The organism is Paraburkholderia caffeinilytica, from assembly GCF_003368325.1.
Taxonomy (GTDB): Bacteria; Pseudomonadota; Gammaproteobacteria; order Burkholderiales; family Burkholderiaceae; genus Paraburkholderia; species Paraburkholderia caffeinilytica.
In genome coordinates this window covers 457810-573152 of record NZ_CP031466.1, presented here as the reverse complement: position 1 = coordinate 573152, position 115343 = coordinate 457810, and the positions used below count along the sequence as shown (strand labels likewise).

Genomic DNA, 115343 nt, shown 5'->3' with positions numbered 1-115343 from the left:
GCCACATGCCGTCGACGGTGCCCGGTACACCCACTGCGCGATAACCGGACAGGCTCATGCCCTTGATGACTTCACCCTTGTCGTCGAGGTACATGCTCTTCGTCGCGGCCAGCGGGGCACGCTCGCGATAGTCGAGGAAGTACGGCTTGCCGTCGACATACAGCGTCATGAACCCGCCGCCGCCGATATTGCCCGCTTCCGGATACGTCACGGCAAGCGTGAAGGCAATCGCGACTGCCGCGTCGACCGCATTACCGCCTTCCTTGAAAATCTGTTCTGCGGCGTCGGCGCTGTACTTGTCGGCGACCGCAATGGCGGACGCCGTGAGAATCGCCGGCTGCGCTTTCGCGGGTGCTTTGGCAAAGGCCGGCGTGACTTCGAGAAAACCGCTTGAAACAGAGATGAGTGCGACCAGCGCAAGTCCGCTAACGGACGGCTTGGCGTTGTGAAACAACTTCATTGGATATCCCCCAAGACGACTTTTTCATCTGACGATAACGAAAGCTGCCTTCGGCTTATAACATGCCGTTCCAGCGATTGCGAAGCTTTTGCACGCATTTGGTGCATGCTGCGGCACACAAAAATTGCCCAGTTTAATAACGCTAATTGTCGCGAGTAGCGTTATTCGAAGCGGCATTGCGCGCGGTTAATGCACCGCGTCACAAGACGTCGCGCGGCGCGCATTGAACACTCAGGCGCTCCCGCGGCTGCCGCGTGCGATTTCATCGCCGGCACCATGCGGCAGGCGCGCGGTCACCGGAATCGACAGGAACGAAAACAGGCCGACCACGAGGAACGCCGGCCAGAAGTCGGAGAACACGATAGCGGAATGACCCTGCGCGTTATGCGAGATTTGCAGCACGATGCCGGCAATCGTCACGCCGAGTCCCAACGAAATCTGCTGGATCACGCTCGCCACGCTCGTCGCGCGGCCGACGTCGCGGCTCGGAATATCCGCATAGGCCAAGGTATTCAACGAAGTGAATTGCAACGATGGGAAGAAGCCGCCGAACAGCACCACACACCAGATCAGCCAATGCGGCGTGCCGGGAAAGAACAAGCCGTAGATCGCAATCGCCAGACCCGCGCAACCGGCATTGAACATCAGCACCGTGCGAAAACCGAACCGGCCGAGAATGCGCGACGCGGCCGCCTTCATGAAGATCGAGCCGAACGCGGACGCGCAGGTGATCGATCCCGACTTGAACGCCGTCATGCCCAAACCTTCCTGCAACGCAAGCGGCAATAGAAACGGCACCGCGCCGAGGCCAATGCGGAACAGCGAGCCGCCCACCACGCTCGCGTGAAAACTCGGAATGCGCAACAGCCGCAGATCGAGCACCGGCAATTCGACGCGGTTCGCGTACAGCACGTACGCCGCCAGCAGCAGCACGCCGATCACGCACATGCCGACCGACACCGTGTTCGACACCAGTTCGCCCCCCACCAGCGAGAGTCCCAGCATGAACAGCGACGCCCCGCTCGCCGACAACACGAAGCCGGTCCAGTCGAGCCGGCCGGGATGCGCTTCACGCACGTTGGCGATGTGCTTGTTCGCGAGCCAGATGCCCAGCAGGCCGATTGGAATGTTGACGAAGAAAATCAGACGCCAATGCAGGTACGTCGTGATGAAGCCGCCCAGCGGCGGCCCGACTACCGGCCCGAGCAGCGCGGGCACCGTCAGATAGTTGACCGCGCGAATGAAGTCCGACTTGGGCACCGAGCGAAAGATGATGATGCGTCCCACCGGCACCATCATCGCGCCGCCGATGCCTTGCACGAAGCGCGCGACCACGAAGGTGCCGAGCGACGTGGACGCCGCGCACATCAGCGAGCCGGCCATGAAGATGCCGATCGCGGTGCGAAAGACGGTGCGAGACCCAAAGCGGTCGGCGACCCAGCCGCAAATCGGAATGAAGACGCCGAGGCCGATGACGTAAGCCGTCACGGCAAGCTTGAGGGTGATGGGATCCTGGCCGAGATCGCGCGCCAGAACGGGCAGCGACGTCACGATGACCGTGCCGTCCACGTTTTCCATGAACATCGCACACGCGACGATCAGTGGAACGATAAAAGCGCCTAAAGCAAGAGGCATTGGCATGACGACGGGTTGCAAAGCCGTCGGTGTAAAGCTGCGATTATGGCATCGCATCGACAACAGATGTTGTTAGCCGAAGCCTTTTCGTACTCGCGATAACGGCGCGCCACTCCGCGGCGGCTAATCGTTGCACGCGCAACGAGGCAGCACGGGCCACGCAAACCAGGAGTAAAAGAACGGAGAGGAAGCGACGCGATAGAGAGCCGGCATGCAGCCGGCTCACCATGCAATACAGCGGCGATTCAGGAGCAGGACTTAACGCGACGCACTGACCAGCGGTTGCAGTTGCGGCAGAATCTCGGTGCTTGCGCGAGCAACGTCGTTCGGGAAGTCGATCTCGATCCACGGCGCGCCGGTCACGTCGGCCGTGTCGAACACCTGGCTGCGCTCGAGCAGCAGGTCGCGCACCGCTTCTTCGTGCGGCATGTTGGCCCGGCCGCTATCCACATAGCCCGCGACGATCTGCGTGAAACGTTGCGCGGTTTCCTGGCGGAAGCGGAAGAAGCCCACCGATTCGCCGATGGTGTCGTACTCGAGATTGACGGCGAGCTGCTTGCGCAATTCGACCGGCACGCCGTCTTGCAGGCACAGCTTGACGGGTTCGTCGCCGGCTTCGAAATCGCGGTCGATCAACAGGCGGTTGACCGATTCGCCTTTCACCAGCGCGCTCAGAATGCGCTCGTCGTAGAGCACATCGGCGTCCATCAGCAGCACGTCGCCGCCGCGCGTCAGCGCCTCGGCCACCGTATGCACCGTCAGCACGCTGCCCAGGTCGTAACGCGGGTTCAGCACGGTTTCCACCTTATGCGGCCAGTTGATCCGCGCCAGTTCCGCCTGCACCGATTCCGGCTGAAAACCGAGTGCCAGCACGACGTCGGTCACGCCGGCGGTTTCCAGCATTTGCAGATGCCGTTCGAGCAGGCTCATGCCGTCGAACTGCAACAGGCACTTCGGGAACTGTGCCTGCGGCGGTTGCTGAAGACGCAGGCCGAGGCCCGCTGCGAGGATGATGGCGCGCATGCGCAGTCCTTTAAAAAATTCGGAGATTAATCGACAACCGGCACGCGCGCGGTGGCGCGCCGCCGTTGCCAGCTTCGTTCGCTGAAGTGCAAAACCAGCAGGCCGGGCAAACCGAGCAGGATTTCACGCGCGCGCTTGGCGAGCGACAACGCCAGCGCTGCGTCCGGCGGCAAACCCACGAGCGGGGCGAGCAGCAGATAACCGCCTTCCTGCACGCCGAGCGAGCCCGGGATCATGAACGCCGCGCCGCGAATCGCCTGGCCGAGACTTTCGAGCAGGAGCGCGTCGACCCAGTCGACCGGATGGCCGAGCAAGCGCAGCGCGAGCCACACCTCGACCGTGCCGACGATCCAGCCCACCAGGCTCAACGCGAAGCTTGCCGCGACGCGGCCGCGCTCGCGGTAGATCGCCTGCACGGCGGCGTCGACGGCTTCGGCGCGCGTCATCAGCGACGACCAGTCACGCTTGCCGAACACCTTGGAAACCACGCCCAGCAAACGGCCGAACAGGCCGCGCCGCTGCGCGTAATAGAAGCCCGCGATCATCGCGCCCAGCACGCCGGTGGCAATGAGTGTGGCGGTTCGCAGATCGTGAAGCGCGCCGTGCGCGGCGTACGCGCCAAACAGCAGCAGCCCGAGCAACGCGAAGACGATTTGCGCGAGCGCCTGAGCCGTGGTGCTGACCGTAATCGCGGCGGCCGCGTCACGCATGCGCATGCCGCGCTGGGACAATTGCCGCACCATCACCACCGGGCCGCCGATCTGGCCGGCCGGTAACAGGCTATTCACCGATTCGCCGATCCAGCGTGCGAACAAGGCGTCGCGCACCGTCGCTTCCTGATGCACACCGTCGCGCTGACGCTGGAACAGCACCGAGATCGCGCCGGCGTCGAGCACCAGCGGCACGAGGTGAAACGCCGCGACCAGCACGAGGCCCCAGCCTGCCGCGGTCAGTGCCGAGGCCACGGAGCCGAAGCCCTGCCACGCGAGCAGGCCGACAAAGAGCGCCGTCCCGATCGACAGCAGAATCAGGGCCGCGCGTGTCATGCGCGGTCCTTGCCGCGTTTTGCCATCTGACGGAAAACCTGGCGGAAGCCGAAGTACGCGATCGCGTCCTTCATGTTCGAAATGAAACGGCGCCACGGCCGCATGTTCGGATCGGTGACGTATTCGAAGGTCAGCGACACGCGCATTTCGTTTGCGCCGGCCGGCGTGATGCGATGACGCAGCGTGTCGCCGTCAAAAAATACGAGGCCGCCCGGCGGAATCTGCACCGAGCCGGGTTGATCCGGCACGTCCGGATTACGCGTATGCAATTCGTAATCGAGCCGGCATGACGATTCGTCGATCACGCCGAGCAGCAGCGTATAGCGGCGGCCGTCATAGTACGAAGTATCGTAGTGCCAGCCAATGTGGTCGCCGGCCCGCGTGTAGTAGTACAGCGCATAGGCATGCGGATCGTCCGCGGGCGACACCTGCAGCTTGTCGCCGCTCAGTTGCTCGAGCCAGCCGATCAGTTCCTTCGAGCGATACAGTTCGGCGATGAACGGCGCAAGACGGTCGATCGTATGACGGCTGACGCTGCCGCCCTGCTTGTGGCCCGGCAGATAGTTGCGGTTCACTTCGTCGAGGAGGCCGCGCGCGCTCTGCACGAGTTGGGCGGTCACGTCGGGCGCGAGGAAATCGTCCAGATACAGGAACGCGCCCTGATCGACGAAGTCTTTTGAGAGACGGCGGGTGTCGAGCGCGCGCGTGCGGCTCGCCACGGCGCGGTCGGCATTCGGCGCAGGCGCGGCCGGCGTGGTCGACAAGGAGGCCGGCGAACGTTCAACGGAAGTCGGAGCGATCACGTCGTTTTCGGCGTGCATACTCATTCACTGGCCCACACTTGACTGGTTTCAGACGCCTTGACGGGGGCGGCCGCCGGGCGTGCGGCGCGGCGCGTGACGCGCCAGTAATCGATCACCACCCAGACGGCAAAGAGCGGTGCGCCGATCGACGCGACCACCACGAACGGCATGACGACGCTTGTCAGCGTGACGATGGGCAGCAGGTACAGCACGTCTTCAGTTTCGAAACCGCCCACCGACGCCTGCTTCGTGCCTGCCTTGCCCGCCATCTCCTCGATACGCATGCGCAGGAAGAAGATCAGCGCGACCGCAACACCCGCCATGGCACCGAGCCAGCCGGGTGAAACTTTCAATGAGCCGACATGCGTCGTGCCGACACCCATGCCGACGAACAACATGACGGTCACAAGCGCATCGCAAGCCAGATCGTAAAAATGACCGATCCGGCTCGACTTTCCGCCGATGCGCGCAAGTTCACCATCTGTATGGTCGACAAAGTTCGACAGCACGATCAGGAAGGCGCCCGCGTTGATCCAGGCGAATCCGCCATGGGCGAGACACAGCGCGCCGGCGAGCCCGATCAGCAGGCGCAGCGTGGTCAGATGATTCGGCGTGACCCAGGTGTTGACGAGCGGCGTGACTAGTCGGCGGGCGAGCCTCGCATCCCATGTTCTGGGGGCCGGAACGTTAATTGGAATTGTTGGTCGCGAATTCATAACCCGGAAATATATACGGGATCGCGAAAGCTTGCTTCGTTCCTTAACGTTTTCTTAAGGACACATTGTTGCCGGTGCGTGTCAGCCACTGCGCAAGATGTGCCGAATCGCGTTAAAGTGCGAATCCAGTTGCGCCTGTCACGCCGAACCACTTCGATGCGCAATGCCTTTCCGGCGCGCGGCACAGCGCCGCCGCCCGTTGCGAACTCACTACATCGAACGCGGGTCGACTTTCACGTATATGAAACACTTCTTTTCGTCTGTACTCCTTGCGCTGACCGCTGCCGTGCTGCCGCTCGGCAGTCATGCTGCCGCCCTCGACGCACCGCTCATCTGCAATGAGAGCGGCCATCAGTTCATTGCCGATCTTGCCCAGCAGCAGATGATCGATCCGAAGCCCATGCGGGTCGAAAGCAATTCCATCAATGCGTTTTCGCCGGCGCAGGGCGCCGACCTGACCGCATTTGGCTTTCACGTTTTCGCGGTGGTCGGCTACGAAAAAGACGATCCAATGTTCCGCGTCGGCGACGGTGAACCCGTGGCCCGCTCCGCGTATGGCGTCGTGGTATTCGGCGGCGAATCCAAGGTCCAGAACGCGCTCGCCGAGGCTGGCAGCACGGCGATCGTGCACCGGGTTGCGCCGCTTGTGACGGCGATTTTCTGCAAGCGGAGTTGAGGCAGCGGGTCGCGCTACCCCTTTCGTCCCCTACAGCCTGATCCCCGCCGGGTCGGCCGTGAGATATCCCACCGTCGCGCCGAAGCGGTCCTTATAGTTCGCCCGCACGAGCGGATCAAGGGTCGATTGGACCTTGTCGTGCAACGGACTTTCCCAATCGCCGACATGCTGGAAGTTGCTCATCACATACGTCCAGCCGTTGATTTCGTCGACTGCATGCAGGCCGGTCGACTCCGCGCCCGCGGGACAGGACAACACACGTGCCAGCGTCTTCGTGTCGACGTTGTAAGCCCACAGAAAATTGTTGACGTGCATGCCGCTGTCTTCACCGATAAAGAGCGTGCGCAATTTCTCCGAGAACTTGAGGTTGTCCGGATTCGCGATGCGCTCCGGGTTCGCCGTGTTGCCGAGGGCGTCGGCGGACGATAGATCCTCGCCGACCAGCGCCGCGGGCGCGGCCATGTCCACCGGCACCCAGTCGCTGTTGATCGCGCCGCCGCTGCGGTCGCGCTGGCCGCCCTTCATGTTCAGCGCGTAAACCGCGCCGGCGTTGATCGCCTTGTCGACGGCGACCTCGGTCGATGCGGCATGGCCGCGCACCATCGATTTCTCGATGCGCGACATCGCCGAATACAGCACCTTGTCCTTGATATTGACCGTCGTGCCTTCGAGCTTCGTGAACCCCATGCTGCCGCCCGCCAACGCCGCATAGCGATGCGTTTCGAGGAAGGTCGCCGCCTTGGTCATGCCCGATTTGACGCGCACCCAGTTGAAAGTGCCGTTGTAGTTGATCTTCGTGTAGGTCGAATCGGCCGGGTCCCTAGTCGCGACGTCCATGATGTTGCTCGCGCTCAGCTGGTTGGCGAGCGCCTCGATTTCGTCGCTGGTCGCGTGGCCCAGATTGATCCAGGAAAGCGTTGCCGCGCCCGCGCCGCTCGACGACACCTGCGTCCATTTCGCGACGTATAGCGTGCCCGCCGACAGATCGGCCACACGATCGGCGATGAACATGAAGAGGCCGCCGTTGGTCGCGTCGTCGCCCATCAGTACGGTGCGCTTGTCCGGCATCACCTGAATCAGTTCGTGCGAGATGCGGCCGAGGCAGTAGTGTTTCCTGATCGTGCCGGTGCCATCGGGATTGACGGTGACTTCCGGCAGATGGCCATAGTGATAGGGATTGGCGGTGGTTTCGTCGCCGTAAAGGCTGCGGCTGAAGCCCTTGAACTGACTGTTGGTTGCGATCGTCGTGGCGTCCGGCTCGTACTCTTCACTCGACAGATGCGTGTTCCACGGCGACAGGCTCGCGCCGCAGGTGATCCACAAGCCATGCGCCTTCGACGTATCGACGTTGTGGTAGCCCACCAGTGCCAGCTTGCCGGTGGCCGGGTCCTGATCGAGTGTGAGCACGGCGATCGGCGACGGCAACTGGCCGTACATCGACTTCAGACTCTGATCGCGGGTCGTGTATTCGAACTGCACGACCGCGAATACCGCATTGCCCTTGAGGCCCTTCACCGTGGGTTTGTCGAGGCGGATTAGCGAACTGCCGTCCGGGCAGTCCGAATAGAACTGGCGTTCTTTACCCGCTACCGATTTATCGAAGACCGGCTGATTGTTGATGTCGAAATAGCCGCCGGCCAGGATCGTACCGCCCTTGATGCTCGGCACCATGTCGCCGGTGACGAAGAACGGCTGGTAAGCGAGCCTGAAGGTACGGCTGCTGCCGTCGCTCAGTTGCACGGAGAGCATCGAGCCGACCGTGGTTTTCGCCATCGCGGCGGGGTCCGCCAGCGTCGGCGCGGCCATGCCGCTGAACGCCGCCGAGACAAAGTTGGCCACGGGCTTGACCGGCGTCGCGAGTTCCTCGCCTCCGCCGCACGCGGTCAGCATCGACGCCGTTGCGAGGCCGCCTAACGGCAGCATCGGCGCACCGGCGAGTAGTTTCAGGGCCTTGCGGCGGGAAGGGTCGAACGGCTCTGCCATGTTGTCGTGATCCAGGGTTTGGGTAGCGTGGGTGAAGGCACAGCCGGCACGCACTCAGACCCGGAACCGCATGGCTCACGCTCGCGCCGCTATGACGCGAGGATTCTATGAAGTCAATATGAAAGTATATTGACAGGCTTTAGTAATATTTAATTCGGCTGTTCGTTAGCCGACCTCTGCCACAGCCGATCTAGCCCGGACGGCGGAATTCGTTTTCGACCCACGCAGCGGCGCTCGCCTTGCTGAGCTTGAAGTTCGGCGCGACCTGCACTTGCGCGATCTGTTCGCCGAATGTGTCGAGCGCGGTCAGCAGCGCGTACGGTTCGTCTTCATCGGGAACGATGTCGAGCGTGATGTCGAGTTCGCCGCTGCCGTCCGCGCTGGCTACGCGCACTTCCTTATGCAACTGGGCGCGCAGTTGCTGCTCATGGCGACGCAATACCTCGGACGCGGTTTTGACCAGCGTGTTGAACGCCGACGTGTCGAGCGGCTTCGGATCCTTCTTGTTGCGACCCATCGTCCACGGGCCGACGAGCGCCGGTTCCGCTTCGCCGTCCTTGATCATTGCGACGGCCCAGCCTTCATCGTCTTCGTTCTTGATGACGCGTGCGGTCCAGCCGTCGTCTCGCCACAGGCGGTCTTCGTGCTGGGTTTCGGGCAGCGCTTCTTCCAGATGCTCGAGCGGGGTTTCGTGCATGTCGGGCGCACCTTCCGTCGGGGAGTCAGCAGCGGTGTCGGACGATGGAAGGGAGGTATCGGTCATTACAGGTTTACTCACGTTCGCGGGGCGGAAACACATCTCAAGCCTGCGATTCTACCCGCCCCACCCCCGCCGAATGCGGCCCTCTGACGAACGGACAAGCCAGGGCACGCTCTTCGTCAATCGGCACAGTGCGTTTCGTCACTTGCGGGAACTTATAAATCGACCATAAATAATTCCAAAAAAACGCGGCCCGAAAGCCGCGTATAAAAAATGAAAAAAGCACCCTTGGTCAGAGGGTGAACCGAATTGTAGAACTGCAATTCGCCTGGATAGACCACGGGAATTGAAAGAGTGCATTGCAGAAATCGGAGTGAATCGAGGTCCGCGCAACGATCCGCTCAAATCCTTACTGAATATGACGCAGCGGGAACGTCGCGATGCGGCAACACTCACAATTTGACAAATAGTTACAGCGCCATCCCACATAAATATTTTTTCCTCTATTTATCCGCACTTACACAATTCCCTATTCTCCATTGCGAATTAGAAAATGCATTGTTGCGCCATACACGCTTAAAAATATAAATAGCAGGCATACACTTCGCAGCGGATCGTCAGGCAGCCGGCGGAATCGGCTGTCAGCACTGGAATGCGATTCTCTACGCACTGTCCCGGAGTTAGCCAGTATGACTCCGTCGTCGACTACCTGGCGCCGCTGTCCGAAGCGGGCGCGGGCTATGGCAATAATCTCGCCGCTCACCCGTTCGACAACGACAATCTGGACAACTCGTTCTCGATCAGGAATGCCGTGAAGTACACGAGCGCGAACTACGCCGGCCTGAAATTCGGCGGCCTGTACGGCTTCAGCAATTCGGCCGGCCAGTTCTCGAACAACCGCGCATGGAGCGTCGGCGCTTCGTACGACAACGGCCCTGAGCCTCGCCGCGTCGTACACGTTCACCGACGGCAAGATGTCCGGCTCGAACGGCTCGGGCGATCCAAAGTGGCACACGGTGTCGCTGCAAGGCGACTACTCGCTGAGCAAGCGCACCGATGTATACGTCGAAGGCGTGTACCAGCACGCATCGGGCGAACTCGGCAACTTCGGTGCGAACGTGGAGGCGATCAACACGCTGGCGCCGTCGTCGACCGGCAACCAGGTTGCCGCGGCCGTCGGCCTGCATCATCGCTTCTGAGTTTTTCTGGTGGCACATGCGGGGCGGCGTACCGGTCCGCTCTGCAGCTGAACCCGCGCGTGGCACGATCACGCGTGGTTTTTTCATGCGGCTTACGTCCTTACGTTTCGACGTAGCCGTGGTGACGGCTCAAGCGCGCGATGGGTATACTGGGACCCGTTGCCTTCCTTGCCGTAACGTCGTTGCGGTTGAACGGCGGCTTCGTCGCGAAGCATGACGTTGCGCTCAGTCGCGTCGCGCTTCGCCCGCGCCCCAAGTTCCCGTGCACGATCGGGGACGCCGACGATCAGACCATGAAAAGACTTCTCCTGCTTACCTCTGCTGCCGCCATCACCGCCTTTGTCGCTGCCTGCGGTTCCTCCAGCGGCCCCGCCCGCGATGCGTCCCAGCCGATGATGTACGTGTCTTCACAGCGCGCGCCTGCTTATATCGCCGATTGCCTCGAAAACAAGCTCTCACGCGTGCGGATGTCGCACGTAGGCAACGCGACCGAGATCGCTGTCGGCGCCGATTCGAACAACTCGTATTTCGTCACGCTGACGCCGTCAAACGCCGGCTCGGTCATCAAGGTGATGCATCCCGCGAATGCACCTGACGATCCGCCAGAATCGGAAATGCGCTTCGATATTGCGCGCTGTGCGACCTGAGTTTTCTGGTCACATCGCTACGTTGTCGAAAGCCACGCCGATGCGCGAATTTTTATCTCGTGTGTCGGCTATTTTTTTATCTGTTCATCTGCGAACATAGCCGCCCCTTGGCTTTTATCCGGCGCGCTGCGCCGTGAGGTTCGATGGCATCCAACAAAGCACATCACGCGACTGGGTTTGCGGCTGGCGTTATCGCCGCGGCGGTTGTCGCGCGCGTCAGCGGCGGTGGTTCGTTTCATATCGGCGTGTTGTTGAGTTTCATCGCCGGAGTGGCGGGGAGTACGGCGCCGGACTGGCTGGAGGTGGCGTGGTGGTCACGCGCGCGAAGGCTGTGGATCACGCATCGTACGTTGACGCATTGGGGTGTGGGGTGGGTCGCGTTGCTCGCGGGTTCTTATCATTGGCTTGGGCATTCTATCTATGCTGCGCCGGTGTTTGGGTTTGCTTGTGGTGGGTTGATGCATTTACTCGCCGATTGGCCTAATCCGCTTGGGGTGCCCTGGGTTGCTGGGCGGCATTCGTTGAATCTTTGGAATAGTGGGCACTGTGATTTGATTGTTGTCGCGGGTTCGTGGGTTGTGGCGTGGTTTGTTGGTGAGCATGTTTGGTTGCATGGTGTGCATGGGGTTTCGGTTTTGAGGTTTTTGAGGATGGGGTAGGGGTGCTTTGTGCCTGCGGCGCTTGTTGTCTGCTTGTTGTCTTTGTGCCTGCAGCGTTGGCTTTTTTTCTGTGTTGTTCGTGTGCGAGGTGGTTGTTGTCCGCTTGCTTGCGGTGGGGCCTTTTCTTGTCCCGTTCGTCTGTGAGGTGCTCGTTGTCCGCACGCTTGCGACAGTGCCTTTCCTTGATTTCTTCGTGGTCTATTAGCGTTTGCCCCTGTGCGGGGCAGGCACCTACTTTTCTTTGCCGGCTGCAAAGAAAAGTAGGCAAAAGAAAGCAGCTCAAACCGCTAATGCTAAGTGGGCACCGTAGCTCGCACACGGTAGTGGTGCATCTGGAATCTGTGTTCGTGCACCTGCATATGCTTGTGACAAGGGACTCATCAGCTCCCACTCCGCACTGCGTGCGTCGCGGACGGGTCTGCATGGGAAACCCTCGGCTTCGGTTCAGTGTGGTGGGGGCCGTCGGCTGTGCTCGTGCTCCTGCCCGCGCTTGTGACAAGGGTGTCATTCTTCCGGCGGCGCTGCGCGCGCCGATGAGTACTTCATCAAACCAGCGGCGGGTTTTTTGCCTAGCGTCGCTTCGCGGACGCGTAGTTGGCGGGCGTGATCCCCTGTAATCGCACGAACGCTCGGGTCATGTGGCTCTGGTCGGCGAACCCCGCCGCGGCAGCTGCATCCGCCAACGTCGCGCCACGTGCGATCAGTTGTCTCGCAAGCATCACCCGGCGCTGCATCCTGTATGCGTGCGGCGGTAAGCCGGTCTCGTGCGCGAAGGCTCGCAGCAGCTGGAAGCGGCTCACGCCGGCGTCGGCAGCAAGGTCGGTTAGCGTGAGCGGTGACGAAGGGTCATCGTCGATGCGTGCCCGCGCTCGGGCAATCGGGCCCAACGGCTGTGCCAATCGCGAGCGCGCATGCGTGGTCGCGTGAGTGCGAACCAGATACCCAAGCAACGCGAGCATCGCCTCCTCTCGCACCAGGTCGTCCGGCACGCATTGCGCTTCCACCGATACCGCGAACAGGCGCTCGAATAGCATCTTCAGCAACGGATCGTGGATCGCCGGTTGCGTCAGTTCGATCTCGCGTGTGGCCACGTCGCTCAACTCGATCGCGACATCGCTCAGCATCGACGGTTCGAAATACAACATGCGCCATGCACGTCCGCGCTCGTCGAGCGGGCTGCCGTCGTGCACCTCCCCCGGATTCACCATGATCGCGTCGCTCGCCCGCGCTTCAACCACGCCGCGCCCACTCGACGATCGATGCCCGCCGGCAACGATCACGCCCACGCCAAAGCGATCGTGCGAATGGCGCGGAAACGAATGCGCCGTTTCGGCCACCGTCGCTTCGACGCCGGCAATCGCGCAACGAGGCATATGAACGCGGCCGTATGACATGGATCGCCTCTCAGAAGTCAACAGGCGTTCCGCGCGGCACAACACGCGCGAACCTGCGCGGCGAGTTGCATGGCGGCATATCTGGCGAAGCGGAGGGCGAGGAGGCGCACGGTGAAACGCGCGACGAATGACGCGTCGAACCGCAGCGCGGCACGCGCGCCAAGCCCCACTGCTGGGCGCGAGGTGACACGTGAGCCGGCCCGCCCATCAACCGCCCGCCTCGTCCGTGCCCGTGCGCTCACTCTCGCGGATCTTGCCTTGCGACACACTGCTGCCCGGCGGCACGCTATGCGTAAGCCACACATTGCCGCCGATCACGGAGCCGCGCCCGATCGTCACGCGGCCGAGAATCGTCGCGCCGGCATAAATCACGACGTCGTCTTCAACGATCGGATGGCGCGCGTTGCCCTTGACCAGCGTGCCGTCGACATCCGCGGCGAAGCTCTTCGCGCCAAGCGTCACGGCCTGGTAGACGCGCACGCGCTCGCCGATGATCGCGGTCTCGCCGATCACGACGCCGGTGCCGTGGTCGATAAAGAAACTCGGGCCGATAGTCGCGCCCGGGTGAATGTCGATGCCGGTCGCCGAGTGCGCGATCTCGTTGATGAAACGCGCGAGCAAAGGCACACCGAGGCGATGCAGCGCGTGCGCAAGACGATGGTGCGTCATCGCCCATACGCCCGGATAACACAGCAGAATTTCGGTGATGTGCTGCGCGGCCGGGTCGCCGGTGAAAGCGGCCTGGATATCGCTGACCAGCAACGCGCGAATACCCGGCAGCTGCGTGCCGAACTCTCGCGCGACATTGAATGCGCGCTCCTTCAGATCCGCATCGGGCGTTTCGCCGAACTCGGGCAGAAAGCGCAAGGCGCGGCGAATCTGTTCGGCAAGCAATCGCAATGTGCTTTCGAGCGTGTGGCCGACGTAGTAGTCGACCGTTTCGTCGGTTAGATCGGGCGCGCCGTAGTGCGTGGGAAACAGCGCCGCGCGCAGGCCGGCGACAATGGCGATCACCGCGTCGCGCGACGGCAGTTCGCGAATGCCGAGCGGATGCCGCGTGCGGTGCAATTCTTCACGCGACGCACGCAAGTCCGCGACGATCTGTTCGAGACCCCAGTTGTGGGAAGGCACATTAGGCATAAAAGGACAGCGCCGCGCGACAAGCACGGTTCAGAGTGATTGTCCCAAGAGATTACCGCGTTTTGCCATGTCCCGCGCGGCGCCGTCAAGCCGGCCGGTAGCCCGTCCGCGCAGGGCGAATGCGCGTCAGATGGTCACGCTGCTCGCATCGATCCAGCGCACGGCCCAGTCGCGCGCGTGCGCGATAGCGGTGGCTTCGTCAGGAAAACGCAAGTCGGTGGGGAAAAAACGGTTGGCGACCAGTTCGCCGTCGCTCGAGCGGGAGATGACCACATAAGGTTGCCAAGTGCCATCGCCCGCGCGCGCCGGCGCGCAATTCAGCAAGTAGCCGCGATGTGTGAATGCAGCATCGAAATGCATGTGTCACCCGCCCTGACGGCCTCGTAAGATGTTTTGAGTAGCGCGCGTCTGTTCGTTGCCGGCCACGTGAAAACAGCCGGACGCATGCCTTCAATTTAACCGCGCTTCGCTCGTCGGAGTAAGATCATACTCTGTAGAAAATGGGCGTCCATTAAAAAAAACGAAAAGAATCGCGGACGCAATCGCCACGCGAAATGCCCGCATATGTCATTGCATATGTCACCGCACATAGTCACAGCACATAAACTGCGAGGCAACCGCGGCACACCTCACACGCACAAAGATGTTGTGCGAGGCGGAACGGGTTTTGCTGCACTTCAACCATGTCCTCTCAATGGAGAATGCATGATGAACAGCGATATCAACACGCCGGCAGACGCCGGCAAACAGCCACGCACCACCGGCCCGAGCACGACGGAACTGCACAACGACCGCACGCACGACAGCACGGTCGACACCGACGGCAAGAATCTCGAGGCCGCCCGCATCGCCGGCTACAGCCCGATCTCGCCGGACGAGATCACCACCTCCAACGCGACCCTCGTCAACAGCGTGCCGGAGGCGCAGGACGGCATGGCCGGCTTCGACAGCCGGGTTGGCGGCAATCATCCGCTGCTGGCGCTCGAACCCGGCTGCACGGTGATCGACAAAGGCATGGTCGATCCGCAGGGCGTCGATTCAGAAGACGATCCGTTCGACGAATCGCGCTCGATCCGCAGCCGTCGCGAACGTGGCCGCATTCATTACGCCGTCAATCACCTGCGACCCGCTCGCGTGATCGAATTACATCGGGCGAAATAAATATTCGCGCGCCGCGTATGCGTTTGAATTATGCCGCTCGCGCCGATTAATCAGTCCATTCCAAAGTGCGCACCGTTTGAATGACGGTGCGCATTCCGCGCATTGATTAGAAACTCAGGGTTGCAGGACCTGCAAGCCGAACAGGCTTTTTCCGTCCGTCGAACGCCGACACAATCGAGTGCACCTTCAATACCGAATGGAGCAGCAGATGAAGAAAATTGTCGTAATTGGCGCGACCGGCATGGTCGGCCAAGCGGTGAGCGCGGCATTGAAAGCGCGTCATGAAGTCATCGAAGTGGGGGCGACGCGCGGCCAGTATCGCGTGGACAGCACCGACCCGGCGAGCATCGAGCGGCTCTTTGGCGAGATCGGCAAGGTCGACGGCGTCGTCACCGCCACCGGCAAGCTGCATTTCGGCCCGCTGCCGGAGATGAGCGCCGAGCAATTCTGGATCGGTCTGCGCGACAAGCTGATGGGTCAGATCAACGTGGTGCTGGGCGCCCAGCGGTTCGTGAACGACGGCGGCTCGTTCACGCTGACAAGCGGCATTCTCGGCGACGAACCGATTCGCGAAGGCGCGAATGCAACCACCGTCAATCTGGCCCTGGAAGGCTTCGTGCGCGGCGCCGCGATCGAATTGCCGCGCGGCATCCGCATCAACGTGGTGAGCCCGACGGTACTGACTGAAGCGCTGGATGCTTATGCGCCCTACTTCCGCGGCTTCGAACCTGTCACCGCCGAACGTGCTGCGCAGGCTTACCTGCGCAGCGTGGAAGGCGCGCAAACGGGCCGAGTGTATCGCGTGGGGTATTGAGCCTTCAGAAAGCTCCGTGAATGTCCGGCTAGCCGGTTGCACCCGTCTGCGCGCCGCCGCGCTGCAGGAAATCGAAGTCGCAGCCTTTGTTCGCCTGCTGCACGTGCGCCTGGTGCAAGGCCCCGTAGCCGCGCGTAAACCGCGGCTCGGGCCTGACCCAGGCGGCCTTGCGGCGCGCCAGCTCTTCCGCCGGTACGAGCATGTTGAGGTTACGCCGCGGCACGTCCAGTTCGATCAGATCGCCGCTTTGCACCAGCGCAAGCGGACCGCCCACAAACGACTCCGGCGCAACGTGCAATACGCACGCGCCGTAGCTCGTCCCGCTCATCCGCGCGTCCGAGATGCGCGCCATATCGCGCACGCCCTTTTGCAGCAGCTTCCGCGGGATCGGTAGCTGGCCCCACTCGGGCATGCCTGGCGCACCCACCGGCCCCGCATGCTGCAGCACGATCACGCAGGTCTCGTCGACGTCGAGCGCTTCGTCGTCGATGCGCGCGGTCATGTCGTCGTAGTCCTTGAACACCACCGCGCGGCCGGTATGCACGAGCAACCGCGGCTCGGCGGCGCCGGGTTTGATCACGGCGCCGTCGGGCGCGAGATTGCCGCGCAGCACCGCGAGGCCGTTGTTGGGCAGAAGCGGCGCGCTGCGCCGGCGGATCACCTCGTCGTTGAAAATCGTCGCGCCTTCGAGGTTCTCGCCGAGCGTGCGGCCGTTCACGGTTTTCTGCGAGCGGTCGATCAGGTCGCCCAGTTCGGCGAGCATGGCCGGCAACCCGCCCGCGTAGAAAAAATCCTCCATCAGATACGCACCGGTCGGACGAACGTTCGCCAGCACCGGCGTGCGACGCGAAATTTCGTCATAGCGGTCGAGCGTCAATTCGACGCCCGCGCGGCGCGCGAGCGCAATCATGTGCACGATCGCATTGGTCGAACCAGAGAGCGCGAGGCAGGTGGTCACGGCGTTGTCGATCGAGCCGGCGGTGATCAGGTCGGATGGCTTCAGATCCTCCCACACCATCTCGACGATACGCATGCCGGTCTTCGCCGCCATCTGCGCGTGCCGCGAATCCACCGCGGGAATGGAGGCGAAACCTGGCAACGTAAAGCCGAGCGCTTCGGCCGCGCTCGTCATGGTCGACGCAGTGCCCATCGTCATGCAGTGTCCCGGCGAGCGCGCGATACCGCCCTCCACACCTTGCCAGTCTTCTTCCGTGATGGTCCCCGCTCGCAACTCGGCCCAGTACCTCCAGACGTCCGAACCGGAGCCGAGCGTGACGCCGTTCCAGTTGCCGCGCAGCATCGGCCCAGCGGGCAGAAAGATCGCCGGCAGATCCATCGAGATCGCGCCCATCAGCAAGGCGGGCGTGGTCTTGTCGCATCCGCCCATCAGCACGACGCCGTCGGCGGGATACGAGCGCAGCGTCTCCTCGGCCTCCATCGCGAGGAAGTTGCGATAGAGCATCGTAGTGGGCTTCTGGAACGGCTCGGAGAGCGTCTGCACGGGCAGTTCGACCGGAAAGCCGCCTGCCTGCCAGATGCCGCGCTTCACTTCCTCGACGCGTTGCTTGAAATGCGTGTGGCAAGCGTTGATCTCGCTCCATGTGTTGAGGATCGCGATCACCGGTTTGCCCGCGTATTCCTCGCGGCTATAGCCCATCTGCGCGGTACGCGAGCGATGGCCGAACGAACGCAGATCGTTCACGCCGTACCAGCGGTGGCTACGCAGTTCTTCAGGGTTCTTTCTCTTCGTCAACGTCTGCTCCACGATGTCTTGCGCCGTTCGCCACTCTCCTCACAGCAATGGGGATTTCCTGCGAGGCGGGGGCCGTCCTGCGCGGCGTGCTGCCGCGATCCAACGCCTCAGCGCTCCCGCTCCTTCACGCGCGAAACGATCTGCGTAGGGCTGACGAATTGCAGCGCGATCAGCACCCAGATCAACGTGATCGCCATATAAATCATCGCCATCGCGTCGATCGATTGCGGCGCGCGCACGCCGGTTGAAAATACAGCGTAGTACAAGGCGACCACGAGCGTTTGCGTCGCGGGACCCGCCGTGAAGAACGTCAGTTCGAACAGGCCGATGGTGCGCACCAGCACGAGCAGCCCGGCCGCCAGCATGCCGGGCACCAGCAAGGGCAGCAGCACGTAGCGGAAATATCGAAACGTGTTCGCGCCGAAAATACGCGCCGCCGCTTCGAGATTGGGATCGATCTGCTCGATGAACGGCGTCATCACGAGGATCACGAACGGCAACGCCGGCACGAGATTCGCAAGAATCACGCCGCCCAGCGTGCCGGCGAGGCCAATCTTGTACATCGCGGTCGCCATCGGAATGCCGTAAGTCACGGGCGGCACCATCAGGGGCAACAGGAAAATCAGCATCGCCGTGCGCTTGCCGCGGAACTGCACGCGGGCGAGCGCATAGGCCGCGGGCACGCCGAGCACAACCGACAACATCACCACGGCGCCGACCACTTCAACGGTGACCCACAACACGCTCGCCAACTGGAAATCGCTCCACGCCTGCCCGTACCAATGCAGCGTAAAGCCTTGCGGCAACAAGGTGCCGAACCAGCGCGTCGCCACCGAATTCACCGCGACGGTCGCAATCAGCAACGCCACGTTGGCGAGAAAGAACACCATCGCGCCCCGTACCAGCACGTGCCAGATGCGGCCGGACACGCTGGCGCGCTGTTTCACGCGCTTGCCGGGTTGCCCGGCGCCGTCGTTGTTTTCCTTTGACGCGGACACGGACGCGGACCACGATGGATGCGCGGCATGGCGATCGCTAGCCATCAGCCTTTGCCTCCCGTCGTCGGACCGCTGTAGAAGAAACGGCGCGCGCCCAGCATCGCGGCGACCACCAGCAGTTGCACGAAGCCCATCACCATCGCGATCGCCGAAGCCAGCGAATAGTCGTAGCTTTCGAACGCGGCCTCGGCTGCCGCAATCGACATCACGCGCGTCGGGCCCGCGGGCGCGCCGAGCAACACCGCCGATGGAAACACCGAGAACGCCTGCACGAACGATAAACAGGCGGCCATCGTCAAACCCGGCACCAGCAGCGGCAAATAGATGCGGCGGAATTGCTGCCATGGACTCGCGCCGAGCGTGGCGGCAGCGCTCGCGAGCGTCGGATCGATGCCGGTCACGTAGGACAGGGTCAGCAGAAACGCGAACGGAAAACCCGACACGATCAGCGAGATCAGCACGCCCCAGAAGTTATGCGTCAGACGCACTTCACGGGTGTAGAGATGCAATCCGTGCAACGCCTGCGGAAACCAGCCGTTCGGTCCGAAGTACGTGAGCATGCCGTCGGCGATCAGCACGGTGCCGAGCGTGACGGGAATCACCAGCAGCGTCGTGACGAGTTTCTGATAGGGCGAATGGCGGCGCAGCGCGAACGCCACCGGAACCGACACGCCCACATTGATCAGCGTCGCCGGCACGGCGAGCTTGAGCGTGACGAGAATGGTCGGCCACATCGACGTGTCGGTGAAGAACGTCAGATAGTTGGCCCACAGGCCGCCACCGTTCATCGGCCGGAACGACAGCACCAAACCATACGCAAACGGATAGATGAACAACGCGACGATGAAGATCAAGGCCGGCGCGACCAGCCACGCTTTGGCGTCGCGCGGTGCAAGGGGTGCGCGTGGCGGCGACAGCGTGGGCGTGTTCATGCAGCCTCTCCGTCGTACACGAGCGTGCTTGACGGCGGCACGCGCAGGCTGATGCGTTCGCCCTCTACGAATTCGCCCGCGATGCGCGCCCACAAGTCGCCGAACGCGGTCTTCACCCACAGTAGCGAATCGTGCCCGCCGTATTCCACGGTGGTCACCAACGCGTCGAAGGCGTTCTCCGCGCCAGGCGTTGCGCGCTCCATATCCTCGGGGCGCAACGCGACGCTCACGCGTTGGCTGTTGAAACCGGCCATCGGCGTGCCGCTCAGACGCACGCCGTTCGCGCTCACCGCGACCCGATCGCCTTGCGTGCCGTCGAGCGTGAATTCGGCTACGTTTCGATAACCCATGAAACGCGCGACATGCAAATTTTGTGGCCGCGTGTAGACCTCTTTCGGCGTGCCGACCTGCTGCACGACGCCCTCTTTCATCACGACGATGCGATCGGCCATGGACAGCGCTTCGTCCTGATCGTGCGTCACGTAGAGCGTCGCGCGTTCGAGCTGGCTATGGATGCGGCGAATCTCGGCACGCATTTCGATGCGCAGTTTCGTATCGAGATTGGACAGCGGTTCGTCCATCAGAATCAGTGGCGGCTCGATCACGATCGCCCGCGCAATCGCCACGCGCTGCTGCTGACCGCCCGACAGTTGTCCGGGCAGCTTGCGCTCGTGACCGACCAGTTGCACGAGCTGCAATGCTTCACGCGCACGGCGCACGGCCTCGCTCTTACCGACGCCACGCATCTTCAATCCGAAGCCGACGTTGTCGAGCACGCTCATATGCGGAAACAGCGCGTAGTTCTGGAACACCATGCCGAAGCCGCGCTTTTCCGGCGGCAGCACGTCGATGCGTTTATCGTCGAGCCAGATGCCGCCGCCGCTCAACGGTTGCAACCCGGCGATGCAATTGAGCGCCGTCGATTTGCCGCAACCCGAAGGTCCGAGCAGCGCAACAAACTCGCCGCGCTGGATATTCAGATCGAGCCCTTGCAATGCCGCGACCGCCTGGCCCTCCGCGTTCGTGAAACTGCGGCTGACCGAATCGAGCCGTAACTGCTCAAAGTGGTGCTTCATGGCGGTTTCCTGATACGCGTGGCACGCGTGACACGCGTATCGCGAAAGCTGAATCGAACAGACGCGCGTGACGCTTCATCGCGATTTCCTGCGTGCATGACACGCGAATGTCAGTGGACCGAACGAACGCGCGCTCGAATTCGTTCTGCGGCTATTTGGTCTTCTGCGCACCTACATCGCTGTCCCACTTCTTGAAGGCCGCAACCATCGCGGTCGCATTCAGCGGCAAGACATGCGGACGCTCGGTCAGCAGCTTCGCGTACTCCGGCCGGCCGTATTTCTTCAACACATCCTGGCTGTGCTCGGGCGCCTGCTCGACGCTTATGCCCTTGATCGCCGGCCCGGGATAGAAATAACCGTCGTCATAGGTCAATGCCTGCTGCGCCGGATCGAGCATGAAATTCATCAGCTTGTAGAGCACGTCGAGTTTTTCCTTAGGCACGCCCTTCGGAATCACCATGTAGTGCGCGTCGTTCACCCACGTCATGTTGTCGAATGCCTGCACGCGGAATTCCGCCGGCACGATGCCGAGCGCGCGTGGGTTGATGTCCCAGCCGGTCACCGTCACGGTCATGTCGCGTGTGCCCTCGCCGAGTTCCTTCATCACCGCCGAGGTGCCGCCGGGATAGTAAGGAATGCAATCGTTCAGCTGCTTGAGAAAGGCCCACGTCTTGTCCCAGCCGTGAATCGGGTCCTGCGGGTCCTTGTCACCGAGTATGTAAGGCAAACCCATCAGGAACGTGCGGCCCGGACCGGAGTTCGCCGGCCGCGCGTAGATCAGCTTGTCCGGATGCGCCTTGCACCATTGCAGGAGTTGCTCAGGCGTTTTGGGCGGATCGCTGACTTTCGCGGGGTTGTATTCGAGCAACGGCCCAGCCGGCATATACGCGACTTCGAGGCCGAAGCCTTGCGCGAGGTCCTGCATCTTGCGCGGACCGGGCGCGTATTTGTCGAGCACGCCGGGAAAAGCCGCCGCATTGTCCGGCAATAGCTTCATCCAGAGATTCTGCTCGATGCCGGCGGCCAGCGCGTCGGTGCCGGTCAGGACGAGATCGATATCGGAGCGGCCCGCGGCCTGCATCGCCTTGATCTTGCCGGGCAACTGCGGCGCGGGCGCATTGGTGAACGTGAGATTGGCGACGAGATTCGGATACTTCGCCTTGAAGGCCTCGAAACCCTTCTGCGTGAGTTGAAGATCGCCGGCCACGTCGACGATATTGAGGGTTACCGGATCGGCCGCATGCGCGGTGGATCCCCATGCGGCGCTTGCCACGAGACATACGGACACCAGCCTGAGCGCCAACCTGCCTGAAACAGTCATTGCGTCTCCTCGCTTCTTGGTATGGAAGTCCGCCGGCCAGATGCGCTGCTGGCGGTGTCTCTCTACCAATGGAACATAGCGAAGCGGAACTGCCGATGTCAAGCAAATGCTCGCTACGACGCTTTGCTCGAAAAATCGGCCATTCTGGCGGGGAATCCTTATAGTTCAACGGCTTGCACGTGTCATCCAAGGGCAAACCCGAAGTTGGCGCACAAGTGGAGCAGCAGGTTGTCAGGCAACCTGCGCTTGCAGTGCGAATTCAGGCTGCGCGCACGTCCCACGCACTCACCCGCCCTGAACGCCCTGCGTATTCACATACAGCGAATACAACCCGTGGCTTGCCGCCATGAACAAGCGGTTGCGATGCCGTCCGCCGAAGCACACGTTCGCGCAACGCTCAGGCAACGCGATATGGCCGATCGGCTCGCCTTGCGGCGTGAAGACGCGCACGCCGTCGAGTTCGTCGGTACCCATGCCCCAGCCGCACCAGAGATTGCCGTGCGTGTCGACGCGAAAGCCGTCCGGCGTGCCCGGGCCGGCGTCGATCAGCACGCGGTTGTTCGACAGCGCGGCGCGCTCGCCGCTGCCGTCGACATCGAACGCGCGAATCTTGCGCGGCTCGCCACGCGATTCGACGATGTACAGCACCGACTCGTCCGGCGAAAACGCGAGGCCGTTCGGGCCCAGCACGTCGTCGGCGACCATTGTCACCTCGCCGGATTGGCCGTCGATGCGGTACACGCACGCCGGCAATTCCGACTCCTGCCGCTCGCCCTCGTAAAAGCTGTCGATGCCGAAGGTCGGATCGCTGAACCAGATCGAGCCGTCCGACTTCACAACCACATCGTTCGGCGAATTGAAGCGCTTGCCGCGATAACGGTCGGCAAGCACGGTTGTCGAGCCGTCATACTCGGTTCGCGTGACGCGCCGAGTCAGGTGCTCGCAGGTGACGAGGCGGCCCTGGCGGTCACGCGTGTGGCCGTTCGCATTGTTCGACGACTGCCGAAACGTGCTCACCGCGCCGCTGGTTTCGTCCCAGCGCAGGATGCGGTCGTTGGGAATGTCGCTCCACAGCAGATAGCGGCCGTCGCCGAACCAGACTGGTCCCTCCGACCAGCGCGTGCCCTGATACAGACACTCGACTGAAGCGGAGGCCAGGATCAGCGACTTGAAGCGCGGATCGAGCACGCGAATGGAAGGATCGGGATAGCGTCGGCTGGTGTCGGTCATGCGTAGGTTCTGGACGATGAAAGTTGGGGGGAAAGCGAATCGAAGCGCGTTGTACCTTGCATGCCGGCGCGCGGCGCAGGCGCCCGCAATCGAAGCTAGGGCGACACAGACCCCTGCGCGAACTGACGCTCCAATGCGAGCAGGATCTGCGTCGCATGATCGATCTTCGCATGATGTTCGGGCGGCGTCGAACTGAGCAGCGGCAGGATCGGCCCCATGTCGGCAATCCAGGTTAGCATCGGGTTTACCATGTTGTCAAACAACTTGAGCATGAGCGACACCTGTCAACCTCGAACCGAAGCCGGGGGTGAAGCAGGTGAACTTCGCCAAGCCAGCGCATCGCTTTTATATGACAATAGCGCGGCGGGCCGGCGTGGTTGAATGGCGGTGGGTGAAACGGAAACGGCAGATCCGGAAATCGGTATCGTTTTTCCCGGAATTTCGCCTAAACGTCATTCGGACTGGTTTGACAATAATGCCGCCAATCAAAAGCATCCAAAGCGCGCCTACGAGAAAATTACCCACTTTAGCAACCCGTGAATGTTAATCAGGTTGAACAAATCCGATATAAGGAGTAATTGGTTCGTAGGGTTGCAGAACCAGCGCTGATGCCGTTTGTTTAGAAATCGCTCTCGGCTCGCTAAATAATTTTTAGTGATAGATTGCGAAGATAAAACAGCCGGGCGGATCGCCGTGCCGCAATTAACCGCAACGGGACGTTTGCGAGTCTGAGAGAACTAAATTGTCGCTACACTTTATCGAGGAAATGGCACCGCTACTGAACGCCGCAGATGAAGCGGAATGGTTCGGCGCGATCGCGGGCCTTGCCGAAACGTGGGGCTTCGACAGGCTTTTGATCGCCATGCTGCCGCGCCCGACGATTCGCCTTGAAGACGCTTATGTGCGGAGCACCTATGCGCCGGCGTGGCGGCGCACCTACGACGAGCAGGGGCTCGTCCATATCGATCCGACAGTCTCGCATTGCGCGACGCATGCCACGCCGCTGATCTGGTCGCCGGACATTTTTAAGACCGCGCAGCAGCAGTCGATGTACGAGGAAGCCCGCGCATACGGCCTGCGCTCCGGTGTGACGTTGCCGATTCACGGGCCGAACCAGGAAGCCGGCATGATGTGCTTCGTCAACGACAGCAATCCGAGCGACGCATTCTGGCGTCACGTCAACGTTGCGCTGCCGAATCTGGTGTTATTGCGCGATCTGGTGATCGATACCAGCCAGCGCCATTTGAATACGCATACCCAGACTTTATTGCCCAAGCTCACGCCGCGCGAACGCGAGTGTCTGAAATGGACCGCGCGCGGCAAATCCACCTGGGAAATCTCCCATATCCTGAACTGCTCGGAAGCCGTGGTGAACTTCCACATGAAGAACATCAGGACGAAATTCGGTATGAACTCGCGGCGCGCGGCGGCCGTGATCGCCGCGCAGTTGGGGCTTATTGACCCGGGTTGAGCAAGGCTGCGGCGTCGCGGCTGTACAGGACGCGCTCGGCACGGCCCAGGTCGGCGTCCGAAACGGTTTTGGTGAAGTAGAGGCCCAGCAGGATCGACACCGGTGCCGGAATTTCGGCGCCCGATTCGAACCGGCTGCCACGCGACTGCGTGACGCCGAAGCGCGCCCAGAAACGGCGCTGGCTTTCCTTCTTCTTCTTGCGGTAGGCAATGATCAGAACGCGATCCACCGCCGATGACGGCTCTGCCGCGCGGGTTTGGACCAAGGGTTGCGGTTGCCAGTGGTTCTCGATAAGTTCCATTTTTGTGTCCCGTCGGTTGAGGGCTGAGGCTTATCTCGAATTCTGCGTTATCCGATAAGCATGCACACCTATCCAGGTAGGTAGGTGGCAGAACGATTCAAAATGCATAAGTTTTCTTGCGTATTGGGTACCCCAACACGTTCAGGAGAACGTCATGCAAACAGCAATTCGGATTGGAATGCGGCAGGAATTTGACAACGCGGACATCAACGAGATGTACCGATTAAGGGCGCGGGTGTTTCACGGGCGGCTCGGATGGGACATCCCGACCATAGCAGGCATGGAGATCGACGGCTACGACGCCCTCGGGCCGCACTACATGCTGATCCAGGGCGACGATCGGCACGTGCGCGGCTGTTGGCGCCTGATGCCGACGGAGGGGCCGAACATGCTGAAGGACACCTTCCCGCAATTGCTGCATGGCGCGGATGCGCCGGTCGGGCGGCATATCTGGGAACTGAGCCGGTTTGCCATCGAAACCGGCGGTGAGGAGCAGTCCTTCGGCTTTGCCGACCTGACGATGCAGGCGATTCACGAGCTCGTGACGTTCGCCGACCGGATGGGCATCACGCGTTACGTCACGGTGACCACCACGCCGATCGAGCGGCTGCTGCGCAAGACCGGGATCGAGATCAGCCGGCTCGGGTCACCTCTGCAAATCGGCGTGGAACGCGCCGTGGCGCTGGATATCGCGGTCAGTCCGAAGACCCGCACCGCACTGTTCGGGCCGATAGCCGCCGCCGCCTGACACCCGGATACGGCTGGGGCCGCAGTTGCGGTGGACCGGCTGCAGTGGTCCGGTTGCAGTGTCAGGTCTAAGCGATCCAGTTGCGACGATCCGGTTGCGGACGATCCCGTCGCGACGGGCCAATTGCAGCCGTGCGATTGCGGCGGACCGGCAGCCCGGTTACCTGGTATTTGCGACCCGCGGGGGAGACACGCGGGAAATCAGGAACCGAACATCCGTTCGAGCGCGTTCTCGAGATGCACGCGCATCGCCTTCCCCGCTGCGGGGCCGTCCTTGCGGCGGATCGCGTCGAGCACGGCCCTATGTTCGGCCTGCACGAGCCGCTGCCGCTCCACTGTCTTCACGAGCGACAGATTGCGCGACAGATTCATGCTGAACAGAATCTGCTCCTCGATAAAAGACATGACCGTGATGAAAAACGGGTTTTTCGAGGCGCGCGCTACCGCCAGATGGAACAGGAAATCGTCCTGGGCGCCAATACCCCGGGTTTCGATGATGCGTTCCAGCTGGTCCCACGCATGCTGGATCGCGGCGATGTCGTCGGCGTCGGCCTTGAGCGCCGCCTGTTCGGCTGCGCCCGCTTCGGTCACGATGCGAAATTCATAACAGCGGCGGATGTCGGACAGCGTTTCGAGCGGCGCAAACCGGCGCACATCCGGGTCCGGCCGCCGTGCGACCGTCGTGCCCGAACCATGCCGCGTCATGATGATCCCGTCCGCCCGCAAGCGCGCCAGGGCTTCGCGCACGGTCGGCCGTGACGTCGCAAAGTGTTCGGCCAGCGCATGCTCGGTGGGCAGCCGCTCGCCTTCCTTGTACTCGCCGTCAAGAATGCGATTGAGGATGTCGCCGTAGATCTTGTCGGGCAAGCCCGTCGTTTTGCGCTCGTTCATCCGCGGGGCCGAAGCAGCTTGTCTGAGTAGGTCCCGATTGTAAGGCAAACCTGGCCCTATCTTGATTCGACGCCTGTCCTCCGGCTTAACAGGAATGCCGCAAACGCCTACTACACGGCGCTTGCCGAGCCGAGCGCCGCTATCACAAAATTTGACAAGTGTTTGATTTACATCCTGTCGGGACGCATCTTTTTCAGCGATCATTTACGCTTGCACTGGTCATCAATCGTCAACGTGCCCGGCCGGACACAACGGCTGCGGCATCCGAATCCTTCTGACGTGGAGTCGATATGTACACACGCATCCTTGTCGCGGTCGACGGCAGCCACACCTCGCGCCGTGCATTCGAAGCGGCGCTCGCGCTCGCGAAATCCAGCGGCGCTGTCATGCAACCGCTCTACGTCGTCGAAAACACGCCGATGTATTTCGAAGCGCCCGGTTACGACCCGTCCAATCTGCGCAACCGCCTGGTCGAAGAGGGCAAGGAACTCTGCGCGGAATTCGCCCAGGCCATGGCAACGCAAGGCGTCAAGGGCGAGTCCATCGTGGATGAGGCCTCCTCGAACGACGACGTTTCGGTGGTCGTTCTAAAAGCGGCCGCCGACTTCAACGCCGATCTGCTGGTGATGGGCACGCATGGCCGGCGTGGTTTTCAGCGCCTGATTCTCGGCAGCGTCGCAGAGCGATGCGTACGTCAGGCGACCTTGCCGGTGCTGCTGATCCCGTCCGCGGCGGGCAAGATCAGTGAAGGCGCCTGAGCGCAGGATGACGCACATTGCAACTGCGTGTGCTTGCCACGTCGGGCAGCACGCGCAGGGCTTCATATCCAAAAAAACAGAGCAGAGCATGCTCTTCAGAATGCATAGCAGTCCATAACCACAAGCAGCAACGCGAGTGTGACTTCGCTCAAGACGCCCAACTGCGCGAACGCGTCATTTTGTCGCTAAACGGGGGGCATGTGGGGTGGGACAATCAGTCGTTACCCTGACAAATGGCTGCAGAACATGCTTACTCCTACCGCTGTGACTCGCACCGCCGGCGCCGCCGATTCCACCATGACTTCGTCGCCGGCCCGTGGCAGCCGCCGGGCCGCACCGGCCAAGACACCCGCTCGCACCGCCGCTCGTTGTTCGAGCTGTTCGATGCGGGCGCTCTGCATGCCACAAGGTTTGTCGCCTATCGAACTGACGAAACTCGAAGCGCTCATTTGCAGCGCGCGCTCAGTGCAACGCGGCGAAGCGCTGTATCGCAGCGGCGACCGCTTCGACAATATTTACGCGGTGCGCTCCGGCTCCATGAAAACCGTCATGGCGCACCGTGACGGCCGCGAGCAGGTCACCGGCTTGCGCCTTGCCGGCGAAGCGCTCGGTCTCGACGGCATCGGCGAAGACGTGCATGCATGCAGCGCCGTTGCCCTTGAAGACAGCACCGTTTGCATCGTTCCCTACCCCGCCCTCAAATCCTTGTGCCGCGAAATCGGTTCGATGCAGGACCGCCTGCACAAACTGCTAGGCGAACAGATCGTCCGCGAAGCGGGGCAGATGATGGTGCTCGGCTCGCTTTCAGCGGACGAACGCGTCGCGGCATTTCTGCTCGACGTATCGGAGCGCAACGCGCGACGCGGCTATTCGTCGGCGGAATTCAATTTGCGCATGACGCGTGAGGACATGGGCAGCTACCTCGGCATGACGTTGGAAACGGTGAGCCGCACCCTGTCAAGATTTCAAAAGCGCGGCCTCGTCGACACACAAGGCAAACACATCCGGATCGTCGATCTGGAAGGCTTGCAGAAGGTGTAAGCCATACGCGCAGGACCTGGCCCGCCTCGCCACGTCCCCGCCTATCCGTCTTTTAGCGCGCATTCGTCTTGGCATGGCTCCTGCGAGCGGGTACAGTCTTTAGTCCGTCCCCCGCAAGGAGACCTGGCGAAATGAATCGCGACCCCGCCCCGCATCACCCGCTCGTCCAGCGTCTGATCGACGCGCGTCAGATTACCGACGCACTGTTTTCCATCGTCAAACCCGAATTTCTGTACGAACGGCCGATCCGTGAGCGCCACCGGATCGTGTTTTACGTCGGCCATCTGGAAGCTTTCGATCGTAATCTTTTCGATCAGCGCCTGTGCGATCTGCCGGCGTTCGACTCGCACCTCGATCAGCTGTTCGCCTTCGGTATCGATCCTGTCGACGGCGGCTTTCCGACCGATCAACCCGGTGACTGGCCCTCGCTCGAGGCTGTGCGCGCCTATGGGTTGCGCGCCCGCGAGCAGATCGACCGCGAACTCGATGCGCTCTCCGCACGCGTCGGCCGCAAGGGCGCCGACGCCGACGCGGCCGAGCAGTTGCTGAACGTCGCGATCGAGCATCGGCTGATGCATGCTGAAACGCTCGCGTACATGCTGCATCAGCTACCGCTTGCGCAGAAGGTCACCGGGTTGCGGCAGCCGGTGCTCACGCACCCTGAACCGCGCCAGGCGTTGTCGTCGATGGTCAGCGTGCCGGCCGGCGCAACGGTGCTCGGCATGTCGCGCGACAGCGGCCATTTCGGCTGGGACAACGAGTTCGGCGAAATGCACGTCGAGGTGCCGGCGTTCGAGATCGACCGCCATATGGTGACGAACGGCGCGTTTCGGGAGTTTATCGAGGCGGGCGGTTATCGCGAACCGGCGTGGTGGGCGGACAAGGATTGGGCCTGGAAGGAAGCCGAGCATATCGAGCACCCCGCCTGCTGGTCGCAGCAAACCGGAGGCGATCGAGGCAGCGCCTGGATGTTGCGCACGATGTTCGACGACGTGCCGCTGCCGCTCGACTGGCCGGCGTACGTGAGTCACGCCGAAGCCAGCGCGTACGCCCGCTGGGCCGGCAAGACGTTACCCAGCGAAGCGCAATGGCAGCGCGCGGCTCACGGCGCACCGCATGCCGCCTCGGGAAATTTCGATTTTCGCAACTGGGACCCGCAACCGGTGGACGCCTATCCGGACAACGTCAGCGCGTTCGGCGTGGAAGGTCAATTCGGCAACGGCTGGGAATGGACCTCCACCGTGTTCGACGCACTGCCGGGGTTTGAAGCGTTTCCGTTTTATCCGGGCTACTCCGCCAACTTTTTCGACGGGCAGCATTACGTGATCAAAGGCGGTTCGGCGCGCACCGCGAAATGCATGTTGCGGCCGGCTTTCCGGAACTGGTTTCAGCCGCATTACCAATACGTGTATGCGGGCTTTCGGTGCGTAAGCGTACCGAATAATCAGCCATAGCCTGACGGCCTGAAATGCGTCGAATATCGCCGTGCCGAAATCAGTGCGCGACGCCGAAAAATGCTTCCGCGCCTTCGGCCGGCGTGAGTCCCACTCTGAAGTAGCCCTCAAGGCGTTCAGCCGTCACGTCGTTCAGGATGAACGGCGGGCTGAGAAAACCGACCGAAACAGCATGGTCGTACCATGCCAGCATCCATGCACGCAGACCTGATTCGTCCTGCGGAAATCCGCTCGACAGGTTTTCAGCCATGCGCTGCCTCCTTCGCCATTGTCTCGCCGTTCTGCGGCAACACGGCGGCGCTCATCGAAGGACGAGCGTCTCCGGGCGGAAACACATGCCACATTCCATCGCTGTGGCGAAAGAAAAACAGGGCGAGTGAACCGGCCGGCCGTTGCACCTCGAGGCACACACGACGAGTCCGGCCGGATCGCGAACGATGTATCGACAGCACGCGGACCGACTGGCGGCATTCCGTGCCCAGCAGCTTTCCAACCAGCCCACGCAACGATTTTTCAGCCACGATGTCTGCACTCCATGATGCAAGTGAAGCCATCGTAAGGTGCCGGAAGCGGCGGTTCCGTCGGGAGCAACGGATTGTTCGCTAAGGAACAGCTGATTCGTATGTCAGGATTCCCCTAATCCGACCGCTACACTGATCAATACAGCGTCGGTTATTCGGCGGCAACACCCTATCTAAACGTATCGACACCCAGTTCAGACTGCCGTTGCGCCGAGTCAGCAGAGAAAACGCAGGCAGCGCATAAGGATTTCCTGACATCAAGTTCAGCATTGACCGGCCTCTCTTTCTTCATGTCCTGACAGCGCCGCGATAACTGTCCGCATAGGATGAAGATACATCAATCGTCCTGTTGCTGAGCGTGGTCATGGTTCCGTATTTGTCTGAGCGAGAAAACGAGGTTGAGCATATCAACGCGAAGTGCATGCAGCTATTCGATGTGTGGTGCGAAAGCAGAAGCGTCGTGCCGCTGACGTATTTGCTAAAAGGCTGGCCGCTGACGAACAGCGATCCGGAAGCCATCCGGCGCCTCGGCAATGCACTACGCGACCTCAGACGGCATCATCTGCTGGACGCCAACAGTGCGTCATTTCAGGAGCTCTGCGAGTTATCGGATTGCGTCGAAGATCTCCTTGTCCAGTCGTCCACGGCAACGCGGGCGATGAGCAACGGGTAGCGTGAACGGGGATATTGAACCCGCGTAACGCAACTGGTATGGGGGAAACAGCGTGCATTTCAACGAAATCAGTAACGAAGAGTGGCTTCTGCTGGCGCCCGTTCTGTCGGATGACGCCATCGTCCATGGGCAGCGCGGCCGGCCTCGCGCACAAGTTCGTCTCGTGGCGAATGCCGTGCTGTGGGTCCTGGTGACCGGCGAACCCTGGTCCAGGTTGCCCGCCATCTATCCCTCGGTGCCGACGTGCCGGTCGCGGTTCGAAAAGTGGCGTTCGACCGGCGCTCTTGCGGAAATGCACAGGCTTCTTTCGAACGGCGGCCGCACGTTCCGTTGCGGTCCGGATGGCCTGTTGAAACCGCAACATGCCCAACCGCGCTCCGTTGAGCGTCAATCCAAGGATGAAGGCCTTCGCAAGGTGTACTGGACAAGTCAGGCGTCCTGGCAAACACCGCATGCCACGCGCCAGCCGTCCCATACCGCGGATACGTTCACGCAAGTCGCACGGCAGCTCCAGGATTCTTCGCATGCTGTGCCCGATCGCCTCGAACCCCGCGCCCCGATGACACTCCCTCAATCCATCCATCGGCCTGCCTCGCCGTGGATGGGCCTCGCCTCGCAAGGCAAACGTGATTCCGACCCGCGTGGCTACGTCATGTACGTGGCCGCCGATCGGGTGGCGAACGCCCGGTTCCGTGGCTGGGCCGAGATCGTGCGGAACGCACAGCGAGTCGCCCGTTCCGGGTTAATCGGTCCGAGCTTCACGAGCTTCGAGGCCGCACAGCAGTACGCGCTCGAATGGGCCCGGCGGTGGATCGACGAGGAAAGCGGTGTCGATAAAGACGAGGGTAACGCCGCGAAGTGCGATCCGTGGCAACGGAAAGTCCGGTCCGGGTGAGCCATGCATCGGGCGTGTGCCCGTGAGGTTTGCGCGGGCACCGCGGGGCAACATCCAATGGATTGCTTACCTCAGCGACCCACGCCCGTCACCAGTTGCAGCGGCGTTTCAATGAACCGCGACAAGTCGCTCTGCTTTCTGCGTTCAGTGACGGCCTTCAACGCCACGTCGACGCCGAACACAGCTTGCCGATCGGCAAACTGATTCATCGTCGCGAGCACCCGGCCGTCGGCGAGCAAGGGCTTGATCGCGTCGCTGTCGTTATACCCGGTGACATAGACCCCGCCGGTTCTCCCCGCATCGCGAACGGCATCCACCGCCCCCATCGCCATATTGTCGTTACCGCACATCAACGCACGGATCTGCGGATAGTCTCCCAACATCTTCGACGCGGCATCCCGTCCTTTCCCGTAGTCCCAGTCGGCGGCCTGTACGGCGACGATCTTCATGCCGGCCGCGCTCATTGCGTCCTTGCTGCCGGCCGTGCGTTGCTGCGCATTGCGGTCGGCGGAAATGCCTTCGATGATTCCGACCTGATCGCCGGCCTTGAGGCGTCCGGCAAGATAGTCGCCCACCTGCTTCGCGCCGTTGCGATTGTTCGGCCCGACGAAGGGCACGGAGATATGGGCGGCATCCTGAGACGCGTCATCGAGCGGGTTATCGATGGTGACCATGATGATGCCGGCCTTGATCCCTCGCGCCACAATCGCTGTCAGCGCCTTCGAGTCCGTCGGCGCGATGACGATCGCGTTCATCCTCGCCTTGATCAACTCGTCCACCATTCGGATCTGCGCGGCAGTGTCGCTCTCCGTTGCCGTACCGCGAATGGTCAGCCCGAACTGCGACGCAAAGTGCTGCTGATAGTTTTGCGCAGCGTTGGTCATGGCTACCGTGAACGGATCGGTCATCGACTTCAACACAAGGGCGATCTTCCGCTTGCCGCCCTGCATGGCATCGACACGAGCCCCGCCTGTCAGGCCTGCCGCAGCAAGCGTGCCGGCAACCAGCACGCGGCGGCGCATTCTCTGCGTCATCGATTTTCTCTCCTTGAACCACACGGACGAATGCTTGCTTCGCGTACACGCAGACGACGGATCAAACCGCCGCCACCGCCGTTGCGTCCCGATCGCCGGCACTCGTTAGCCGCTGCAAAACAGAAGCGATTTCGTCGAACAGCGGCCGGCTGCCGATATCCTCGCTCAGGCAAGTCTCTTTCAACGCTACGAGCTGCGCCGCTACGTCTGCATCCCGCCAGACGCATCGGTCGATCAACTCCTCGAGCAGACAACCATATGCCCTGACTTCCAGCCGCTGCATCGCAGAGCGCAAGTCCGGATCATCAATCGCATAGAAAGACGCCGCGCCAAAATCTCCCAGCAACGCGCGGCCCTGCCCGCAATGCAGAATATTGTGCGCATACAGATCGCCATGCATCACGCCTTGCCCATGCAGATGACACGCCGCCGACGCCATGCCGTATGCCATGCGTAGCACCGAGGCCGACTCGAAGCGCGTATCGGCGCCGTAGATGTCACGCGTGCATGACTCGAGGCTCGGTGGTCCGGCAAGGTTCGTGAATTGCGGGTCGATCAGTTCCATCACCAGGCCATGTGCGCCCGTCGGATGGTCTTTCACCTTGCCCACCACCGGAATCAGATTCGGATGATCGCCGGCACGAATGCAGGCCGCCATCTCGCAGTCCGGCAACCCATCGCTCGTGACCGCGCCCTTGAACAACTTGACGGCCACCGGTCTCTTCGCATCGCCATGACGGGCAAGAAGCGCCGCACGATAAATGACACCGGACGCGCCCTCGCCTAACTGCTGTTCGAGTTTCAACTCGTCCCATCGAATATCGGCAATTGGCGTATCGGTCAGCGCCGCCGTCTCCGCCGCTTCGCTGAACGGATTGCCGGCGAAAGCCAGCCAGGACAGCCGCGGCAGGCGCAGCAGCCACGCAGGCAGTCCGCTGAGTTGATTCGCCGCGAGACGCAGCAGTTCGAGCCGCGAGCACGCGGCCAGTTCTTCGGGCAGTGTGCGCAACCGGTTACCCGCAAGCATCAGCTTCTGAAGTTCCGTACAGGCGCCGATTTCCGGCGGCAGTGCCGCGATCTCGTTGTCCGTGAGGATCAGCCAGCGCAGCAGCGGCGGCAGCGATCGACCCGACACCTTGCGAATGCGATTCGCCTTGAAGCCGACCATGCTCAGTTGCGAACACTGCCCGAGGACTTCCGGCAATTCAGTGAAGGGATTGTCAGAGGCAAAGAGAATGCGCAGCTTGCCGAGCCGCGGCAAATCGTCAGGCAGCGTTGAGAGCGCATTGCCCGATAGGTCGAGAATTTCCAGCGTGTCGGCCAGATCGAAAATCTCACGTGGAAATTCGCTCAGCCCGCACGCCAGTTTGAGCCGGCGCGTACCCGCCAGTTGTCCGGCCCGCAGTTGTTCGAGGGTGGCTGTCACAGTCGTGGAGAAGAGTTCAGTTGCCGGTAAGCGATGTGCCGAGGGTATCAATTCTACTGAGTCGCGGGCCGCACGCGGAATTGGATAGCAAGATCCGGCGTGACCTCAGCGAGGGCGAAGGTTAAGCTGTCAAATATCGGAGCCATTGCAGAGCGCGTTCTCAACCTCGCGCGAAGCCATCTCAGCCTCCAGCCAGCCGGGAAACCAGCAAAGTGACATACGCATACAGACTCATGAATTCGCCCGTCGGCGAGCTGAAGCTCGTTGCAAACGGTAACCGGCTCGCCGCCATTCTGTGGGAGAACGATAAGCCGAACCGGGTGCGCCTGCCCGAAATGGCCGAGGCCAACGACCGCCCGATCCTGATCGAAACCGAGCGGCAGTTGACCGAGTATTTCGCAGGAGCGAGAAACCGGTTCGACCTTGAACTCGACTTCCAGGGAACGGACTTCCAGAAGAAAGTTTGGGCGGCGCTTCTGACGATTCCGTTCGGCGAGACGCGCAGCTACGCGGACATCGCTACGCAAATCGGAAACATCAACGCGGTGCGGGCGGTGGGCGCCGCGAACGGCAGGAATCCGATCTCCATCGTGGCGCCGTGTCATCGCGTGATCGGCGCGTCCGGCGATCTCACCGGCTTTGCCGGCGGACTGGCGAACAAGATGTTTCTTCTGTCGCTCGAAGCCGGGCAGACTTCGCTGGAAGCGGCGGCGGATTCGAATGCCGCTGCGACCGCAACCACGACTGCAAGTGCAACTGCAACTGCGACTGCCACTGCGGCTTCAACCGCAACGCCGGAAACGGTGGTCCGGGAAACGCCTGTGAAGCCGGCACGCCCTGCGCCAGGCTGCGGGACGCAGACCTCGTTGTTCGGCAACTGAGCCGATGCAGGGTATGGGATTCTTTTTTCATGCCGAGGCGGGTCGCAGCACGACGGGCCGATGATCGCACGTGCAGTCCGACCGCGTTCGCGAACTGATCGAAGCCAACATCGACGCCTACACCTAAGCATAAAGCGCCTATCCTTAAGATGCCCTTTGGGCGTCAACCAGGAGGATGACATGCGCTTGCTTCTCAACGTACGTATACCGCACGAACCGTTCAACACGCTGGTGCGCGATGGCACTGCCGGCGAAGTGATAGGGAGAATACTTGAAGAAATAAAACCGGAAGCCGCCTACTTCACCGAGCAGAACGGAGCACGCGGCGCGGTACTCGTCGTGAACCTCGACGATCCATCGGGAATCCCCGCACTCGCGGAACCATTCTTTCTGAAGTTCAACGCGGACTGCGAATTCCGCGTCGTCATGTTGCCGGAGGACCTCATGAAAGCCGGACTGGATAAGCTCGGCTCAAAATGGAAGTAGCGCATACACTCGTATCAAACAATGTGCTTGCCGCCTGCGGTTCATGAGACGCACCGCGGACGGCAACGCACGCAAAGGCGCAGACCTCTGCTCCGATCACCCGAGTTCGAATGACGTCACGCCAAACACGCGTTCGATTCGAACAGCAGGCGGTTCCCGCGTGTACATCCGCGCGGTTTCAAAGACGCTCGTCATGCCATAACGCTCGGCCAACGCGACGGCGGCGGGATGGGTCTCCGGCGCATCGAGGACGATGACCTCGCCCGGCATGCGCGCCACCAACGCGTCGAACAGATCGCCCGCGATCTCGTCGTTGTCAGCGAAGAGCGGACCGATCTTGCCTCCCGCTCTGCAACGACGCAGGACACCGTAGCCCGCAACCTGACCGTCGCGCACCGCGGCCAGCGCAGTGGCGTCAGGTTGGCCGAGCCACGCGGCGAGAAAGCGCTCACGCGCGGCGGGAAAGCACTGGCGATCGTAGTCAAGCAACCGCTCGAACGGCAGCGCCGACGCATTCAAAATGGTCGAGCCCGACGCACCTTGGGCGAAGGCGTGAACGACACCCTGAAAGCGAATGTTGCGATACGCAAGCCGAAAACCGGACGTTCTGTAATTCGCCTGCTGGGCAACGACGCCGTCCAGTCCGACATTGCGGTTGCCCAGATACTCCATGCCATGCTGCCAGACGCGCATGCCAAAGCCTCTGCCGCGAAACCCCGGCTTTACGATATACAGACCGATAAAGCCGAAGTGCTCGCCGTAGGCAACCGCCGAAATGCAGGCAACCGGCTCGCCGCGCCACGCTCCGATAAAAAAGCCATCCGGGTCCCCGGCACGAAAGCATTCGGCATCGTGCAGGCCGGGGTTCCATCCTTCCGCGGCAGCCCATTCGATCGACAAGGCTACGTCGTCGGCCGACATGGTGCGCACGATAAAATCACGATGCTCGTCCGGGTTCATCGCGATCGCCCCGGCAAGCGTTCCAGCCGCGCGACGCCCGGCCCTCTGGCGCCAAAGCCCCGCAGCGGTTTGGGATTGGTCAGCAACCGGTCCGGATCGATCTTCGCCATGTTCTGATCTCCTTTCTCCTTTGATGCCCGCCTACGCCGTCGACATGTTCGCCGACATGCATCGACAGATTACACGGCCCGGCGCCGGATGATTCTGCCAATCGCTTCCGCCCGCACCTAAGCTTCTCCTAAGCCTTGTCCGCTAAGATCGAGGGTACGATTCATTACACGTTCCTCAAAAACCTCACTGCATGAATACACTCGAAGCGTTCAATCAGGCGCTCTTTCTGATGATCAACGCCACGCCATCTACACCCGTCTGGCAGATCGATATGGCGAGAATGATTGCCGACTACGTCATTTATCTTGTGCCGCTGTCGCTGATCGCGATATGGGTCTTCGGCGCCGAGCGTCAGCGCGAAGCCGCCGTGCGCGCGTTGTGCGTGACCCTGCTTGCCCTCGGGCTCAATCAGATTGTCGGCCTGGTCTGGCCGCATCCCCGGCCATTCGTGATCGGAATCGGCCATACGTTTCTGGAGCACGCGCCCGACTCGTCGTTCCCAAGCGACCATGGGACTATCTTCGCCAGCGTCGCGCTGACCTTGTTGCTGGGCGGCGTGAGGCGGTACGGCGTGGCGATCCTGCTGGCCGGGCTCGCGGTGGCGTGGGCGCGCGTGTTTGTCGGCGTCCACTTCCCGCTCGACATGGCCGGCGCCGTCGCCATGGCATGCGTGACGTTCCTGCTGATCGCGCCGCTGTGGCGGGTTGGCGGAGCCATGATGACACGCGGCCTTGTTACGGTGTACCGCAAGCTGCTGGCGTGGCCGATCGGGCGAGGCTGGCTGTCCTCGTAGCGCCTCGCGTAGCGGCAGACGGCAACGCTCAGAAATTCGTGAAGAAGGCCCGGGCCGCAACCATGCAGAAGGAAGCGACCAGTTCGCCGTGATACGCCTGAAGCACGGCCGAGGCGCCGCCGTCGGTCGCACCACCTGCTACGGCCTGATTCGCGAGCGTCGCCTTCGCGCTGGCGAAGCCCTGCTTGATGGGCGCGTACGGATCGCTAGGCCCGGAGATCGGAGAGTCCACGTCCAGCACGGACGTAAGCCCTGCCGGCACATTGGCGTTCTGCCAGTAGGCCTGCTCGATGCGTGCGTTGAAGAAAAATACGGTGGGATCCGAGCCGCCGCCGCACAGCAGAACCGGCGCACGCGGCAGCCAGTTGCGCAAGTCATTGCGCTTGAACGCCTGGCGCAGCGGGTGCATGGGATTCGCAGCCGGCGTCGAGGCCACCGTGGTGTTGGGAAACGCGCCGTCGGGATTGGCCGCGGCATCGTCCAGAAGGCTCAGGCGATAGGCGTTGCGCACGAGATTGGCGTTGCCGAACCCGGCAGCAAACAAAGATGTCAATGAGGGCGGCACGAGCGGTGGCGAAGTCGGCGGTGTCATCGAAGCATATTGCGGCGCGGGCGGAACGCTGCTGAAGAGTTGCGTCGAGGGCAGTTTCCCTTTCGAAAATAGCGTGTCGAGCGGCTGCAGGCTCGGCAGAAGATTCTCGATGCCCGGGGCATACGCCGCTTCATAGAAATCGCCGGGTTTTCGGTAGATGTTCTCGTAGGCATGCTGGTAGCCCGTCACGATCAACGTCGTGAACAGCGTCGACCCCAGGTTCACCTCGCCTTCGATGAGCGCGTCCGCGGTCGCGGCAAGCGCATACGGACCCGATCCCGGCGCGGACGCCGTGACCTTGACGCCGGCCGCCTGCAAGGCACGATGCGTCGCCAGCGCCACGAAGCCGCCTTGCGAATAGCCGGTGACGAAGAGCTTGCCGTTCTCGCGCGTCCGTCTTTCCGGCTTCACTTCGCTCAGCACAGCCCGCGCCGCCCGAAGCGAGTCGATCACGTCGGCGGATTGCTGATCGGCGTTCAGGTAAGGGTGATACGTGAGGTCGGAGCCGGCATAGCCCGCGTAGTTAGTCGCCACCACGATATAACCCTGGGCCGCGTACATGGCGGCAACGCTGATGCCCTCCCCCGCGCCGTCGCCATTGCCCGGATCGGTTTGCGTGATATCGGCGATGTTGTATTTGCGGTACGCGGTCGTGCCGTGCGCATAGAGCATCAGCGGACGTGGCCCGCCGCATGCCGCCGAGCGTCCGCTGGGAATCATCAGCGCGCCGCTGGCCGTGGTGGGCTCGCCCGCGCCGCCGACGGTGCGGTAGCGGAAAGTCACGATCTCCACACTGCAAGCGGGCGCGCCGGCGACCTGCGCGAGCTGCTGACCGGACGCGTTCGACGCAAGCAGTTTCGAAAACGCCCCAGCACTGAGCCGTAGCGTGACGCGGTGGTCGAGGAGCTGGCCGCGGGCGTTGCACCCCTCATCGCAACTGGAGCCCGCCTGGACATAAGCAGTGGCGCCCAACGTGAAACATGTCAGCAGCACGAGGGCCGCGTTTCGCATCGCTACAGGCATGTGAGGCTCCGTCTTGTTGGCGCCGGTTGGCGCTTGTTGGTATTACGGCGGTTGGGCGGCCTTACAGAGTGAGAGGAGTATAGGTAAACCTGGCCTGGCGGTGTGGGTTCGTGCGTGCCGGCTTACGTCCAGAGCGTGCGGCCAAAGAACGTCAGCGTGCGGTCCCAGGCCTGCTGCGACCAGACCGGATCGAACTGGGTCCTGGAGATTCGGCCCGGACCGACTGCCGTTTCGTTCGCGAACGCATGGTACGCAAGATAGCGATGAAACTCGACGTCGACGTGGGCCGCGCTGAGCTTGGTTTCCAATGCGTCGACGGTTTCAGCCGGGAAGAATTCGTCTTGCGTCGCCCAGTGACCGAGAACCGGAACCTTGATTTTCGAAGCGTCGATGTACTCCAGCGGCGGGAAGCCGTACCACACCACACCAGCCGATACTTCGGGGACGTTGCAGAGCGCGAGCAAGGTAAGCGCGCCGCCCATGCAATACCCGGTCACGCCGACCTTCGCCGAGTGCTGCTTCAGATACTGGACGGCGCCGCGCACGTCTTGCGTCGCGGCATCGCCGAAGTCGAGTCCGCTCAGCAAATGGTTCGCCTCCGCCTCTTCAACCGTCGACTTGCCGCGGAAGAGATCGGGCACCAGCACCAGATAGCCGGCCTGCGCGAGCCGGTCCGCCACGCCGCGAATCTGGTCGTTCAAACCCCACCATTCCTGAATCACGACGATGGCAGGCGCGCCCTCCAGTTTCCGCGGCCTGGCCAGATAACCCTGGACGTCTTTGCCGTCAGGGCGGTTAAACGTGATCATCGATCCTGTAGCCGGTTGCATCAGTTGCTCCTCGAAGTAGCCGAAGCCGCTAGCATAGGCCAGAGTGGCGGGTTTTGCAGAGCTCAAGCTTTGTTGCAATCCGGTCGATATCCTGTGTGCTGCCTTCACGAGCATGTATGTGCTCCTTTTCATTCGACCTGGATCATCTTTTCGACCATGCGCTTTCTGGATCGCCTATTCGTTCCGTCCCAATCGCGATACGCCGAATTGTTTGCCGCGCGCTTGCGCGCCTTGGGCGACACCCGTCAGTGGCAATACGACGCGCCGCAAAGCCGCCTGACGCTGCCGCCCGTTGACGGCAGAATTCCGTCCGACATCATTAATTTGCCCAATATGTACCGCGAGTACATATCGGCAAAGCGCGGCATGCGTGCGGACACCCTTCAGCACCAGGCAACAGGAATGATGCAGCACTACATCCCGGAGACGCTCGCTGAGGCTCGCTCGCATCTGAGGCCTGTGATTCGAAGTGCCACCGAGCGGGGGTATATGTACCTGTCGCTGGGAGAGACGGCGAAGCGTGACATCGTCTTTCGTCCACTCTGCGAGAACCTGGAGATCGGCATCGCCTATGACAGCGAATATACGATTGCCCGGCTGACGGGTTCCACACTCGCCAAATGGGGCGTTTCATTCGAAGAAGCTTACGAGATCGCCATTGACAATCTCCGCGCTGAGTCGACCCGATCGTTCACGCAATTGCAGAACGGCGTATTGATGTCCGCGTACGATGACCATTACGACGCGGGCCGCCTGCTGCTCACCGATCTGCTGCACCGTCAAGGCATTTCCGGTGCGCCGGTCGTGATGGCCCCCAACCGCAAAGTATTGCTACTCACCGGCGAGCACAATGATGCAGGGCTTGCCACCATGGTGTCGATCGCTGAATCAGCGCTCCAGGAGCCGCGCCCGCTGCCGCCCCTGATGCTCCGCTGGAACGGCGAACGCTGGGAAAAATTTGCGCCACAGGCGCTTGCCCAAAAGCTGGCGCTCATGCGGATCAAGGAAGTCGCCAGCGACTACGAAGCTCAGAAGACCCGCCTCGATCAACTCTTCCAGCAACGGAAAACCGATATATTCGTCGCAAAGTTCACAGCGCTTCAAGCTCCCGACGGTTCGGTCCATAGTCTCTGTGCATGGACCGAAGGCGTGCGTTCGCTATTGCCTGCCGCCGACAAGATTTTTCTCTTCCGCCCTTCCACCAATCAGCATGTGCAAATGCCATGGGAAGAAGTCGTCGCGGCCTGCGGTCACTTGTTGAAACCGACCGACCATTTACCGATACGTTACGAAGTCGATGCTTTCCCGGAGCAGGCAATCTTCGAAACATGGGTTGCAAAGGCGGAGCCACCGGTCGAAAAACCGGCGTAGCGAACCAACACCACTTGCCTCAAGAAAGGGAAGACGCCGCCGGGTCGATGAACCATGCTGCAATGATCGAAATTGCCCAACGTCGCCCCTCGAACTCATACTGCGGCTTACCCGTCGTTTCCGGTTCAGGCTATTCATGTTCGTCCTCGCTCACCTTGATAGAATCCGCTGCGTCGGATCCCGCGGCCGCCTGAAACTATCAGCGATGCTCTCCCTGATTACCGGCGCCCTGTTGAGCCCGATCTTCGGCAGCGTCGGCGCGCCCGGTCCGTCGACCGCCGCCCTCACCCACGTCCGAATTCTTCGCGTATCCGAAGACGTGGTGAGAAGGGCCGCTGGGCCTTTCTTATTGAAGAATCCCTTGCTCCCGGGATGGGTGCCATTGGATCGCAAAGAGCGCTGGCTCGATCCGCTCGACGCAAAGAAACGGAACTGATGCGCGGGACGATAGGCATTAAGGATTTCCTGACCGAAAAATCAGGAAACCAGCGGCCTATAGTCCGGACTACCTGACGGCGACACTCAAGCGCGGCGTTTAAAGTGGTTCATTACAACCCATCGCCGGATCACCGTCATGACCGACTACTTTTTGCCACCCGAGAAAACAGTCGAACGCATCGACGAGCTGTGCATACGTCTATTCGAGCTTTGGTGTGAAGAAAGAAAACTGGTGCCGCTCGCCTATCTTTTGCACTGCTGGCCATTGACCGGCCACGATGCCGTCGCGGTCAAGCGTCTGGCCGACGCCATGTCGGACCTGTGCCAGTTCCAGACGCCGAAACTCGGCACTCGTGAGTCGATGCTGGCCCGCGAAATAATCGGCTACGCCCGCGAAATCATTGGCGAGCCATTGCCGCGTGGCAACACCGCCGCGAACGGCGCCGGCATCATGTGGATGCGGACGCGGCTCGCGAACGCAGCGGGTCAAATGCCGGCGGTTACCGTAGCGGACCTCCTCGACGGCCCCTTATAGACCGCGATTCTGCTACGAGTGCAAAATACAGAAGCAAGAAACACAGCACTCGCGGGGAAATATGCTGGCGAATAGCGTTGGTTCACTCTTTGCCTCGCCCAGCCGATTCAGGCACAGCGTGGTTTTCCGGCTGCTCGCTACCGTGCTGCTGTTCAGTTGCGCCGTCACGTTATTGCTGAGCGCGCTGCAACTCTATCGCGACTATAGCCGCGGGGTCGAGCTGATCGAAACACGTCTGTCGGACATCGACAGAAGCAATCGCGACAGCCTTGGCGAGGGCCTGTGGCAGCTCAACCGCACGGAGCTTCAGCTTCAGCTGAACGGCATCCTGCGGCTCGCCGACATGTGCGCCGCCGAAGTGCGCGAAACCGGATCGAGCGCGACACCGCTGGTGGTGACGGCTGGCGAGCGCAGGACGGGTGCCGTGATATCCCGCGAATTTCCGATCTTTTATCGCATCCACGGTGCTCAGCAGAAGATCGGCACCCTCTATGTGCAAGCAACGCTTGCCAACCTCTATCAGGCGCTGGAGCAAACCGCGCTGGTCATTCTGATCGGTCAGGCGACCTATACGTTCATCGTTGCGCTGTTCACCATCTACATCTTTTCGCGCCTCGTGACGCGGCATCTCGCCACGATTGCCCGTCTGGTCGGCGAATACGACTTCCGTGCGGCGCCGAAGCCGTTCGTCCTGCCGCGCCGCAAGCCGCGCTGGCCAGACGAGCTCGATCGCGTGGTCGCCGCGTTCAACAGCATGGGCGCGCGGCTGCACGACGCCTATCTCGCCGAGCGCGACGCCACTGCACAGCGGCAAGCGCGGCACCTCGCCGAAGCCGCCAACCGGGCCAAGAGCGAGTTTCTCGCGAACATGAGCCACGAGCTGCGCACGCCGCTGAACGGCATCCTCGGCTATACGCAGATTTTGCTGCGCGATGGCAGCCAGAACGAGCGCCAACGCAACGCGGTCGAAGTGATCCATCGTAGCGGCGAGCATCTGCTGACGCTGATCGACGACACGCTCGATTTCGCGCGCATCGAAGCCGGCAAGCTGCGCATTGAAATGGCCGATGTGGCGCTGCCGGGCGTGCTCGATACGATCCGCGACATCATCGAAGTGAAGGCGGAGCAAAAACACCTGCGCTTCGTATGCGACCTGTCCCCCGACCTGGGCTGCGCGGTGCGGGCAGACGAGCGCCGCTTACGGCAGGTGCTGCTCAATTTGCTGGCGAATGCGGTCAAATTCACGGACACCGGCTGGGTCAGCCTGCAAGTCGCCCGTGCGCCTTCCGGCGCGGTGCGCTTCTGCGTGAGCGACTCGGGTATCGGCATCCCGGCCGACAAGCTCGGCGCGATTTTCGAGCCTTTCGAGCAGACCGGCGGCCCCGAACGACGCGCCGGTGGTGCCGGACTCGGTCTTGCGATCAGCCAGCAGTTCGTGCGCGCAATGGGTAGCGAAATCCACGCGGAGAGCGTGGTGGCGCATGGGAGCGTCTTCTGGTTCGATCTCGCGCCGGCCGGCACCGACGCGCCCACCGCCCGCCCCGCCCCGGCAACGCCGGCCGCGCGGCGCGCAACGGGTTATGCCGGGCCACGCCGTAAAGTGCTGGTGATCGACGACGAGCCCGTCAACCGGGCGGTCGTGGTCGAGTTTCTGGATCAACTGGGCTTCGACACCCTCGAGGCCACCAGCGGAGACGAGGGACTCGCCAAGACGCGCAGCGAGGCGCCGTCGCTCATCATGACCGACATCCTGATGCCGGAAATGGATGGCTTCGAAACCACGCGCCGATTGCGCCGATTGCCGGGGCTCGGCGATATTCCGATCATCGCCGTGTCGGCGAATCCTTCCTGGCGCGACGAGAAGCGGAGCACCGACGCAGGCGCGAACGCGTTCCTTTCCAAGCCGGTCGACTTCGACCGGCTGCAGGCCCATCTCGCCGACCTGCTGGCGCTGAAGTGGACGGGCTCGCCGGCAACTCGCCCGCAGCAATCCGACGCATCGCGCACGCACCCGCCCGTGTTGCCCGACGACGAACTCGACACTCTGCATCGTCTCGCCCGTCTGGGCGACATGCGTGCCATCGCCGAATGGGCCGACAGGCTGGCGGCCCTCGACGAGCGCAATCTGGTATTGACTACGGAACTGCGCGCACTCGTGAAAGGCTATCAGTCAAAGGCCATTCTGCGGCTCGCGGAGGAGTATCTCGAGAGGAAGTCCAAGCCATGAATGACACAACGATCGCGGCGGAGCCGGCCACTATTCTGGTTGTGGACGACGCGCCGATCAACATTGGCGTCGTGGCCGACAGTCTCGAGGACAAGGGCTTTCGCGTGTTCGTTGCGCTCGACGGCGAGGAGGCGCTCGAACGGGCGCAATTTTCTCAGCCCGACCTGATTCTGCTCGACGTAAAAATGCCGGGCATAGACGGCTTCGAAACCTGTCGCCGGCTCAAGCGTAACGAGCAGACCCGCGAAATTCCGGTGATTTTCATGACATCGCTCGCCGATACCGACGACCTCGTCGAAGGATTCGCTGTGGGTGGCATCGACTATGTCACCAAGCCGTTCCAGATCGCCGAAATGTTGGCGCGCATTCGCACCCACCTTACGCTGCGCGCCATGCACAAGGCGCTCCGTTTGCAGAACGCCAGTCTCTCGAACGAGGTCGCGGCTCGACAGCAGGCACAGGAAGCCCTCTCTCGCGTGCGCGACGAACTCGAAGACCGCGTCGCCGAACGGACCGGCCAACTCGCGCGCGCGAATGCAAGCCTGCTTGTCGAGATCGACGAACGCAAACGGACCGAAACGAAACTCGTGTCGAGCGAAGCGCGCTTTCGCACGATCGTCGAGACGAGCCCGGTGCCCTTGTGCATTACGTCCATGGACGATGGACGGATCCTTTATATGAACGGGCCGTTCCGCTGGCTGTTCGGTTTCGACGCGAACGATTGCGGCACCACCCATATGGGCGACTTCTATGTCGACCCGACGGAGCGCGACAGGACGGTCGAACTCCTGCGCCACGAAGGCGGATTCACCAACAACGAAATCCAGTTCAAGAATTCGGAGGGTGAGCGCTTCTGGGCAACGGCGACCGCTCGCATTGCGACGTTCGCCGACGCCCCGGCGATCTATGTCGGTCTCAACGACGTCACTGCGCGCAAACAGGCGGAAGAGAAATTGCGCGCCAGCGAAGCCAGTCTGGCGAACGCCCAGCGGCTGGCCAAACTGGGCGACTGGGAATGGAATGCCGCCGCCGGCGTGACGCACTGGTCGTATGAAATGTACCGGATCCTCGGTTTCGAGCCGAACAGCGTGAAGCCGAGCTATCGAACACTGCGCGCTGCGATCCACCCTGAGGACCGGCCCGCCATACGGCGCGCCGTGCGCGCGGTGATCACCGACCGGCAGCCCCATTTTCTCGATTGCCGCCTGACCGGTGCGGACGGCGAGCCACGCATCGTGCAGCTTCACGTCGAAGCACCGCACGAAGGGCCGGGCAACCCGCTCAAGCTGGTCGGCACGATTCAGGACATGACGGAACGCAAGCGCGTCGAACAGGAACTGCTCGAATCGCGCGAACGGCTACGCGAGTTGTCCGCGTACATGGAGGCGGTTCGCGAAGAAGAGCGAAAGTGGATCGCCATGGAAATTCACGACGAACTCGGGCAACTGCTGACCGCGCTGAAAATGGACGTGTCGCTGCTGCGGATGCGGCTCGACAGCGATTCGGAAGCAGCCAGAAAAACCGAGGACATGCGCGAACTGGTCGAGAAGACCATCTGGATGGTGCGCAATGTTGCCAGCCACCTCAGGCCGGCTGCGCTAAACTTCGGCATCCTGTCGGCACTCGAGTGGCTCGTGGACGACTTCGTTCGACGCAATCGCATGCCGTGCCAGTTGTCGATTCACGGCAGCGAACCCGTTCTGCCGGACGCGCATGCAACAGCCGTGTTCCGTATCGCGCAGGCTTCGCTGACCAATGTTGCGCGCCACGCCGACGCTTCGCGAGTCGACGTCACGCTCACCGCAAGCAATGGCGCCTTGACACTCAATATCCGCGACAACGGATGCGGCTTCGATCTGCCCGTGGCGCGCCGCCGCTATTCCTATGGATTGCTCGGCATGAGCGAACGCGCGCGGCTGATTGGCGGCACATTGCACATTGAAAGCGCGCCCGGCGCGGGCACCACCGTCTCCATTCACATCCCGCTCAGGACCGAGAAAAGCACATGATAAAGATCCTCATTGCAGACGACCATGCGATCGTGCGAGGTGGTCTGAAACAGATCATCGCGACTACCACCGACATGATCGTCGCCGACGAGGCGGCCGAAGGCGCCGAAGTACTCGAGAAACTACGCGCCCGGTGTCCAGACCTGTTGCTGCTCGACATGACGATGCCGGGCATCAGCGGCATCGACCTGATCCGGCGCATCAGGGCCGAATACGTCGGCCTGCCGGTACTCGTGCTGAGCATTCACAACGAGGCTCAGGTCGTCTCGCGCGCGCTGCGCGCCGGCGCAACCGGCTACCTCACCAAAGACAGCGACCCGGAGATCCTGCTTGCCGCGATTCGCAAGCTGGCCGAAGGCGGCAGATTCATTGATCCGAAGCTGGTGGACTCGATGATTTTCGGCACTCATTCCGGCGACACCCCGCCGCACGACATGCTGTCCGATCGCGAATTCCAGGTGTTGCAAGCCTTGGCCGCTGGAAAGAGCATCAACGATATCGCTGAAGCATTCGCGCTCAGTGCGAAGACCATCAGCACCCATAAAATGCGCCTGATGCAAAAACTGGGGATCAGTAATAATTCGGAATTGATTCGCTATGCGATCAGACATCACATTAGTACGGAATAAAATTCAATTAAGGGAATCCCTACATGAACATAAGGATTCCCCGTCCCCGAAATCGGCAATGGCTGATCGACAAATTTTTTTGACGCCTTTATGCTTCACCAAAGCTTTTCGTTTTATGATCATTTCCTAACGAAGTCGGCACACTTAAAATAATCCCGCTGAGTGAAACCACGCCGACGCGTTGTTAAATTCAAGCATGCGGCAATAATGTCCGCATCTCGCATTGCGATCCGTAAAATTGACTGATTAACGTCTCTCAGGTTCTGGCATGCATTCCTCGGACGCCAGAGTCTTTCCAGCCGACACAATGTGTCGGCTTTTTTTTGCCGATTGCTCATTGAAATAGAAATCCTGCAGGCTCTCCAAGTCATTAACTCAATAGAAGAATCAATTCTTGCTAAAACTTTCTCACGGTTAAACCCTTTGCAAACAACCGCCACTGTACGGACCAGATAGTTGACACTGCCATGACCGACAGACCCAGGTGTCGGAATTGAGAGAAAAGATCGATTGATTTTCTCGTATAAGATATCCAGAATATATTTGTATGAATAATAAACGGGTGCCGGATAAGGCAAAGCTTTGTGACGTATTCGCCCTGTTTGCGACCGCAGCCCTGGTGCTTCAGACTTGAGCCACCGCCGCAACGTCGGCTCACTCAATCGCGGACCAGCAGAGGCGCATCGGTCCGCGTCAGAAATTGCGGGTCCCTGCGCCACTGGGTCGCCTGTTCGAACGCATAGCCCAACGCCAATAACCGCGCTTCGCTCCAGGCGGGTCCGACAAACGACAAACCAACCGGCAAACCACGCACTTGCCCGGCCGGCACCGTCAGATGCGGATAGCCGGCCACTGCAGCCGGCGTTGAAAAACCTCCATTACTACTGTCGCCGTTGATGAAGTCGGTCAGCCAGGCGGTCCCACCCGTCGGCGCGACAATCGCATCCAGACCATGTTGCTGGAGCACGCGATCCAGCCCTTCGTCACGCGATTGCGTACGGCAAGTTGCCAACGCTCGCTTGTACACATCGCTATCGAGATCGCCCAGGGCCTCAGCTTGCGTGAAGAGTTCCTGACCGAAGTAAGGTTGCTCGAGATTGCGATGCGCGTTGTTGAAAGCCATCACATCGGCCAGGTTGCGAACCTGCGCATGCGGCGCGAACGCCTCCAGCCACAGCGGCAAGTCGTATTTGAATTCATGCAGCAACACGGAAAGCTCTTCCTTGTCGTAACCGACGCGCGGCAAATCGACCGGATCGATCACGTCGGCGTCGAGCAGCCGCAACTGCGCGATAGCCAATTCGATCTGCTGGTCGACTTCATCGTGACCCGTGAAAAACTCTTTTGCGACGCCAATCCGCGCGCCTTTCAATGCGTCCTTGTTCAACGCTCGCACGTAATCGTCCGGCGCGGGCGCCGCCGACGTTTGCGAATCACGCGTGTCCGCTCCGGCAATCGCCGAAAGCAGCAGCGCCGCGTCGTGGACCGATCGGGTAATCGGACCAGGCGTGTCCTGCGAGTGCGAAATCGGAATGATGCCGTCACGGCTTATCCGTCCGACAGTCGGCTTGAGTCCGACCACCCCGCAGATCGACGCGGGAGACACAATCGACCCGTCCGTTTCGGTGCCGATCGCCATTGCCGCCAAACCCGCGGCGACGGCCGTCGCGGAGCCCGAGCTCGAGCCGCTCGTGTTCCGGTCCAGCGCATAGGGGTTGCGCGTCAGGCCGCCGCGCGCGCTCCAGCCGCTAGTCGAGCGCGTGGAGCGGATGTTCGCCCATTCGCTCAAATTCGTCTTGCCGATGATGACCGCACCCGCTTCACGCAGGCGGCGCACGAGGTCGGCATCGCGGGTTGCGCGAATGCCGGCGAGGGCAAGCGAACCTGCCGTCGTCGCCATCTTGTCGCCCGTTGCGATGTTGTCCTTGATAACGACCGGCACGCCATGCAACGGGCCGCGACGCCTGCCCTCATGGCGCTCGGCGTCCAGCGCCGCCGCGATCCGCATGACGTCGGGATTGAGCTCGATCATGCTGCGCAACCGGGGGCCACGGCGGTCGATCGCTTCGATACGATCCAGAAAATAACGCGCTGCCTGTGTCGCGCTCATCTCGCCACCCGATATCAACGAAGGATGCGCGCCGGATGCCGATATCGGCGAAGTGGCGCTGGCGCCTTTTGACATTAGCCCGGCGGCTACTAGGCCAACTGATTCGAAGAATGTGCGTCGTCGCATGGAGAAGGTCGAATTGACGTTTGTCGTGGCGTTCCGCACGGCGTGACAGGTCGGCTAGGCGCGCTCCCTCTCGCGACCGCTCACATCTTGTGCGTCGATAAAAAGATACTGGTTTCGGTGCTTGCGATTCCGTCGATCAAACGAATCGCGCCGAGCACCCGATCGAAATTCTCCAGCGAGTCCGCTCGCAACTCCGCGATGAGGTCCCACCGCCCATTGGTGCTGTGAATGGTTGCGACATTGGGATGGCCACGCAGCACCTTGAGCACGTCTGCCGCGCGGTTGCCTTCGACAGCAATCGACATCAGCGCCCGAATCCGATGCGCCTCGGCCGCCGGCTTCAGCCGCACCGTATAGCCCACGATCACGCCGCTTTCCTCGAGGCGCGTGAGCCGGTTCTGCACCGTTGCACGCGCCACGCGCAGGTGCTTTGCAAGCGCCACCACCGACATGCGGGCATTGTCGCGCAGCAGCGAAATGAGCTGCCTGTCGATGTCGTCGAGATTGATCATGATGGTTTTCTGTGTCGCCGGCGACGGCGTTCCGCTGCCCGCACCTGTCCTCATCCGCCCTTACATTACCTGGCGATGTCTTCATGCGGCAATGTACAAAATGCTATTTCAGGCGAGCATTTTGACATCTTATCTGTGAAATTTGTGAGGTTTGCTGTCTTTTTGTTGGCGAGGTCTGAAGGAATAATTCCGTCATTGCTCCCACACCGGAGCCCACATCAATCACGGAGACATGACCATGACCCGCTTTCTCGACGTACCCGCCACCTATCGACTCGTCGCCGATATCGGCGTGCCGCGATTTTTGAGCGAACTCGCCGATACCATCCGCGCCGACTATCTCCGATGGCGCGAGTTCGACAAGTCGCCACGCCTTGCATGCCACTCCCAGCTAGGCGTCATCGAATTGATGCCGGTTGCCGATTCGAACCTGTTCGCCTTCAAGTACGTGAACGGCCACCCGATCAACGCCGAACGCGGCATTCACACCGTGATGGCGTTCGGCGCGCTCGCCTCCGTCGATACCGGCTACCCGTTGTTGCTCTCCGAACTTACCCTGACCACCGCCTTGCGCACCGCGGCAACGTCCGCGCTTGTCGCAAGGAGCCTGGCCCGCCCGGACTCACGACGCATGGCCTTGATCGGCAACGGCGCGCAAAGCGAATTCCAGGCGATCGCTTTTCACACACTGCTTGGCATCAGTGAGATTCGCGTGTTCGATGTCGACGCGCGTGCAACCGATAAGCTGGCGCGCAATCTCGCCGCATGGCCGGCCCTGCGTGTCGTCCGCGCGGCATCGATCGCCGACGCGGTGCGCGGTGCCGATATCGTCACGACCGTCACCGCCGACAAAAGCTATGCGACGATCGTCACGCCGGACATGATCGAACCCGGCATGCACCTGAATGCAGTCGGCGGCGACTGCCCGGGCAAGACCGAGCTGCATGCGGACGTGCTGCGCATGAGCCGCGTGATTGTCGAATATGAGCCGCAGACGCGAATCGAAGGTGACATCCAGCAGCTCCCGGCCGATTCGCCCGTCACCGAACTGTGGAGAGTCCTTGCCGGAGAGGTTGCGGGCCGCGAAAGCGCCGGGCAGGTCACCGTGTTCGATTCCGTCGGCTTCGCACTCGAGGACTACTCGGCGCTCCGCTATCTCCACACACTGGCACAGCACCACGACGTGGGCATCGATATCGCATTGATTCCGGCAATCAGCGATCCTAAAGACCTGTTTGGCGACCTGATAGAAACAGCAGCCACGCCAGCCGCCTTTACCCCGGCACGCGCCAACGCCTTTGCGCGCTAACCGAACCCGCTATCCGGCCGTTTCGCCTCCGCTTTCCGCAACCCGCTAACGAACCCCATGAGCCTTCTGTCGATGCAGGCGCCCGCCGCCGTTGTCATGATTCGCCCTCACTGCTTTCATCCGAATCCGGAGACGGCGGCCGACAACGCTTTCCAGCGTGCCGGCCACGCCCTTAGTTTCGCAGAAGCGACAGCGCTCGCCGCCGCGGCACGCGACGAAGTCAGCGCTGCGGCGGCAAGCCTGGAAGCGGCAGGCGTACGCGTTCATGTGTTCGACGATTGCGGGAGGAACGAGACACCCGATTCGGTCTTTCCGAACAACTGGTTCTCGACGCACGCGGGCGGCCATGTGGCGCTCTTTCCGATGCACTCGGTCAACCGCCGGCGCGAGCGCAGGCACGATGTCATCGAAATGCTCAAGACCGAATACCGCGTGCAGGACGTGATCGACTACTCCGGGCTGGAGCACGACGATGTTTTTCTGGAGGGTACCGGCGCCATGGTGCTCGACCACGTCGCACGCGTTGCGTATGCGGCGCGCTCGCATCGCGCCGACCCGGTGGCGCTCGAACGCTTCTGTACGCATTTCAACTTCGAGCCGATGTGCTTCGATACCGCCGACGCGGACGGCCGCGCGGTCTACCACACCAACGTCATGATGAGCGTGGCGACGGAATTTGCGCTGATCGGGCTCGAGCTCATTTGCGACGACAAACGCCGCAGCGAGGTACACACGCGCCTGCTGGAAAGCGGCCGGACGGTTATCGCGCTCACGCATGCGCAGATCGGCAATTTCGCCGGGAATGCACTGGAATTGTCAGGGAAGGATGGCCGCGTTCTCGCATTGTCGGAACGGGCGACGTCGTGCCTGACGGCCCAACAGAGAACACTCATCGAGCGTTCCGCGCAATTGCTGCCATTGCGCGTGCCGACCATCGAACTGGCTGGCGGCTCGGTGCGCTGCATGCTCGCAGGGATTCATCTGGCTCGACGTTAAGGCAATCGCTGCCGTGAAACCGGTGTCAACCTGATCCGCGCTGATCGTTGCATTCGCAACGGGTTAGGCATTCGAATCCTGAACGGAGAACGGCCGAAACGGATCGATCGACGCGCCGCCGCTCCCACCGGCGGCGCGTCGAGTCTACACAACCCTTATTGGCCCGTATACCCGAGCGGAACAGTCGCATTGGCCTTGGCGACCGTCGCGTTGTTCGACACGATGTACTGCGGCACCTCAGTGAGAGTCAGCGTGACCTTGCCGTTGGTATAGGCAAGCGTGCTGGTATTGCCGTAACCATCGATCTTCGTCACATTGCCCGACGTCCCGGCGCTGTCGACCTGGAGCGAATAGCTCGTCGAGTAGGTCTGGCTATAAAGGCCGCTGCTCGCAGGCCACTGCGCGTTGCTGTGCGTCCATGCGGCCGTCACCACCTTGCCGTTGCCGAGTTGCTGGAACGCGTACGCAAAGGTTCCGGAAGGCGTGCCCGTGACCCGGCCCAAGGTGTTCGTGCCGTCCAGCACACGCGTCATCGTGGCAAAGGCCATCGCTTCGGGTTTCGGCGAGAGGTTCGATGCACCGTAAGCACCTTGCGCGTCGTTCAGGTCGAAGAACGAGCCGTATCCCACTTCGCCCGGATAGTCAGGACCGTAGAAAAGCGTCGTCAACTGCGCGCCGCCGCCGAGCACGATGATGTGCGACCGCACGCCAACCGCGGCGTGGGCGAACAACTGATTCTGCGACGGCACCGTGGGGCCATAGTTGAGCCCCGGATCGTAGCTCGTGCCTGCTTCGGTGAAGAAGAGCTTCATATTCGGCTTGCCCGCCTGCATCACCGAACGCAACTGCGTCATCTGGTTGTCGAGCGCGTTCGCCTGGTTCGCCGGATCCGGATCGGAATCCTGCAATTCGGGCGGATGGGCCGGATAGGTGCCCGCATTCCAGTAGCCATGCGTCGAGACTGCATCGATGTAATTCCACAGACCCAGCGCGCCGAACTTCTGCAGATAGCCGGTGGTGCAGGTGTCGCAATTCGCGGGGAACGGGTTGCCCGTGCCCATCACGACGGCATTCGGATCGGTGGAGTGAATGCCCTGGTAGGCGGCCTTGTACATCGCGACGAAGTTTGCGTCGCTATCCGCCCAGCCGAGGCTCGGCTCCCACGTCACCTGATAGTAATTGCTTTGCTGGTTCGGGTAGTTTGCCGCGCGAATCTGGCTCGTATCGGTACCGACCTTGGCCATGAAGCTCTGGAACTCAGGCATGTTCAACGGCGCGTAATAGCTATCGTTGAATTGACCCGTCTTCGAGTCCCATGCAGGCAATCCATCCAGACGCACGATGCGCATCTGATCCGGATTGGCCTTATAGAACGGGTCGAGGTCATTCACGCTTGGCGTGTACGTATTCGGTCCATTGGGTTCCATGGCCGATACCTCACGGTCGTCGATGGTCCACGAGATGCCCAGATCGTGCAGCGCGGCGATGTTGCCGTTGAAGCCCTGCATGCCGAAGCGGTGCTGATCCTGATGGGCATACGTGACGGTGCCGAGTACAGACGTCAGGTTCGGCAACACGCCGAACGTCGCAATACCCACCGGACGCGTTCCGGTGTTGGGCAACGTGCCGCCGTTCGAGCGCAGCGTCGCGGTAAGCGCGCCATAGCCTGACCACGTCGACGTGCACGGAATCGAGTTCGTTTGAACGCCGGTGCTCACCGCAAAACTACCCTGCGCCTTGATCGCACCGGTCGAATCGGCCACGGACCAGACAACCGTATCCGCGCTCGGCGCGTTCGTCGTGATCGCGAGCTTGAACGGTGCGTTGTTCTGGAAAATGCGCATGCCGTCGGTGGTGGGCGTGTCGGCGCTGATCACGCCGTTGGCGGTTCCGCCTGCCGTGTGCGTGGGCGTGCCGCATGAGAGGGTTGCGCTGCTTGGCGTTGGCGTCGGCGTCGGAGTCGGGGTCGGAGTCGGAGTCGGAGTCGGAGTCGGCGTTGGCGTTGGCGTTGGCGTTGGCGTTGGCGTCGGCGTCGGCGTCGGCGTCGGCGTCGGCGTCGGCGTCGGAGTCGGAGTCGGAGTCGGAGTCGGAGTCGGAGTCGGAGTCGGAGTCGGAGTCGGAGTCGGAGTCGGAGTCGGAGTCGGAGTCGGGCTCGCGGCAACCGCTCTCACCCAGCATGATTTGTCATAGCCGTATGCGGGATCTGTCTGCGAGACCGCGCCGACGTAGCATCCAACGCCGTTGCTAAAGGTGGCGGGGGCCGTCAGCATGACAGACGGCGAGGTGGGCGGAACTGCACCGAACACCACCGAGCCAGTCCCAAGGAATTTGCAGGTGCCGTTCTCCTGTGCGCACAACGTGTATTGCAGTCCGGCAACGGTGATGGTGCTCGTAGCAGCCTGCGCGTTTTCTGCACCAAACCATGCAAACACGGTTGCTGCGGCAACCCCCAAAAGTTTGAAGTTTCTCGTCATTGTCCGTGTGTATCGCTAAAAACCAGGTTGTCCCCGAGGATTGAGCAAGATCGATCTAAGCCGTCCCGCTTTGGCGTTCTTGAGTACAGAGAGAATTGAAGCGGCGAACGCGACGATTGCGTTCATTGCCGATGAAGCTCGCGCTTCTCATGCTCCACGTCCGCCGGCAGATACCGTTGCACATTCGAACGCGCGCTGACCGCCGCCAGGCGACGGCGCATCCAGCATTTTTATCCGTCACCGATCGACAGATAAAAATTACGTCATCCTTACTATTAACAAAAAATCTTTGCGTGATGAAGTTCTATCAGTGATTGATGGCAAACCCGGTATCCTCGATGTCAGTCGGGCAGAATCAAGGACATGGAAGACGCGTTATGAACTCGAAACCAATTAGGTTTCGAGCCCAATTGCGGCAACGGGACACCCGTTAAAATCGCTGACGGATCGCGTCAAAGTCGCTCGACTTATTCGCAACCCGTTCGTTTGATGGACGCTGATCCAGCGCCGCGAAAACGCCTGTCCACGAAACCTTTACTTGATCGATTCCGCTTCCGGCGCTCGCTCGGCATTACTTACAGCAGAGTTTTGGCAGACGAATTATAAACGTTTCATCCGTGTAATGTCGCCGCGACCATGAACGATAAGTAGTAGTTCAAAGAATCTTCCGGCAAATGCTCCCGATGATTTTCCAAAGCGATGAAAATGGAAAATCTCTGCCTCACCGGGGCGCGGAAAACGCAGGTCTTCGACTTTGTTTCGAAGAAAAATAAATCGGTCCATGCAAGGAATGGCGCGGCCGATTTTTATATTATTAATATCAATACGAGCCAGCGCGAGGAACAAAGACAGCAAGAGCTGAACGATGCGAATTCAACGAAACGTGGAACGCGCACCGCATCTTTCTTCGTCCGGGCATCGCCTCGCAGTGAACCGGTCAAGGCGTCCAGCGATAAACAATGACGCTGGAACCGTTGTAGTTGTCTTTCGTGATCACGTACTCACCGGCCGATCTCAGGTATGCCCTCAGGCCATACATCGCATCCACGTCGTTGCCCACGTCCACGGCGCCCGCACTCGAGTTGATCAGCGTCGTGTCGAGATGACCCGTTGTGAGATTGAAGGCGTCGATGTTGGGCACCGTATGCACGTAACCGACAAAGAGATAGTTCCCTGCTGCCGTGATCGACTTCGGATTGGCACTGGTAAGGTTGATCACCGGATCGGGCTTTGTGGTGTTGCCCGCGCTCCAGCCGTGATACACCTCGATCCTCGATTGAATCGCCGTCCAGTCCCAGCTCCCGGCGATCCCTTGCGCGAGAATCATGGTGTCGCTCTCCGGCAGATAGATGATGCGCGTCAACGGCCGGATGCTCTGTGGAATGGAGATGGCAATGCCTGGTCCCCATGCGGGTTTGCCGGTGCCATCGAAGCTGACCAGCGGGTAGTGGTAGATATGATTCGTCCTGTCCAGACCGGCCCATATGTCTCCCCTGCTGTCGATGCAGAATCCACCCGTGATCTGTCGCGTCGTATTGAACGCAGGACCTGGAATCGACGCGTCCGGAATCGCGATATAGCCGCTCGCCGCATTGAAATGGAAGAAGTAAAAGATGCCGGGGTTCTGACCGGACGCGACGAGGATCCGGTTCCCGCCGACGCTGACGAGCTGACCGAAATGCTCGTCACGCTGCGTATCGTTCATGTTGAGGCGTGGATCGGACGGATAGCTGAACGGGTCGACGGTGTTCGCGACGAAAGTGCCACCCGCGGTGCCGGTGTAAATGTTGGTGCCGCCATAGAAGTAGGCGCCATCCGTAACCGGGTCCGGTGCTGCGACCGCCTCGAAGTTGAGAGACTGAAGTTTCCATTGCAGATTGCCTGCACTGTCATACGCGTGAATGTCGGTGCCGCCGTTGCGGCCAAGATCCCAGCCGCCGCCCCACGGGTTGTTGAGCACATACAGATTGCCGGCTGCGTCTTTGCCGATCCCGGCAACACGGGTGAAGCGCTTGTCGCCGACCTGGCCTTTGACGCCTGTGGTGCCGTCGAGATAGCCGCCCTGAATGCCGAACGTGCCGACCAGGGTCGGCGTGCCCGAGACGTTGTAGAGCTTGATATTCATGTCGGGACCTTGATCGCCGACCATGAGCTGTCCCGACGATGGGTCGAAGTACAGCGCGGACGGCCGCGAAGCCGCGGGCATCTGGATCGTGTTCAGCGTCGCACCGGCTGCACTGAATTCGACGATCGCAGCCGCGCTTTGCTGCGCTACCCAGAGATTTCCCGCGCTATCCAGAGCAAGCGCGCCAGGACCCGAGACGCTGATGTCCTGCTGCCATGCGCCGTCGGTGGTGTAGACCCGGACGCGATTGCCCGGGAAGTCGCTCGCATAGAGAAGAGACCCGGTCGTTGCGAGTCCGGTGATGACGTCGGCATGCTTGACGGCGTTCCAGGCGCTCACGGAAAGGAGGAGATCGCGTTTCTGAGTCGCGCGGTTGTATCGCCCTACCGCCCCGCTGCCGTACGCGGTGCTGTACTGCAAGGCGGCGAAAATCGACGTGGCATTCCCCGTGATGGCCCCACCCTGAAACTCGCTGTTGATCCCAATCGAACCGATGCTCTTGCCGTTCTGGTAGATCGCGACGCCACCCGTGTTCTCGTCCCATAGAGATGCCGTATAGATCACGCCTTCGGGCGCCACCCACATCGAGCGCGCGGCATTGCCCACGTGAGCGGCCTGGGTTCCGAATGTGTTCGCCAGCCAGTCCGTCGTGTATTGCGCCTGACACAGCGGCGCAATCGCAATGATCAGTACACCAAGCAATACAGCACGAATCCATTTCTTGATCATAAGTGGCGCTCTCCTGACAGTTGCCCCCGATGAGACGAATCATCGTGAGTCTTCAACCACAAAACGTGGGAAATTCAGCAGGCATATTTCTGCCGGCCATTCGCAAGCCCGCGAGTATCGCTCATATTTTTGCCTTGCTTGTGCTCGAAACGATTCTCGCGCGAGTGTGCGCCAGTGGCATGACGACTTCGTGTGCGCTGAAGGTTGCCTTATTCAGGGAGCGGCCCGTCAGAACCTGGCTGAGTCCGGTTTCAGCATGTCCATGAACGCCCGCACCTTGGCGCTCAGCAAACGGCGCGAACTATAAAGCGCCCAGATTTCCACGGGCGAACCCGCCTCCGCGCCCCAACAAGCCAGTCGTCCCGCCGACACATCCTGTTCGACCAGGAGGCGCGGCAGGAGCGCCACACCCACACCTTGCAGCACAGCCTCGCGCACCATCAGCAGCGATGACATCCGCAGCACTGGCATCGGTTTGATGACCCTCACATCGCCGCCTGCCGTGCGCATGTTCCAGAGCACGCCGGACGGCGCCGCGACCGACATGACCGCCGGCACCTGCAGCACGTCGGCTTCGCCTGCAGGCATCGAAGGTATCGAGCGTGTCGAAGGTATCGACAAGGTCGGCGAAGCGACCACGAGGCGCTCATCGCCGAGAATGCGCCGCCCGACGAGCTGCTCGTCAGCTGGCGGATCGACACGGATCACCAGGTCGTAACCGTCCTCCGCCGGATCCGCGACGCGGTCTTCCGCGATGACTTCGAGCTCGACCTGGGGATAGGCCAGTGCAAAGCGCGCAGCGATCTGACACAGCACGACGTGCGCGAAGACGACCGGCGCGCTGATGCGCAAGCGTCCGCGCGGCACCGGCGCACGCGACGCGACCGCTTCGCCCGCCTCCTGAATCTCCGTCATGAGCCCCCGCGTGCGCTCGTGGAGTGCGAGACCTTCCTCGGTCAGACGCAGCCTGCGCGCGCCCCGCTCAATCAGCCTCACGCCGAGGTCTTCTTCCAGCTCGGCTACGCGCCGCGACAGCGTGGCCTTGGGACGGTCGAGAGCACGGCTGGCCGGCCCGAAACCGCCGTGCAGGGCCACGGCATTGAAATCCGCGAGCGAAGTCAAATCCATGATCGTTCCATATACGAGACGAGGTGTCTGAATTCTGGCACTTTCTGCCATTCAGTGGAACGACTATTGTTCGTCTCACGGACTAACCCAGTCCATTCAACCCCAGGAGAAAGTCATGGCAATCCTCGTAACTGGCAGCACCGGCGTGATCGGCAAGCAGGTTCTCGACCATCTGAACGGCAGCGGCGCCGACGTGCGCGCACTGACCCGCTCGCCGGAAAAGGCCCAATTCCCCACTGGCGTCACCGCAGTCAAGGGGGACCTGTCCGACATCGACTCGATGCGGCGTGCATTGGACGGTGTCAGCACGCTGTTCCTGCTGGTTCCCAACGCCGCGGACGAGCTGACACAGGCGCTGCAGACCCTGAGCGTCGCGCGGGAGGCCGGCGTGAAAGGCCTGGTTTATCTGTCGGTTTTCAAGGGCGCGGAGTACGTCGACGTACCGCACTTCACCGGCAAGCACGCGGTCGAGCGCATGATCGAACACTGCGACCTGCCGGCGACGGTGCTGCGTCCCGCCTATTTCATCCAGAACGACGTGAGGCAGAAAGACCCGCTGCTGACGCACGGTGTCTACGGCATGCCGATTGGCGGTCAAGGTATCTCCATGGTCGACGTCCGCGATATCGGCGAAGCCGCGGCACGCGAACTCCTGCGCCGCGAGCGCGCCGCCAATCCGTTGCCGCGTGAAACGTACGAACTCGTCGGCCCTGACGCGCTGACTTCGGAGAGCATTGTTGCGATCTGGGCCGAGGCGCTGGGACGTCCGGTCCGCTACGGCGGCGACGATCTCGACACCCTCGAACAGCGTCTCAAGGCAGTCGCGCCAGGTTGGCTTGCCTACGATATGCGCCTGATGATGCGCCGCTATCAACAGGACGGCGCAGTCGCTTCGAAAGCGGAAGTCGATCGTCTGGCTGCGTTGCTCGGGAGGCAGCCGCGATCCTACCGGGACTTCGCGGTTGCCACGGCCGCCGCGTGGGCGAAGCGCTGATCGATCGGCAGAAGTACGGGCCTCAATGAGTACGGACCTCAACGCCCGTTGCAGAAAACGGCCGTGAGAAAAAGTGGCACGACGTCGCGAACGACCGCATCGCTGCCGGCCCGCCGTACGCTCGCCTCGACCGACGCGGCAGAGCCGGTCACCACCACGCCGTACGTCGGGTGCGTAACCGGTTGGCCGCTGCCTTGTTTGAAAATGGGATCGTTTTGCTCATACCCGAAGACGGCATGGACATGAAAGCCGAATGCCATCAGGTCGCTGCCGCGGGCGGGACGAAACGCGTTGACCGAGTTCGCTTCGATGCGCATCGGCTTGGGATCGATCGACTGCCCGTCCAGAAGCGGAGCAATGAAATCATGCGGGCTCGACCGGCAGTCCAGCTTTGCATCGAGCGCGTAGGCATTGCACACGGCTGCAGAAAATCCCGCACCCAGCGACGCAATGGCGGTCAACATGCGGAGAGCGGACAGTTTCATCGTCGTCGCGTGATCGTTTTGCTGGATGGCCCGGGAAGCTCGAGAACATGAGACAGCAGATCGTCGAGATCCCAGAATCGAACGGCCGACCCGGTGAGTCTGTACGGTGACGCTCAGATCGCTCGAAGCGGAGGCGCACTGCATGCAGTATCGCTCATGCTCGGACACCGCATGGCGTTCGCTGCAGCAGGTGATCGATCGCTCACAACGGAGATCCGTACGTCGCCTGTCGCCTGCACGCGAATTGTGCAAGCCCGAACGCGGTCGCGCGAGGGCTGTCGCGCCGACTAGAATCGCTCGATCAATCCAAGCTGCACGCCCTTGACCGGCGCCCCAGGATACGCGACCGGCAGCCCGGTTACGTTGACACCGCGCAGGGTAAATTGCGCATCGTCGTGATTCGACAGATAGGCCGCGCTGAAATAGAAAAGCATGGTGCGCGAAAGATCATATTCGAAGGCCGCACTGAACTGGTCGGCGCTCGCCCCCGCCCGGGTGAAATCGCGCACGTGCGCATAGCCGGCAGACGCCCGGACGTGCGGCGACAAACTGTATTGAGCCGAAAGGGAAGCGCCCGCGCCGTGATAGCGCGGCGTCCCCCCATCGCCGTTGAAGAATGCGAGCCATACACGGATTTTTTCGGTGCCGTACGTTGCGCCGCCAAGGTTCGCACGCAGTGCGCCAATGCCATGCGTCTGCTGACGTGCGTAGAGCAGCTTCAGCGTATCGATCTGATATTCGGCCGTCACGTAGTATCCGTCGATGCCGTTCCCGTCGTTTTCCGATGGATCGCGCGTTGCGACCATGACCGTGCCGTCGAATCCGGCAAGCAGTGGAGAGAGATACGTGATCGCGTTATTCGCGTACGGCGTGATCTTCGACAGGTTGTTGAGTCCTGACGCAATCGTGCCGGCACCAAACGCATCGAGGCTGCCTTTGAACGGTATGTAGAGCGGCGAGTACTGCCGCCCCACCCTGACCTCGCCCCACGCGCCGCGCGTCCCGATCCATGCCTGGCGATTGAAGAGGACCCCGGGTGTCTGAAGCGAGCCGTCGTTGCTGCCGAAGCCGTTCTCCAGCACGAACACCACCGCGGTGCCGGCACCGATAGGCTCGCTGCCGCGCAGCCCGACCCGCGAGCCCCGATAGGCGCCGGAGTCAAGACGCGCGGCCCATCCCGAGCCGGGATTGGTCACTTCGATGCTGGTGTCCAATACGCCGTACAGCGTGACGGCGCCTTCGCCCTCTGCCGCGGCGGCACGCATACACACAAGCAATCCGGCGCCGCCGATGCTCGCGCACATGACCGCACGATAAATCCACCACGCGCGGCGCGTCATTGGATCGGGCTTGCGTAGCGATAGTTTATGGCCCGAGATGGCGCTGCCGCGAAGATGAGTGCGTCCATACGTTTTCCGGATGATGGCGTAGCGAGAGAGAACGTCGTCGTAAAGCAAGCTTACTATGATGCGTGGGCCGCTTCACGTTCCGATGTGAAGCGGCCCACGCATCGTATGTCCAGCAGCGTCCGGCACCGGCCAGACCGCCGGCTCCCCGCTCCCTGCTATGCTTCACACGAAGTCGGCTCCGAAGTCGGTCCCGAAGTCAGTCCACTGCGCCGGGCCAGCATCCGACGCGCAGCGCTACCGACTTCCAGCGCGCCAAACGCCACACAGCCATGACCAGCTCCTCTCACTACGACCTGCAGTCGCTACGCCTTTTCGTCGTCGTAGCAGAACTCGGCAGCCTCACAAAAGCGGCCGAGCGCACCTGCATGACCTTGTCGGCGGTCAGCAAGCGCATGACGGATCTTGAGCGCAGCATCGATTGCACGCTCATGCTGCGGCGGCCGCGCGGCATCGAGTTGACTGCCGCCGGCAAGGGGCTGCTCGCCCATGCCCGGCAAGTCGCCGACCGCGTGAACCGGATGGCCAACGAAATGAGCGACTACGCCGCCGGCGTGCGTGGACACGTGCGGGTCTGGGCCAACACGTCAGCGATCATCCAGTTCCTGCCGCACGACGTGCAGGCGTTTCTCTCCGGCAACCCCAGCGTGAAGATATCGCTCGAGGAGCGCTTGAGCGACGATATCGTCGCAGCGATCCGCAACGGCACCGCCGACATCGGCATCTTCGCGGACAACGTCCTGGCGCCGGGCATCGACAAGGCCGCCTATCGTCAGGACAAGCTCGTGCTGCTGGTGCCGAACGGCCACCCCCTCGCGGCCGTCGAGGAAGTCGCCTTCGCCGATACGCTCGACTTCGAGTACGTCGGCCTGAACGAAGGCAGTTCGCTGCTCGCGCGCCTGCTCGATGCCGCATTCAGCGCGGACCGCACACTCAAGCTGCGCATCCAGGTGCATAGCTTCGACGGCATCTGCCGGATGATCGAGCACGGGCTCGGCATCGGCGTCTTACCCGAGGGCGCCGTGCGCGCCGACATTCTCGCGGCAGGCCTGCGCGCCGTGAAACTCACCGACGCGTGGGCGCATCGCACCTTGTGGATCGGCACGCTGTCGCGCGAAACACTGTCGCCCGAAGCGCTGCGCTTCCTCGACTTCATGACCGGCCGAACAGACAGCACAGACGGTTAAGCTCGCCGACCCTTTCCGGAACGGAAAGGGTCATTGAGAAACCATTGATTTTCAGCACACGCGGGTTGTCGCAAAGTACGCGTCAAGAGAACGACGTTTGCAAGGAGACAACCATGACGAAGCCGTTAGAAGGCGTTCGCGTGCTTGAAATGGGCCAGCTCATCGCCGGTCCCTTTGCTGGAAAAATGCTCGCCGAATTCGGCGCGCATGTCATCAAGATCGAACCGCCCGGCACGGGCGACCCGTTGCGCAAATGGCGCCTGCTGCATGAAGGCACCTCGGTCTGGTGGGCGGCGCAATCGCGCAACAAGGAATCCGTCACGCTCGATCTTCGCTCATCCGAAGGCCAGGACGTGGTGCGCCAACTGGTCGCGCAAAGCGACGTGCTGATCGAAAACTTTCGTCCCGGCACGCTCGAAAAATGGGGCCTCGGCTGGGATGAACTGCACGCGCTCAATCCTGGCCTCGTGATGCTGCGGGTGTCGGGCTATGGGCAGACCGGTCCCTACCGCGACCGACCCGGCTTCGGCGTGATCGGCGAAGCGATGGGCGGCCTGCGGCATCTAAGCGGCGAAACCGGCCGCACGCCCGTGCGCGTGGGTATCTCCATCGGCGATTCCCTCTCGGCCTTGCATGGCGTGATCGGCATCCTGCTCGCGTTGCGCCATCGCGACCACAACGGCGGTGCGGGCCAGATGATCGACGTCGCGCTCTACGAGTCGGTCTTCAACATGATGGAAAGCCTGTTGCCCGAATACTCGGCGTTCGGCTCCGTGCGCCAACCGGCGGGCAGCAGCCTGCCCGGGATCGCTCCGTCGAACGCCTATCGCTGCCGCGACGGCAAATATGCGCTGATCGCCGGCAATGGCGACAGTATCTTCCGGCGTCTGATGGAACTGATCGGCCGCCAGGACCTCGCCGACGATCCCGCACTCGCCCAGAACGATGGCCGCGTCAGGCACGTCGCCCGGCTGGATGCCGCGATCGCCGACTGGACGCTGGACCGCACGCTCGACGACGTGCTCGCCGCGCTCAATGACGCACGCATTCCCGCCGGAAAAATCTACGATATCGCCGACATTGCGAGCGACCCGCACTACCACGCACGCGACATGATTCTCGACGCCCGCCTCCCCGATGGCACGCCGGTGCAACTGCCCGGCATCGTCCCGAAGCTGAGCGCGACGCCAGGCACGGTGAACACGTCCGCGCCCACGCTCGGCCAGCACACCGACAGAGTGCTGGACAACCTCGGCATCGACACCACGACCCGCGACGCCTGGCGCGCCCGCGGCATCATCTGACCAGGAGCACTGCATGAGCGGCAAGCGTCTGTCTATCCAGGAAGTCGCCACCCGCGACGGCTTTCAGAACGAAGCGAGGTTCGTCGACACCGATGCCAAGATCGAACTGATCGATCGTCTGAGCGCGTGCGGATACGCCAAGATCGAAGTGACTTCGTTCACCTCGCCGAAAGCGATTCCCGCCTTGCGCGACGCCGAGGCGGTGATGCAACGGATCGCGCGACGTGCAGGCGTTGTCTACACCGTGCTCGTTCCGAACCTGCGCGGCGCGGAGCGCGCGCTGTCGTGCGGCGTCGATGAAGTCAATCTCGTGATGTCGGTCAGCGAGAGCCACAACCGCGCGAACTTGCGCATGAGCCGCGAGCAGTCGTTCGCCCAGTTGCGCGACGTAATCGGAGTCGTCAAGCAAACGCGCGTGGCGATCAACGTATCGTTGTCCACGGCGATGGGCTGCCCCATGGAAGGCGATATCGATCAGGCTGACGTGCTGGACTGGATGCAGCGCTTCGCCGATCTCGGCGTGCACGGCGTGACGTTGTGCGATACCACCGGCATGGCTTACCCCTCGCAGGTTGGCGCGCTGTGCGCCGCCGCCCGCGAGCGCTTCGCCGCGCTCGAACTCACGCTGCATTTTCACAACACGCGCGGCATGGCGCTCGCCAACACGCTCGCCGCGCTGGAAGCCGGCGTCGACCGCTTCGACGCGTCGCTCGGCGGTCTCGGCGGCTGCCCCTACGCGCCGGGTGCAACGGGCAACGTCTGCACGGAAGAACTGGTGCATATGCTCGAGCTCGACGGCTACGACACCGGCGTGGATCTCGCCGCCGTGCTGTCCGCCTCCGCCCTGCTTCCGGGGCTGATCGGCCACGACGTGCCGAGCCAGTTGCTCAAGGCCGGCCAGCGGCTGGATCTGCATTCGATGCCTTGCATCGCCGCCGACGGCCTGCCGGAACAACGCGTATTTTCATCCGGAGCATGACATGGCACTCATCGACCACCTCGATCACCTCGTCCTCACCTGCGTCGATTTCGCTGCAACGAAGCGCTTCTACACCGAGGTCTTGCAGATGCAACTCGAGACGTTTGGCGAAGGACGTAGCGCATTTCGCTTCGGTAATCAGAAGATCAACGTCCACGTGCGCGGCGCCGAATTCGAGCCGAAGGCTCATGTTCCCGTGCCGGGCGCGCTCGACCTGTGCTTCATCGCCACCGTGCCGCTCGACGACGTGATTGCGCATCTGGCCCGCTGCGAATGGCCGATCGTCGAAGGCCCGGTTGCGCGCACCGGCGCCACGCAGAAGATTCGTTCCGTCTATGTGCGGGATCCCGATCTGAATCTGATCGAGATTTCCGAGCCGATGGGATGATGCGATGACACCCCGCAATCCACGACCCCGCGATTTTCACATGCCGCCTGGCGATCCGAGCAACGTGATTTTGCGGCCCACGCTGCTCACGGCGACAACTCGCAACCTTATCGACGCGCCCATGCTTCGCGCCGATCAACGTGGTGAACGGCGCATAAGCCGACCCACGAACAAAGAAACGGAGACAAACATGAACACCCGAAATCTGGACGTGGGCGGCAGCGCGACCGCTCATTCTCGCATGGCTTCACCCGAACCGGGCGTAGCTAGCGACACACCTGCCCTGCATGCCAAAGCCACGACGCTGGGCGGCTGGATGGACAACATGCCGGCGGGTTCGCTGCATCGATTTGTGGTGTGGGTGATCGGCATAGGCTTGTTCTTCGACATGTTCGAGATTTTCCTTGTCAGCTCAATCGGTGCGGCATTGCAGGGGGAATACGGTATCGACAGGCACAGCACGGACTTCAAGCTGCTGCTGGCTTCGGCGTTTATCGGCATGTTCTTTGGGGCATTTTTTCTGGGCAGCATGGCCGACCGAATCGGCCGGCGTAAGGCTTTCTTATTCAATCTGATCTGGTACAGCGGCTTTTCGCTGGTCGGTGCATTCTCGGTCAACGCCGAGATGCTGGTGATCTGCCGCTTCCTTACCGGCATCGGCGTAGGGGCGATCTATCCCGTGGCCGATAGCTTCCTGTCCGAGATCCTGCCTAAGGAACGCCGCGGGCGAATGGCCGCATGGGCGTACACCACGTCGTATGTCGCCGTGCCGCTGGTGGGATTCCTCGCGCTTTGGCTCAATCCTCTTCACTTCGGGGCCGTGGCGGGCTGGCGCGTTATCCTGGTCATCGGCAGCCTGGGCGCGGTACTGGTTCTGCTCGTGCAACATAAGTTGCCCGAAAGCCCGCGCTGGCTACTGGCGCAGGGCCGTGTCGAGGAAGCTCATGCCATGCTCCGGCGCTTTGCCGCCAGTGCCGGGGTGACGGTATCGACCATCTCCCCTGAAGCGACCGTCAAGCGCAAGCCGATGACGTTAGGCGAGCGCATTGCCTTGCTGCGCCGCCCGCCCTACAACAGGCGCTACCTGATGTTGACCATCTTCCATCTGCTGCAAGGATTTGGCTACTATGGTTTTGGCACACTGGCTGCAACCGTGGTGAAAAGCCGTGGCTTCGAGGTCACTGACGGAACGCTTTTTATCGCGTTGTCGTTTCTCGGCTACCCGGTCGGATCGTTGCTTTCGATCCCACTACTCAACTGGATAGAACGCCGCACACTGGTGATCGGCGCCATATTGTCCATTGCAGTTTTCGGCCTGGGATTTGCGTATTCCAACAACTCGGGGATGATTGTTCTCTTTGGTGTGTTGACGACATGCGCTTCGAACGTATTCAGCAATGCGTACCATGTCTACCAGTCCGAGATCTTTCCAGCCAGCGTACGTTCAACCGCCATCGGCAGTACGTACTCGTTGTCCCGCATCGTCAGCGGCATGCTGCCTTTCGTATTGCTCCCCGTATTGAATCAGCAAGGAGCAGGCGCTATGTTCGGCGTCATCGCCGCCGCGCTGCTGGTCGTCGCGATCACATTGCGGATTCTCGGCCCCCGCACGACACGCCGCAGCCAGGACGACATCAATCCGGGCTAAGCAGCGGCTCGTCGAATTTTTTCGGTGTCCGGCGCGTACAGCGTCATTCCGGACGGCGGCGCGCCGATCAACATCGCCGACAACGGTATGCCGGCTATCCTGGCGAAGATGCGCGTCGCTTCCCGTTCACGCGCGTTTGGCCAGATAAGCGTCGACCAACTCGACCAGTCGTTCTCGCCCGAAGCTTTCGTCGTGCCCGGCGTGAACCACTTGCACGGGCAATTCGCGCAGGCGCTTCATGGTGCGCACATAGGTCGGAATATCCGCGCCGCCGATCTCATCCAATAGCGGGCCGTCGTAGATCGCATCGCCCGAGAACAGCGTGCCGGATGCCGCTTCCCATAGGCCGATGCTGCCCGGCGAGTGGCCGGGCAGATGCAGGACCTCGAAATGCCGGTCGCCGAGATCGACGATGTTCCCTTCCTTGACGATCTCGGTGACCGTTGCAGCCCGCACGCGATAGTCGGACATCGCGTAATCGGCGCTGGGAAGAGCCGTGATCAGATCGCCGTCGAACGGATAGCCCGCTTCGCGATACCGGCGAATGGCGTCGCCGCCCAAAACCGAAGCCAGAAGGGTGCCCCGCTCGCGCGGCGCACGCAGGTTGTCTGCCTCCAGTTCGTGAACCAGCGTGTGTTCGAACTCGTGATGTCCGCCGACATGGTCCGAATGCGTGTGCGTCGCCACGGCGGTGACGTTCTTCTGCAGCAGGTGCTTTGCGGCCTCCTGAAGACTGACGATGCCCATCCCCGTGTCGATCATCAGATCCCGGTCACGGCCGCGCACATGCCAGATATTGCAACGCATCAACGGGACGACATGAGGCTCGCGGAGCAGCGTGATGTCGTCGCTGATGCGTTTGAGTTCGAACCATCGGTCGGCAATCGGTAGTTGGGTCATGCTGGGTCGCTCCACGAGTGAGAGTCGATACTCTGACATACTCCGCATCAATGCGCGGCGACGATGGCATCCAGATGGCCTCCATCCACATCGTTTCCGGGCGGAACGGTTCCAGGCTCCATAGTGCAGCGCACGGCCGATGTCGCCGTCTTCGGACCGAACACCCCCGCCACCCGGCAGTCACGCCATTTTTCTCGTCGCCGACAATATTTCCGATCGTGAATCGTCTACAGACGTATGGAACCGCCGCGCCCCCCGAAATCGATGATCGAACGAGATACCGACATCACTGCAACTGTGTTGCGTGAGCGTACGAAACTCGGGAATTTCATCCGGCGTCGCGTGCACGATCAGGGCGACGCTGAAGACATCTTGCAGGATGTATTTCACGAGTTCGTGCAAGCCTACCGCCTCCCCGCGCCGATCGAACAGGTTAGCGCGTGGCTGTTCCGCGTGGCGCGAAACCGCATCATCGACCGCTTTCGCAAGCACCGGGAGGAAGCGCTGACCGACCTGGCCGGCGATTCCGACGACGCCGAGTATCGACTGGATCTCGCCCTGCCGGCGACCGACGCCGGCCCGGAAGCCGTCTACGCAAGGTCGGTGCTGCTGGAGGCGTTGCAAGACGCGCTCAACGAGTTGCCGGCAGATCAACGCGATGTGTTCGTCGCGCATGAACTGGAAGGCCGCAGCTTCAAGGAGCTGGCATCCGAAAGCGGTGTCGGCGTGAATACGTTGTTGGCGCGCAAGCGTTACGCGGTCCTGCATCTGCGCGTTCGCCTGCAAGCCGTGTATGACGAACTGGATATCTAAAGGAGCAGATAGATGAGTTTCAGACTGAAATGCTTCGGCAAGGCACTGTTGGTTCTGGTGGGCATTGCCGTGCTGGGATGGATGGTGATGGCGCTATGGAATTGGGTTGTCCCGGCGCTTTTCATCGGTGGCCGTTCGATCGATTATCTGCACGCGATGGGCCTGCTGGTTCTGAGCCGGATTCTGTTTGGCGGATTTCGCGGACACGGCGGCTGCCACGGACGCCGGCATTGGCGCCGGTGGGAACGGATGACGCCCGAGGAACGTGAAAATTTTCAGAAGAGCCTCTCGTCCGCCGACGGCAAGCGCCCGGAGGACCGCACATGAGCAACGCTTCGACATCCGCATGCAAACAGCCCGCCGGCGTGATTGCTCCCGTGGTCAACCTGAAACGGTGCGAAGGCAAGGGCGATTGCGCAGTAGTCTGTCCCGAGGACGTTTTCGACATCCGCAGGATCGATACCGCCGACTACCAGCAACTGGGCACGCTGCACAAATTCAAGCTGCGCGTGCACGGCATGAAAGTCGCGTACACGCCAAACGCCGACGCGTGCCGCGCATGTGGCTTGTGCGTGACGGCCTGTCCCGAACGGGCGATTACGTTAGCCAGGATTGGGGCGCCATAAAGAGACTGATGAGAGACGGATGGGTCAGGTTACCGTACCCGAACCGACGTTTCGCTCGTCGCTCCCCGTCGAGTGGATTTCCCCCCGGTTCCGGGCGCTGAACAGATTTACAAACTGTTCAAAACCCTGAATCGGAAGCGGCTTGCAAAAGAGGAAACCCTGATAGGCATGGCATCCTGCCACCGCGAGGAAATCCCGTTGCGCTTCCGTTTCGACGCCTTCGGCGATGACCCCCAGGTTGAAACTTCGGGCAAGCGCCACGATCGTTCTCGCGATGTCGGCGTCGTTGGAGTCGACCAGAATGTCGCGCACGAACGACCGGTCGATCTTCAACTGGTCCAACGGCAATCTCTTCAGGTAAGAGAGCGAAGAGTATCCCGTCCCGAAGTCATCCAGCGAGAAAGTCACGCCTCGCGCACGAAGCGCGCTCATCTTCTCGATGATGTCCTGCACGTTTTCAACGAGAACGCTTTCGGTCAGCTCGAGCTTCAGCCTGTCCGCCCTCGCCCCTGTCCGGTTGATGACCGCGAGCACACTGTCAACGAAGTCGGGTTCGCGGAATTGCCGGGCGCTGACGTTCACGGCGATGGACAGATGCGCCATTGGCGGCTGCGTCGCCCACAGGGCCAGCTGGGTGCACGCGGACACCAATACCGCTCGCCCCATTTCGAGAATCAGCCCCGACTCCTCGGCGAGCGGGATAAACTCACCCGGCGGTATCAGGCCGCGCTCGGGATGCGCCCAGCGCACCAGCGCCTCCGCCCCGGTTATGTGATCGCCGTCGACGACCTGCGCCTGATAGTGAAGGACAAAGCGGTTCTCCTCGATGGCGCTGCGCAGGCCCACCTCCAGTTCGGCTCGTCTCAGTACGGCCGTCTGCATCGTCGGGTCGAAGAAACACATGGCATTGCGGCCGCGCTCCTTCGATTTATACATGGCGAGATCGGCCTGCTTGAATAGCTCGTCGGTGGACGTCTGCTCCCCATTGAATACGGTGACCCCGATGCTGGCGGTGCTTCGAAACTGGACACCGTTGAGCTCGTAGGCACAGCCCAGCACGGCGAGAATTTTTTCTCCCACCGCCACGGTTTCCATTGTCGCCTCGGCCTTGTCCAGACTCAGATTGCCCAGCACGACAACGAACTCGTCGCCGCCGACCCGGGCGACCGTATCGCCTTCGTTGACACTACTCGACAGGCGATACGCGACCTGGCGCAGCAGCAGATCGCCTTTGTCATGCCCAAGCGTATCGTTCAGTGTTTTGAAGTGGTCGAGATCGATGAACATGAGGGCGGCGCAAACCTTGTTCTGCCGGCTGACCACCATCGACTGCCTCAGGCGGTCCAGAAGAAGCGCGCGATTGGGCAGGCGGGTCAGCGTATCGTAGAAGGCCAGTTCCCGGATTTTCTCCTCCGACTTCTTGCGCTCCGTGATATCGCGGCCGCTCGTACGAAAACCGATGAAGTCGCCCCGTTGATTGCTAATCGGCACCCAGGAGACCGACAGCCAGAGGACCGATCCATCCTTGCGTACGCAACGAAACTCGAGATCGTCGCCGCGAGAGCCCTGAAGCCCCTTTTTGAATTCCGGCGCAACGCGCCGGAGATCCTCCGGATGGATGAGCGTGAGGGCGAAATCGGACATTGCCATGCATTCAGCAACCGTATAGCCCGTGTAGTACTCAACCGAGGGGTTGATCCAGCGAGGCTTGCCGTCCGGTCCCCACCAGATTTCCAGGTTCACCGTGCAGTCGGCAATGGCGCGAAACTTCTCTTCGCTCTCACGCAACTCCCGCGTCATCGCCGAGGCAAGGCGCATGGCACGCTCCCGCCCGGTCATCATGAGCCAGGTCAGAAGCGCCAGCAGGAGACTCAAGCCCGTGCCCGTCCCCGCAATCAACACCTCTGCATTGCGCCCTAACCGGGATCGAAACTCGTCGGAGGCGCTCATCGACAGCATCCAGTCGTGTCCGTCCACGACCAGATATTCGTCTGCGGAGATGAGCGCAGGCGCATGCCGGTTGTTTCCATCCGGCGTGCGATGCAACAGCGCTGCCTCCGACGGCTTCACGCCATCGTAAATGGAGAGTGAAATGCCGGGGGGCTGCTCGCCGTAGAGACTGGCCATCACATCGTGCATACGGAACGATGTGTAGACCCAACCGACAATGTTCGCCCGGCGCTGCACGAGGTTGTCCTGCGCCTTGCCGGACGCGTAGATCGGAAGATACAGAATGAAGCCTGGCCGGGGGTCCGCGTCGATGTCGACCGAAAGGCGCACCGTTCCCGAGAGGACCGCCATGCCGGAATCGCGGGCCTTCTCCATTGCCGCGCGCCGCACCGGTTCGTCCCAGGCGTCGAAGCCGGGCGAACTGCGTGCGAGGCCGACAAAGGGCTCGCGCTGAATGATCGGGGCATAGTGTTCGCGCAGCCCGTCGGGACGAATCGTGTAGCCGGGAACGCCGCCCTCGCGCATGTCCGCTATATGGGCCTCCTTACGCGCGGCGGGCACCCATTCGACCACGCCCACGGCGTGGACTCCGGAAAAGTTCGCATCAAGATTGAGCGCGCTCACATAGCGCCGGAACTTGCCACGATCGATCGCTCCGTTCGCGGCGAACATGCTCTGCACGCCACGCAACATCAGCTCGTAGGTCGCCATCCGCTGTTCGATGCGGCCCACCGCGTCGCTCATGGTGTAATCGAACTGCGTGCGAAACTCTTTCCGGGTCGCCTGCCGTTCGTGATCCCACACTGTCCACGTCACGCCAAGCGATGCGGATAGCACCAGCAACGGCAGCAGGACAGAGCGCATCCGGATCACGGTGACGCCTTGAAGTTAACCATGGATTCAGCCAGATCCGGCCTGAAGTACTTTTCGAAAATACGGCGCACCGTTCCGTCGGCGCGCATTTCATCCACCAGCGCCCGCCACTTCTCCTGCTCGGCGGCCGGGAGCGCTTTCTTCGACATGATCAGACCGTGCGGCACCGAAGGATCGTTGAACTCGACGATCGTCGTCACGTCGCGGATCTTTTTCTCATCCAGCGCGGGATAGTCGAAGGGCTCGATAATCATGCCCTGGATCTGTCGAAGAATAAGCGCCTGGTAGAGCGGTTCGAGGCCGCCCGCGAGGCTTATGCGGTTTTCCGACGTGAGTCTGTCGACCAGTTCGTTGGCTGACGCGCTGTAGCGAAAACTGCGGATTACGCCGAGCTGCGCGTGCTTATCGCGTTCGAAGTCCGCGACGTTATGAATGCCGGAATCCTTGCGGACGAGCAGATAGTATTTGTTACTGAAGTACCACGCAAACGAAGCATATTGATTGCGTTCATCATTCGCGATGCCGGAAAGGCTGAAGTCGAGCGCGCCCGACTCGATCAGTTTCCAGATACGCGCACGCGACATCAGGCTGACCTTGATCTGGCAACCGCTGCGCCGGATCAACTCATCCGCGAAGTCTTTGTCGATGCCGCTATCGGTGTCGGGCGAATAGAGCAGCCCGTGGTCATGCAATCCAAGCGTAAACGGCCGGGAACAATCCGGTCCGCCCGCAAACGCATTGCTGACGAAACACACTGCAAACAACGCGCCGGCAAACCAGTTTCGAATCACAACGCCTCCGTAGCGAAACGACGCTCGGTTAAATTCTTATCCGCGATCACAATCCGACAGCACGTTCAGTCAGGCTCTATGCCAGATACCTGATTTTTATCACATATCCCGGGAAGTTTTCCCGCGCCAAGCCGTCGCGATGCGCCGCGAGCGCGCAAGATTTTCTTAGGCAAATCTTCTGTACGCATTGTCGGCACCGCGCCGCAGTTCTTGAGAGCCTCCCGACGACTTCTCGCCGCACTCGCCCGGTTTTGTCCGGCCCTGTGCGGCGTTGGCAGACATCGCATGTCAAACTGCGCGCGCCGCGCCGACCGGCCATGCACGGCATTTTCCGGGCGAAACCATGGGGAATAGTTTCGCTTAGGGGAAAACCCGTATAATCGCGGACGAGAGGTCAGACAACTATAGGACATCGTAGTGATCAAGACCCTGGCCGCGCCCTGCCGCGCAGCGCCGACCCTCAAAAGCCCTTCTTTCCCAGACCCGTGAACTCGACTGCGACTGCGACTGCCCTGCCTTTCCGAAACGCCCTGCTCGCGATGCTCGGCATCGGCCTCGTCAACATGCTGGTCGCACTCGACCAGACCGTCGTCAGCACCGCGCTGCCGTCGATTGTCGCCGAACTGCATGGCTTCGAGTACTACGCGTGGATTGCCAGCGCGTATCTGCTGGCGTCGGTGGTGACGGTTCCCGTGTTCGGCCGTCTCGGCGACTATTTCGGCCGCAAGCGTTTCGTGATCGCCGCGGTCATCACGTTCACCGTGGCGTCAGTGCTCTGCGGCGTAGCGAACGACATGCTGTTCCTCGTGATCGCACGCGGCTTGCAAGGGGTCGGCGGCGGGATGATGGTCGGCACGGCGTTCGCGTCGATCCCCGATCTCTTCCCCGATCCGCGCGCACGCGTGCGCTGGCAAGTGGTGATGGCGGCCGCGTACGGGATCGGCACCGCGGCGGGTCCGTCGCTGGGCGGCTGGATGAGCGAGCATTGGGGTTGGCGCTCCACCTTCCTGATCAATCTGCCGGTCGGCGCCGCGGCGCTCTATTTCGTCTGGGCGCATCTGCCCAATTTCCAGCGTCCGCACGAGGGCGAGGTCAAGATCGACTGGCTGGGCGCGGCGCTGGTCGCCGCCGTGCTGGGCGGCCTGCAGGCTTTCATCGAAGCCGTGCCGAAAGACGGTCTGACGCCCGGCAACCTGGCGCTGGCGGCCTTCGTGACCGTGGGCGCCATCGCGTTGCTGGCGTGCGAAAAACGCGCCACGCATCCGATCGTTCCGCTCGACCTGTTCAAGGATGCGCGACTCGTCACGCTCTTCGTACTCGGCTTCCTGTCCGGCTTCGTGATGTTCTCGCTGATCTTCTTCGCACCGCTGCTGTTGCAAGGCGGCTTCGGGCTGTCGCCGCAACAGGCGGGCCTGCTCGCGACGCCGATTGCCGCGTGCATTGCGCTCGGCAGTCTGTTGAATACGCGCATCGTCATTCACCTGAAGAAGCCCACGCGGATTCTGTCGACCGGTTTCGCGCTGCTGCTGTTCGCCGCGATCGCATTGGCGTTCGCCAATCCGGACACACCGCACGTGTGGATCGAAGTGCCGATGGCGGCCGTCGGCATCGGCCTGGGTTTCATCCTGAACAATCTGAACGTATTCGGCCAGGAGATTGCCGGGCGCGAACGCTTCGGCATCACGACGGCGCTACTGCAGTCCACGCGAATGGTGGGTGGGATGCTCGGCACCAGCATTGTCGCAACCGTGGTGCAGCATCACTACCGCGACGTCGTCACGCGCACGATGAGCGTGCTCGGCGAGCCGGCCGCCTCGCAATGGCGGCCGCGCTTCGTCGATCTGCGCATCCTGATCGACGAAACGTTACGCCAGAAGCTGATTGCGGATATGAAACCCTCGGGGCTCAATACGCTGGCGCTGATCGACACGGCACGCGATGCACTGGTGCAGTCGATTCATATCGGTGTGTGGCTGACGGCGGTGGCGGCCCTGGCGGCCGCGCTGCTCGTGCAGCGCATTTCGCACGTTGTGTTTCGCCGCAGTTGAGCCGCGCCGGTGACGCACACAAGGCGTTCGTCACCGCATCGCAGCCACGGATTCGAGCGAGCGGCCGCGCGAACCGCCGCTCAGGTCACGGAACACTCAACGCACCAGACATGGGCGCTTGTTATCGAACTTCCAGTTCGGAATCAGATACTGCATGGCCACGCCGTCGTCGCGCGCACCGAGGCCGTGCTGCTGATACAGCGCGTGCGCCTTCTCGATCTCGTCCATATCCAGCTCGACACCGAGGCCGGCGGCCTGAGGCACCTTGACCTTGCCGCCGACGATCCGCAGCGGCTCGCGCGTCAGGCGCTGACCGTCCTGCCAGATCCAGTGCGTGTCGATCGCCGTGATCTTGCCGGGCGCCGCCGCCGCGACATGCGTGAACATCGCGAGCGAAATGTCGAAGTGATTGTTCGAATGCGAGCCCCAGGTCAAGCCCCACTCGTTGCACATCTGCGCCACGCGCACCGAACCCTGCATGGTCCAGAAGTGCGGATCGGCCAGCGGAATGTCCACTGACTGCAACTGGATCGCGTGACCCATCTGGCGCCAGTCGGTAGCGATCATGTTGGTCGCCGTCGGCAAACCGGTCGCGCGACGGAATTCGGCCATCACCTCGCGGCCCGAGTAGCCGTTTTCCGCGCCGCAGGGATCTTCCGCGTAAGCGAGCACGTCGTGCTGATCGCGGCACAAACGCACCGCTTCCGCGAGCGACCATGCGCCATTCGGGTCGAGCGTGACGCGCGCGTTGGGGAAACGTTCCGCGAGTGCGGTCACCGCTTCGATCTCGGCGTCGCCGGCCAGTACGCCACCCTTGAGCTTGAAATCGTTGAAGCCGTAACGCGCTTGCGCTGCCTCGGCGAGCCGCACCACCGCTTCGGGCGTCATGGCTTCTTCAGTGCGCACGCGCTCCCAGTCGTCGCGCCCTTCCGCGCCGCTCTCGTAGGGCAGGTCGGTTTTCTTGCGGTCGCCGATATAGAACAGGTAGCCGAGCATTTCCACTTCGTCGCGTTGCTGGCCTTCGCCGAGCAGTGCCGCAACCGGGACGCCCAGATGCTGCCCGAGCAGATCGAGCAGCGCGGCTTCGAGTGCGGTCACCGCGTGAATGGTGGTGCGCAGATCGAAAGTCTGCAGACCGCGCCCGCCGGCGTCGCGGTCGGCGAACTGCGTGCGCACTTTGTTCAGGATCGCTTGAAGATTGCCGATCGACTGACCGACAACCAGCGCACGCGCGTCGTCGATCGTCTTGCGGATGCTCTCGCCGCCCGGCACTTCGCCGACCCCGGTATGCCCGGCGCTATCGCGCAGGATGACGATGTTGCGCGTGAAGAACGGGCCATGCGCGCCGCTCAGATTCATCAGCATGCTGTCACGGCCGGCGACAGGCACGACGCGCAGCTCGGTCACGATCGGCGTAGCGTTCGATTGGGATGAGTTCGTGGACATGAGAATGGACCCGGTTGAGTTAGTGAGCCGGCAAGTGGGCATGCGCGCGCTGGATCAGTGCGCCAACACCCCGTGCCGGACAGAAAGTGGGAAATGCGTTATTCACGGTCTATGATTTTCGCCGGTCAGTGGGCCTTGCTATGCAAAGACTCCGGCAACGCTTCGCGGTTCACACGGCGATTGCGAGTCAGGAAGCCGGCCGCCGCCGCGATCAGCGAAGCCACCCCCAATGCATATAGACCACCGGTGATCGAACCGGTGTGCTGTTGCAGATAACCGAAGGTAGCCGGCGCGAAGAACCCGCCGAGGTTGCCGACCGAGTTGATCAGCGCAATGACGGCGGCGGCCACACGTGCGTCCAGATAACCCTGCGGAATCGGCCAGAAGAGCGAAGACGCGGCCTTGAAACCGATCGCCGAGAAGCAGATGGCGACGAAAGACAGCACCGGATCAGACGACGTGGAGGCGAACAGCCCGCACGCCGCGATGACGAGCGCCACCGCCAGCCACGCCTGCTGGAAACGCCATTTCGCCGACAACAGCGCGAAACAGTACATCGCGACCATGGCGATGAGCCATGGGATGGTATTGAACATGCCGACTTCGAAGTCCGAAAGGCCGCCCATTTTTCGAATGATCGTCGGGAGCCAGAACGTCGCCGCGTAGATGGTCAGTTGAATCGCAAAGTACAGAAAGCAGAATAGGAGAATCTGCGGGTCTTTCAGCAGCTTCATCGCCGGCAGATGCGCGCCGCCGTGCGCTTCGCGCTCGGCCTGCTCCGCGGCGATCGCACTTTCGAGAACGCTCTGCTCCTCAGTTGTCAGCCAGGTGGCGTCGCGAACGCGCGACTTCAGCAGCAGCCAGCTGACACCGCACAGCATGATCGAGAAGCCACCCTCAATGAGAAACATCCATTGCCAGCCCTGCAAGCCAAGGCCGCGAATCGACAGCAGGCTGCCGGTGATCGGCCCCGACAGCACCGACGCGAGCGCCGAGCCCGAGAGAAAAACCGCCACGGCCTTGCCCCGCTCTTTCTGCGGCAGCCATTGGGTGAAGTAAAACACGACGCCCGGGAAGAAGCCGGCTTCCGCGATGCCGAGCAGGAATCGCAGCACATAGAAGGACGTGTCGTTCCAGACGAACGCCATGGCGGCCGCGACCAGCCCCCAGGTGCCCATGATGCGCGTCAGCCAGGCGCGCGCGCCGTACTTCTGCATCAACACGTTCGACGGCACTTCGAACAGCGCGTAGCCGACGAAGAACAACCCGCTCCCCAGGCCGTAAGCGGCCGCGCCGATGCCGAGGTCCGTCTGCATGTGGGCATTGACGAAGCCGATGTTCACGCGATCGATATAGTTCGCGATGAACATGATCAGAAAAAGCGGCAGCACGTGCCGCTTGACCTTCGAAACCGCGGACTCGAGCGGGTCGACGGCCGTGGTGAGAGCAGATGTCAAGGTTGTCTCCGTGTTCGGCCACTCCGGCGGCCCGATCGAGCGCAACGCGGCACATTCGGGCAGGCCGGATGACCCAGCACGAAGTGCGTGATACGTTGTCTGATGACAGTCTACCTCTTTCCAACCATCGATTCCAACGGAGTGTTTACCCTGTCATATGGGCCGTATTCACCGGGAAATCCTCGCCGCAGGACGGTTGCCGCACTCAAACAATACAATCGAATTAAGACGTCCGATGACATGATGAAAGCTAGGCTGACTGAGCCGGCTGGATCCGCTCAACCCGTCATCGCCGCCGGCATGCGAAGCACGAGATTCAAATCGTTCTCATTCGGACTGACGCTATGATGGCTATGTCGAGACGACAAACGACGTCGCTCGCACACGCAACGTGTGAATTCCCAGCCGATTGGTCAATAGATAAATGAGCAGCCTAACTGAGAAGGTGGTGGCCACCCTTTCCGATGAAATCCGCCGCGGCAGCCTGCGGCCGGGGGACCGCATCCCGACGGAAGTCGCGATGATGAAGCAGCTCTCGGTGAGCCGCTCCGTGGTTCGCGAGGCGATCTCGCGCCTGCAGGCGGCCAAGGTGGTCGAGACGCGTCACGGCATCGGCACGTTCGTTCTGGAGCCCGCCACGGAGCAGTCCATGCAACTGCCGGCCGCCGACCTCTCCAGCATGCTGGACGTGATGGCGATCATCGAATTCCGCATCGACGTCGAGGCCGCCTCGGCCGCGCTCGCGGCCACGCGGCGCACCGAGCAGAATCTCAAGCAGATTCGCGGCGCGCTGGAGCGCTTCGAGTCCGAACTCGAGCGGGGAAGTACCGACACGTTGGCGCACGACATCGAGTTTCATCTGCAGATCGCGCGCGCCAGCGGCAATCGCTATTTCTTCGATGTGCTCAGTCAACTCGGCCGCGCGGTGAGCCCGCGCACGCGGCTCGGCAGCGCCGAGATCGCGGAACTCGACCATATCGAGCACCTGCGCAATGTGCTCAGCGAGCATCAGATGATCTATCGGGCGATCGAACGCCAGGACGCCGACGACGCGCGTGCCGCGATGCGCATGCATCTGAGCAACAGCCGCGAAAGACTTCGGCGCGCGCACGCGTTGAGCAAGGCGGGCGGCTGATCGGTCGCGCCGCCGCACGCTGCGAAGCGCTCGCCTCGCGCGGTGCGGCGGCCAGCCGGCGTACTTCGGCACAACGTTGCCCTGCCCGGCCGCCGGCAATCCCGATTGCTCCGGCTCGAGCAGAACCTACGGAGCGGGCTCTTCGACATCCAGCCCGATCAACGCCGAACTCAGCGATTTGCCGTGCGCGTCGAGCGCAAGCGAACGCGTCACGCCTCCGCCGAGCGCATCACCGAGTACGAAGTTGAATGCGGCAATGCCGGGCAGTTCATAGCGCACGACTTCGCCGCGCACCACGTCGCTCAGATGCGCCTTGACCCGTTCCGCCGTCAACACCGCGCGCAAATGCTCGTAGTGCTTTGCGTCATAGCAGATGACCGAGATGTTCAGCGTATTGCCCTTGTCGCCGGTCCGCGAATGAGCAAGCTCACGTAGTTTCATGTCACGCCTCCACCAGCGAGAATGCCGGCTTGACATGCTCGCGCGGCAACAACACCGATTGCACCGCGACGACTTCGCGCGCCGCTTTAGTCACGCCGCCACCGCCCGCCGGGCCGTTCGTGTAAAGCGTCTCCACCTCGTTGCCGATCCGTATCGCTTGTGCCAGTGACTCGGTGCGCCCCGCGACGCGCGCTCTCACCTCATAAGGCTCGCCGCAGCCGCCGGCCACCGCTTCGCCATGCAGCGCGTTCACGCCGATCAGATCGAAGCGCAATTCACGCGTTTCGACGCCGGTCAGGGCAAGCCTTTCCCGCACGATATCGAGCGCAAGCCGGGCTCGCGCCAGCGCGCCGGGACCGCCGTATGAAATCTGCCCTTCGCCGATATAGCCGTCGAAGTAAGCGACCGACACCTTCAACGTACCGGTCCGCGGTGTGCCGCGCCCGCCGCTCACGCGAATGCGATCCGGCGCTTCCTGGGCAATGCGCACCTGCGTGAAATCGGCGACCACGTCCGGTTGCAGATAGCGCTGCGGATCGTGAATCTCGTACAGTAGTTGCTCTTTGCAGGTCGCCTCGGTGACCCGGCCGCCGGCCTGCGGGAGCTTGGTGATGACCACCGAGCCGTCCGGCGCGACTTCGGCGATGGGAAAGCCGAGCCTCGCGAGATTGGGAACGTCCTTGAAACCCGGATCGGCAAAATACCCGCCGGTGATTTGTCCCGCGCATTCGAGCAGGTGGCCGGTCACGGTCGCCTGGCCGAGCGTCTGCCAGTCGTCCATCCGCCAGCCGAACTCGTGGATCAGCGGCGCGACGAACAAAGAAGGATCGGCGACACGACCGGTCAGGACGATTTGCGCGCCGGCCGCAAGCGCCTCGACAATCGCCGCCGCGCCCAGGTATGCATTCGCGGACACGAGGCGATCGCTGTACGAAGCAACGCTTTCCCCGGACTCCTCAAAACGGAAATTGCCCTGCCGCACGACGTCGAGTACATCGTCGCCGGTGACGGCGGCAATCTTCACACCGCCGAGACCGAGCGCGCGCGCGATCTCGGCAGTCTTCTTCGCCGCCGCAAGGGGATTGGCCGCGCCCATGTTGGAAATGATCCGCACGCCACTTCCCGGAGCACGCATGGCAGCGGGAAGCACGGCCGCCATGCGCGTTTCGAGCAACGGGTCGTAGCCCAGCTCAGGATCCTTGCTGCGCGCCTGCTGCGCGATCGCAATGGTGCGTTCGGCGAGGCACTCGAACACCAGGTAATCGAGCGCGCCGTGTTCCGCCAGTTCGACCGCGGGTTCGATACGGTCGCCGGAATACCCCGCGCCTGCGCCGATTCGAACCGGCCGTCCATGTGGAGTCGCTATCATGCTGGTCGCATCCATTCAGTCAAACCGTCAAGCTCACAACGAGAATATCCCCAGCGCGACGCAGGCAATCGTCATGACGATCGACGCGCCGAACAGTAGAGGGAACGTGAATTTCTGATGGTCGGCGAGATCGATGCCGCACAGGCCGACCACCAGGAAAGTCGCCGGCGTCAGCGGGCTGACCGGAAAGCCGGTGGTCATCTGGCCAAGCAGCGCGGCCTGGCCGACATGCACGGCGGGCACGCCGAGCTGGCCGGCCACTTCGGCGATCACCGGCAGCACGCCGAAGTAAAACGAGTCTGGATCGAACAGCATGCTGAGCGGCATCGACATCAACCCGAGCGCGACGGGGATGTGGCCCGCCATCGCGGGCGGCACGAAGCCGACTGCCGCGTGTGCCATGGCCTTCAGCATGCCGCTGCCCTGCATCACGCCGGTGAACACGCCGGCCGCCAGCAGGATGCCGGCCATCATCAACGCAGCCCGTGCGTGCGCGTCGATCCGCTTGCGCTGCATGTCGACGTTCGGATAGTTCACCATCAACGCGATGCACAGCCCGACCATGAACATGATGGCCGGCGGAATCTTCTCGCCCATCACGACCATCGTGCCGAGCACGACGAGCGTCAGGACGATGTTGAACCAGAAGTTTTTCGGCCGGCGCAAGGCTTGCTCTTCGGGTGTCAGCTCGCGTTTGGGCATCGGTGCGGAACCGCTCGCGGCGGTGAGGCCGAGCCGCTTTTCCTCGCGCCGTCCGAGCCAGAACGCCATGCCGAAGACGAACACCAGGCCGATCAACTGCACGGGAATCAACGGATTGAACAAAGCGGAAACCGGCAGATGCAGCGAGGCCGACGCGCGGATCATCGGCCCCGTCCACGGCAGAAAATTGATGCCGGCGGCCATCGAAACCGCTGCGGCCAGCACGCGCCGATCCATCTTCAGACGATCGTAGAGCGGCAGCATCGCGGGAATCGTGACGAGAAAGCACACCGCGCCGGAACCGTCGAGATGAATCAGCAGCGCAAGCAAGGTGGTGCCCATCACGATCCGCGTGGGCCGCGTGCCGACAGCGCGCAGAATGCGGTCGATGATCGGATCGAGCGTGCCGGCGTCGGTAATGGTGCCGAAGTACAGAATCGCGAACACGAACATGCCGACGACGGGCGCCAGGCTCTTGAGTCCGTCGATCACGAATTTGCTTGTCTGAAAACCGAATCCGCCGATCAGCGAAGCGGCGAGCGGCACGATGATGAGCGCCACCAGCGGCGACATCCGTTTCGACAGAATCGCGCCGAGTAGCACGACGATGGTGGCTAGCCCCAGCAATGGCAGCATGTCCTTGTCTCCGATGTTGTTTTTTACTGCGATCCAGCGTAAGTTCGGGACGGCGATAAATCAATTGAAATGAATTGATCGCAGCTATTACGAACCATCATGGATCTGAACCTTCGGGACATTCGCGCGTTTATCGCCGTGGCGCAAACGGGCAGTTTCACGCGCGCGGCCACGCGCCTGCATCTTTCTCAACCCGCCTTGACGGTGCAAATACGCCGTCTGGAGGAGACGGTCGGCCTGCGTCTTTTCGATCGCAACAGCCGCAACGTCGCGTTGACACCGACCGGCCGCGAACTGCTGCCGCTGCTGCAAAAGTCCCTGCATGACATGGAGCACGTGCTGATCGACGCGCGTGCGCTCGGCGAAGGCTCGAGCGGCACGGTGCGGATCGCGTGCTTGCCCACTTTCGCGGCGAGCGTATTGCCGGAACTCGTGCAGGACCTGAAGAAGACGGTTCCGCGCGTGAGCTTTCATGTGCGCGACGTGGTCGCCAGCATGGTCAACACGCTGGTACGCAGCGAAGAAGTGGATATCGGTCTGACCGGCGGCGAGCTGGGCGACGCTGGCTTCGAGGTGCTGCATGCGGGCATCGACCGGTTGGTGGCCGTGTTTCCGAAGCGCCATGCGCTGGCACGCCGCAAGCGCATCACGCTGGCCGACCTTGCAGGCGTCCCGCTCGTGCTCACCGCGCAAGGCACGAGTGTGCGGGCGGTGGTCGACAGCGCGTTTGCAGACGCTCACGCCATGCCTGAGATCGCGTGCGAGCCGACCTACATGATGAGCGCGGTCGCGATGGTGCGCGCGGGACTCGGCGTGACCATCCTGCCGGCATCGGCCCGCGAGGTCAGAGCGGAACCTGAACTGATAGTCCGCCCAGTCGACGATCCCGCATTCACCCGCCCCATCGCCCTCATCAAGAAGCGCGGCAAGACCCTGCCGCCTGTCACGGAAACCTTCGTTGCCGTGTTGATCGACAAGCTCGGCAAGATTTCAACGTCCGGGCAAGCTTGAATATCGATGAAACAAATACCGGAGCGGCATCTTAAGGCAGGCCATTCATTATCTATCGCACATCGTCTGAAAGGGCTGCGGTAAATGCCGTGGATTCCCACTGGCTGCGTTTATTCCGTTCTCAAGCCCGCCGTTTGATTTCCGCTTGCCTGGCTTTCAATTTCAAATAGAACCCGAATCGCCTCGTTATTCATCTGATTTAATCGAAGCGACGCACGCTAGCATCGATATCGCGTGGGCTCGAGGAAACGTCCGCGCGCATTTTCCGAATAACGTCGAAAACCAAAAAATGATAATCAGCCAATTTCGAATGCTCGTGGTGGCCGCGGCCTCGCTCGCCACGGTCGCTCCGGCGTATGCAGGGTTAGGCGGCGCACCGACCTACCCCGTCACCGCCAGCAGTACCAGCGCAGGGGCGGCCAGCGTGGGCGGCAGCGCGGTGGCCCGCTTCGCGGCAAGCGCCAATGCGGCCTCTTCGGCCTACACCGTGAGTCAGACCACGCTCCCGTCGGGCACGGTCGTGAACGAGTACATCGCGGCGGGCAACACCGTGTTCGCGCTGAGCTGGGAAGGTCCGACCATGCCGCCGCTCAATACACTGCTCGCCACTTACTTCCCGTCTTATGTGCAGGGACTTACCGACGCGCACGCAGCGCAAGGCGGCGGCTATGGGGCAGCCGTCGTGCATCAGTCGGCTCTGGTTGTCGAGACAGGCGGCCATATGGGCGCCTTCGCGGGTCGGGCCTATCTCCCGCAAGCGCTGCCGCAAGGCGTCAGCGCCGACGACATCAAGTAAGTCTGTTCAAAATCAATCGAGAGAATAAAAGTGCGCAAAATCGCATGGGTGATTGCCGCGGCGCTCGGGCTGAGTCTGGCCGGCTGTGGCGGGGGTGGTAGCGGGAGTAGCAGCAGTGGAACCAGCAGCAACACATCAACAAACGCGGGCGGAAGCTCATCCACGACGTCGAGCACAACGAGTTCTTCGTCCAACGTCCTCGCGGTGGACGCGTCGGCTGTGCCTACCGCGGTCGGCCCCGGCAATACGATCGCGGTGACGGTGAGCGGAACGGGCATCCACAATCAGCCCATGGTCAGCGTCACGATCTGTACCCCGGGATCTGGCGCCGCCACCAACTGCTCGACGATCCCGAACGTGATCGTCGATACCGCCTCGTTCGGGCTGCGCCTGGTTCGCTCAGCGATTCCGACAACCACCTTCAATGCACTCACCGCCGAAACCGATCAGACGAGTGGCCTCCCGCTCGCCGAATGCGCGTTGTTCGGCAGCGGCTATGCATGGGGTTCGGTCCATCTCGCGGACGTTGCGCTTTCGGGTGAGACTGCCCAGAGCGTACCGATCCACGTGATCGGCGATTCGGCGCTGACCGTGAGCGCGCCGACCGAGTGCCAGGTTGGCCGTCAGCTCGCAACCACCGCCGATCTTGGCGCAAACGGTATTCTCGGCATTGGCGTGAGCCCGACAGACTGCGGCACCGCGTGTGCGACTACAGCGCTGTCGCAGTACTACTACACCAACGCCGGCACGGCCACTTCGGTGCCCGTCAGCGGGCAGATCACCAATCCCGTCACCCTGTTCGGGCAGGACAGCAACGGCGTGATCCTGGAGATGGCGCAGGTGTCCGACAGCGGCAGCGCGACGGCTCACGGTACGCTCGTGTTCGGCATCGACACGCAGACGAACAATGCGTTGTCAGGCACGGGCGCCACGCTGATCGGGACGGACGCGAACGGCGACTTCACGTCGAGCTACAACGGCGCCACGCTGAGGACGACGTTCTTCGATTCCGGATCGACAGTATTGTTCTTCCCGGACCTGTCGATCCCGATTGACAGCTCGTCCGGATACTACATACCGACGGTGACCGTGGGCCGGACGTCGACGCTGGCGGCAACCAGTCCGGCGAGCGTGACGCTCGGTTTCAATATTGCAAACGGGACGACGTTGAACGCGTCGGGGAATAACGCCTTCAATAACCTCGGTATCTATCTGTCGCGGCAGTTCGACTTCGGCATGCCGTTCTTTTATGGCCGGCACGTGTACTACGGCATTTCGGGCAAGGCGTCCACGGGTGGGGGCACGGGGCCGTACGTAGCATACGTTTCAAGCTGAGCGGCATAGGTTCCGCGCGATGAATATCGGACACGGTGCCGAAATTCATTCGCGCGGGACAGGAAAGTTTTTACAAGCAAACCGCGACATTGCGGATCTCAAGTTCTTCATTTTCCTGCCGATATGGGTGCTGGGGCGCAGAATCGTTCACACCCGCGCCGGCCTCTTCACCACGCGAACATGAAAATTAAGAACAACGTAAGCCGACGCGCAGCAGCCGTCGTGGCCGCCTTGTGCATGAGCGCGTGCGCGCATAACCCCGCCCCGCTCGCGGCGTCGGCCGCGTCGGCTTCGGCGGCAGATACGGCAATCGGCTCGCAGTCCGGCCCGTCCGCGAGCGCCACCGCGAATGTGCCGCCGGACGTGCTCGCTACCTGTCAGCGCTTCTCTGCCGAAATGAGTGCCGGCCATGCTGCAGACGCGGCCCGTCTTGCGAACGAATGTCTTGCTTCACACAGCCTGCCGGTCGCGTTGCGCACGCGAGTGCTGCAGGAGCTGACGCTAGTCGACATGGCGCTTCGGGATGACCGGGCCGCGCTCGACGCGCAGCTTGCCGCGGTCGAACTCATGCCAACTCCGACCGATGTGCAACTGCTGTTGCTCGCGCATCTGTATGAAACCAATCAGCGCGACGATGAATGCCTGTCGACACTCGACCGGCTCCGCGCGAAGCACGAGGCCACGCATGATCTCGATCTGACGATTGGCGCGTCCTACTACCAGGAACTCGGCGCCGCGTTAGCCGGAAAGAAACGTTTTAAGGAATCCCTCGACGCTTTCTCCAAGGCCATCGCGCTTCAACCTGCGCTCTCGGATGTCTATCGCAGACGCGCCCTCGTACGCGAGGCATCGGGCGACGCGGCTGGAGCACGCGCCGACTACGTTCAGTTCGCGCGCTGGGCGACGGACAGGGAGATTGATGCGTCGACACGCGCCAAATTCTCTTCACTAGGCATCGATCCCGCCAACGAACGACGCCACCCCTTCGGCGACACCAATCCGTTGTACAACATCGCTGCGGAACAACTCGACAAGGGACGGCAGTCACTGAAGGCTTCCACGACTGCGCAGGCCAAGGCAGAGGCCTACAGCGACATTTCGGCATTCTCGGACGGCATCGGCCGGCATGTTGACGCACTGGCGGCGATCGACAAGGCGATCGCACTCGCGCCGGACGACGTGAGCTACAAACAATCGAAAGTCACGACCCTGGTCGATCTGAATCGCATCGACGCCGCCCTCGCGTATGCCGCGCCAATCCGCAAACGGGCGCATGACGAAGCTGCCGCATCGCCCAACCCTGGCTCGGTCTTCAGCAAATATCGCGAAGTCTCGAGCTCATCGGCGCTGGCCTACATGCAACAGGGCAAATGGAGCGAGGCGATCGACGCGCTGATTGACGGCGCCAAGGGGTCGGAGCCCGCCGACCAGGATTACATGGCGACGCTCTATCTCTACGTCCGGGCAAGAAGTGCCGGAGCCGCGCCCACCAATGCGTACTTCGACGACTACATCCGGCGTGCGTCGCAACCGGTGTTTGGAAGTTATCGCCGTTGGCTGCTGCTGTATATGCAGGGCAAACTCCCGGTCGAACAGGTATACGGTCAGATCGTATCGCTCGACAATCCCGTCGCCATCCAGAACGCGCTCGCCGAAACCTGGTTCATGGCCGCGGCCTATGAACGCTACGTGAAACACAACGACGCGGCAGCCCGCGCTTTTGTCGGCCGGCTGAACGATCTCCAGCCCTATGGAACCAACGAGTGGATGATGGTCCAGCGAGGCGGTGCGTGACATTCGCATCCGCCAGCCGGCTTCAGCGCGCGCGGCCCGCCCTGTCGCGAATGGCTTCGTTGCTCTCGTCGCTCACGCTAACGGCGGCCGCCGTGGCGCCTATCGTCGCAAGCGCGATGCCGTCGATTGTTCAGGACGCCGCTCGTCCGGCATTTTCGTTCGCGGCCGTGCCGTCCGCGTCGTTCAGCGACCCGACCACGCCTTGCGCACTGCGCTTCGGCGCCGGCCAGGAATGGGCCGCCTCGCCGCTCGCAAAGCCCGCGCAATTGCTCGCGTTGTGCCGTGCGGACGCGGCTGCCGGAAATCGGGACGCGCGTCTCGTCTACGGGCAAATGATGCTGTTCGGCTTCGCCATGCAGCCCGACGATGCCGGCCTCGCCATTCTGAAGCAGACCGCCGTGGACGGCTCGCCGGCCGCGCAGCGCGTGGTCGGCTCGCTTTACCACGATGGCACGCGCGTGCCGAAGGACTATGCCGCTGCTCGCCGGTGGCTCGCGCTCGCGGCGGACAACGGCGACGGCGCCGCAGCCGGCACGCTCGGCCTGATGGACTACAACGGTGAAGGCGGTGCGGTCGACTTCGCCTCCGCGTACACGGAGTTTGTGCGGGCCGCTGAAAATGGCTATCCGCATGGCGCGACCAGTGCCGGTCAACTGCTGGCCGGCGGCCGGCCAGGCGTGCCTCGCGACGTTCACGGCAGCGTGACCTGGTTCATTCAAGGCGCGGTACACGGCGACCCCGACGGCGAGTTTCTGCTCGGCATCTCGCTGTTGCGCGGCTGGGGTGTTGCGCAAGATGCGCACAACGCAGCGGGATGGCTCAGCGCAGCAGTTGCGCAGGACCATATCGAAGCGCACGCCGTGCTCGCCGATCTGTATCTGGCCGGCTCGGGCGTCCCTCGTGACGACCCACGCGGCTTCGCGCTGATGTCGATTGCGGCGCGGCACGGCTCGATCTACGCACAGCGCCGGCTTGGCGAACTGTACTCGGGCGGCGTCGGCACCACCCGCAACGCAGCCTTGGCGCGCGTCTGGCATCGAAAGGCCGCGCTCGAGGGCGACGCCACGGCGCAATTCGAACTGGCCGTCGAGTACCGCTTTGGGCTCGGCGGGTCCGTCGATCCGGATGCCGCAATCGGATGGATGCGTGGTGCGGCTCAGGCAGGGGTTGCATCGGCTCAAAACGATCTCGGCGTCATGCTGCAGCGTGGCGAAGGCGAAGCGCGCAATCTCGCCGAAGCAAAGCAGTGGTACGAACGTGCGGCCGCGCAAGGCCTGGGGGTCGCGTCGTTCAATCTTGCGTTGCTCGCCGATGCCGGATCCGGCATGCCGAAAAACCCGGCGCTCGCCTTCCAGCTCGCGCGTACGGGCGCTGAACGCGGCTATGCGCAAGCCGCCGTGATGGCGGGCAAAATGCTGTTCGCCGGCGAAGGCGTGCCGGCCGACAAAGCGCAGGCACTGGTCTGGTATCGCAAGGCGGCCGATCTGGGCAATCTCGACGGCGAACGCGCAACGGGCTGGCAGTACCTGTACGGTGTCGGCACACCGCGCGACGAAGCACTCGGCGAACACTACCTGGAACTCGCCGCGCAAGCCGGCGACCCACAGGCGCAGACGATGCTCGGCTTGTATTTGCTCAGTCGTCCGTCGTCGGTCAGCAAGGACAGCGGAAAGGAATGGCTGGTCAAGGCAGTCGCGCAAAAATTCGGTCCCGCCTACGCCGCAATGGGAAACCTTTATGCCAGGGGCGAAGGCACGACGCCCGACCAGGCCAGCGCGCTCACATGGTTCACGCGTGGCGCGGAATCCAACGATCTCGTCTCGCAGCGCGTGCTGTGTCTCGCCTACGCGAACGGCTCGGGCGTCGCGCGCGATGCGCCGGCGGCACAGCGCTGGTGCCTCGCAGCCGCGCAGGCGGGCGATGCATTCGCGATGCGTCAGTTGGCTGTCGGCATCGCAACCGGCAATGACGCGTCCGCCCGTGAGCGGGTCTACTGGCAGTGGCGCCTCGCGAATACCGGAGACGCCGCCTACGAATCGATCCTCGGCGACTCGTACGACCAGGGCAGCGGCGTGACGGCCGATTTCGGCGCGGCGATGTACTGGTTCCGCCGCTCGGCCGCGCAGGGCAATGCCTCGGCGCAAGCCTCGCTCGCGTGGCATCTGTTTACCGGACTCGGCGGTGAGCGCGATGACCAGGAGGCCTTTGCATGGGCCAGCCAGGCGGCGGGCGGCAGTTCGTCCGCGATGGAAATGGTGGGCGCGGCCTACCTGAGCGGACGCGGTGTTGCACAAAACATGACCCTTGCGCGCGGATGGCTCGAAAAGGCCGCCGCCGCGGGTTCGTGTGAAGCGGCGGACGATCTCGCGAATCTGTACGAGACCGGCACGGGTGTGCCCATTGATGACGAGCTGGCGCTAGGCTGGCATCGCAAAGCTGCCGCGTTGGGATGCGATGCGGCGGTCATCGCGCTTGCACTGCGCGCTCAGGCTGCGGGACAGACGCACTCGCTCACTCAACGGTCGCCGTACTGGCTCGCGCTCACCGCCGGCGAGCCAGCGTCGGATGCGAAAAGCGGCTTACCGACATCGGCTGCCGCAGAACATGGCGAAGCGGCGTGGAACGCACTCTCGACGCTGAACGGGGCGTTGCGGGGCGAGCCATTGCGGCAGTACGAAACGGGGATTCGCTACCTCTCGGGCGACGGCGTGATGCGCGATAAAGCACTCGGCGACGCCTGGCTTCAGCGCGCGCAGGCGAGCTTTGCCGCCAGACCCGGCTTGCGCGCCTATGCCGACGCCACGCGCGTTGTCGAACAGCGCGTTGGGGCGACGCTCACCGCGGCAGAGCGGGAGCGGGCTCAACGGTTGGCGCTCAATCTGATCGCGACGGTGCCCGCCAGCGCGACGGTGCTGGGAACTCGCTAAAATCGAAATCGCGGCCGGCCGCCCACGTTCACGCCGCCCACCCACCGTCACAGCGCGAAAACTCGTAGCTTTATTGATTTTCTGGTGGCGGCGCTGGAAACCTGGTGGATCCTTGAGCTGCTGAGCTCACCTGGAAGGCACCTCTCATGGAATTCCACGACGACGACCTCACCCATTTCGAAGCCCACGGCGCCGCCCCGCTGCCGGCCCCGAACGACGACGGCTACGTCGAGCACGAAGGCGCGCGCATCTGGTACGCGTCCTATGGAAGCGGCAAACCGGTGATCCTGCTGCATGGCGGCCTGGGACACAGCGGCAACTGGGGCTATCAGGTCCCGGCGCTGGCCGGCTCGGGGCATCGCGTGGTGGTGATCGACAGCCGCGGCCATGGCCGCAGCACCCGCGATGCGCGCCCCTATCTGTACGAGCTGATGGCCTCCGACGTTCTGGCCGTGATGGACGCGCTTCAGCTCGACCAGGCCGCGATCGTGGGCTGGAGCGACGGCGCCTGCGTCGCGATGGTGCTGGGTCTCCAGGCGCCCGAGCGGGTTGCGGGGGTGTTCTTCTTCGGCTGCAACATGGATCCCAGTGGGACGAAGGCATTCGTGCCGACGCCGATCATCGATCGCTGCTTCGGACGGCACGCCAAAGACTACGCGCAACTCTCGGCCACACCCGGCGACTTCGACGCCTTTGTCGGGGCGGTCAGCGAAATGATGAGAACGCAGCCCAACTACTCCGCGCACGATCTCGGCCAGATTCGTGTACCGGTGGCGATTGTCCAAAGCGAGCACGACGAATTCATCAAGCCGGAGCACGCCGACTATCTCGCCCGCAGCATTCCCGGCGCGAAGTTGATTCTTTTGCCTGGCGTGAGCCATTTCGCGCCGCTGCAGCGGCCAGCGCAATTCAACCGAGTGATGCTCGCTTTTCTGCAGCGGGTTCTTCCCTGATCTGAGCGGTCACGGGCGAAGCCTCGCTCCGTTCCGCATGTACGCCGCCCCACTATGTGGCCAAGGCACCAAAATTTCACGATGCGATATGAGCCCTTGCCTCGTAAAAAATCGTGGTGCGTGGCACAAATTCTCCATTTCGCAATGTCGCCCCACGTTGCACATCGCAAAATGACGATCGTAACCGTTTATTTTTAAACGGTATTTTTTGATAGAAAGAACCGTCTAACGCCCTCTTGCGTCATGACTCGCTGACGTAGACTCTTTTACAAGAGCCGACGCTTCATAGGACGCAGCGAAAAGGGTGCGGCAAAAGACGGGACACAAACGCAGTCGCAGCGAGTCCCCCGCCCCTACCAAAAGCGTCGCGGCACAGCGGTTTTTAATTGGCAATCGGGAGACTAAAAATGAAAGGCTTTCGCTTTGGATCGACCCAGGGAGCGTTCTACATTTTGCCGGGCCAAGATGGCTGGGAAGCAACCTACGGCAACGAAACGCTCGGTGAATTTTCCTGCCCGGAACAGGCAGCCGATGAAGTCGCACGCGGCCTGAGCTGCCCGCAGCTGACGGAAATCGACACGTCGACGCTCGAAATTCCAGAAAAACTCAGCGATTGGGAAATCGTTCACGTGTAAGGGCAGGCATGACCGCCACTCACGTAAGCGTAGAAACGACGATGGCGCTCCTGAGGAGCGCCATCGTCTTGCTTACTGCTTACTTCAGTGCCTGCTTCGGTACCGTGAGCAACAGCTTAAGTACCTCACTCAGCACTACATTGAGCGCCTTAAGCGATCGCGTCCACGATCTTGTTCAGCGTGGCGCTCGGGCGCATGGCCTTGCTCGTCAGGTCGACATCCGGACGGTAGTAGCCGCCGATCTCCACCGGTTGACCTTGCGCCGCACCCAGCTCCTCGATGATCTTCGCTTCGTTGTCGGCCATCGCCTTCGCCACGCCGGCGAACTGCGCCTGCAGGGCGGCGTCGTCGGTTTGCGCGGCGAGTGCTTCCGCCCAGTACATGGCCAGGTAGAAGTGGCTGCCGCGGTTGTCGATACCGCCAACCTTGCGCGCCGGCGACTTGTCGTTGTCGAGGAACTTGCCCGTTGCCTGATCCAGCGTCTTGGCCAGAACCTGCGCCTTCGGGTTGTGATACGCGCCGCTCAGGTGTTCGAGCGAAGCCGCCAACGCCAGGAATTCACCGAGCGAGTCCCAACGCAGGAAACCTTCTTCGACCAGTTGCTGAACGTGCTTCGGCGCCGAACCGCCGGCGCCGGTTTCGAACATGCCGCCACCTGCCATCAGCGGGACGATCGACAGCATCTTCGCGCTGGTGCCCAGTTCCATGATCGGAAACAGGTCGGTCAGGTAGTCGCGCAGCACGTTGCCGGTGACCGAGATCGTGTCCTTGCCGGCGCGGATGCGCTCGATCGAGAACTTCGTTGCTTCGACCGGCGTCATGACGCGGATATCCAGACCGCTGGTATCGTGGTCCTTCAGGTATTGCTCGACCTTCTTGATGATCTGGGCGTCGTGCGCGCGCGCCGCGTCCAGCCAGAAAATAGCCGGCGTGTTGGTGGCGCGCGCGCGGTTGACCGCGAGCTTGACCCAATCCTGGACCGGCGCATCTTTGGTCTGGCACATGCGCCAGATGTCGCCCGCTTCAACCGCCTGCTCGATCAGCACTGTACCGGCTGCGTCGCTCACGCGAACCACGCCGTTCGCCGGAATCTGGAACGTCTTGTCGTGTGAACCGTATTCTTCAGCGGCTTGCGCCATCAGGCCGACGTTCGGCACCGTGCCCATGGTGACCGGATCGAACGCGCCGTTCTTCTTGCAGTCTTCGATCACAGCCTGGTAGACGCCTGCGTAGCAACGGTCCGGAATCACGGCCTTGGCGTCGTGCAGCGCGCCGTCCGCGCCCCACATCTTGCCCGACTCGCGAATCATGGCCGGCATGGACGCGTCGACGATCACGTCGCTCGGCACGTGCAGGCTGGTGATGCCCTTGTCCGAGTTGACCATGGCCAGTTGCGGACGTTGCGCGTATTGCGCCTTGATGTCGGCTTCGATCGCTTCAACCGTTTCAGCCGGCAGATCCTTCAGGCGCGCGTACAGGTCGCCGATACCGTTGTTCGGGTTGAAGCCGGCTTGCGCCAGCGCGTCGGCGTGCTTGGTCAGCACGTCTTTGTAGAACACCGACACCACGTGACCGAAGATGATCGGATCCGACACCTTCATCATGGTCGCTTTCAGGTGCACCGAGAACAGCACGCCCTTCGCCTTCGCGTCGTTGATCTCGGCTTCGATGAAGCTGCGCAAAGCGTTTTTGGAGAGCACCGAAGCGTCGATGATCTCGCCCGCCTGCACGGCCGTCTTTTCCTTCAGGACCTTCGTCGAGCCGTCGGCGGCGATCAGTTCGATCTTCACGGCGCCGGCTGCTGCGATCAGCGCCGATTTTTCGCTGCCGTAGAAATCGCCGCCGCTCATGTGCGCCACGTGCGACTTCGAGTCCGCGCTCCACGCGCCCATCTTGTGCGGGTGCTTGCGTGCGTAGTTCTTGACCGACAACGGCGCGCGGCGATCCGAATTGCCTTCGCGCAGCACCGGGTTCACCGCGCTGCCCTTGATCTTGTCGTAGCGAGCCTTGACGTCTTTCTCGGCGTCCGTGTTCGCCACGTCCGGATACGGCGGCAGCTTGAAGCCCTGATCGCGCAGTTCGGTGATCGCAGCCTTCAGTTGCGGCACCGAAGCGCTGATGTTCGGCAGCTTGATGATGTTCGCTTCCGGACGCGTGGTGAGTCCACCCAGTTCCGCCAGATCGTCGGAACCCTTCTGTTCCGCGGTCAGGTAGTCGGGAAATGCAGCGATGATCCGGCCGGCAAGCGAGATATCGCGCGTTTCAACGATCACGTCGGACGAGCGCGTGAACGCCTTGACGATCGGCAGCAGCGAATAAGTCGCCAGTGCAGGCGCTTCGTCGGTCAGGGTGTAGATGATCTTCGGCGATGTGGACATGTTTGATGCTTTGCTTGGTGAAGTGATAGACAGAGCGTTGGTGGCGCTGTGCCGCAACGTAGCGACAAAGCAGCAAGAACGCAGCGCGACCCACGGCACTACTTTTTACGGCCCGACCGTGAGTATATGCGCGTTTTCCAGTACTCGCTGCTAAACAAACATATTCCGACAACGCCATGAACGGGGGCGAGCCCCGCCAGACAAGGCTTACAGCCGATTACCCTATGTCTTAAGACAGATGTCTTATAGATGACCTAAGATGCGAAATAGATTGTGAATGCGAATCAGATGCATTACCATTCGTACGAAATCGCAGTTTGAACCATCCGTTTAACCACCATTCGCTCGAACCTAGCCGTTTCGCACATCTTTGGTGCGCGGCGGCGTCACTCTGCCTAAATCAAACAACATGCAGAATTCATTTGTCGCGGGACGCCCAGCGCGCCCAACCTTTATGCGCGGCCACCGCCGTATTCCGTCGCTGCTCAGTGCGGGGCTCTTCGTCAGCGTCGGGTTGTCGTTGTCTACTTTGTCGTCTTCGGGATGGGCGCAGGTCGCGGCTAGCGACACGGCCGCCACCCTGCCTGCCGTGAGCGTGTCGGCAACGAAAGACACCGGCGCGGCGCAGGCCGACACCGTCAGCGCCGGCGCGCTGGGTTCCCGCAAGCAGGTGGACACGCCGTTTTCGACGCGCGTGGTGACGAGCGACGAGGCGCAGGACCTGATGGCCGCAACCGCCAACGATCTGTTCAAGTACGACCCGGCGGTCGCGACCATCAGCGAAAACGCGATCAGCGAGAACTCCATGTTCACTGTGCGCGGCATGCCGATCGACACGCTGAACGGCATCAAGGTGGATGGCCAGGCCTTCCCTTCGTGGGATACCGATCTCTCGCTCGAGCCGTTCGAGCAGGTCGAATTGCTCAAGGGCCTGTCCGGCTTCATGTATGGCTTCGGTTCGCCGGGCGGCATCGTCAACTACGTGCTGAAGCGCCCGACGGACGATCCCTACCGCAGCGTCTCGATCGGCTACAAGTCGGCCGGCGTGTTCAGCGAGGCGGTCGATCTGGGCGGCCGCTTCGGCAATGACAATCGCTTCGGCTACCGCCTGAACCTCGTCAACGAAGAGGGCAACACCGCCGAAGACCATGGCCATGTGCGCCGCCAGGTGGCCTCGCTTGCGTTCGACTTCCGCATTACGCCGGATCTGACCTTTACCGCCGACGCCTTCTATCAGAAGCGCAAAACCAACGGCACGCTATTCGGCCTGATGTTCGGCAGCGGCCTCGGCATTCCCGACGCAAGCACCGTCACCCATTCGCTGACACAACCGCAGAATTACTACCAGACCGAGATGGCCTCGTTCGGCACGGGGCTCGACTACCGCCTCTCCGAGAACTGGCATGCGAGCGTGAAATACCGCTTCGCCAAGGAAAACCGAACTAATTCGGACAGCTTCCTGTATGTCAGCGATAGCGCGGGCGATTACTCGAACACGCTCTATGCGGCAATGACGCGTTACTTCTACCAGAACGTCGACGCGATGGTGCAGGGCAAATTCAACACCGGCAGCATCAAGCACGACGTCGTCATCGGCGCGGGCTTCGAGACGCAGACCAGCGAGTACAGCAACAGCACCGGCTGGAATGACGGCTACTTCCTCGGCAACGGCAATCTGTACAGCAGCACGCTGCTGACCAACGCTGAAGTCAGCATCGGCTCGGAGCTCTACCGTCAGCAGCGCACCACGCAGGCTGCCCTGTACGCGAGCGATACCGTGCAGCTCACGTCGCGCCTGTCCGCCCTGGTCGGCGTGCGTTACACGCAATACCGCGAACATGTGTACGACCCGAGCGGCGCCGTATCGTCGCAATACAGCGCGGATCCGGTCACGCCGACCTTCGCGCTGATGTTCAAGACCGACCCGTACTCCACGCTGTACGCGAGCTATGTCGAATCGTTGGAACAGGGCGGCTCGGCATCGAACACGAACTCCAATTACCCGGCTACGTTCGGCCCGCTGAAGAGCAAGCAGTATGAAGTCGGCTTCAAGACGGACCACAGCAAGTGGGGCGCCAATCTCGCGTTGTTCCGCGTCGATCAGGGTTACAACTATACGAACTCGGCCAACATCTTCGTGCAGGACGGCACGAAGCGCTATACCGGCGTCGATGCAAGCGGCTGGCTCGCGCTGACGAGCGAATGGCGCGTGATGGGCGGTGTACTGTGGCTCGACGCGAAGGCGGTCGACGTGGACGATGCAACCGTCGAAGGCAAGCGCGTGTATGGCGCGCCGCGCTTCACCGCGACGGGCCGGATCGAATACAACCCGTCGTATCTGCGTCGGCTGACGCTGGCGTTCGGCGGCAAGTACGTCGGCAACCAGGCGGTCGACGCGGCTAACACGCAGTTCGTGCCGGCTTACGTCACGTACGATTTGAGCGGCCGTTACGAGACGAAAATCGCCGGGAAGGACGTGACATTCCGGGCCGGGATCAACAATCTGTTCAACCGTCGTTACTGGACCACTGCGTGGGGCTACTACGTAGCGCCTTCGCCGACACGGACTGCCGTGGCCAGCGCTACTTTGCAATTCTAAGCAATCCGTTTGAAGGGAGGAGCGTGCGTTGCAGCAGCGCGGGCGTCTCCTCCTGGTCAGCTCAGCTCAGTTCGCTGACGGCGCCCTGACCATGGCGGGAATTTCCGCAACCAGCGCGTCGATCGCGCAGCGCGTTTTCAAAGCCAGATACCGGCTCTTCGGCCACACAACGTGGATATCCTGCAGAGGCCGGAAGCAATTTTCCATCACCGCCACCAACTGGCCTGTTTGCACGTAGCACGCCAGCAACCAGCATGGCAGCCACGCCAGCCCAAACCCGGCGATCGCCGCATCGACAATCCCTTGCACGTCGTCGAAGCCAAGCTGCGGCTCGACGTCCGCACGCCGGATTTGCCCGTCGACATCGAGCACATCCCACGGGTCGGCTACGCCGGCCCGCGTATAGGCAATGACGGTGTGCCCGCGCAATTCATCGACATTGCGCGGCGTGCCGTGCTGCGCAAGATAGGACGGCGCGGCGCCGATGCTTGCGTACTGCACCCCTAGCCGCCGGGCCACGAGACTTCCGCTATCGCCCAGCGGCCCGATTCGCACAACCAGATCGAAGCCCTCCTCCACCACATCCACGAAGCGGTCCGTAATCGAAATATCGACCTTCAGTTGGGGATGCCTGCGCGCGAGTCCGAGCAGCACCAGCGCCACGCAATGATGGCCGAAGGCCTGCGGCACGCTCACTCGCAGACGCCCTTTCGGTTCGCGACGACCCGAGTCCAGATCGGCTTCCGCCGCCTCGAGTTCGGCGAGCGCACGCACGCAGCGGTCGTAATAGGCCTGGCCGTCCTCCGTGAGACTCTGGCTGCGCGTCGTGCGATTGAGCAGACGCACGCCGAGACGCTTTTCGAGCCGCACGATCACCTTTCCGACGGCGGAACGCGTCAGGTTCATGCGCTCCGCTGCCAGTGCAAAACTGCCCGTTTCGACGACACGCACGAATGTCGTCACGCCATCGAGAATGTCGCTCATCGCTCCACCTTATTGGTTCCTGCAGAGACGCATTGCCGGGAATTAACAGCGTCAATAGGGACAACAATTCCCTTCTATATTACACACTCCCTGGTGGCCAAGGCCATCGACTATCGAGGTGAATTGCCATGTCCAGATCCCCGAACACGTCGCCACGGCAAGACGAACGGCGGCACGCGAGCGCCTCGGCTGCCACTGCTGCCACTGCTGCCAAGGCCGAACATGACGCGACGGCACAGCGATCGCGCACCGCCCGAGTCATCTCTGGCGCACCTTCGCAAACGACGACCCGCATTTTCGTCCGCAAGAACACCCTGGCGTTGGGCGCGGTGTGTCTTGCTTCGCTGATGTTCGGCCTCGAAATCTCCAGCGTTCCGGTGATCCTGCCCACTCTGGAGCGTGTCCTGCACGGCGACTTCAAGGGCATGCAGTGGATCATGAATGCCTACACGCTCGCGGTGACGACGGTGCTCATGGCGACCGGCACGCTGGCTGACCGCTTCGGCCGCCGGCGGATCTTCGTGATCGGCATTGCACTGTTCGGCCTGACCTCGTTGATTTGCGGCTTCGCGCAGAGTGTGCCGGCGCTGATCGCCGGGCGTCTGCTGCAAGGCGCGAGCGGGGGGGCGATGTTGATATGTCAGGTGGCCGTGCTCTCGCACCAGTTCAGCGAGGGACCTGAACGCGCCCGGGCGTTCAGCGCGTGGGGCATCATTCTCGGCATCGGGTTGGGTTTCGGACCGATCGTCGGCGGGATGATCGTGGCCGTGCCGGGATGGCAATGGGTCTTCTGGGTGCACGCGCTGCTCGCCGTCGCTACCTTGGCGCTCGTCTTTGGCGGCGTGCAGGAATCGCGCGATCCGCACGCGCATACGCTCGATATTGCCGGCATCGTCACGCTTTCGCTGGCGGTATTCGGCCTCGTGTACTTCATCACGCAGGGCTCGGACATGGGCTTCACCAGTCCCCGTGCGATCTTGATCGCCGTGGCGACGCTAGCGGCCTTCGCAGCCTTTCTCCTCGCGGAGCAACGCAGTGCCCGCCCCATGTTCGACTTTTCGGTCTTCAGGATTCCGCAGTTTTCTGGCGCACTGATGGGTTCGGCTGGCATGAACTTCAGCTTCTGGCCGTTCATGATTTACCTGCCGATCTATTTTCAGATCGGCCTCGGCTACGACGGCGTGAACGCAGGACTGGCGCTGCTCGCGTATACGCTGCCGACGTTGCTATTTCCGCCGCTCGGTGAACGGTTTGTGTTGCGTTATGGATCGGGAATCGCCATCCCTGCCGGACTCTTTACGATTGGCCTCGGCTTCATCCTGATGCGATATGGCAGCAGTGCCGCGCACCCGGGCGCACTGACCATGCTGCCAGGCTGCGTACTCGCCGGCGCCGGTCTCGGCCTGACCAACACCCCCGTCACCAATACGACGACCGGCGCGGTTCCCCCCGAGCGCGCAGGCATGGCCTCCGGCATCGACATGAGTGCGCGCATGATTACGCTTGCGATCAATATTGCACTGATGGGCGCGATCCTGGTGGCTGGCATCCTGTTCAGCCTGAGGTCGAAACTTCCGACGACGTTCGACACCGCCCCACTCGGCCATCTGGCGGAGAAGATTGCAGCGGGGGACGTCGAGTCAGTCAAAGCGGGAATCCCGGCGTTGGCACAGATCGATCCCACCGGCACTGCCGTTCACAGCGCGCTGATTGAAGGTTTCGGCTGGGTCATGCTATACGGCGGCATCGGAGTATGGATACTCGCCGCGCTCAGTTTCGTGGTATCGGGAAGTGCTTCGAGAAGACTGAGAAAAGTAGCAACAGCCCCCGCAGGCCAACCCATTCAATGCGACTCGTGCTGAGCCGCCAGCGGTAGACGGGCCACCGCAACGCGGCCCGCGCGCGGGTTCGTGGGTTTGCATAGGAATCCGCACATTCGCTTAAGTTGTGATCGGTGTTAAGAACTACTCGTCGGCGCGCGAAGCGCCGCCGGAAGAATGACGCCCTTGTCACTAGAGCGAGCAGGTGCACGAACACAGATTCCAGATGCACCACTACCCTGTGCAAACAGAGGTGCCCACTTAGCAGGAGTGGTGTGAGCTGCTTTCTTTTGCCTACTTTTCTTTGCAGCCGGCAAAGAAAAGTAGGTGCCTGCCCCGCACAGGGGCGAACGCTAATAGACCACTAACAAATCAAGGAAAGGCCAACACCGTAGGCATACTGACGAACAAGCACCAACGAGACACAAAGCAAAACAAAAACAACCGCCACACCTCAAACCTCAACTTGGACAACATCTCCAGCCAACACAGCAAGCCCCTCCTGCAAAGCAGGAAACAAACTACGATTAAAATTATTCCACCGCAGCTCAAGAATAGTATCGTCCTTATCGATCTCCGTATTCAGCACATCATGAATCACCTCCCCCGAATCGATCCCATTATCGACATAATGAAACGACGCCCCGGTGAGATAAAGCGGCTCCACCTCCACAGTCTCCATTGTCTTCCAGTCCACCACCTTCTTCCCCCGCGCCCCATACAAAGCATCCAGCGTCGCATACGCACCACGCCGCTCATAAGGCGATTCCCCCCGCGTCACACCCGGATGAATATTCACGATCTTGCGCTCGAACAGCGCACCCGGCCGCACCAGCTCATCGAGAATAATCAATAAACCGTCCAGCACGACAATATCGGCCTTCAGTTCGACCAACGTATCGAGCAGATGTTTTTCAAACTGGCTCTTACCCGCCACGCGCCCCGCGGCGCCAAACGGCTCACGCCGATAGGCAGACGGAATCGCGAGCAGCAACTCGTTGACGGCCTTACCCTGCACACGCAGATTCGGTGGATAGAACCAGCGCTTGCCCGGCTCGTACGAGAACCCATACTCCTTCAACTTCTCGCGATCGGACGCGGAGTTCGCATCGTCGTCATAGATCACTTTCTCAAGCGAGTACTGATCGCCGAGCGCGGTGTCGTTCAGCGCTTCCACAAGCGATTCCAGCACCGACTTCATGTAACGCGTGCCGCCTTTGTACGCGATATCCTGCCCCGCCTTATCGGCGGCTGCGTTTCTCAAAGACCAGATGTAAACGAGTTTTTTCTTCGGCATGGTCGGCTCGAATGAGTATCCATAGTTGCAATTGAAATCAAAGCGAGAGGCGTTCGGACGGCACATGAAAACAGCCCGGTCCGCCGCAAGCGCGGCCCGCTTACCAGTCGTACTTTGCCGTAGCGATCACCGTGCGCGGGTTCCCATAGAAGCAGGTATTCGCCGACTGGCAACCGCTCACAAACCGGCGATTGAAAATGTTCTGCCCATTCACGGCGAAGCGCCAATTGCGCATTTCATAGTGAATCGCCGCGTCGTAGACGGTGTAGCTCGGTACGTACAGCGAGTTGTCGGCGGCGCCCGCCGCGCCGCTCTGATAGCGAATACCCGCACCGACGCCGAGGCCGGCCAGCGGCCCGACATGCCACGTCCAGTCGCCCCACAGCGAGGCCATCTGACGCGGCCGGGGAATATCCACGGGCCACTTGCCCAGCGTATCGTCGCCGGCCTTGATATTTTTCACGTCCTGGTACACGTACGCGGCAATCACCGAGAAATTGCGCGTGACGTTGCCCACCCCGTTCAACTCGATGCCGCGCGAGCGCACTTCGCCCGTCTGCACCGACGTGCTGCCGGTCGGATCGAGAGCGAGATCGGGCGTGACGACGTTGGTCTGGTTGATCTGATAGACCGCCGCGTTCAACATCAAATTCTTGCCGGCCGGTTGCCAGCGCAACCCCGCTTCGATCTGCTTGCCCTTCGTCGGTTCGGCAATGCCGCCGCCGGCGATCTTCACGCCGACCAGCGGATTGAACGACGTCGAGTAGCTGATGTACGGCGAAAGTCCGAAATCGCCGAGATACACGAGCCCGACGCGCCCCGAGAATGCATGATCGTTCTGCGTGAGCCGCGTGCCGCCCGCGAGATCGTTCTGCGTGGTGTCGCTCCAGTCCTCGCGAGCGCCGAGCGTCAGAACCCAGCGCTGCCATTTGATCTGGTCCTGCGCATACACGCCGAACGAATTGAGCGTCGATTTCGTATCGGTGCGGGGAAATGCGTTGGGGCCGCCGAAGATCGCGTTGGTGATCGGCGTATACACCGGGTTGTACATATTCAGGCTCGGCCCGGTCGCCATCGACTCGCTATCGGTCGTCGACTGCCGGTTGTATTCGAAGCCAAGCAGCACCGTATGGTCGAGCGGGCCGCTGCGGAATTTGGCCAGTGCCTGATTGTCGACGTCGAAGCGGCTGTAATTCAGCTGATACAAGCCGACGTAACGCAGCAGCGAAGCCTCGGTCGGGTCCGCCGGATCGAGACCGCCGCCGAATACCTGCCCCTGGTCGAGCGAAAGATGCATCAGGCGCGTGTTCTGCCGGAACGTCCACACCGGATCGAGCTGGTATTCGAACTGATACCCCACCGACCACTGCTTCTTGCGATAGTGCGAGAACTCCGGATCGCCCGTATAGAGGTCCGGCGAGATCTTGCCGTTCGGATTCGGTAACACGGTGCCCTGCGCCGGCAAGAAGTTGTTCGACGCGTCGCCCCAATCCTGCAGGTAGCTCGCCTCCACGGTCAGCGAGGTCCGGGCATTCGGCTGCCATTTCACCGAAGGCGCCAGCGCCACGCGCTGCTCCGGATTCGGCCCGGTCTGCGAATTGCCGTCGCGCCCCACGCCCTGGATACGATACGACAGCGTGCCGTCCTTATCGACCTTGTCGCCCACGTCGAAAGCGAGTTGCTTGCGCGCGTAGTCGCCCACCTGCATTTCGACTTCACGAATGCGCTCGCCGTTCGCGAGCTTGCTCTGCACGTCGATGATCGCGCCCGGATCGCCCTGGCCGTATAGAACGGAAGTCGGACCGCGCAGCACCGTGATGCTGTCGATCATGTACGGATCGACACGCCAGCTCGAGAGATTGAGCGTATTGGGCACCTGCAGTCCATCGACGAATACGGTCGGCGTAAAGCCGCGCAACACCGAATACCAGTCGGAGCGCACATCCGCGCCATACGTCGAAAAGCCCGGGACATAGCGCAGCGCCTCGTTGATGCTGGTCGCGCCGGTCTGCTCGATCTGCTCCGCGGTCACGACGTTGATCGTCTGCGGGATTTCCTTCAGCGCGGTGTCGGTCTTGGTGCCGGTGCTGCTGCGGCGCGCGACGAGGCCGACCGTCGCTTCACTCTCGGCGCTCCCTTTGACGCTGATCGAAGGCAGCGTATTGGCCGGCGTTGCGTCCTGTTGCGCTGCTTGGGTCTGCTGCTGTGCGTCGCTCGCTAACTGGCCCGCTTGCGTCGCCTGATCTGCCCGATCTGCCTGTTGCGCCTGCGCGTAACCGGCCGCCGCCGCGTAATACGCCACGCTTGCCGCGGCTGCGATCGTACGCCGACGCGTGCCTATTGCCCACTCCATCTCTCGATGCTCCAGGTTGTTATGCGGCCAATAGGCCGCGTTCTATCAAAGAGCGAAGGCCATGCGGCCCTTGCTCGTCCCGTTTTCTTCTGTTTGTGTGGTCCGGCGGGCCGACCGGTCTTGTGAGGTGTAGTGCGCGAGCGATGCGACGATTTCGTCGGAGCGCAGCGCCAGAACCGACAGCAGCGTGTCGGAAAGCCCGTGGCTGTCTTCGCAGCAGCCTTGCAGGTAAATGCGCGGCTTGAAACTCGTGGGCGTGGCGAGCCGGTAATCGCGTTCGACGTTGCCCTGTTCAAGCGCCTCACCCAGATGCGGCGCGAGACCTTCGAGCAATTCGACATGCGTGTCGCGGCGATACCCCGTCGCCAGCACCAGTGCATCGAATTGTTCGGCACGCGCATGACCGTTCAGGCGATCGCGCAGCGTGAGTTCGATCTGACCGTTCGCCGTGCGCACCGCCGTCTCGATGCCCGTGTTCGCCAGCAACCGGTGGCGCGGCTCCGCCGACACGTTCTGCATATAGAGCATTTCGTAGATCTGCTCGATCAGCGGACGGTCGACCACCGCATAGTTGGTGTCGCGAAAGCGCTCGATCAGCGAGCGGCGGCCATCTCTCGGCTGCGCGTAGACGATATCGGTAAAGGCCGGGCTGAAGATCTCGTTGACGAACGGGCTGTCGTCGGCGGGCTTGAGCGCGCTCGAGCGAATCACGAGACTCGCATCGACATGCGGATAGCGGCGCGTCAGATCGACGAACACTTCCGCCGCGCTCTGCCCCGCGCCGATCACCGCCACGCGTTTGCGCGGACCATTGGCGTCACCCACGACACGGTCGATCGAAGTCAGATACTTCGACGAGTGCACGATATTGTGCGAACCGAGTGCGGCAAGCGCCTCCGGCACCTGAGCGCCGCCGCCGATGCCGACCGACAGCGCGCGCGTCACGCGCTGCCATTCGCGGCCCTCTTCGTCACGCGAGAACACGCGCAGCGCTTCGACTTCGTTAGCGTCGCCGGCAGCCTTGACCGCTTCGATACCGATCACCGTCTGGCCATAGTGCACGCGCTCATCGAAGGACGCGGCCACCCAGCTGAGGTAATCGTGAAACTCGACACGCGTCGGATAGAAACTCTTCAGGTTCACGAAATCCGCCAGACGTCCCCGCTCGAACAGATAGTTGATGAACGTGAAGCGGCTCTTCGGATCGCGCAGCGTGACCAGATCCTTGAGGAAGGAAATCTGCATCCGGCAGTCGTCGAGCAGCATGCCGCGGTGCCAGCCGAACTCCGGCTGGCGCTCGATGAAGCAATGCGCGAGGTCCGCGCGGCCGGTTTGGCCGGCTTCTTCAGCGAGGCGCACGGCAAGCGCCAGATTCGACGGCCCGAAGCCGATGCCGATCAGATCAAATACGGTGTCTCTGTGCATGTCGCAGGTCCTTATCGGTGTGAACCGGCGCGCCGGATGCGCTGGCCGGAGAAAAATGTTTGTAGAGAGGCGCGGGCTTTAATCGGCATCGCATCACTCGGTAACGGCCGAGGCCCGCGCCATGATTCGCGCGCCCAGTGCGGCGAAGGTCGGCGCGGCAAAGACATCGGCAATCGACAGCGCATGGCCGGCTGCCTGTGCCGCGTCGACGAAGCGCACGATGTCGAAGGAAGTCGCCCCGGCTTCGAACAGATCGTCGTGATGCGCGGGCGTGTTGCCTTCGAAGAGATCGCTCCAGACGCGTTCGAGCGCCTCGGCGTGTCGCCTGGCTTCGCCGTGAGATGCTTGCGGGATAGCCGCGTCTGCCGCAACGCCAGGCTTTGCCAGTTCGAATCGCGCCGGCGACGCGCCGAGCGCTTCATGCGGCGCATCGACGAACTGCTGCACGACGTTCAGATAGTCGGACGTCAACGCCTCGACGAAGCGACCGTCGACCAGTTCATCCGCATACGAAAACGCCCCCGTTACACGTCCATCCGGATGCTCGACCACATCGAGCTCCAGTTCGAACACCACGCGATGCCGCACGTCGTTGAAATCGTCGAGCGTGAGACCGGCCCAGTCGCGCTCTGCCGCTCCGGCGGGGCGCAGGTAGTTGAACATCACCGAGAACAGCGGATTGCCGGGTTCCGGGCGCGGCGCGCGCGACGCCGCGACCACCTCGGCGAAAGGCGTATCCGCGTGAGAATAAGCCGCGAGGGCCGCGTCGCGAACCTCAGCCAGCAGCGTGGCGGGCGTGTCCGTTTGCGCGAGCCGTGTGCGTACCACCACCGCGTTGATGAAGAGCCCGAGCGCGCGGCGCGCGGCCTCGCCTGTCAATTCACGTGTCGACGCAAGAACGCCGACCGGCTGATCAGTCGCACCGGTCGCACGATAGAACGCCACGTTCAGCGCGGCGTGCAGCAGCATCGGCAGGGTTGCATGGACTTCAAGCGCCATCGCGCGGGCACCGCGCACCACGTCCGGGGCGAACTCGAACGCGAGGCGGCCTGCGGTCCAGCGCGGCGCCGCGGATCGGCCCGAAGGCGGTGAAGGCAAGACATGCGTCGGCGCGTCGGCAAGCACGTCGCGCCAGAAGGACAGGCGCGCGCGCGGCGCGGCGACAGGCAGCACCAGCGCATGAGGCAAAGACGAAGACGTGACCGGGACAGCAGGCGACGCACCGCGCACGATCGCCGCATAGATCGTGCGGACTTCCTCGAGCCACAGATCGATCGATTGTCCGTCCGACACGATGTGATGCACGACCAGCGACAACACATGATCGTGCGCGCCGAGACGTAATAGCCGCACGCGCCAGAGCGGCGCGTCGTCGAGCAGGCCGAACGGGGTCAGCGCGTCTTCGTCGGTGAGCGCAGCGGCGGCGGCCTCGAGGGCGGCGCTTACGGTGTTTGCGGTGTCTGTCGTGTCTGCAACTCCGAGCGGAAATAGATCGACCACCGGCAGTTCGAAAGACGCCGTCGCCACAATCCGCTGGCCCGGCAATTCCCCTTTACGTTCGACGAGACGCGTGCGCAACGCCGGATGCCGCGCGGCGGCCCCGGCAAACGCTTCACGCAGTGCATCGATATCGAGCGGCCCGCGCAGACGCAGCGCGACAGGAATGTTGTAGGCCGCGCTGTCCGGTTGCGCCCGCCACAAGAACCACAGGCTCAATTGCGCTGCCGACAGCGGCACGACGCCCGGCGCTCCGGCCGGCATGAGCGGATTCGCCGCACCGCTCGCGAATCCTGACTGCATTTCGGACTGCATTTCCGACTGCATTTCCGACTGCAATCCAGACTTGACATTCACCTCGACTACCGCCTCACTCCGCTCCGCCGCCATCACCCGCTGCGCGTATTGAGCAAGGATCGGCGCTTCGAAGAGCGTACGCACCGGCACATCTCGCGCGAGCCGCTCGGCCACGCGCGTCGCCACGCGAACTGCTGCGAGCGAATGTCCACCGAGTTCGAAGAAATGATCGCCACGGCCGACACGCTCCACCCCCAGCACTTCCCGGAAAATCATGGCGAGCGCCGTTTCGAGGCCGGCCGCAGGCGCCTGATACGCCCTTGCGACGCGCTGCGGCTCCGGCAACGCAGGGCGATCCACCTTGCTGTTGGCATTGCGCGGCAACGCATCGAGCACGACGATATGCGCCGGCACCATGTAATCGGGCAACGTGTGACGCAAATGCGCGTCGAGCTCGGCGGCGTCCGCCCGTGTGGTGCGCTCGCGCGCTTCGGCACTCAGCTCGACATACGCCACCAGGGCCGCTTGCGCGCCCTTGCCGTGCACGATCGCCACGGCTTCGCGCACATCGTCATGCGCCGCGAGCTGCGCCTCGATTTCGCCCAACTCGATACGCAGGCCACGCAGCTTCACCTGATGATCGACGCGGCCGATAAAGTCGAACACGCCATCCGCGCGCCGCTTGACGAGGTCGCCGGTGCGATAGAGCCGCGCGCCGGGCGCTCCGAACGGGTCCGGCACAAAGCGCTCGGCGGTAAGCGCAGGACGGTCCAGATAGCCGCGTGCGACGCCCACGCCCTCGCCGCCCAGATACAGCTCGCCGATCACGCCGACCGGCAGCGGATTCAGGCGGGCATCGAGCACGTGTGCAGAGCGCGCGCCGACCAGCGTGCCGATCGGCAGATAGGCACTGTCGGCGAGTTTCGCGACGTCGTCGGTGGGATAGAACATCCACAGCATCGGCGTGATGACGGTCTCAGTCGGCCCGTAGCCGTTGACGATGCGCGCGTTCGGAAACGCGCGGCGCATCAGCGCGAAGGCTTCGCGCGACGTCGCTTCGCCGCCCACCGTCAGCGATCGCAAGGTCGGTGGCGCGCCGTGCGCGAGCGCCCATTCGGCAAGCTGCGTCGCGCAACCGGGCGGCACGTAGGTCATCGTCACGCCCTCGCGCACCATCATCCGGCAGGTTTGCGCGGGCGGCCAGAGCGTGTCGGCGGTGATCGCCACCGCGGCGCCGGACATGTACTGCGAGAACCAGCCCTCGTGCGCGCCGTCGAAATTGACCGACTGGAACAGCAGGAAAACGTCATTCTCACCCGCACCGTAACGCTCTGCAATCGCCGCACAGTGCCGCGCAAACGATTGATGATCGACTACGACGCCCTTCGGCTTGCCGGTCGAACCCGAGGTGTAGATCACATAGGCCGCCTGGTGCGGCGAGACGGCCGGCAACACGATCGATGCAGACGATGGATCGTCACGCTGCGGTTCCTCGTCGATCAACCACAGGCGCAAGCGCTCCGATGCCGGCAGCGCGGCCAGGCTGGCGCGCTCGGTGATGACATGGGTGATTTGCGCATCGTCGAGAATCTGTGCGAGACGCTCGCGCGGATGGCTCGGATCGAGCGGCACGAACGCGCCGCCGGATTTCAGCGCGGCAATCAGGCCGACCAGCAGATCGACCGAGCGGCCGAGCGCCACCCCGACGCGCATCTCGGCGCTCACGCCGGCCGCGACGAGCCGCTGTGCAAGGCGCGTCGCGCGCGCGTCGACTTCGCCGCGCGTGAGCGAACGTTCGAGATCCGCTACACCGCGCGCGTGCGGGCGGGCGTGGGCATGCTCCGCCACGCGCCGATGAACCGGCGTGAAGGCATCCTGATGATCGACTACCGTGCTGTTCCACGCATTCAGCTGGACACGCTCCGCTTCGGGCAGCCATTGCAGATCGCCAACCGCCGTCCCGGGCGCCGCCGTCGCATTCGACAGCAATTCGATAAAACGCGCGGCGAGCCGCTCAACCGCATCCGCTGCGAAGAGGTCGAGCGCGTAGATGAAGTAGGCGTCGACAGAACCGTCGTCGCGCTCTTCGAAACTCAGTGTCAGGTCAAACTTGGCGAACGGTGCGCCTGACGGCAACTCGGTCATGCGAACGGCCGCAAGCGAAGGCAGGCGGCGACGCGCACCATAGGCCGCCATCACCTGAAACAGCGGATGGTGGCTCGCGCTACGCACCACGCCGAGCGCTTCAACCACCTGTTCGAACGGCACGTCCTGATGCGATTGGGCGTCGATGAGCGTTTGCTGGGTCGCACCGACCAGCGCGGCGAATGATTGCGTGGCGGGAACCGGGCTCGCGAGCGTCAGCGTGTTCACGAAGAAGCCGATGAGGCCGGCCGCTTCGCCGCGTTCCCGATTCGCAGCAGGCACGCCGATCTGAATCTGCGCCTCGCCCGATGAGCGCGCGAGCAAAGCGTTGAGTGCCGCAAGGAGCACCGCGAACGGCGTTGCGCGCTGAGCATTGGCGAGTGTCTTGACCTGCTTGACGAGCGCAGTGTCCAGCGCGAACCGATGCCGCGCGCCGCGCGCGCTCCGTTGCGCCGGACGCGGCGCGGCCCCAGGCAGCATCAGCACATCGCGGCTCGCATCCAGCCGCTCGCGCCAGAACGTCAACTGACGCTCACGCTCACCGGCATCGAGCCAGCGGCGCTGCCACAGCGCGTAATCCGCGTACTGAATCGGCAACGGCGCCAGCGACACGGCTTCGCTCTTCGCATACGCGTGATAGAACGACGCCAACTCCGCGAGCATCACGTCCGCGGACCAGCCGTCCGACACGATGTGATGTGTCGTCAGCGCAAGCCAATGCGTCGTCGCGTCGAGCCGGATCAAATGCGCGCGCATTAGCGGACCGAGCGACAGATCGAAGGCCTGCGCTTCATCGGCCTGGGCAATGACGGCCGCCCGAGCCTCGCGTTCATGCACGGGCAGCGTGCTCACGTCGCTCGCATGCCACGGGCAGCGCGACGGCGCATGCACGGTCTGCAACACACCGTCCGCGCCCTCTGTGAAGATCGTGCGTAATGCTTCATGGCGTGCGATCAACGCGTCGCACGAAAGACGCAGAGCGTTAGCATCGAGCGCGCCGTCGAGCCGCAAACGCTCGGTGATGTGATACGCCGCCGGCTCGTCGATCATGCGCGCGTGCAGCCACAGTCGCGTTTGCGCGAACGAAGCCGGCACGCTCGCGTTTCGCCCGGCGCGCGGCGGAATCGGCAGCACGCGAAAATCGATGCCGGCTGCGTCGAGCTTCGTGAGAAAAGCCTTGCGCTGCGCGTCCGGCAAAAGCGCGAAGCGTGTCGCGAGGGAAAGCAGATCCGGTTTGGCTGTCGTCATGCTGGGTTGTCTCAGTGCTCAATGCTCAGTGCTGGTCGGGCGTGGCGGCTTATTGCAGTTCGAATTCGCCGAGGAGTGCGTCGATCGCGCTCGCGGTGTCCTCTCCGGCACCCGCATCGCGCTCGGCCAGTGCACGATCGATCGCCGCGGCGCAGCGCTGCAACGTGCGTTCGTCGAAGAGCGTGCGCAGCGGCAGGATCAGCGTCCAATGCAGATTGGCCTGCGCGTTGGCCTGCGTCGCGAGCAGCGAGTGACCACCAAGGGTGAAGAAGTCGTCGTCGCGGCCAACCGCCTCCAGACGCAGCACGCGTTTCCAGATCGCGGCGAGTTCGCGTTCGGTATCGGTTTGCAACGATGCGAGTGCGCCCTCGCCGAACGAAAGGCTACGAACCGGCGCGGGCAGCGCATGACGGTCGCACTTGCCGTTCGGCGTAACCGGCAGCGCCTCCATCTCGATCAGTTGCGCGGGCACCATGTACGAGGGCAACTGGGCGCGCAATGCAGCGAGCAGGGCCTGCGTGTCGAGCGTACTGTCCACGCCCCGCGCGACATAGCCGATCAGTTGCTCGTCACGCACGATCACCACCGCGTCGTGTACGCCCGGCTCCGCACGCAGCAAGGCTTCGATTTCGCCTGGCTCGACGCGTTGGCCACGCAGCTTCACTTGCGTATCGATGCGGCCGAGGTAATCGAGCGCGCCGTCAGCGCGGCGGCGGGCCAGGTCGCCGGTTCGATAAAGACGCGCGCCTCGCGTGAACGGATCTGGGACGAAGCGCTCCGCCGTCAGCGCGGCGCGGCCGAGATAGCCGCGTGCGAGTCCCATGCCACCCAGATACAGTTCGCCGACCGCCCCTTGCGGCAGCGGTTGCAGCGCTGCGTCGAGCACATGCAGTTGCAAGTTTGCAATCGGATGACCGATCGGCACCGACATCGCGTTGGCATCGCTCGCGTCGCAGGTCCAGTGCGAGACGTCGATGGCCGCCTCGGTCGGGCCGTACAGGTTGTAGAGGCGCGCCTTCGGCAAATGCTGTGCGACACGCGCCACCAGTTCCGGTGCGAGCGCTTCGCCGCTCGCCACGATCCGCTCGATGCTCGCGCAGCGCGCCGCAGCGTTGAAATCGCCCAGATGTGCAACGAACGCGGCGAGCATCGACGGCACGAAATGCAGCGTCGTGACGCAATGCGTTTCGATTGCCGCCACCAGACGCGCCGGGTCGCGATGATCGCCCGGCGCCGAGATGGCGAGTTTCGCGCCGACCGCGAGCGGCCAGACGAACTCCCATACCGATACGTCGAAGCCGAACGGCGTCTTGTGCAGCACCACGTCCCCAGCGCGCAGGCCATACGCGTCCTGCATCCACGCGATCCGGTTCGCGAGCGCGCGATGCGTATTGCCCGCGCCCTTCGGCTTGCCGGTCGAACCCGATGTGTAGATCAGATAGGCGAGTTGCTCAGGCGCCACTTCCACCGGCGTGGCGAGCACCGCCTCGGTATCGAGTAGCTCGTCGACGGTCAGAATCCTGACGTCGGTGCTTTCAACCGCCGCGACGACACGTTCGCGCAGATGCGGTTGCGTCAGCACGACCGCTGGTTTCGCGTCGTTGAGCAGATACGCGATGCGCTCGGCCGGATAGTCCGGATCGACGGGCAGATAGGCTGCCCCCGCTTTCATTACGCCGATTAGCGCCACGACCATATCGAACGAACGCTCGACGCACAACGCAACCGCCGTATCCGGCCGAACGCCTGCTTCGACGAGCGCAGCCGCGACCCGATTGGCGTTCGCATCGAGCGCGCCATAGGTCATCTGCTGGGTGCGTCCTTGCGGATCGGTGAATTCCAGCGCGATTGCGTCGGCCGATGCAAAAGCGGTCTGCTCGAACTGACGATGCAGAGCTTGCTGCTGCGCTTGCGGCCACGATTGTGTGGTTGCGTTGGCGTTCGCCAGCGTGACAAGATCGTCAGCCGTCGCAATCGAGATCGTGCCCAGCGGGGCACGCGGATCGGCGATCAAACCCGCGAGGCACGCGGCAAATGCGCGATGCAAAGCGGCCACCCGGGTTGCGTCGAGTTTCGCGGCGTCGTAGCCGTAGTCGATCGTGAGCGCCGCGCCGGCTTCGATCACCAGCGTGAGCGCGAAATCGGTTGCTTCGATATTGCGCAGGTCACGCAGCTTGAGGGCGCGTTCGTCGCGCCCTTGCCACGCTTCATCGACCGGATAGTTCTCGAACACGACCAGCGTGTCGAACAACGCGCCGCCACCTTGCCCCGCCCACTGCTGGATTTCGTAGAGCGGCGTATGCGCGTGTTCCGCGGCGGCGGCATTGTCGCGCTGAAGCGCTTGCAGCCATGCCGACGCCGAGCGTTGCGGCAACGGCGCGGTGATGACAGGCAGCGTGTTGATGAAAAGACCCAGCACGGTGTCGACATCGGGCAACGCGTCGGGACGGCCGGCCACGGTCGCGCCGAAGGCGACGGCGGTGTGGTGCGTCATCCGTTGCAGGGCGAGCGCCCATGCGCCCTGCACCATCGTATTGACTGTGACCTTCAGGCGGCGCGCCGTTTCGGTGAGACGTGCCATCGTGTCGGCGTCGATGGATTCGCGGCGTGTGAGATGTCTGCCGACGTTCGAGCGCTCGCTTTCGCGATCCTGTTCGCGCTCACGGTCGGCAACCAGCGTCGGTTCTTCGATAAGCGCAAGACGTTGCAGCCAGAACGCGCGCTCGCTCCCGGCATCGCGCGCCGCGAGCCACGCGATGAAATCGCGGTAGCGCGTTTTGGCGGGTGCGGCGAACGGTTGCGCACGCCGCGGCTCGATATAGTCGCGCAGCACGTCAGCAAAGAAACGCGCCGTGCTCCAGCCGTCGAGCAGCAGATGATGGCGGGTCCAGACAAGACGCCATGCTTCATCCGTGATGCGGATCAGCGCGACGCGCATCAAGGGCGGCGAAGTCAGGTCGAAACCGCGTGCGCGGTCGTCGGTGAGCCAGGTTTCGAATGTATCGAGCGCACCCTCGCCTCGATCCCGCCAATCGAGGATCTCGACCGGCATGCGCGCCTGGCGATGCACGATCTGCACCGGCGTGGCTTCGTTCGGCGTGAAACCGGTGCGAAGGATGTCGTGGCGCGGCACGGCGCCTTCGAACGCGGCGCGCAAGCGTTCGACGTCCGGTTCGATCAGCGTCGCGACCAGTTGATTCACATACGTCGATTGCTCAGGCGCGAACAGCGAATGAAACAGAATGCCGTGCTGCATCGGCGAGAGCGGATAGATGTCGTCGATGGTGCGCAGATCGAGCGGCAGGCGTTCCAACGCGGCCTGAGTGAGGCCGCCCGCTCGCGCGAGCGGATAGTCACCCGGCGTTGCTCCGCCGCCGCGTTGCGCGAGACGCGCCGCGCAGGCGGCGGTCAACCCGGCCAGTGCGGTTTCGAAACGCTGTGCGAGCGTCTCGATCGTCGCGCGCTCGAACTGCGTCGCCCCATACACCCAATGGATTTTTAGCGTGCGGGCTGCGTCACCGTCGACATAGGCATGAATCGCCAGCGCGTTGCCGATCGGACCGGCCGGATCGCGCTCGCAGCCCGCGCCGCCGAAACGCGGCACCAAAGCGGCCTCGCGCGGTGCGTCGAACTGGCCGAGATAGTTGAAGGTCACATGCGGCCGCGGCACGGCGGCGAGCGCCGCGCGCGTCGTCGCGTCGCCATAGTGGCGCAACACGCCGAAGCCCAGGCCCTTGTTCGGCACTTCACGCAACGCGTCCTTGACGGCACCGAGCGTTGCCGCCGGCGTGCTTTCGACGGTGAACTGCACCGGATAGTGGCTCGTCAACCAGCCCGGCGTGCGGCTCACGTCGGCATCGTCGAACAACGCCTCGCGGCCGTGGCCCTCAAGCTCGATACGGCAGCAAGGCATACCGAGCGACTGCGCCAGCGCCGCGATCAGCAATTCGATCATCTGCGTGCGGTACGCCGCGTTTGCCTCCGTCAATGCGGCGCGCGTCAGATCGGCGTCGATCGTCTGAATGACGGTTTGCGCGTCTGCGTTAGTCGCCTTGGCGTGCGGATGGTCGAGCGGCAAGTCGTCGCAAGGTGCGGCGAGTGCGGCCCAATACGGCATGTCGGTGGCGAACGGAACGTTCGTTGCATCGGCCTCCGCCGAACGCGGCACATCGGCGGCGGCATGCGAATTCGTTGCGTCGAGCGCCGCGCGAGCGAGTCGCGCCGCCCACTCCTGCGCACTCGTGCCCGTCGAGGCAAGACGTACCGTGCGATGCTCGCGCGCTGCGCGGTAGGCCGCGTCGAGATCGTCCAGCAACACGCGCCACGACACGCCGTCGACGATCAGGTGATGAATCGCCAGATAGAGCTTCGTCATTCCGTCGGGCAGCAGCGCGGCGAAAGCGCAGACGAGCGGGCCGTGCGTCAGATCGAGCGTGCTTTGCAGCGCGTCGAACTGGGCGAGCGCATCGCTTTCGTCACGAGCGGAAGCGACCGCAAACGGCAGGACCTCGAACGCGCGCGCGGCGAACGTGAGTTGCCATTCTCCACGGGAACCGCCCGGCGCGAACCGGTGACGGAAAACCTCGTGATGCGTCAGCAGCATTTCGAATGCGCTGGCGAAGGCATCGGCGTCGAACGGCGCCTGGGCATCGAGTTCGATCGATTGATTCCAGTGACCGCGCCGCGGAATATCCAGCGCGAAGAAACGCAGCTGTGCAGGCGTGAGGGTCGCGAATGCTTCGGACTTCGCCGGCGATGCCTGTAGTTTGGATGCGGGTGACATCGAGTGCGCTTTCGACGCAACCGGTGCCGCCGCCTCTACCGCTGTCGCAACACAGGCGAGTTGCGCCAGGGTCGGCGCATCGAACAACTGCTTCGGCGTAAAGCGCACACCGCGTTTGCGTGAGCGCGCGATCACCTGCAACACCAGAATCGAATCGCCGCCCAGTTCGAAGAAGTTGTCATCGCGGCCCACGCGTTCGGCTTTGAGCACCTCCTTCCAGACCGCAGCAAGTGTTTCCTCTGTCGCTCCCTGCGGCGCATCAACTTGAGCCGCGGACGGCGCAGGCGTAGCGGCAAGCGCTCGCAATGCCGCGCGATCGACTTTGCCGTTCGCGGTCACGGGCAACGCGGCTACGATCAGCAATACGGCCGGCACCATGTAGTCCGGCAGACGCGCGGCCATTGCAGCGCGTAGTGCCGGCTCGTCGAGACGCGCACCGTTAGCCGAAGCGACGAACGACGCCAGGCGCAAACGCCCTTCGTGCTCCACGGCAAGCGTTTCCGCCTGGGCGACGCC

95 protein-coding genes and 1 pseudogene (2 of these 96 only partly in view) are annotated in these 115343 nt (G+C 62.4%); 48 read left to right on the top strand and 48 right to left on the bottom strand.

Annotated elements, in window-relative coordinates; translation table 11 throughout:
* The 6 genes from ggt to DSC91_RS02555 all read right to left on the bottom strand — a co-directional run.
* On the bottom strand, positions 1-460 hold the 5' portion of the coding sequence (gene ggt, locus DSC91_RS02580; RefSeq protein WP_115776687.1) for a gamma-glutamyltransferase. The gene continues 1274 nt to the left of window position 1, outside the view; only the first 460 of its 1734 coding nucleotides appear in the window; it begins with the start codon at positions 458-460; its stop codon lies off the left edge, out of view.
* A gap of 231 nt (positions 461-691) precedes the next feature.
* Positions 692-2095: an MFS transporter gene (locus DSC91_RS02575; protein WP_115776686.1), complete on the bottom strand. Its 1404-nt coding sequence runs from the start codon at positions 2093-2095 to the stop codon at positions 692-694.
* Positions 2096-2353: 258 nt separating this feature from the next.
* Entirely contained in the window at positions 2354-3118 is a 765-nt protein-coding gene (locus DSC91_RS02570) for a phosphocholine cytidylyltransferase family protein (RefSeq protein WP_115776685.1), read from the bottom strand.
* 26 nt (positions 3119-3144) lie between these two features.
* Positions 3145-4164, bottom strand: coding sequence for a flippase-like domain-containing protein (locus tag DSC91_RS02565; protein WP_115776684.1), 1020 nt, complete (start codon positions 4162-4164; stop codon positions 3145-3147).
* A complete protein-coding gene (locus DSC91_RS02560; RefSeq protein ID WP_115776683.1) occupies positions 4161-4991 on the bottom strand; it encodes a HalD/BesD family halogenase in 831 nt (276 codons plus the stop codon). Before DSC91_RS02560 ends, DSC91_RS02565 begins: the two co-directional genes overlap by 4 nt.
* On the bottom strand, positions 4988-5683 hold the full coding sequence (locus DSC91_RS02555) for a CDP-alcohol phosphatidyltransferase family protein (protein ID WP_115776682.1): 696 nt from the start codon (positions 5681-5683) through the stop codon (positions 4988-4990). Before DSC91_RS02555 ends, DSC91_RS02560 begins: the two co-directional genes overlap by 4 nt.
* Positions 5684-5924: 241 nt before the next feature.
* Here DSC91_RS02555 and DSC91_RS02550 point away from each other — a divergent pair, with 241 nt between their 5' ends.
* Positions 5925-6359 (top strand): hypothetical protein, encoded by a 435-nt coding sequence (locus DSC91_RS02550; RefSeq protein WP_115776681.1) that lies wholly within the window; start codon positions 5925-5927, stop codon positions 6357-6359.
* Between the two features lie 30 nt (positions 6360-6389).
* Here the strand turns inward: DSC91_RS02550 and DSC91_RS02545 are convergent, their stop codons facing one another.
* Together DSC91_RS02545 and DSC91_RS02540 are read right to left on the bottom strand one after the other, a co-directional pair.
* Positions 6390-8342 carry a PhoX family protein gene (locus DSC91_RS02545; protein ID WP_115776680.1) on the bottom strand — a complete coding sequence of 651 codons (1953 nt, stop codon included), beginning with the start codon at positions 8340-8342 and terminating at the stop codon, positions 6390-6392.
* A gap of 190 nt (positions 8343-8532) precedes the next feature.
* Complete coding sequence (locus tag DSC91_RS02540) at positions 8533-9105, bottom strand: hypothetical protein (protein WP_115776679.1); 573 nt, start codon at positions 9103-9105, stop codon at positions 8533-8535.
* 622 nt (positions 9106-9727) lie between these two features.
* Between DSC91_RS02540 and DSC91_RS02535 the strand changes: the two are divergent.
* From DSC91_RS02535 to DSC91_RS02525, 3 genes and pseudogenes are all read left to right on the top strand, one after another.
* Positions 9728-10241 (top strand): annotated as a pseudogene (locus tag DSC91_RS02535) (porin); the annotation flags it as partial.
* Positions 10242-10381: 140 nt separating this feature from the next.
* A complete protein-coding gene (locus tag DSC91_RS02530) occupies positions 10382-10888 on the top strand; it encodes a hypothetical protein (protein WP_115776678.1) in 507 nt (168 codons plus the stop codon).
* A 143-nt stretch (positions 10889-11031) separates the two neighbouring features.
* On the top strand, positions 11032-11547 hold the full coding sequence (locus DSC91_RS02525) for a metal-dependent hydrolase (protein ID WP_115776677.1): 516 nt from the start codon (positions 11032-11034) through the stop codon (positions 11545-11547).
* 569 nt (positions 11548-12116) lie between these two features.
* Here the strand turns inward: DSC91_RS02525 and DSC91_RS02520 are convergent.
* A complete protein-coding gene (locus tag DSC91_RS02520) occupies positions 12117-12941 on the bottom strand; it encodes an AraC family transcriptional regulator (RefSeq protein ID WP_115776676.1) in 825 nt (274 codons plus the stop codon).
* Between DSC91_RS02520 and DSC91_RS37315 the strand changes: the two genes are divergently transcribed.
* A complete protein-coding gene (locus DSC91_RS37315) occupies positions 12935-13072 on the top strand; it encodes a hypothetical protein (RefSeq protein ID WP_162831319.1) in 138 nt (45 codons plus the stop codon). The two genes, DSC91_RS02520 and DSC91_RS37315, sit on opposite strands and share 7 nt — an antisense overlap.
* 76 nt (positions 13073-13148) lie before the next feature.
* Here DSC91_RS37315 and epsC read toward each other — a convergent pair whose 3' ends face one another.
* Both epsC and DSC91_RS02510 read right to left on the bottom strand, forming a co-directional pair.
* Entirely contained in the window at positions 13149-14081 is a 933-nt protein-coding gene (gene epsC, locus DSC91_RS02515) for a serine O-acetyltransferase EpsC (RefSeq protein WP_115776675.1), read from the bottom strand.
* Between the two features lie 126 nt (positions 14082-14207).
* A complete protein-coding gene (locus DSC91_RS02510; protein WP_063498620.1) occupies positions 14208-14441 on the bottom strand; it encodes a hypothetical protein in 234 nt (77 codons plus the stop codon).
* A 348-nt stretch (positions 14442-14789) separates the two neighbouring features.
* Between DSC91_RS02510 and DSC91_RS02505 the strand changes: the two genes are divergently transcribed.
* Both DSC91_RS02505 and DSC91_RS02500 read left to right on the top strand, forming a co-directional pair.
* On the top strand, positions 14790-15242 hold the full coding sequence (locus DSC91_RS02505; RefSeq protein WP_115779653.1) for a DUF3005 domain-containing protein: 453 nt from the start codon (positions 14790-14792) through the stop codon (positions 15240-15242).
* A gap of 208 nt (positions 15243-15450) precedes the next feature.
* On the top strand, positions 15451-16056 hold the full coding sequence (locus tag DSC91_RS02500; RefSeq protein ID WP_115776674.1) for a short chain dehydrogenase: 606 nt from the start codon (positions 15451-15453) through the stop codon (positions 16054-16056).
* A 28-nt stretch (positions 16057-16084) separates the two neighbouring features.
* On the opposite strand, the gene araD is transcribed toward DSC91_RS02500, so the two are convergent.
* The 7 genes from araD to DSC91_RS02465 form a co-directional block, all read right to left on the bottom strand.
* Positions 16085-17809, bottom strand: a complete 1725-nt coding sequence (gene araD / locus DSC91_RS02495) for an L-arabinonate dehydratase (protein WP_115779652.1) — start codon at positions 17807-17809, stop codon at positions 16085-16087.
* A 107-nt stretch (positions 17810-17916) separates the two neighbouring features.
* Positions 17917-18852 carry an ABC transporter permease gene (locus tag DSC91_RS02490; RefSeq protein WP_115776673.1) on the bottom strand — a complete coding sequence of 312 codons (936 nt, stop codon included), beginning with the start codon at positions 18850-18852 and terminating at the stop codon, positions 17917-17919.
* A complete protein-coding gene (locus tag DSC91_RS02485; RefSeq protein ID WP_115776672.1) occupies positions 18852-19739 on the bottom strand; it encodes an ABC transporter permease in 888 nt (295 codons plus the stop codon). Before DSC91_RS02485 ends, DSC91_RS02490 begins: the two co-directional genes overlap by 1 nt.
* Positions 19736-20815, bottom strand: a complete 1080-nt coding sequence (locus tag DSC91_RS02480) for an ABC transporter ATP-binding protein (protein WP_115776671.1) — start codon at positions 20813-20815, stop codon at positions 19736-19738. Before DSC91_RS02480 ends, DSC91_RS02485 begins: the two co-directional genes overlap by 4 nt.
* A 151-nt stretch (positions 20816-20966) precedes the next feature.
* Positions 20967-22136: an extracellular solute-binding protein gene (locus DSC91_RS02475; protein WP_115776670.1), complete on the bottom strand. Its 1170-nt coding sequence runs from the start codon at positions 22134-22136 to the stop codon at positions 20967-20969.
* A gap of 285 nt (positions 22137-22421) precedes the next feature.
* Positions 22422-23366, bottom strand: coding sequence for an SMP-30/gluconolactonase/LRE family protein (locus DSC91_RS02470; RefSeq protein WP_115776669.1), 945 nt, complete (start codon positions 23364-23366; stop codon positions 22422-22424).
* 95 nt (positions 23367-23461) lie between these two features.
* A complete protein-coding gene (locus tag DSC91_RS02465) occupies positions 23462-23605 on the bottom strand; it encodes a hypothetical protein (protein WP_373291900.1) in 144 nt (47 codons plus the stop codon).
* 142 nt (positions 23606-23747) lie between these two features.
* On the opposite strand from DSC91_RS02465, the gene DSC91_RS37310 reads away from it, so the two are divergent.
* Together DSC91_RS37310 and DSC91_RS02460 are read left to right on the top strand one after the other, a co-directional pair.
* Positions 23748-23906, top strand: coding sequence for a hypothetical protein (locus DSC91_RS37310; RefSeq protein ID WP_162831318.1), 159 nt, complete (start codon positions 23748-23750; stop codon positions 23904-23906).
* A 226-nt stretch (positions 23907-24132) separates the two neighbouring features.
* Entirely contained in the window at positions 24133-24837 is a 705-nt protein-coding gene (locus DSC91_RS02460) for a helix-turn-helix transcriptional regulator (protein ID WP_115776668.1), read from the top strand.
* On the opposite strand, the gene DSC91_RS02455 is transcribed toward DSC91_RS02460, so the two are convergent.
* Positions 24821-25138, bottom strand: coding sequence for a helix-turn-helix domain-containing protein (locus DSC91_RS02455; protein ID WP_115776667.1), 318 nt, complete (start codon positions 25136-25138; stop codon positions 24821-24823). The two genes, DSC91_RS02460 and DSC91_RS02455, sit on opposite strands and share 17 nt — an antisense overlap.
* Positions 25139-25292: 154 nt before the next feature.
* Between DSC91_RS02455 and DSC91_RS02450 the strand changes: the two genes are divergently transcribed.
* Positions 25293-25886: an acyl-homoserine-lactone synthase gene (locus DSC91_RS02450; RefSeq protein ID WP_115776666.1), complete on the top strand. Its 594-nt coding sequence runs from the start codon at positions 25293-25295 to the stop codon at positions 25884-25886.
* 200 nt (positions 25887-26086) lie between these two features.
* On the opposite strand, the gene DSC91_RS02445 is transcribed toward DSC91_RS02450, so the two are convergent.
* Positions 26087-26776: a FadR/GntR family transcriptional regulator gene (locus DSC91_RS02445; RefSeq protein ID WP_115776665.1), complete on the bottom strand. Its 690-nt coding sequence runs from the start codon at positions 26774-26776 to the stop codon at positions 26087-26089.
* Positions 26777-27066: 290 nt separating this feature from the next.
* Between DSC91_RS02445 and DSC91_RS02440 the strand changes: the two genes are divergently transcribed.
* The 3 genes from DSC91_RS02440 (at position 27067) to DSC91_RS02430 (ending at position 30029) form a co-directional block, all read left to right on the top strand.
* Complete coding sequence (locus tag DSC91_RS02440) at positions 27067-27534, top strand: universal stress protein (protein WP_115776664.1); 468 nt, start codon at positions 27067-27069, stop codon at positions 27532-27534.
* Positions 27535-27831: 297 nt separating this feature from the next.
* The gene (locus DSC91_RS02435) at positions 27832-28575 is read left to right on the top strand and encodes a helix-turn-helix domain-containing protein (RefSeq protein ID WP_373291899.1); all 744 of its coding nucleotides are present in this window, start codon (positions 27832-27834) and stop codon (positions 28573-28575) included.
* Between the two features lie 131 nt (positions 28576-28706).
* Positions 28707-30029: an SUMF1/EgtB/PvdO family nonheme iron enzyme gene (locus DSC91_RS02430; RefSeq protein WP_115776662.1), complete on the top strand. Its 1323-nt coding sequence runs from the start codon at positions 28707-28709 to the stop codon at positions 30027-30029.
* A gap of 40 nt (positions 30030-30069) precedes the next feature.
* On the opposite strand, the gene DSC91_RS02425 is transcribed toward DSC91_RS02430, so the two are convergent.
* Positions 30070-30279: a hypothetical protein gene (locus DSC91_RS02425; RefSeq protein WP_115776661.1), complete on the bottom strand. Its 210-nt coding sequence runs from the start codon at positions 30277-30279 to the stop codon at positions 30070-30072.
* 692 nt (positions 30280-30971) lie between these two features.
* On the opposite strand from DSC91_RS02425, the gene DSC91_RS02415 reads away from it, so the two are divergent.
* Positions 30972-31223 carry a hypothetical protein gene (locus DSC91_RS02415; RefSeq protein ID WP_308422863.1) on the top strand — a complete coding sequence of 84 codons (252 nt, stop codon included), beginning with the start codon at positions 30972-30974 and terminating at the stop codon, positions 31221-31223.
* Positions 31224-31275: 52 nt separating this feature from the next.
* Positions 31276-32118, top strand: coding sequence for a transposase (locus DSC91_RS02410; RefSeq protein ID WP_229758268.1), 843 nt, complete (start codon positions 31276-31278; stop codon positions 32116-32118).
* Between the two features lie 71 nt (positions 32119-32189).
* Here the strand turns inward: DSC91_RS02410 and DSC91_RS02405 are convergent, their stop codons facing one another.
* Positions 32190-33152 (bottom strand): substrate-binding domain-containing protein, encoded by a 963-nt coding sequence (locus tag DSC91_RS02405; protein ID WP_115776658.1) that lies wholly within the window; start codon positions 33150-33152, stop codon positions 32190-32192.
* 61 nt (positions 33153-33213) lie between these two features.
* Complete coding sequence (locus DSC91_RS02400; protein ID WP_115776657.1) at positions 33214-34578, bottom strand: leucine-rich repeat-containing protein kinase family protein; 1365 nt, start codon at positions 34576-34578, stop codon at positions 33214-33216.
* A 212-nt stretch (positions 34579-34790) separates the two neighbouring features.
* Here DSC91_RS02400 and DSC91_RS02395 point away from each other — a divergent pair, with 212 nt between their 5' ends.
* Positions 34791-35459: a methylated-DNA--[protein]-cysteine S-methyltransferase gene (locus tag DSC91_RS02395; protein WP_115776656.1), complete on the top strand. Its 669-nt coding sequence runs from the start codon at positions 34791-34793 to the stop codon at positions 35457-35459.
* Between the two features lie 180 nt (positions 35460-35639).
* Entirely contained in the window at positions 35640-35945 is a 306-nt protein-coding gene (locus tag DSC91_RS02390) for a panthothenate synthetase (RefSeq protein ID WP_115776655.1), read from the top strand.
* A 96-nt stretch (positions 35946-36041) separates the two neighbouring features.
* On the opposite strand, the gene DSC91_RS02385 is transcribed toward DSC91_RS02390, so the two are convergent.
* Entirely contained in the window at positions 36042-36905 is an 864-nt protein-coding gene (locus tag DSC91_RS02385) for a GNAT family N-acetyltransferase (RefSeq protein WP_115776654.1), read from the bottom strand.
* A gap of 301 nt (positions 36906-37206) precedes the next feature.
* Here DSC91_RS02385 and DSC91_RS02380 point away from each other — a divergent pair, with 301 nt between their 5' ends.
* Complete coding sequence (locus tag DSC91_RS02380) at positions 37207-37809, top strand: phosphatase PAP2 family protein (RefSeq protein WP_115776653.1); 603 nt, start codon at positions 37207-37209, stop codon at positions 37807-37809.
* A 28-nt stretch (positions 37810-37837) separates the two neighbouring features.
* On the opposite strand, the gene DSC91_RS02375 is transcribed toward DSC91_RS02380, so the two are convergent.
* Both DSC91_RS02375 and DSC91_RS02370 read right to left on the bottom strand, forming a co-directional pair.
* Complete coding sequence (locus tag DSC91_RS02375; RefSeq protein ID WP_115776652.1) at positions 37838-39424, bottom strand: alpha/beta hydrolase family protein; 1587 nt, start codon at positions 39422-39424, stop codon at positions 37838-37840.
* A 122-nt stretch (positions 39425-39546) separates the two neighbouring features.
* Positions 39547-40254, bottom strand: a complete 708-nt coding sequence (locus tag DSC91_RS02370; protein WP_115779651.1) for a dienelactone hydrolase family protein — start codon at positions 40252-40254, stop codon at positions 39547-39549.
* Between the two features lie 156 nt (positions 40255-40410).
* On the opposite strand from DSC91_RS02370, the gene DSC91_RS02365 reads away from it, so the two are divergent.
* From DSC91_RS02365 to DSC91_RS02340, 6 genes are all read left to right on the top strand, one after another.
* A complete protein-coding gene (locus DSC91_RS02365) occupies positions 40411-41625 on the top strand; it encodes a DUF1444 domain-containing protein (RefSeq protein ID WP_115776651.1) in 1215 nt (404 codons plus the stop codon).
* A gap of 205 nt (positions 41626-41830) precedes the next feature.
* Positions 41831-42061, top strand: a complete 231-nt coding sequence (locus DSC91_RS02360; protein WP_115776650.1) for a hypothetical protein — start codon at positions 41831-41833, stop codon at positions 42059-42061.
* Between the two features lie 138 nt (positions 42062-42199).
* Positions 42200-42598 (top strand): hypothetical protein, encoded by a 399-nt coding sequence (locus tag DSC91_RS02355; protein ID WP_115776649.1) that lies wholly within the window; start codon positions 42200-42202, stop codon positions 42596-42598.
* A 118-nt stretch (positions 42599-42716) separates the two neighbouring features.
* Complete coding sequence (locus tag DSC91_RS02350; RefSeq protein ID WP_308422860.1) at positions 42717-44825, top strand: response regulator; 2109 nt, start codon at positions 42717-42719, stop codon at positions 44823-44825.
* The gene (locus DSC91_RS02345; RefSeq protein WP_115776647.1) at positions 44822-46834 is read left to right on the top strand and encodes a hybrid sensor histidine kinase/response regulator; all 2013 of its coding nucleotides are present in this window, start codon (positions 44822-44824) and stop codon (positions 46832-46834) included. Before DSC91_RS02350 ends, DSC91_RS02345 begins: the two co-directional genes overlap by 4 nt.
* Positions 46831-47463: a response regulator gene (locus tag DSC91_RS02340; RefSeq protein WP_115776646.1), complete on the top strand. Its 633-nt coding sequence runs from the start codon at positions 46831-46833 to the stop codon at positions 47461-47463. Before DSC91_RS02345 ends, DSC91_RS02340 begins: the two co-directional genes overlap by 4 nt.
* Positions 47464-48121: 658 nt before the next feature.
* Here the strand turns inward: DSC91_RS02340 and DSC91_RS02335 are convergent.
* Positions 48122-49699 carry an amidase gene (locus tag DSC91_RS02335; RefSeq protein WP_115776645.1) on the bottom strand — a complete coding sequence of 526 codons (1578 nt, stop codon included), beginning with the start codon at positions 49697-49699 and terminating at the stop codon, positions 48122-48124.
* Positions 49700-49779: 80 nt separating this feature from the next.
* Complete coding sequence (locus DSC91_RS02330) at positions 49780-50211, bottom strand: Lrp/AsnC family transcriptional regulator (protein ID WP_115779650.1); 432 nt, start codon at positions 50209-50211, stop codon at positions 49780-49782.
* 238 nt (positions 50212-50449) lie between these two features.
* Here DSC91_RS02330 and DSC91_RS02325 point away from each other — a divergent pair, with 238 nt between their 5' ends.
* Both DSC91_RS02325 and ctlX read left to right on the top strand, forming a co-directional pair.
* Positions 50450-51520, top strand: coding sequence for an ornithine cyclodeaminase (locus tag DSC91_RS02325; protein WP_115776644.1), 1071 nt, complete (start codon positions 50450-50452; stop codon positions 51518-51520).
* Between the two features lie 57 nt (positions 51521-51577).
* The gene (gene ctlX / locus DSC91_RS02320; protein ID WP_115776643.1) at positions 51578-52516 is read left to right on the top strand and encodes a citrulline utilization hydrolase CtlX; all 939 of its coding nucleotides are present in this window, start codon (positions 51578-51580) and stop codon (positions 52514-52516) included.
* A 155-nt stretch (positions 52517-52671) separates the two neighbouring features.
* Here ctlX and DSC91_RS02315 read toward each other — a convergent pair whose 3' ends face one another.
* The gene (locus DSC91_RS02315; RefSeq protein WP_208645729.1) at positions 52672-54990 is read right to left on the bottom strand and encodes a hypothetical protein; all 2319 of its coding nucleotides are present in this window, start codon (positions 54988-54990) and stop codon (positions 52672-52674) included.
* Between the two features lie 705 nt (positions 54991-55695).
* On the opposite strand from DSC91_RS02315, the gene DSC91_RS37305 reads away from it, so the two are divergent.
* Complete coding sequence (locus tag DSC91_RS37305) at positions 55696-55953, top strand: hypothetical protein (protein ID WP_162831317.1); 258 nt, start codon at positions 55696-55698, stop codon at positions 55951-55953.
* Here the strand turns inward: DSC91_RS37305 and DSC91_RS02305 are convergent.
* Positions 55928-57844, bottom strand: coding sequence for an SMP-30/gluconolactonase/LRE family protein (locus DSC91_RS02305; protein ID WP_115776641.1), 1917 nt, complete (start codon positions 57842-57844; stop codon positions 55928-55930). The two genes, DSC91_RS37305 and DSC91_RS02305, sit on opposite strands and share 26 nt — an antisense overlap.
* Positions 57845-58072: 228 nt before the next feature.
* Entirely contained in the window at positions 58073-58972 is a 900-nt protein-coding gene (locus tag DSC91_RS02300; RefSeq protein ID WP_115776640.1) for a LysR family transcriptional regulator, read from the bottom strand.
* A 115-nt stretch (positions 58973-59087) separates the two neighbouring features.
* On the opposite strand from DSC91_RS02300, the gene DSC91_RS02295 reads away from it, so the two are divergent.
* A complete protein-coding gene (locus DSC91_RS02295; protein WP_115776639.1) occupies positions 59088-59966 on the top strand; it encodes an NmrA/HSCARG family protein in 879 nt (292 codons plus the stop codon).
* A gap of 38 nt (positions 59967-60004) precedes the next feature.
* Here DSC91_RS02295 and DSC91_RS02290 read toward each other — a convergent pair whose 3' ends face one another.
* Entirely contained in the window at positions 60005-60595 is a 591-nt protein-coding gene (locus DSC91_RS02290; RefSeq protein ID WP_308422859.1) for a hypothetical protein, read from the bottom strand.
* A gap of 143 nt (positions 60596-60738) precedes the next feature.
* Positions 60739-61716: a porin gene (locus DSC91_RS02285; RefSeq protein WP_308422858.1), complete on the bottom strand. Its 978-nt coding sequence runs from the start codon at positions 61714-61716 to the stop codon at positions 60739-60741.
* Between the two features lie 413 nt (positions 61717-62129).
* Here DSC91_RS02285 and DSC91_RS02280 point away from each other — a divergent pair, with 413 nt between their 5' ends.
* The 5 genes from DSC91_RS02280 to DSC91_RS02260 all read left to right on the top strand — a co-directional run bounded on the left by DSC91_RS02280 (position 62130) and on the right by DSC91_RS02260 (position 67363).
* Entirely contained in the window at positions 62130-63044 is a 915-nt protein-coding gene (locus tag DSC91_RS02280) for a LysR family transcriptional regulator (RefSeq protein WP_115776636.1), read from the top strand.
* 113 nt (positions 63045-63157) lie between these two features.
* Positions 63158-64348, top strand: coding sequence for a CaiB/BaiF CoA transferase family protein (locus tag DSC91_RS02275; RefSeq protein WP_115776635.1), 1191 nt, complete (start codon positions 63158-63160; stop codon positions 64346-64348).
* Between the two features lie 13 nt (positions 64349-64361).
* Positions 64362-65327, top strand: coding sequence for a hydroxymethylglutaryl-CoA lyase (locus tag DSC91_RS02270; RefSeq protein ID WP_115776634.1), 966 nt, complete (start codon positions 64362-64364; stop codon positions 65325-65327).
* Between the two features lies 1 nt (position 65328).
* Positions 65329-65715 (top strand): VOC family protein, encoded by a 387-nt coding sequence (locus DSC91_RS02265; RefSeq protein ID WP_115776633.1) that lies wholly within the window; start codon positions 65329-65331, stop codon positions 65713-65715.
* A 241-nt stretch (positions 65716-65956) separates the two neighbouring features.
* Positions 65957-67363 carry an MFS transporter gene (locus tag DSC91_RS02260; RefSeq protein WP_373291906.1) on the top strand — a complete coding sequence of 469 codons (1407 nt, stop codon included), beginning with the start codon at positions 65957-65959 and terminating at the stop codon, positions 67361-67363.
* 126 nt (positions 67364-67489) lie between these two features.
* On the opposite strand, the gene DSC91_RS02255 is transcribed toward DSC91_RS02260, so the two are convergent.
* Entirely contained in the window at positions 67490-68263 is a 774-nt protein-coding gene (locus DSC91_RS02255) for an MBL fold metallo-hydrolase (RefSeq protein ID WP_115776632.1), read from the bottom strand.
* Between the two features lie 237 nt (positions 68264-68500).
* Between DSC91_RS02255 and DSC91_RS02250 the strand changes: the two genes are divergently transcribed.
* From DSC91_RS02250 to DSC91_RS02240, 3 genes are read left to right on the top strand one after another with little or no spacing between them, the layout of a single operon-like run.
* The gene (locus DSC91_RS02250) at positions 68501-69076 is read left to right on the top strand and encodes an RNA polymerase sigma factor (RefSeq protein ID WP_115776631.1); all 576 of its coding nucleotides are present in this window, start codon (positions 68501-68503) and stop codon (positions 69074-69076) included.
* A 12-nt stretch (positions 69077-69088) separates the two neighbouring features.
* The gene (locus DSC91_RS02245) at positions 69089-69403 is read left to right on the top strand and encodes a hypothetical protein (protein WP_115776630.1); all 315 of its coding nucleotides are present in this window, start codon (positions 69089-69091) and stop codon (positions 69401-69403) included.
* Positions 69400-69702: a 4Fe-4S binding protein gene (locus tag DSC91_RS02240; protein WP_115776629.1), complete on the top strand. Its 303-nt coding sequence runs from the start codon at positions 69400-69402 to the stop codon at positions 69700-69702. The genes DSC91_RS02245 and DSC91_RS02240 overlap by 4 nt, the downstream gene beginning before the upstream one ends.
* 24 nt (positions 69703-69726) lie before the next feature.
* Here the strand turns inward: DSC91_RS02240 and DSC91_RS02235 are convergent, their stop codons facing one another.
* On the bottom strand, positions 69727-72516 hold the full coding sequence (locus DSC91_RS02235; RefSeq protein WP_229758273.1) for a bifunctional diguanylate cyclase/phosphodiesterase: 2790 nt from the start codon (positions 72514-72516) through the stop codon (positions 69727-69729).
* 5 nt (positions 72517-72521) lie between these two features.
* Complete coding sequence (locus DSC91_RS02230; RefSeq protein WP_115776627.1) at positions 72522-73316, bottom strand: substrate-binding periplasmic protein; 795 nt, start codon at positions 73314-73316, stop codon at positions 72522-72524.
* Between the two features lie 539 nt (positions 73317-73855).
* On the opposite strand from DSC91_RS02230, the gene DSC91_RS02225 reads away from it, so the two are divergent.
* Positions 73856-75364, top strand: a complete 1509-nt coding sequence (locus tag DSC91_RS02225; RefSeq protein WP_115776626.1) for an MFS transporter — start codon at positions 73856-73858, stop codon at positions 75362-75364.
* Positions 75365-75460: 96 nt separating this feature from the next.
* On the opposite strand, the gene gudD is transcribed toward DSC91_RS02225, so the two are convergent.
* Positions 75461-76810: a glucarate dehydratase gene (gene gudD / locus DSC91_RS02220; RefSeq protein ID WP_115776625.1), complete on the bottom strand. Its 1350-nt coding sequence runs from the start codon at positions 76808-76810 to the stop codon at positions 75461-75463.
* Positions 76811-76935: 125 nt separating this feature from the next.
* A complete protein-coding gene (locus DSC91_RS02215) occupies positions 76936-78267 on the bottom strand; it encodes an MFS transporter (protein WP_115779648.1) in 1332 nt (443 codons plus the stop codon).
* A gap of 424 nt (positions 78268-78691) precedes the next feature.
* Here DSC91_RS02215 and DSC91_RS02210 point away from each other — a divergent pair, with 424 nt between their 5' ends.
* Positions 78692-79402: a FadR/GntR family transcriptional regulator gene (locus DSC91_RS02210; protein ID WP_115776624.1), complete on the top strand. Its 711-nt coding sequence runs from the start codon at positions 78692-78694 to the stop codon at positions 79400-79402.
* A 126-nt stretch (positions 79403-79528) separates the two neighbouring features.
* Here the strand turns inward: DSC91_RS02210 and DSC91_RS02205 are convergent, their stop codons facing one another.
* Genes DSC91_RS02205 through DSC91_RS02195 form a run of 3 tightly spaced genes read right to left on the bottom strand, consistent with a single transcriptional unit; the run spans position 79529 to position 82550 of the window.
* Positions 79529-79843 carry an AtuA-related protein gene (locus DSC91_RS02205; protein ID WP_115776623.1) on the bottom strand — a complete coding sequence of 105 codons (315 nt, stop codon included), beginning with the start codon at positions 79841-79843 and terminating at the stop codon, positions 79529-79531.
* 1 nt (position 79844) lies between these two features.
* Complete coding sequence (locus DSC91_RS02200; RefSeq protein WP_115779647.1) at positions 79845-81212, bottom strand: acyclic terpene utilization AtuA family protein; 1368 nt, start codon at positions 81210-81212, stop codon at positions 79845-79847.
* Between the two features lie 33 nt (positions 81213-81245).
* A complete protein-coding gene (locus DSC91_RS02195; protein WP_115776622.1) occupies positions 81246-82550 on the bottom strand; it encodes a CitMHS family transporter in 1305 nt (434 codons plus the stop codon).
* 99 nt (positions 82551-82649) lie between these two features.
* Between DSC91_RS02195 and DSC91_RS02190 the strand changes: the two genes are divergently transcribed.
* From DSC91_RS02190 to DSC91_RS02160, 8 genes are all read left to right on the top strand, one after another.
* Positions 82650-83561 carry a LysR family transcriptional regulator gene (locus DSC91_RS02190; RefSeq protein WP_115776621.1) on the top strand — a complete coding sequence of 304 codons (912 nt, stop codon included), beginning with the start codon at positions 82650-82652 and terminating at the stop codon, positions 83559-83561.
* Positions 83562-83850: 289 nt separating this feature from the next.
* Entirely contained in the window at positions 83851-84357 is a 507-nt protein-coding gene (locus DSC91_RS02185) for a DUF2844 domain-containing protein (RefSeq protein WP_229758266.1), read from the top strand.
* Positions 84358-84387: 30 nt separating this feature from the next.
* Positions 84388-85692 carry a DUF3443 domain-containing protein gene (locus DSC91_RS02180; RefSeq protein ID WP_115776619.1) on the top strand — a complete coding sequence of 435 codons (1305 nt, stop codon included), beginning with the start codon at positions 84388-84390 and terminating at the stop codon, positions 85690-85692.
* A gap of 19 nt (positions 85693-85711) precedes the next feature.
* Positions 85712-85876 (top strand): hypothetical protein, encoded by a 165-nt coding sequence (locus DSC91_RS37300; protein ID WP_162831316.1) that lies wholly within the window; start codon positions 85712-85714, stop codon positions 85874-85876.
* On the top strand, positions 85873-87486 hold the full coding sequence (locus DSC91_RS02175) for a tetratricopeptide repeat protein (RefSeq protein ID WP_115776618.1): 1614 nt from the start codon (positions 85873-85875) through the stop codon (positions 87484-87486). Before DSC91_RS37300 ends, DSC91_RS02175 begins: the two co-directional genes overlap by 4 nt.
* Positions 87483-90413 carry a tetratricopeptide repeat protein gene (locus DSC91_RS02170; RefSeq protein ID WP_229758265.1) on the top strand — a complete coding sequence of 977 codons (2931 nt, stop codon included), beginning with the start codon at positions 87483-87485 and terminating at the stop codon, positions 90411-90413. The genes DSC91_RS02175 and DSC91_RS02170 overlap by 4 nt, the downstream gene beginning before the upstream one ends.
* Before the next feature lie 146 nt (positions 90414-90559).
* Positions 90560-91366, top strand: coding sequence for an alpha/beta fold hydrolase (locus DSC91_RS02165; protein ID WP_115776617.1), 807 nt, complete (start codon positions 90560-90562; stop codon positions 91364-91366).
* 407 nt (positions 91367-91773) lie between these two features.
* Positions 91774-92001 (top strand): hypothetical protein, encoded by a 228-nt coding sequence (locus DSC91_RS02160; RefSeq protein WP_115776616.1) that lies wholly within the window; start codon positions 91774-91776, stop codon positions 91999-92001.
* Positions 92002-92150: 149 nt separating this feature from the next.
* On the opposite strand, the gene DSC91_RS02155 is transcribed toward DSC91_RS02160, so the two are convergent.
* The gene (locus DSC91_RS02155; RefSeq protein WP_115776615.1) at positions 92151-94379 is read right to left on the bottom strand and encodes an NADP-dependent isocitrate dehydrogenase; all 2229 of its coding nucleotides are present in this window, start codon (positions 94377-94379) and stop codon (positions 92151-92153) included.
* Between the two features lie 409 nt (positions 94380-94788).
* On the opposite strand from DSC91_RS02155, the gene DSC91_RS02150 reads away from it, so the two are divergent.
* Entirely contained in the window at positions 94789-96978 is a 2190-nt protein-coding gene (locus DSC91_RS02150; RefSeq protein WP_175171865.1) for a TonB-dependent siderophore receptor, read from the top strand.
* A 66-nt stretch (positions 96979-97044) separates the two neighbouring features.
* Here DSC91_RS02150 and DSC91_RS02145 read toward each other — a convergent pair whose 3' ends face one another.
* Positions 97045-97962: a LysR family transcriptional regulator gene (locus DSC91_RS02145; RefSeq protein ID WP_115776613.1), complete on the bottom strand. Its 918-nt coding sequence runs from the start codon at positions 97960-97962 to the stop codon at positions 97045-97047.
* 128 nt (positions 97963-98090) lie between these two features.
* Here DSC91_RS02145 and DSC91_RS02140 point away from each other — a divergent pair, with 128 nt between their 5' ends.
* Entirely contained in the window at positions 98091-99824 is a 1734-nt protein-coding gene (locus DSC91_RS02140) for an MFS transporter (RefSeq protein ID WP_115776612.1), read from the top strand.
* 412 nt (positions 99825-100236) lie between these two features.
* Here the strand turns inward: DSC91_RS02140 and DSC91_RS02135 are convergent, their stop codons facing one another.
* The 5 genes from DSC91_RS02135 to DSC91_RS02115 all read right to left on the bottom strand — a co-directional run.
* Positions 100237-101079: a formyltransferase family protein gene (locus DSC91_RS02135; protein WP_115776611.1), complete on the bottom strand. Its 843-nt coding sequence runs from the start codon at positions 101077-101079 to the stop codon at positions 100237-100239.
* A 100-nt stretch (positions 101080-101179) separates the two neighbouring features.
* Entirely contained in the window at positions 101180-103432 is a 2253-nt protein-coding gene (locus DSC91_RS02130; protein ID WP_115776610.1) for a TonB-dependent siderophore receptor, read from the bottom strand.
* A gap of 45 nt (positions 103433-103477) precedes the next feature.
* The gene (locus DSC91_RS02125; RefSeq protein WP_115776609.1) at positions 103478-104857 is read right to left on the bottom strand and encodes a lysine N(6)-hydroxylase/L-ornithine N(5)-oxygenase family protein; all 1380 of its coding nucleotides are present in this window, start codon (positions 104855-104857) and stop codon (positions 103478-103480) included.
* Between the two features lie 93 nt (positions 104858-104950).
* Positions 104951-110044, bottom strand: coding sequence for a non-ribosomal peptide synthetase (locus tag DSC91_RS02120; RefSeq protein ID WP_115776608.1), 5094 nt, complete (start codon positions 110042-110044; stop codon positions 104951-104953).
* Between the two features lie 49 nt (positions 110045-110093).
* Positions 110094-115343: the 3' portion of a non-ribosomal peptide synthetase gene (locus DSC91_RS02115; RefSeq protein WP_115776607.1), read on the bottom strand. 4827 nt of this gene lie beyond the right edge of the window; only the last 5250 of its 10077 coding nucleotides appear in the window; its start codon lies off the right edge, out of view; the stop codon is at positions 110094-110096.

Excerpts from the sequence above, each read along its gene's own strand:
- DSC91_RS02470 (WP_115776669.1), bottom strand. The coding sequence starts at position 23,366 with ATGACCGACACCAGCCGACGCTATCCCGATCCTTCCATTCGCGTGCTC.
- DSC91_RS02295 (WP_115776639.1), top strand. The coding sequence starts at position 59,088 with ATGGCAATCCTCGTAACTGGCAGCACCGGCGTGATCGGCAAGCAGGTT.
- DSC91_RS02200 (WP_115779647.1), bottom strand. The coding sequence starts at position 81,212 with ATGATAGCGACTCCACATGGACGGCCGGTTCGAATCGGCGCAGGCGCG.
- DSC91_RS02355 (WP_115776649.1), top strand. The coding sequence starts at position 42,200 with ATGACCGACTACTTTTTGCCACCCGAGAAAACAGTCGAACGCATCGAC.
- DSC91_RS02530 (WP_115776678.1), top strand. The coding sequence starts at position 10,382 with ATGGGTATACTGGGACCCGTTGCCTTCCTTGCCGTAACGTCGTTGCGG.
- DSC91_RS37300 (WP_162831316.1), top strand. The coding sequence starts at position 85,712 with ATGAATATCGGACACGGTGCCGAAATTCATTCGCGCGGGACAGGAAAG.
- DSC91_RS02275 (WP_115776635.1), top strand. The coding sequence starts at position 63,158 with ATGACGAAGCCGTTAGAAGGCGTTCGCGTGCTTGAAATGGGCCAGCTC.
- DSC91_RS02120 (WP_115776608.1), bottom strand. The coding sequence starts at position 110,044 with ATGACGACAGCCAAACCGGATCTGCTTTCCCTCGCGACACGCTTCGCG.
- DSC91_RS02385 (WP_115776654.1), bottom strand. The coding sequence starts at position 36,905 with ATGAACCCGGACGAGCATCGTGATTTTATCGTGCGCACCATGTCGGCC.
- DSC91_RS02165 (WP_115776617.1), top strand. The coding sequence starts at position 90,560 with ATGGAATTCCACGACGACGACCTCACCCATTTCGAAGCCCACGGCGCC.
- DSC91_RS02525 (WP_115776677.1), top strand. The coding sequence starts at position 11,032 with ATGGCATCCAACAAAGCACATCACGCGACTGGGTTTGCGGCTGGCGTT.
- DSC91_RS02260 (WP_373291906.1), top strand. The coding sequence starts at position 65,957 with ATGGCTTCACCCGAACCGGGCGTAGCTAGCGACACACCTGCCCTGCAT.
- DSC91_RS02205 (WP_115776623.1), bottom strand. The coding sequence starts at position 79,843 with ATGAAACTACGTGAGCTTGCTCATTCGCGGACCGGCGACAAGGGCAAT.
- DSC91_RS02540 (WP_115776679.1), bottom strand. The coding sequence starts at position 9,105 with ATGACCGATACCTCCCTTCCATCGTCCGACACCGCTGCTGACTCCCCG.
- DSC91_RS02125 (WP_115776609.1), bottom strand. The coding sequence starts at position 104,857 with ATGCACAGAGACACCGTATTTGATCTGATCGGCATCGGCTTCGGGCCG.
- DSC91_RS02475 (WP_115776670.1), bottom strand. The coding sequence starts at position 22,136 with ATGACTGTTTCAGGCAGGTTGGCGCTCAGGCTGGTGTCCGTATGTCTC.
- DSC91_RS02330 (WP_115779650.1), bottom strand. The coding sequence starts at position 50,211 with ATGATCAATCTCGACGACATCGACAGGCAGCTCATTTCGCTGCTGCGC.
- DSC91_RS02270 (WP_115776634.1), top strand. The coding sequence starts at position 64,362 with ATGAGCGGCAAGCGTCTGTCTATCCAGGAAGTCGCCACCCGCGACGGC.
- DSC91_RS02340 (WP_115776646.1), top strand. The coding sequence starts at position 46,831 with ATGATAAAGATCCTCATTGCAGACGACCATGCGATCGTGCGAGGTGGT.
- DSC91_RS02365 (WP_115776651.1), top strand. The coding sequence starts at position 40,411 with ATGCGCTTTCTGGATCGCCTATTCGTTCCGTCCCAATCGCGATACGCC.
- DSC91_RS02555 (WP_115776682.1), bottom strand. The coding sequence starts at position 5,683 with ATGAATTCGCGACCAACAATTCCAATTAACGTTCCGGCCCCCAGAACA.
- DSC91_RS02425 (WP_115776661.1), bottom strand. The coding sequence starts at position 30,279 with ATGGCTGAAAACCTGTCGAGCGGATTTCCGCAGGACGAATCAGGTCTG.
- DSC91_RS02550 (WP_115776681.1), top strand. The coding sequence starts at position 5,925 with ATGAAACACTTCTTTTCGTCTGTACTCCTTGCGCTGACCGCTGCCGTG.
- DSC91_RS02545 (WP_115776680.1), bottom strand. The coding sequence starts at position 8,342 with ATGGCAGAGCCGTTCGACCCTTCCCGCCGCAAGGCCCTGAAACTACTC.
- DSC91_RS02505 (WP_115779653.1), top strand. The coding sequence starts at position 14,790 with ATGAACAGCGATATCAACACGCCGGCAGACGCCGGCAAACAGCCACGC.
- DSC91_RS02360 (WP_115776650.1), top strand. The coding sequence starts at position 41,831 with ATGCTCTCCCTGATTACCGGCGCCCTGTTGAGCCCGATCTTCGGCAGC.
- DSC91_RS02255 (WP_115776632.1), bottom strand. The coding sequence starts at position 68,263 with ATGACCCAACTACCGATTGCCGACCGATGGTTCGAACTCAAACGCATC.
- DSC91_RS02575 (WP_115776686.1), bottom strand. The coding sequence starts at position 2,095 with ATGCCTCTTGCTTTAGGCGCTTTTATCGTTCCACTGATCGTCGCGTGT.
- epsC (WP_115776675.1), bottom strand. The coding sequence starts at position 14,081 with ATGCCTAATGTGCCTTCCCACAACTGGGGTCTCGAACAGATCGTCGCG.
- DSC91_RS02415 (WP_308422863.1), top strand. The coding sequence starts at position 30,972 with ATGCAGCTATTCGATGTGTGGTGCGAAAGCAGAAGCGTCGTGCCGCTG.
- DSC91_RS02290 (WP_308422859.1), bottom strand. The coding sequence starts at position 60,595 with ATGCAGTGCGCCTCCGCTTCGAGCGATCTGAGCGTCACCGTACAGACT.
- DSC91_RS02560 (WP_115776683.1), bottom strand. The coding sequence starts at position 4,991 with ATGAGTATGCACGCCGAAAACGACGTGATCGCTCCGACTTCCGTTGAA.
- DSC91_RS02510 (WP_063498620.1), bottom strand. The coding sequence starts at position 14,441 with ATGCATTTCGATGCTGCATTCACACATCGCGGCTACTTGCTGAATTGC.
- DSC91_RS02225 (WP_115776626.1), top strand. The coding sequence starts at position 73,856 with ATGCTCGGCATCGGCCTCGTCAACATGCTGGTCGCACTCGACCAGACC.
- DSC91_RS02155 (WP_115776615.1), bottom strand. The coding sequence starts at position 94,379 with ATGTCCACATCGCCGAAGATCATCTACACCCTGACCGACGAAGCGCCT.
- DSC91_RS02480 (WP_115776671.1), bottom strand. The coding sequence starts at position 20,815 with ATGAAGCACCACTTTGAGCAGTTACGGCTCGATTCGGTCAGCCGCAGT.
- DSC91_RS02175 (WP_115776618.1), top strand. The coding sequence starts at position 85,873 with ATGAAAATTAAGAACAACGTAAGCCGACGCGCAGCAGCCGTCGTGGCC.
- DSC91_RS02405 (WP_115776658.1), bottom strand. The coding sequence starts at position 33,152 with ATGACGCAGAGAATGCGCCGCCGCGTGCTGGTTGCCGGCACGCTTGCT.
- DSC91_RS02140 (WP_115776612.1), top strand. The coding sequence starts at position 98,091 with ATGTCCAGATCCCCGAACACGTCGCCACGGCAAGACGAACGGCGGCAC.
- DSC91_RS02460 (WP_115776668.1), top strand. The coding sequence starts at position 24,133 with ATGGCACCGCTACTGAACGCCGCAGATGAAGCGGAATGGTTCGGCGCG.
- DSC91_RS02210 (WP_115776624.1), top strand. The coding sequence starts at position 78,692 with ATGAGCAGCCTAACTGAGAAGGTGGTGGCCACCCTTTCCGATGAAATC.
- DSC91_RS02570 (WP_115776685.1), bottom strand. The coding sequence starts at position 3,118 with ATGCGCGCCATCATCCTCGCAGCGGGCCTCGGCCTGCGTCTTCAGCAA.
- ctlX (WP_115776643.1), top strand. The coding sequence starts at position 51,578 with ATGAGCCTTCTGTCGATGCAGGCGCCCGCCGCCGTTGTCATGATTCGC.
- DSC91_RS02280 (WP_115776636.1), top strand. The coding sequence starts at position 62,130 with ATGACCAGCTCCTCTCACTACGACCTGCAGTCGCTACGCCTTTTCGTC.
- DSC91_RS02245 (WP_115776630.1), top strand. The coding sequence starts at position 69,089 with ATGAGTTTCAGACTGAAATGCTTCGGCAAGGCACTGTTGGTTCTGGTG.
- DSC91_RS02435 (WP_373291899.1), top strand. The coding sequence starts at position 27,832 with ATGACTTCGTCGCCGGCCCGTGGCAGCCGCCGGGCCGCACCGGCCAAG.
- DSC91_RS02430 (WP_115776662.1), top strand. The coding sequence starts at position 28,707 with ATGAATCGCGACCCCGCCCCGCATCACCCGCTCGTCCAGCGTCTGATC.
- DSC91_RS02380 (WP_115776653.1), top strand. The coding sequence starts at position 37,207 with ATGAATACACTCGAAGCGTTCAATCAGGCGCTCTTTCTGATGATCAAC.
- DSC91_RS02450 (WP_115776666.1), top strand. The coding sequence starts at position 25,293 with ATGCAAACAGCAATTCGGATTGGAATGCGGCAGGAATTTGACAACGCG.
- DSC91_RS02565 (WP_115776684.1), bottom strand. The coding sequence starts at position 4,164 with ATGACACGCGCGGCCCTGATTCTGCTGTCGATCGGGACGGCGCTCTTT.
- DSC91_RS02305 (WP_115776641.1), bottom strand. The coding sequence starts at position 57,844 with ATGATCAAGAAATGGATTCGTGCTGTATTGCTTGGTGTACTGATCATT.
- DSC91_RS02375 (WP_115776652.1), bottom strand. The coding sequence starts at position 39,424 with ATGCCTGTAGCGATGCGAAACGCGGCCCTCGTGCTGCTGACATGTTTC.
- DSC91_RS02135 (WP_115776611.1), bottom strand. The coding sequence starts at position 101,079 with ATGCCGAAGAAAAAACTCGTTTACATCTGGTCTTTGAGAAACGCAGCC.
- DSC91_RS02500 (WP_115776674.1), top strand. The coding sequence starts at position 15,451 with ATGAAGAAAATTGTCGTAATTGGCGCGACCGGCATGGTCGGCCAAGCG.
- DSC91_RS37310 (WP_162831318.1), top strand. The coding sequence starts at position 23,748 with ATGGCGGTGGGTGAAACGGAAACGGCAGATCCGGAAATCGGTATCGTT.
- DSC91_RS37315 (WP_162831319.1), top strand. The coding sequence starts at position 12,935 with ATGACATGGATCGCCTCTCAGAAGTCAACAGGCGTTCCGCGCGGCACA.
- DSC91_RS02190 (WP_115776621.1), top strand. The coding sequence starts at position 82,650 with ATGGATCTGAACCTTCGGGACATTCGCGCGTTTATCGCCGTGGCGCAA.
- gudD (WP_115776625.1), bottom strand. The coding sequence starts at position 76,810 with ATGTCCACGAACTCATCCCAATCGAACGCTACGCCGATCGTGACCGAG.
- DSC91_RS02315 (WP_208645729.1), bottom strand. The coding sequence starts at position 54,990 with ATGACGAGAAACTTCAAACTTTTGGGGGTTGCCGCAGCAACCGTGTTT.
- DSC91_RS02465 (WP_373291900.1), bottom strand. The coding sequence starts at position 23,605 with ATGCTAACCTGGATTGCCGACATGGGGCCGATCCTGCCGCTGCTCAGT.
- DSC91_RS02370 (WP_115779651.1), bottom strand. The coding sequence starts at position 40,254 with ATGCAACCGGCTACAGGATCGATGATCACGTTTAACCGCCCTGACGGC.
- DSC91_RS02195 (WP_115776622.1), bottom strand. The coding sequence starts at position 82,550 with ATGCTGCCATTGCTGGGGCTAGCCACCATCGTCGTGCTACTCGGCGCG.
- DSC91_RS02150 (WP_175171865.1), top strand. The coding sequence starts at position 94,789 with ATGCAGAATTCATTTGTCGCGGGACGCCCAGCGCGCCCAACCTTTATG.
- DSC91_RS02160 (WP_115776616.1), top strand. The coding sequence starts at position 91,774 with ATGAAAGGCTTTCGCTTTGGATCGACCCAGGGAGCGTTCTACATTTTG.
- DSC91_RS02490 (WP_115776673.1), bottom strand. The coding sequence starts at position 18,852 with ATGGCTAGCGATCGCCATGCCGCGCATCCATCGTGGTCCGCGTCCGTG.
- DSC91_RS02285 (WP_308422858.1), bottom strand. The coding sequence starts at position 61,716 with ATGCGTGCCGCCGCGGCAGAGGGCGAAGGCGCCGTCACGCTGTACGGC.
- DSC91_RS02145 (WP_115776613.1), bottom strand. The coding sequence starts at position 97,962 with ATGAGCGACATTCTCGATGGCGTGACGACATTCGTGCGTGTCGTCGAA.
- DSC91_RS02455 (WP_115776667.1), bottom strand. The coding sequence starts at position 25,138 with ATGGAACTTATCGAGAACCACTGGCAACCGCAACCCTTGGTCCAAACC.
- DSC91_RS02325 (WP_115776644.1), top strand. The coding sequence starts at position 50,450 with ATGACCCGCTTTCTCGACGTACCCGCCACCTATCGACTCGTCGCCGAT.
- DSC91_RS02485 (WP_115776672.1), bottom strand. The coding sequence starts at position 19,739 with ATGAACACGCCCACGCTGTCGCCGCCACGCGCACCCCTTGCACCGCGC.
- DSC91_RS02130 (WP_115776610.1), bottom strand. The coding sequence starts at position 103,432 with ATGGAGTGGGCAATAGGCACGCGTCGGCGTACGATCGCAGCCGCGGCA.
- DSC91_RS02335 (WP_115776645.1), bottom strand. The coding sequence starts at position 49,699 with ATGCGACGACGCACATTCTTCGAATCAGTTGGCCTAGTAGCCGCCGGG.
- DSC91_RS02440 (WP_115776664.1), top strand. The coding sequence starts at position 27,067 with ATGTACACACGCATCCTTGTCGCGGTCGACGGCAGCCACACCTCGCGC.
- DSC91_RS02240 (WP_115776629.1), top strand. The coding sequence starts at position 69,400 with ATGAGCAACGCTTCGACATCCGCATGCAAACAGCCCGCCGGCGTGATT.
- DSC91_RS02185 (WP_229758266.1), top strand. The coding sequence starts at position 83,851 with ATGATAATCAGCCAATTTCGAATGCTCGTGGTGGCCGCGGCCTCGCTC.
- DSC91_RS02265 (WP_115776633.1), top strand. The coding sequence starts at position 65,329 with ATGGCACTCATCGACCACCTCGATCACCTCGTCCTCACCTGCGTCGAT.
- DSC91_RS02445 (WP_115776665.1), bottom strand. The coding sequence starts at position 26,776 with ATGAACGAGCGCAAAACGACGGGCTTGCCCGACAAGATCTACGGCGAC.
- DSC91_RS02345 (WP_115776647.1), top strand. The coding sequence starts at position 44,822 with ATGAATGACACAACGATCGCGGCGGAGCCGGCCACTATTCTGGTTGTG.
- DSC91_RS02520 (WP_115776676.1), bottom strand. The coding sequence starts at position 12,941 with ATGTCATACGGCCGCGTTCATATGCCTCGTTGCGCGATTGCCGGCGTC.
- DSC91_RS37305 (WP_162831317.1), top strand. The coding sequence starts at position 55,696 with ATGGAAAATCTCTGCCTCACCGGGGCGCGGAAAACGCAGGTCTTCGAC.
- DSC91_RS02235 (WP_229758273.1), bottom strand. The coding sequence starts at position 72,516 with ATGCGCTCTGTCCTGCTGCCGTTGCTGGTGCTATCCGCATCGCTTGGC.
- DSC91_RS02250 (WP_115776631.1), top strand. The coding sequence starts at position 68,501 with ATGGAACCGCCGCGCCCCCCGAAATCGATGATCGAACGAGATACCGAC.
- DSC91_RS02300 (WP_115776640.1), bottom strand. The coding sequence starts at position 58,972 with ATGGATTTGACTTCGCTCGCGGATTTCAATGCCGTGGCCCTGCACGGC.
- DSC91_RS02390 (WP_115776655.1), top strand. The coding sequence starts at position 35,640 with ATGCGCTTGCTTCTCAACGTACGTATACCGCACGAACCGTTCAACACG.